Source organism: Micromonospora sp. GCM10011541 (assembly GCF_042650725.1).
GTDB lineage: Bacteria > Actinomycetota > Actinomycetes > Mycobacteriales > Micromonosporaceae > Micromonospora > Micromonospora sicca.
In genome coordinates this window covers 1-109116 of sequence record NZ_JBHSBP010000025.1, presented here as the reverse complement: position 1 = coordinate 109116, position 109116 = coordinate 1, and the positions used below count along the sequence as shown (strand labels likewise).

Genomic DNA, 109116 nt, shown 5'->3' with positions numbered 1-109116 from the left:
GACCGGCGGGCGTTACCGCTCGGCGGGGGCGGGTAGACGACCATGCCGACACCGAGAGGGGAGCACCATGACAACGGTCGGAGAGTTCATGACGACCCGGTTGGTGACGATGGACGGCAGCGACACGCTCACCGCCGCGGCGCAGGAGATGCGCGACAGTGCCATCGGCGACGTGGTGGTGACCGATGGCGGCAACGTGGTCGGCATCGTCACGGACCGTGACATCACGGTCCGCGGCGTCGCCGAGAACATGGACCCGAACACGACCCGGCTCGACCAGATCACCAGCAAGGACGTGGTCACCGTCAGCCAGTACGACGACGCGGTGGCCGCCGCCGACCTCATGCGGACGTACGCCGTCCGCCGGCTCCCGGTGATTGACGACGGCCGCCTGGTCGGGCTGATCTCGATGGGCGACCTCGCCGTCGAGCGGGAGCCCCAGTCGGTGCTCGCGGACATCAGCGCCGACGAACCGAACAACTGACCCGTCCGCCGCGGTGACGCCGGCCCCCGATCCGGGGGCCGGCGTCGTTGGTGCCGAGCGGGGCCGGGTGTCCCCGCCGACCCGGTCAGGGCTTCTCGACCACCACCCGCACCTCGGACGCGCCGCGGGTGGCGCCCACCACCTCGGCTTCGGCCCGCACCTCCCGGTCGACCCGGGCGGGCAGCGCGCTGAACGGGGTGACCATGAGGTCCACTCGCCCCTTGGCCGCCTGCTTGGCCCGCCAGGTGCCGGTGACCTCGCCGTCGACCAGCAGCGCGCCCGGGTTGCCCAGCATCCGCCAGAGCTGCTGCTGGTGAGCCTTCTCCGGCACCAGCACGGCCCGGTCGCGGGCCTGGAGGTAGGGATCGCCGGGCGGCAGCAGCCGCACCAGTTCCGCCGGCTCGGCCGCCCGGAGCGCGTCGAGCCGGTCCGCCGACACCCAGGCCGGGCGACCGTCGACGCGGACTTCCGTCAACGCGTCCGCCGGCCACACCCGGCGCAGCTCGGTGGCGCTCGTGCCGAGGAAGGCGGCCACGTCGCCGATGGTGGCCGGGCCGAGCAGCCGCAGGTAGGCCAGGACCAGCGCGTCCGTGCCGGCGGCCACCTCGGGCGGCCCCGGGCGCTCGGCCAGCGGCGCGAGCCGCGCGGTCCGCCCGGACACCGCCAGGCGTACGCCGCCGGCAAGGCCGGCCTGCTGGAACAGCGCGCCGGAGACGTGCCGGGCGGCGCACGGCCGGCACTCGTAGCTCAGCTCGGCCGGGATCCGCTCGGTGACCGCCCGGCTCACCTCGCCCCGGTCCATCGGCGCGGTCACCACGGCCCGGAACGCGTCGGCGGCGGCCCGGAACGCGACCAGCCCCAGCTTCGCCCCCTCCCGGATCTGCCCGGGAATGCGACGGGTGGCGTCGGTGTCGCTGAGCGGCCAGAGCGCGGCGGCCAGCGCCGGCAGCTCCGCCCGGCGGTGCAGGTGCGGCGCGCCGCGGAACGACCAGACCAGCTCCAACCGGTCGTCGTCCAGCCCGCCGGCGGCGGGAACGCGGGCGGCCAGCGCCAGCCGGGCCGAGCCGTACGGGGTGTCCTGCGCGCCCAGGGCCAGCACGTCGAGGTCGGCGGGGCGCAGCCCGGGACGGTCGATCTGCTGCGCCGCGACCCGGTACGCCAGCACCCGCTCCCGGTCGATTTCCGGTTGGCCCGCCACTCGCCCTCCCTGTCCCCTCCCGTCGCAGGTTACCGCCGTTCGCCGACACCGCCGCGTGCGCGACTCACCCGAACCGGGCGAGATTGACGTCGTACCCGACGGGGACCCCTCCTCGGACGTCGAACGCCGCGGACCGCGGGAGGAGTGGACCGGATGCTGGACGCGACCACGAGGTTCTTCGAGGACCTGGACCGGCGGGGGTTCGAACCCCTGTTGCAGAAGACCTCCGGAACCCTGCGCTTCGACCTGCACGAAGGGGCGCAGACCACCCACTGGCTGCTCCGGATCGAGCGGGGAAACCTGCACGTGAGCCAGGAGGACCGGGAAGCCGACACGGTCGTGGGTACCGCGCCGCGCCTCTTCGGCGAGTTGGTTACCGGCAGTGAGAACGCCATCGCCGCGCTGATCCGGGGCGACATGACCGTCTCGGGTGACCTGCGCCTGGTGCTTCAGGTCGAACGGATCTTTCCTGGTCCGCCGGACGCCCGCGGGCCCCACCACGCATTCCAGAGGAGGGTCCCCTGATGCCGGGCACCAACACCATCCGGATCCTGGACGGCAACACCTTCGTGGTCTCCGAGGACACCGGCGACATCGAGGCCACCCCGAGCGAACCGACCGGCCTGTTCTCCCTCGACACCCGCTTCCTGTCCAAGTGGGTGCTGACCGTCAACGGTGAGCGGCTCAACGCGCTCTCCTACGACGACCTCCAGTACTACGAGGCGCGGTTCTTCCTGGTGCCGGGGATGGCGACGCACTACATTGACGCGAAGCTGTCGATCATCCGGGAGCGGACGGTCGGCGGCAGCTTCCGGGAGACCCTGACCATCCTCAACCACGACGAGAAGGCGGTCGATCTGGAGATCCGGATGGACGCCGGCTCCGACTTCGCCGACCTGTTCCAGGTCAAGGACGAGATCCTGAACAAGAAGGGGGAGACCTACGCCGAGGCCGAGCCGGACCGGCTGCGGCTGGGCTACCGACGCGGGAACTTCCGGCGGGAGACGGTGATGACCTCCTCCATGCCGGCCCGCTACGACCGCAACGGCTTCGCGTACAGCGTCCACCTGGAACCGAACGAGCAGTGGAACGCCGCGATCGACGTGCAGACGTTCGCGGTCGGCCCGGGCGGCCGGGACCTGCGGATGGGGCTGCGGGCGCATGGCACCGAGCGGCTCGCCCTCCAGCACGACCTGGAGCAGTGGATCGCCCGGGCACCCAAGGTGAACAGCGAGCACGGCCGGGTGTCCTCGACGTACCGGCGCAGCCTGATCGACCTCGCCGCGCTGCGCTTCTCGCCGCTCTCGCTGGGCGGGCAGACGCTGCCGGCGGCCGGCCTGCCCTGGTTCATGACCATGTTCGGCCGGGACAGCATCCTGACCTGCCTCCAGGTGCTGCCGTTCGCCCCGGACCTGTCGAAGACGACGCTGCGGATCCTGGGCGCCCTGCAGGGCACCCGCTTCGACGACTTCCGGGACGAGGACCCGGGCCGGATCCTGCACGAGATGCGGTACGGCGAGACGGCCGCCTTCGAGGAGCAGCCGCACTCGCCGTACTACGGCTCGGTGGACGCCACTCCGCTGTTCGTGGTGCTGCTCGACGAGTACGAGAAGTGGACCGGCGACGTGGCGCTGGTCAAGGAGCTGGAGCGGGAGTGCCGGGCCGCGCTGAAGTGGGTCGACGACTACGCCGACCTGGTCGGCAACGGCTACATCTGGTACGAGCGGCGCAACACCGACACCGGCCTGGAGAACCAGTGCTGGAAGGACTCCTGGGACTCGATCTCGTACCGGGACGGGAAGCTGCCGCCGTTCCCGCGGGCCACCTGCGAGGTGCAGGGATACGCGTACGACGCGAAGATGCGGGCCGCCCGGCTGGCCCGGGAGTTCTGGGGCGACCCGGCGTACGCCGACCAGCTGGAACGTGAGGCGGCCGAGCTGAAGCAGCGGTTCAACCGGGACTGGTGGGTGGAGGACGGCGAGTACTTCGCCCTCGGCCTGGACCCGACCGGTCGGCAGATGGACGTGCTCAGCTCGAACATCGGTCACCTGCTCTGGAGCGGCATCGTCGACCACGACCGGGCGGCGAAGATCGCCGGGCACCTGGTCGGCCCGCGGCTCTTCTCCGGGTGGGGGGTGCGGACCCTGGCCGAGGGCGAGGTCCGCTACAACCCGATCGGCTATCACAACGGCACGATCTGGCCGTTCGACAACTCGTTCATCGCCTGGGGGCTGCGCCGGTACGGCTTCGCCGAGGAAGCGGCCACCATCGCCAGCGGCATCCTGGACGCGGCCACCTACTTCGACGGGCGGCTGCCCGAGGCGTTCGGCGGCTACCCGCGGGACCTGACCAAGTTCCCGGTGGAGTACCCGACGGCGTGCAGCCCGCAGGCCTGGTCGACGGGTACGCCGCTGCTGCTGCTCCGCACGATGCTCGGGCTGGAGCCGCACGAGGGGCACCTCGCGGTCGACCCGCGACTGCCGATCGGCATGGGCCGGATCGAGGTGCTGGACATCCCGGGCCGGTGGGGCCGGGTGGACGCCTTCGCCCGGGGCCGGATGGACATGCACGAACTGGCCGCCTCGTAGCCGCCCGGTGACGGCGCCGCCGGCCCCTGGCCGGCCGCGCCACGGCGTTCAGTGCCCCGGCGGCGTCTGGTCGCCGTGCGCCTCCGCCCGGGGGAGCAGGCAGAACTCGTTGCCCTCCGGGTCGGCCAGCACCGTCCACCGCGGCAACTCGCGGACCACCGTGGCCCCGGCCTCCAGCACCGCCGCCCGCTCCTCGGCGTCGCCGACCAGGTCGAGGTGGATGCGGCCGGGGACGGGCAGGTCGTCCGCCGGGCTGATCCAGACGTCGGGCCGGTGCCCCGACGGGTCGCGCAGCAGCACCGCCTCGGTCGGCCCGAGCGAGCGGTCGGCGAGCCGGACCCGATCCACCTCGGCCACCGGCAGCCCGGTGACCGCGCTCCAGAACGGCGCGAGCAGGTACGGGTCGCGGCAGTGGATGACGATGGCGGCGAGGTCGGGCATGCCCTGACGGTAGCCGCGTCACCCGGTCGGCAGGACGCTGTCCAGGAACGTGGCGGTGACCGCCCGGATGTCCGGACGGTCCAGGTCGAGGGCGTGCCCGCCGTGGGTGATCCAGGCGTGCACCGGGTGCCCCGCGGCGAGCAGCCGGCCGGTGAGTCCCACCGTCTGGCCGACCGGCACGGACCGGTCGTCGCGCCCGTGTACGAGCAGCACCGGCACGCCGGAACCGAGGTGGGTGGCGACGGTCGCGTCGACGGTGGCCGGGTCGCCGGCGGCCGGCGGGTGACCGAGCAGGCCGGCCCACGGATCGTCGTGGGCGCGCAGCCGCCGCCATTCCGCGTCGAGCGGGTCGGCCGCCGGCCAGTACGCCAGCCCGGCCGCCACGTCGCCGGGCCGGTCGACCCCGCGCAGGGCCAGGTGCAGGGCGAGGGTGGCCCCCGCCGAGTCGCCACCGACCAGCAGCGGCAGCCCGTCGGCCGAGGCCCGGGTCGACCGGGCGGCCGCCCGTACGTCGTCGAGTTGGGCCGGCCAGTGCGCCTCGGCCACGAAGCGGTAGGTCGCCGCGACCACCCGCAGCCCGAGCGGGGCCAGCGCGGCGCCGTCCTCGTGGTACCGGCCTCGCCAGCCGCCGCCGTGGATCCAGAGCAGCACCGCGCGTTCGGTCATCCCGCCATGGTGTCCGGCTTCGCCGCCGCCCGCAGCGGTCTCTGCCGACGGCAGAAGGGCGGGCCGGTCCGGGTGTCCGTTCGGCACGCTCCGCCCCTACGGTTCCGTAACCTACGCGGGGTAAAGTTGCCGGATGTCGGAACTCGTGTACCCGCCCGTGATCGCCGCCGCCAGGACGATGTTCCGGGTCCTCGACCTGCGCCTGACCGTGCAGGGCAGCCACCACGTGCCGCGCACGGGTGGCGCGGTCCTGGCCAGCAACCACGTCAGCTACCTGGACTTCATCTTCTGCGGCTACGGCGCGCACGAGTCCCGCCGGCTGGTCCGGTTCATGGCCAAGCACGACGTCTTCACGCACAAGGTCTCCGGTCCGCTGATGCGCGGCATGAAGCACATCCCGGTGAACCGGGCGGCCGGCGCCGGGTCGTACAACACGGCGGTGGACGCGCTGCGGCGCGGGGAGGTGGTCGGCGTCTTCCCGGAGGCCACGATCAGCCGGTCGTTCCTGGTCAAGGAGCTCAAGAACGGCGCCGCCCGGATGTCGCAGGAGGCCGGCGTGCCGCTGCTCCCGGTCGCGCTCTGGGGTACCCAGCGGCTCTGGACCAAGGGCCGGCCGCGCACCCTGACCCGGCGGCACACCCCGATCACCATCCTGATCGGCGAGCCGATGGACCCGGCCGGGTACCCGGACGCCGGCACCATGACGGCGGAGCTGAAGAGCCGGCTGAGCGCGCTCGTGGACCGGGCTCAGCGGGAGTACCCGGACGCCCCGGCCGGCGCCGACGACACCTGGTGGCAGCCGGTGCACCTGGGCGGCAGCGCACCGACCCTCGAGGAGGCCGCCGTGCTGGACCGCCGGGGCCGGCGCACCACCACGTCCTGATCTCCTCCAGGCGGTCCAGGTGCGGGTCGCTCGCCGCGTTCATTTGTGTCAGATGCTGATGCCAGACTGTCCGATGTGCAGCTCCGGTACAACTATCGCGTCTACCCACGCCCGCACAGCAGGCAGCGCTGGGGCGGGCGTTCGGGTGCGCGCGGGTGGTGTTCAACGACGGGCTGCGCGCACGCCGGGAAGCCCGCGAGGCGGGCGAGGCGTACCTGTCGGACGGTGAGCTGTCGAAGCGGGTCATCACCCAAGCGAAGCGGACGCCGGAACGGGCGTGGCTGGGCGAGGTGTCGGCGGTGGTGCTCCAGCAGGCCCTCGCGGACCTGAACAACGCGTACCGCAACTTCTTCACCTCGGTCAGCGGCAAGCGCAAGGGCCGCAGGGTGGCGCCGCCGAGGTTCCGCTCCCGCAAGGACAACCGGCAGGCGATCCGCTTCATCGCGAACGCCCGGTTCAAGGTGCTCGACAAGGCCGACTTCGGCTGGCGAAGGTTGGTGACGTGCCGGTGCGCTGGTCCCGGCACCTGCCGGCGGCGCCGACCTCGGTCACGGTCATCCGGGACGCGGCCGGACGGTACTTCGCCTCATTCGTCGTGCAGACCGCGGACGAGCCGCTGCCGCCGGTCGACGGCGAGGTGGGTATCGACCTCGGGCTGACGCACTTCGCGGTCCTGTCCAACGGCACGAAGATCACCGCGCCGAAGTTCCTGCGCCGGGCGGCCCGCAAACTCAAGCGGTTGCAGCAGGACCTGTCCCGCAAGCAGCGGGGCAGCAACAACCGCACCAAGGCCGTCGTCAACGTCGCCCAGGCGCACGCCCGGGTCGCCGACAGCAGGCGGGACTGGCAGCACAAGCTCTCGACACGGATCATCCGCGACAACCAAGCGGTGTACGTCGAGGACCTGTGCGTCACCGGTCTCGCCCGCACCCGGTTGGCGAAGTCGGTGCACGACGCAGGCTGGGCGCAGTTCACGCACATGTTGGAGTACAAGGCCGCACGGTACGGGCGCAGCTTCCGCCGGATCGGCCGGTTCGCGCCCACATCGCAGACCTGCTCTACGTGCGGGCGGCTCGACGGACCCAAACCGCTGTCCGTCCGGTCGTGGACCTGCCCGTGCGGGGCGGTCCACGACCGGGACGTCAACGCGGCGATCAACATCCTCGCGGCGGGACGCGCCGAGAGCCTAAACGCCTGTGGAGCGCAGGTAAGACCGGCACCCGTGCCGGCACCACGCCGAGAAGCAGGAATCCGCCCGCACGCTGCGCACTGTTCCGCGCGCAGCGTGGAGGGAGTCTCCGTCTTTAGCTTTAGGGCAGAGAGAGCGTCAAGAGATGATCTTCGTGATCGATGCCACATTCACTTCCCCACCCCAACGGGATCTCCCGGCGACTGCCACGCCGGAGCAGATCCTCGCCGACCCGCGCACCCTGTCGGCCGGGGAGATCGTGACCCGCACCGAGTACGCGCTCGCCGGGCACGGGCTGGCAGGGCCGGTCGGAGCGGACGACCTGCGGCGGCTGGCCGACCACCACGCGCGCGGCGGCACCGTGGCGAGCATCTGCGCCGGAGCCTTCGCGCTCGGCCGGGCCGGCCTGCTGAACGGGCGGCGGTGCACCACCCACCACGAGGTGCAGGACGAGCTGGCCCGGCGGCACCGGGCGGCCCGGGTGGTCCGCGACGTGCTCTACGTGGTCGACGACCGGGTGGTCACCTCGGCCGGCATCGCCAGCGGCATCGACGTGGCGCTGCACCTGGTGGCCACCCGGCACGGCCCGTCGGCGGCCGCCCGGATCGCCCGCACCCTGGTCGTGTACGCCCGCCGCAACGGCCACGAACCGCAGGCCAGCGCGATGATGCGACACCGTTCGCACCTCTCGGACGCGGTGCACCGGGCGCAGGACCTGATCGACGTCCACTACTCGGAGCCGCTCCCGCTGGCCGGGCTGGCCGCCGCCTGCGGGGTGTCCGAGCGCACCCTGAGCCGGCTGTTCCGGCAGGCCACCGGGCTGACTCCGCTCGGCTACCAGCAACTGCTGCGGGCGGAGCGGGCCGAGCACCTGATCGGGCACGGCGCCACGGTGGAGTCCGCCGCCCGGGCCGTCGGCTTCACCGACGCCCGGATGCTCCGCCGCCTCCGCCTCCGCACCCGCACCCGCGCCACCCGCGAGCCCCTTCCGCTGGCCGGTTGACCCCGGCAGGATCGTCGGGGCTCAGCAGGCGGAGCCGGGGCGGTGGGGGAGGGCCGGCGGGACGGGCGTCGACTGGCGGGGCCAGAGCGGGCCCGGCTGGGCGTGCGGACGGTAGTAGTCCTCGCGGGAGAGGAACTCGACCGGGAGCGAGCCGGGCAGGGTGACCCGGCCCGCCGCCGGGACGGACGTAGCGCCGACCCGGGTGGCCAGCACGTCCCGCTCCGGCGGGGAGAGTTCCACCAGCTCCGGGTGCATCAGCCGGAAGGCGGCCACCGACCGGCGTACCTGCCGGGCCAGCTCGGCGACCAGCGGGCCGGGGCCGCCGAGGGCGAGCGCCGGCTGTCGGATGGTGCGCAGCGCGTCGCAGACGACCAGCAGCTCGGCGCCGCCGTCCGGGTCGTCGGCCCGCAGCTCCAGCCGGGACGGCCACTGCCAGCGGACCTGCCCGCTGGCCAGGCGGGACAGCCGGGCCGAACGCCGGTGGCGGGCGCCGGTCGAGTCGCCCCGCCCGGCGACCAGGGCCAGCTCGGACCCGCCACAGACGTACGCGACCCTACGGTCGGTGACGGTGACCGTCGCGGCGGCGGGGAGCACCCAGCTGCGGGCGGTCTCGGTGGGGCCGAGCAGGTGACCGGCCACCCGGAGCCGGTGCAGCGCGAGCACCCGCTCGCCGGGCTCCGGGACCAGCGTGTGCCGCCGGTCGAGCACGGGACGGGCGGGGTCGTCGTCGCCGTCGAAGCGGTGCGGCCCGACGAAGAAGGGTGCGGCGTCCTCCTGCACTGGCACGACCTCCCGGGCGGTTGGCGGTACGTCGAGCGTCGCCGACGACACGCTCTGTGTCATGACACCCGTTAGGGGGTCGGCCGGTCGGTCGCCGCCTGTGACCGGTAGATGCCGATCTCTTCCGGCCGGACGAGTCCGTCCTCGATCGCCCGGGCGAGCAGGGCCGCCTTGGTGGCGGCCGGTCGACCCGCCCGGGTGTATTTGATCCGCGCCCGGTCCACGTACTGCTTGACGGTGTGCTCGCTGATCCGCATCCGGCGCGCCACCGATGCCTTCGACATCGACTGGAACCACAGCAGCAGCGCCTCGCGCTCCTTGTCCGACAGGGACGGCCGGTCCGGCCGGGGGTCGCCCACCATCGCCCCGGCCAGCGCCGGCGGCACGTACGGGCGGTCGTCGGCCGCGGCGAGCACGGTGGCGAGGCAGTGCTCGCGTCCCTCGTGCTTGGCCAGGAAGGCCACCGCCCCCGCGTCGAGCGCGGCGAGCATGGTGTCCGGGTCGGTGTGCTCGGAGTAGACCACCACCCGCCGGCCGGCGGCGCTCAGCTCGGCCAGCTTGTCGAGAACCATCCGCCCGTGCAGCCGCAGGTCCAGCAGGACCACCTCGGCCTCCGGGGCGGCCCGGAGCACCATGTCCGGATCGTCCCCGGTGGCGAGCACCCGCAGCCGCGGCTCGGCGGCCAGCCAGGCCCGCACCCCGTCGATCACCACCGGGTGGTCGTCCACGATCGCCACCCCGATCGGCGGAGCGCCGGTCACGTCCTCTGCCAGCGCGTCTGCGTCCATCTGATCTCCCCGTCCCGCTCGTGCACCTGCTCCACCGGACCCGCCTCGTCGTGGGCGGCGGGTGGACCGGTGGCGTGCGGCCGGTCGTGGTCCGGGGTGACCAGGCTGACCACCACCTCGTCCGGCCCGGCGACGACGGTCAGCCGGGCCCACCGCCGGGCGTCGGCGAGCGCCGCGGTGAGCGGGTCGGCGAGCCGGCGGCGTACCGCCACCGGCAGCTCCGGCGGCACGCCGATGGCGATGAACTCGATCGGAAGGCCGTTGCGGTCGGCCAGGTCGGCGGCGGCCCGCAGCTCGTGCAGCAGCGGGTCGGGCACGTCGTCCGATTCGGCGATCAGCCGCCGCAGCCGGGCGGCCGCCAGCACGCAGCGCCGCCGCACCTCCGGGTCGGCCGGGTCGGCGTGGCCGGCCGCGAGATCCGCCAGCACCTCCTCGGCGGTGCCGCTGACCAGGGCCAGTCGGCTCCGACGGTCCTCCCGGGCCCGCTCCGCGGCCACCCGTTCCGCCGCCACCGCTCCGGCGGCCGCGGCGATGACGGCCCGGTCCCGGGCGAGGGCGGCGATCGCGGCGGCCCCGACGAAGACCGCCACCGGCAGCGACGAGGTGCCGTAGACGTACATCGCGTAGCGGGTGAGGTCGGCGGGGTCGGTCGCGCCGTGCCCGAGCAGCTCGCCCAGCGCGATCACCGCGTGCGCGCCCAGCAGCGCGAGCAGCCAGCGGACCGGGCGGCGCCAGAGCACCAGCACGAAGAACCAGGCGAGCCCGCTCCACACCCAGTTCGCCGTGGTGAACAGGTACCGCTCGCCGGCCGCGGCGAAGACCGCCGCGTCAACGAGCAGCAGCACCGCCGCCAGCCGCCGGGCGGGCAGCGGGGCGCCCCGCAGCAGCCGAACGCCGGCCAGCCCGCCGACCGCCGCGGTGACCAGCCAACCCACGCCCACCACCGCGGGCGCGGCCAGGTCCGGCCAGGCGACCAGCACCGCCGGCAGCGCGATCGCCACGTGCCAGGCCAGCGCGATGGTCACCGCCGCGGCCCGGGCGCCCCGGTCGGACGCGCTCGCGACCGCGCTCGCCGCGGCCCCCGCGGCCACCCGCTCGCCCGCCGCCCCGGCCGGTCCGCCGGGGAGCCGCGGGCGGCGGGCGACGTCCTCCGGCGCGCCGACCGAGGTGCCCAGGTCAGCCGACACCGGGCCACTCCAGCCGGATCCGGGTGCCCGCCCCGGGGGCGGACACCACCTCGGCCCGCCCGCCGACGGTCGTCATCCGGCCGCGGATCGACTCGCGCACCCCGTACCGGTGGGGCGGGACCGTGGCCGGGTCGAAGCCGGGACCGTCGTCGGCGACCTCGACCACGACGGCGTCGGCGTCGCGGGCCAGGCACAGCGTGACGGTCGCGCCCGGCGCGTGGCGGGCCACATTGGACAGCGCGGCGGCGGCGCTCTCGGCGAGCGCCTCGGCGACCTCCGCCGGGACCGCGCACGGCGCCAGCGTCGCGCTCACCGACAGCTCGGGCAGCCGCGCGAGGACCGCCCGCAGCCGGTCGTCCAGCCCGGTCGGTCCCGCCGCCGGCGCCGACCGGGCGTCGGCCAGGGCGGCGAGGGTACGCAGGTCGGCCGCGCACCGGTCGCGCAGCGCGGCCGACGGGCCGGCGACCGCACCGAGCCCGACCATGGTCAGCGTGGCCAGCACGGTGTCGTGCAGGTCCCGGTTCTGCCGTCGCTCCGCCTCCCGGGCCGTCCGGGCCACCACCGCCGCCCGGGCCAGCCGCTGGTGGTCGGCGAAGGCCCGGTCGGCGTGACCGATCCGCCGCCGCATCACCGCCGTCATCACCGCCGCGCAGCCGGTCTGCACCAGCAGCGTGGCGGGGTGCGCGCGCGCCTCGACGACGTTGCCGGCGTCCGCCGCGCCGGCCACGTACGCGGCGGTGACCAGCAGCCCGGCCGGAATGGACCAGTGGGCCGGGGCGGTGGCCTGGGCGTTGATCACGGTGGTGCTGGCCAGCACCGCGATCCAGCTCCCCTCACCGGGCAGCACGTCCGGCGCCACCAGCCACGGGATGAGCAGGCAGGTCGCGGTGGTGAGCGCGACGTCGCCGGCCGCCAGCGGCCCGGTCACGCCGGGCCGCAGGGCCCGGACGGCGTACCAGACCGACCAGGCGGTGAGCGTGGCGACCACCGGGACCAGCAGGGCCACCCGCACGGGCGGCGTCCGGACCGCGAGGGCGGCCACCGCGCCGACCAGACCGCAGGTCAGCCGGAGCAGCGCCGGCAGGGTGGTGAAGACGAGGTCGAACGCGCCGCCCGCCGGCCGGTCCCACAAGGACGGCGGCGAGGTCGGGGCGGCAGCGACCGGCATCGGGGGAGGTGTCCTTCCGGCAGCGACCCGGTCGGGTCCGCACGGCGTAAATCGACGCCGGAGAATAACATGTTGTGCGGCAACTGGTCACCTTCGGTACGCGGCGCGTCGCCGGCGCGTTCCGACGTCGCCGGGTCGGTGCGCAATGCCGCCCGCCGCCAAGCTGGTCCGCAGCCCCACCCTGGGCCTCGCCCTCGCCGGGATCGGCGACGCGCTGCGGCTGGCCGCCACCCTCGACCTCCACCCCGTACAGGTCGGGGGTCGGCAGGCCGGCCGCGGTGAACTCGTCCACCACCTGCTCCGGGCGGTGGAAGTAGGCGGTGGTGAAGCCGGTCTCCGGGTCGTTCACCCCGCCGGCGTACGTGGCGAGCAGGCTCGGCCGGGTGCGCTCGTCCACCACACCCTGCCGGCTCAGATCCATCAGCGCGGCGTTGCGGCTGATCACCGCCGCGATCACCGGCCCGCCGGGCCGGGTCAGCCGGGCCGCCTCGCGCAGCGCGGTCACCCGGTCCGCCCGGTCGGTGAGGTGGTAGAGCGGACCCAGCAGCAGGGTCGCGTCGACCGAGTCGTCGGGCAGCGGCAGGTCCCGGGCGTCACCCACGCTGGCGACGATCTCCGGGTGGGCGTCCCGGGCGGCGGCCACGTGCGCCGGCACCAGGTCGACCAGATGCACCCGGTGGCCGGCCGCCGCGAGCCATCCCGCGTACGCGCCGGGGCCCCCGCCGACGTCGAGCACCGAGGCCGGTGGCGCGGGCAGCAGCCGGGACAGCAGGTCCCGGGTACGCGCCGACTCCAGCCGTCCCTGCGGGGCGCGGTGCAGCCGCTCCGCCTCGGCGTAGACCTCGGTGTAGTACCGCCGGATGTCCGGCTCGGCCGGTCGATGATGTGGCATCCGTCGATGGTGGACGGCGGCGGCGCGCCCGTCATCCGGTTTCCGGCCGCCCGCCTCGAGGTGGGCGGCCGGAGGCTCGGTCAGGCCGGGCAGTTGTGGTACGCCGCGACCCGCCACCCGTCGTCGCGTCGGGTCAGCACCCAGGTGGCGCGGCGGAGCCGGTCGGCGGGGAGCGTCTCCTCGCCGGGGAGCAGGAAGCCGCTGCGGCTGACCACCACCGCCGCGTCGTCCCCGACGAGCCGGACGTTCTCCGGCTCGTCCACCGAGGTGGAGCCCCGCAGCGGGCCGGCGAAGGCGCCCGCCAGGTACCGGCGGACCTCCTCCCGGCCCTGGTGGAACACCCCGCCGGGCAGCACCACCGTGGCGTCGTCGGCGTAGCGGTCGGCGACGGCATCGGCGTCGTTGGCCGCCCAGGCGGCGACGAGGGCGTGCAGCACCTCGCGTACCGCCCGGTCGTCGCGAAGGTGCATGGTTCCGGTGTTCGTCATGGTCGTCCTTCCGTGGTGTGGACCTCGCCGGTACCTACTCGGCGTCGGGCGGCAACTCATCGGTCCGCCGGCGATGACTTCCGGCGACCGGGCCGGTAGGTATGTGCAGGGCAGACCGGAAGGGACGGACCGGTGACCGTGATCAGCGAGGACTTCGACCGGCGGACCCGCCCGTACCGGCGGGAGCTGCTGGCGCACTGCTACCGGATGCTCGGCTCGGTGCACGAGGCGGAGGACCTGGTGCAGGAGACGCTGCTGCGGGCCTGGCGGGCCTTCGACCGGTACGACCCGGACCGGGCCTCGCTGCGGACCTGGCTGCACCGGATCGCGACCAACGCCTGCCTCACCGCGCTGCGCGGCCGGGCCCGGCGGCCGCTGCCGTCGGACCTCGTCGCGCCGAACCCCGACCCGGACGGTCACCTGGTGGTGGGGGAGGTGCCCTGGTTGCAGCCCGTCCCCGACGCGCTGCTCGACCCGGCCACCGTGGTCGCCGCCCGGGGCAGCCTGCGGCTCGCGCTGGTCGCCGCCCTGCAACTCCTGCCAGCCCGGCAGCGGGCCATCCTGATCCTGCGCGACGTGCTCGGCCAGTCGGCCGCCGAGGTCGCCGAGACCCTCGCCACCACGCCGGCCGCGGTCAACAGCGGGCTGCAACGGGCCGCGCCCGGCTGGGCGCGGTCGCCGTACGGGAGGAACAGGTCGCCGAACCGGCCGACCCGGACCGGCGAGCGCTGGTGGACCGGTACGTGGCGGCGTTCGAGCGGGCCGACGTGGCGGCGCTGACCCGGCTGCTCACCGCCGACGCCGTGCTGGAGATGCCCCCGGTGCTCAACTGGTATGCCGGCCGGGAGCGCTATGGCCGGTTCATCGCCCGGGTCTTCGCCATGCGCGGCACCGACTGGCGGATGCTGCCCACCGCCGCCAACGGCCAACCCGCGCTGGCCGCGTACGTGCGCGACGGGAACGCGTACGTCCCGCACACCCTGCAGGTCCTCACCGTCGACCGCGGCCGGATCAGCCGGAACGTCGTCTTCCAGGACCGGGCGGTGTTCGCCGCGTTCGGATTGACCCCGTTTCCGGCCACCGTGCCGGTCAGTTGACCGGGAGCGCCTTCGTGCCGCCGCTCTTGATCGACCGGGTGACCTTCTTCCCGCTCGACCAGTAGAAGCAGCGCACCCCCCGGTCACCGCGCGCCCAAGCCTCCTCCGACGGCAACTGATACGACGTCCCCGTCCGGTACCGCAGCATCCGGTCGACCGGGACCTTGGCGTACCGGGCGACGACGGTGCGGCACCCGGCGTGAATGGACTCCTGGTGCCGGCCGGCGTCCGCGTAGCGGCCGTCCGGTACGGTCCACGCGCCGACGTACTCGAACTGGTGGGCCGTGGCGCAGCCGACCTGCTGGAAGTTGCCCCACCGGTCCTCGGTCAGGCAACCGAACGCCAGCGGCGACGGGCGCTTCAGCGCGTCGCGCAGGCTGCCGGTGTGCTGGATCGCATGGTCGTTCGGGTGATCCCGGAACGTGCCGCCGTCCACGGTGTCCAGTTCGAAAAGGTCACAGCGGTACCACCGACTGCCACCCGTCCAGCCGAGGGGCGACGGCGGCACCACCTGCACCGACAGCCGGGCCCCCCGCCAGTCGCCACCGACGAACGCCGTCGCCTTCGCGTCACAGTCGGCGAACGCGGGACGGATCGCGGCGGAGCCGACCGGTGGCGGGGTCGGGCGCTCGGCGAGTGCACCGGTGAAGGTGCCGAGGTGGATGGTCTCCACCAGGTGCGCCCGGCCGCACTCCACCGGCTGGTAGCTGGTCAGGTAGCTGCTCGGCTCGGCGATCAGGTGGCAGTCGCCCACCTTCGGGGTGAACTGCTCGACCTTGCCGACCGGACGCCAGTCGTCGGTCAGGTCGCCGTCCGTGCCGGCCGGCGTGCCGCACCCCGCCAGCACCACCATGACCAGGGCGGCCCACGCCGTCACACCGCGCCACCGCTTCATGCCACTCTCCCAGCCCCCCGTGTGAACGCGGGCAGCATACGTGTCCGCCGGCCGGCCGGGGTTCCGCGCCCGCCGCCGACGAGGTGACGTACGTCGCTGGGCCTGGTCATGACCGCGTCCTCCCAGGGCGTCGGTGCTGCCGTCACCCCGGCTTCCGTCGCCGCCCGTCGTGGGGCGGCCATCCCACCGTGACGGTGTGACATCTGGTGGAGGCCCGGCGCTGAGGGGCACGAGATGAACGCACAAACTCTTCGACCAGCTGACCTGCGGCGTCGCCGACTGATCACTCAGCGGCGTCGGCGTCGGTCCGCGGCAGCGGCCGGCCGCACCCGCCCGGCCGTGGGTCACCGCGTGCGTACGTCCCGGTTCCCGGCACTCCCGCCGGGGACACCGCTGCACCGGGGGCACGCCGGGTGGCACGTCCGTACTTCCATCCCCCAGACGGAGCTGCTCGATGCTTGAGACCGCCCTCGCGAAACTCCTCACCCTGAAGGTCGGCGCCACGGCGCTCGCCGTCGCCGCCACCGGTGGCGTGGCGCTCGCCGCCGCGACCGGCACGCTGCCCGACCCGCTCACCGCGCCGAGCGCGAAGCCGGCGGCCCACGCCACCGGCAAACCCGCCGACAAGGCCGGCCAGGGCAAGGGCTCGCCGGCCGAGGCGAAGGGCTCCCCGTCGCCGAACCTGGCCGGCCTCTGCCGCGCCTACCGGGCCGGCGCCGGTGACAACCCGGGCAAGGCACTGGAGAACCCGGCGTTCCGGGTGCTGATCACCACCGCCGGCGCGAAGGAGCAGGTGGCCGCGTACTGCGACACGCTGCTGGCGACCGAGAAGGGCAAGGCCCGGCCCACGGCCACCCCGAGCCACCCGACCGGCCAGCCGCAGACCCGTCCGACCCCGGCGAAGACGGAACGCCCCGAGGCGCCCGGCGGCCACCAGCGGACCGCCCCGCCCACCAACTGACCTCCGGCACCGGGCGGGCACCCCCCTCCACCGCCCGGTGCCGGCACCGCGGCGTCCGCACGGATGACCCTCCCCCCGGTCATCCGTGCGGCGTCGCGATCCGCGTCCGCACCGGGCGCGGCGCGGCGGCGGCCGGGTCCCACGGCCGCCGCCGCGCCACAAATCGTCCGCCTGCTACCGACGGTCCGCGGCGCCCGCCGCGTCGGCCCGGCCGCGCAGCCACTCCAGGGCCGACTCGGCGTGGGTGAGCACGGAGATGTGCCCGTCCTCCGGGTACCGCCGCAGCTCCGCGCCGGGACAGATCCGCGCCAGCCACTCGCCGTGCGCCGCCGGCACGACCCCGTCCCGGCCGCCGTGCAGCAGCAGCACCGGCGCCGTGATCCGCGCCGGGTCGAATCCCCACGACGACACGTACGCCAGGTCGTCGTCGATCAGCCCGCCCGGGCCGGCCTGGATCGCCGGACCGACGACACTGTCGAACCAGGACCACTCGCCGGCCAGGGCGGCCAGGTCGGGCGGGGTGAACGCCGGGTCGTACTCGACGCCGGAGGCCTCGAACTTCTCCTTCGCCGCGCGCCCGGCCGCGGCGGCACGCAGCGACGCCACACCGGAGGGGACCATGCCGGCGAACCAGTCCAGCCCGTCGGCGCCGTACGGGCCCAGGCCCGCGCTGCTGATCACGGCGAGCACGCGGTCCGGCAGGAGCGCGCCGCAGGCCAGGGCATGCGGACCCCCGCCGGAGTGCCCGAGCACCGCGAACCGGTCGACGCCCAGGGCGTCCGCGACCGCGGCCACGTCGGTGGCGGCCGAGGCGACGTCCCGGTCGGGGAGGGGCGTGGAGCCGCCGTACCCGGGACGGTCGTGGGAGATCCAGCGGATGCCCAGCCGGTCGGCCGCCGCGAACAGGGGCGCGGGCGGCGCGCCGAGGTTCGGGGTGCCGTGGTGCCAGACGACGGCGAGCCGGTCCTCCCCGCCGGTGTCGTAGACGTGCAGCGTGCGGCCGTCGGCCAGCCGAAGATCCAGCTCTGTCACCATGGCCGGAGACTAGTCGCACCGGCCGACGTGACCGCCTCGCCGGCGGGGCGGTCCGGGCCGGAAAACCCTTGACCGTTGTCGGACCAGACGTGGACCTGTCGCTGCGTCGAACGGAGCGCGAGCGAAATGCGGGCGTGCGCCGGGAGCCGCACCCCTAGGGTGAGCCGGTGACACTTGCTCATGACGTGGCCGGGAGCGGCCCGACCGTGGTCCTGCTGCATTCCACGGCCTGCGACCGGCGGATGTGGGACCCGCAGCTGCCGATCCTGGCCGACGCCGGTTTTCGAGTGGTACGCAGCGACATGCGGGGCTACGGCGACTCGCCCGTCCCCGACGGGCCGTACAACAACGCGCAGGACGTCGTAGAGCTGCTGGACCTGCTCGGCGCCGAGGAGTTCGCGCTGGTCGGGTCGTCCGGCGGTGGCCGGGTGGCGCTGGAGATCGCCGCCCGGTGGCCGTACCGGGTCACGGGGCTGGCGTTGCTCTGCACCGCGCTGGCCGGGCACGAGCCCAGCGCCGAACTCCGGGCGTTCGGCGAACGTGAGGACGCACTGCTGGAAGCCGGGGACGTCAGCGAAGCGACCGACCTCAACGTGGACACGCTGCTGGGCCCGCACGCCGACCAGGCGACCCGGGAGAAGGTACGCGAGATGCAGCGGCGCGCCTTCGACGTGCAACTGGCCGCCGTCGAGGAGTTCCCGCAGCTCCGGCCCGAGTTCGACCGCGCCGACATCACCGCCGCCACCCTGCTGATCTCCGGCGACCACGACCTGCCGGACTTCCGCCAGATCGCGCTCCGCCTGTCGAGGGAACTGGCCGACGCCCGGCACCTCGAACTCGACTGGGCGGGTCATCTGCCCAGCCTGGAGCGCCCTGAGGCGGTGAATCCGCTGCTGCTCGACTTCCTGCGGGGAACGCACGCCGGGAGTGGCCGGGACCTGCGGAGCTGACGGGAGTGCGCGCGCGATCAACGTGCCCTCCGACGTCGAGGAACTGATCGACAAGCGGCGGGGCGATGCTCGTTCGGCGTCGATGACCAGCACCAGGTGACTGAACCGCGAACCAATGGATGGCTGGCATGGTTGGCGGCGCTGAGGCGGATCTCCTCGCGGCCGCCGTCTATCCTGCGCGCATGCTGATCACCGACCAGGACGTGGCTATCGCGGCAGCGCAAGCGGGAGCTGCTGTCGTGCGGGCCAGGTACGGGGCCTCGCTGACGCGCTTCGAGAAGTCTGCGGGTGACTTCGCCACTGCTGCCGATATCGAAGCGGAGAATGCGATCCTCGACGTTCTTCGCTCCGCGCGGCCGGAGGATGCCGTGACCGGTGAGGAGAGTGGACGCACGGGCGCCAGCGCCGCGGAGCGGATGTGGTTGGTCGATCCCCTGTGCGGCACGCTGAACTATGCCGTGCGCAACATGCTGGTCGCGGTGAACGTCGCGCTGCGGACGGGTTCGACAGTCACCGTGGCGGCCTCAGCTGACCCGTTCGCCGATGAGGTGTTCTGGACTGACGGCACCCGCGCACACGTGCGCCGCGACGGTGTGGACGAGCAGCTCAGGCCGTCGGCCGAGTCGCGGTTGGTGGATGTCAACCTCGATCCGCCGTTTCCGAACGCTCCCCGCTTCCGGGTTGTGCGGCTGCTCGCCGACACGGGGTTCGTCGAGCGGTTCCGCCCACGCGTGGTGTCCACCACCCTGGCGGTGGCCTGGGTGGCAGCCGGCCGACGAGCCGCATACGTCACCGATGGCGACCTACGGGACAGCGTGCATTTCGCCAGTGGGATCGCCTTGTGCCGGGCCGCGGGATGCGTGGTGACCGGCATCGAGGGGCAACCGCTGCACACCGGCGTGGGCGGGCTCGTCGTGGCGGCCGATCATCAGACGCACGCCGCCTTGCTGGCACTGTTGGGCAACCAACTCACACCTGTTCGTTGATCAGCGATTTCCCTGCCCGCAGGCAAGCAGCGCTGACCGGTAGGAGACGGTGGTGCGCCCGGCAGGATTCGAACCTGCGGCCTTGGGATTAGAAGAAGATCGCAGATGGCTGGCCAGGTGACTGCACGCCTGGTCAGCCCGTCCGTCGTTGTCGGGCATCGTCGGCGTCTGACGGTGGTCTTGGCTGTACAGCCGGGAGCCAGCACTGTCAGACCCGAAAATCCAACGGTGAGTGGGCAGGCGGCAGCACCCGGCGTAGCGCAGCGGAGCCGGGTTTGGGCGGCTGGGTCAGGCGGCTTCGGGTTCGGCGATGATGGCCTTGCCGTCGCGGGTGGTGATCTTTTGACCGGTGACGGCCTGGAGTTGGGTGGCCAGGTTGCGGGCCCGGCGCTGTTTGTCGATGCGCGTGTCGAAGTAGTCGGCGCCGAGGTCGCGGAACCGGACGGCAGGGTCGGACAGCAGGTGGTAGACGATGACCAGGACCGCGTTGCCGGTGGCCACGGTGGCCTTCTGTTTGCCGCGGCGTCTGGCGATGCGTCGGTGTCGTGCGCCGAGGAAGGTGTCGGTGCGGCAGGCGCTGCCGGCGATGTTGCCCAGAGTGGCGGCCAGCCAGGGACTGCCTTTTGCTCGGCCCTTGTTCTTCTTCTTTCCGGCGGACTCGTGGGTCTGCGGGCAGAACTTGGCCCAGGACACCAGGTGCGCGTCGGACGGGAAGCGGGTCATATCCACGCCGACCTCGGCGATCAGTTCTTGAGCGGCGGTGGGGCCGACTGCGGTGATCTCACTCAACTGCGTCATCTGATGAGCGAAAGGGGCGACCGCCTCGGCGATCGTGGTATCTAGCGCGGTGATCTGCGCGCTGAGCCGGTCGATGTTGTCCAGCATCATTGCAAGGATGGTGGCGTGGTGATCGGTGAAGAAGCCCCGCAGCGCCTCCTGCAGCTGCGCAATCTTCACACGCAGCCGGCCCCTGGCCATCTGAGCGAGGACCGCCGGGTCGCGCTGTCCATCGATGAGCGCCTGGAGTATCAGCCGCCAGGACACCCCAAACACGTCGCTCACCACAGACGTGATCTTGATCTGGGCGTCCTCGAGCAGTTTCTCCACCCGCTGCATCTCCCGGGTGCGATCGCGGATGAGCGAACGCCGATAGCGGGTCAGGTTACGCAGCTCCCGGATGGGCTTGGGATGCACCAGCGACGGCCGGCACATGCCCCGCTCGGCGACCTTGGCCAACCACACCGCGTCGGCCTTATCGGTCTTGGCCCGCCCGGGCACGTTCTTCACCTCGCGCGCGTTGACCAGCCAGCACTCGAAGCCCTCCGCCTCGAGCAGATAATAGACGCCCTTCCAGTAGTCGCTGGTCGATTCCATGACAACCCGGGTGACACCCCAACGGCGCAACCAGCCGGCCATCTGCAACAGGGCGGAGGTGGTGGTGGCAAAGCCACGCACCTCCTGCATACGCCGGCCCGGCCTGGACTCGTTCGGCACCCGCACGCACGCCTCCAACACCGCCTTACCCAGGTCGAGTGCGGCCACCCGCTCAACGTGTAAGTCCTGCTCGTCGACCTCTTCCACGACGCTCTCCCGTGAGGAGTTGGGACGGGGGAAGGTCACCCGCGGGAGCCGGCGGGGAGATGAAGAGTCGGACCCTCGTGCGTTCGTAGCAACAATGCGCAGCCCCTCAAAGCGGCTCCCAGCGTCAAACAGCTTGACGGCCTCACCTGCGCCATGAAGTCACCGACGTCGGCGGGCGACCACACCCGATTTTCCCGCATGCGCGGCGCCCCGAAGGGACCCGAAAACAGCTTGGGAATTGCCGATCAACTGCAGTTCGGCAGGCTGGGCCGTTGGTCTGGGTAGCCCTCGGTGGCCTCGTCTACCACTGGTGCACCTCGGCCAATGGCACGCTAATGGCATGCCGCGCGGTTGAGATCATGCCCGGTCTCGCTCTGCCATGTCCTCGGGCGAGAGGCGGCTGATGACCAGGCCAGTCTCGGTACGGACAAGCGTGAGAGCGCCGATCCAGCTCGTGTCGTCTGGATACTCCCAGTTGGTTGGCTCTGCGAGCACTTGCGCCAGTTCATCACGAGGTACGACATCGCCTGGGGTGAGACCCTCTGAGCCGTTCTCCGAGATCCACCGCTCGTACCTGCGTACCTCGATCCACCCACGGTCGACCAGTGAGAGGAGGGTCCGGGCAAGTTCGTCGAGTGGCAGCCTTCGTTCGTCGTCGTCCAGGTCCCCGCGCACGCCCGGCAGGATGTCCATCTCCGCCGCGTTGATGAAGAAGCACTGCTCGACGTGGCTTAGATTGTCCCAGTCCTTTTGGCTCACCGTGTGATCCTGGCAGACGTCGCTCGTTGAGTTGTCGCCGAGAGAAGGCGGCTATACGGATACGACCGGCCGGAGCTGACCTTCTGATCCGTAGATTCCCAAGACCACGTCTAGCCCGTCCGGTGCGGTCCGCCTGGCCCTCGTCCTCGAACGCTCGGCAACTCGATCGGTTCGGTCCCGTCCGGTCCAGTCCGCGCCGGTGGCTCCCACGTGTGGCTCCCAAAGCGTCAGCCTGCGAATTGTCGATCTCCGGCTGCCTACTGGCCTGGCCGCCTCGTTGCGGTGGTCTCTCGCGGCCCCGGCTGGCCCCTGCTGGCCTGGCTCAATGGCACGCTAATGGCACGCCCACTGTTCTCCCGACCGCACCAGCGCCTTGTCGTGGCCAAGCCTGACAACAAGCCTCGTCCTGATCCACAGCCCGAGCTGTGGGTACCGCCGAACCCCTGGCTCAGCGGTTGTCGCCGCTGCCACTCAGCACGCCACGGCCCTGGCGGCTGGCCAGCTTGGCCAGGTTGGCCGTCGCGACGTCGTCCAGCGATAGGTCGAGGTAGTCGGCGAGCACGGCCACGTACCAGAGCACGTCACCGAGTTCCTTGGCGATGTCGGCCCGGTCGATCCGCGACTCGTCGCTGTCCAGGTCGCGGACCCACTTCTTGAACTTCTCGGCGATCTCACCCGATTCGCCGACCAGCCCGAGCACCAGGTGAAGCAGCTCGTTCCTCTTGTCACGTGGAGCGGCGGTACGGAGGGCGCCGCGCTGATACTCGTCCAGGTCCATGGCGGACCAGTATGGTCGAACCCCTCCCACCCGACAACGCCGCGATCATCTGCCCGGCCCGCCGCCGGGTCGACATCCTCCACAACCACACCCCACCAGGACCGGTCATCCGCTCCTGCGGCCACACGGCGGGGCCTCAGAGCCATCTCCGCCGTGAGTCCCACACACCCTGGCCCCTGGTCTGCTCGGCTCTGCCTGGGACTCATGGTGGAGATGGCGACTCGCGCAACCATCTACTACCGCACCGTCCGGACGGGCTTCCCCATCTCTGTCGTAGATCCCTGCCCGGAGGGCAAACAGCTCTTGCAGTCCGCCAGCGTGGCCGGCCGGCCCGGCCGATGCCGGCCGGAGGTCGCCAGCAGGCCGGGGCCGGGCCGGCGCGGCCCGCTTCGCGGGCCGCTCTTGATGTGGGCTGGGGTGAGGGCAAGCGGTCCCGGAAGTGGGTCTACGGAAAGACGGAGCGGGAAGTGCTCGGCAAGCTGGCCGACCTTCGCCGCCGCCAAGAGCAGGGGCAAAACCTCGCCGCCGCCCCTCGGACGGTCGGGGAGTGGCTGGACGAGTGGTTGCGGATGAAGGAACGTGACGGGACACGGCCGTCGACGTTGCAGGGCTACCGGAAGCTCATCGAGAACCACGTCCGCCCGGCGGTCGGCCAGCTGGCGCTCGACAAGCTGACGCCGACCGTCATCCGCCGGCTGCTGGCTGAGAAGACGGACTCGGGTCTCTCGGCAACGACGGTCCGGCACATTCACGGGCTGATCCGGAACTCGCTCGGTGACGCGGAGCGGGAGGAGCTGGTGCACCGCAACGCAGCCAGGTCGGTTCGTCCGCCTGCGATGAGGCAGGTGGAGCGTCGCGCCCTGGGCGTGGACGAGGCCAAGCGGTTGCTCGATGTGCTGCGGGGACACCGTCTGGAAGCCTTGTACGTCTGCGCCCTGACGGTCGGGCTCCGTCGCGGGGAGCTGCTCGGGCTCGCCTGGTCGGACATACGGGCACGTTCTCGACCACCAGGGCAGCGACGTATCGGCCGCGTTCGCCGAGCTGCGGTCAGAAGCCAGGCGACAGGTGGCAGCGGTCACCCCGAGCCCTGCTCGCCCGCCAGCGGCCGGCACAGCGGGTGGGGTCGTAGACCTGGCGTCGTACCGGAGGCGTAAGACAGGCTGAGAAAAGGAAGACCAGAACAGAGACGAACGTCTATAGTCTTCAGGCCTCCGACAACAAGGAGAAGATCATGGGAGCAAGCCGGGACCGCATCCTCAAGTCGATGAAGGTTCAGCCGACCGCCCAGGACAAGGGGCTCGTACTGACCCTGCGCCTGGTGGCCTACGACAACGGCATCTTGGAGCTCGACGGGATTCCGCTGAGCGACCTGCCGCAGGAGGACGGGTGGGTGGCCGGCGTCGGTGTGATGGCGCAGACCGTCCACGAGTTCCAGAAGCAGGTGCGCGCTCGCCGCAAGGCGCTCTGACCCGAAGGGTTGGCATCGAGGCCGTTCCGCCGCTGGTGGAGCGGCCTTCTTGCTGCCCAGAAAGACGGCCAGGAGAAGGCGCCTTATCCATAGCCTTCTATGTGTGCCCACAGGGGGCGCAATCGTCTACAAGAGACGGAGAAGGAAATGGCACTTGGAGATCGGGTCCTCTACACGTTCGATGAGACCCAGGCGCACTACGTCCGCATGCGGAACACCAACGGCGGGCTCGCCTTCCCCATCCCGGAGACCCGGGCCGGCGACACCCACCCGGCCGACGTCGTCCACGACTACGGCGACGGCGTGGTGGACCTGATGGTCCTGCTGCGCGGCCCCGGTCGGCACTTCGTCATGAACGCGGCGCAGGGCACCGCCGCCGGTCAGCCGGGCCGTTGGGCGGTCAAGGCGTGACGCCCGAAGAACTGGAAGCCCTGAAGCTCAGCGATCCCGAGCGGTACGAGGCGCTGACCAAGCGGGATCGGGACCAGCAGCTAGCGGCAGCGGCCGAGCGGCGGAACGACCCGCTGTACGCCAGCGAGTACGACTCGCGCCGCCTCACGCCGTACGAGCGCCAGGCCAGGGCTGAACGCGATGCCTGCCGGGCGATCGGTGAGCCCGAACCGCCGGTTTACGGGTCGAGCGGAGGCTTGCGATAACGGCGGAGGGGACAGCGGCACCCGAAACAGGCTTCCTCCCCTGCTAGCTCCACCCGTAACGTCGTAGCTCTACATCCCGGTCAATGCACAGCCACCTTTGAGGGAGCCCCTATGCCTAAGCACTCGGACTACGAACGGATCGAACTGCCCGAATGGTTCGCGCCGGACGGCGGGAAGGTGTGGCTGCTGCTTTACAAGGACAAGCCCTACATGAAGGTGGGGACCTACAACACGACATTGCGGGTGAGCGAGGTACTGAACCGCGCTGGCGGTGGACACGTCTTCATTCAGGTCACCGGGCAGGCCGTTAGTGAACAGCCTGAGGATGAAGAGTCCGAAGCACAGGGCTGATAGACGTATCGGGGCCGCCTGCCTTGCCGGTGAGGCGGCCCCGAAGCCGATCAGGCTCCGGTGATCAGACCGGAGATGACGTTGATGGCCAGGTCCCGACCACCGGCGGCCAGGTAGTCCCGGACCCTGGCAAGGCGGCTCGCCTTCTCGGGGTCGTTCTCCTGCTGCGCGATGGCACGAGCACCTTGATCAGCTCTTCCAACTTGTCCTCAGCCTTCGGCCACGCCTGGATCGCCCGCTGCGCGTGGCCGGTCGGCTCGAATACGTGGGACACGCCTCCACCGAACATCTTCTCCATCTTGGTGAAGAACGGCGGCTGCTCGGTGTCAAGGCGACGGAGCGAGGCCATTACCGTCTGCTGGTCGAAGCCGGTGCGCTTGATGATCGCACCCACTGCCGCAGCGCCTCGGCCCTCGTTGCAGATCTCAACGGCAGCCTTGAGCACGGGAAAGTCCGTGGTGTCCCAGAGGTTCTCGGTCATGGCCAGGAAGGTAACCGACGGGTAGGACACTGTTCCCCATCGTCACGCCCCGCCCATCTGTCGGTTGACCACCGCGGCGGTCACGTCCACCAGCACATCTCGGCCCGCGTTTCCGAACCATGACGCCGCCGTCTTGAGCCGGCCGCGCTTCTCCTCGTCCGGCTCCTTGTCGGCGGCCTCCGACATCGCCTGCACGAGCCGGTCCGCCAAGCTCTCAGGCGTGGGCCAGGTGCCGACGGTCCGCCGGGCATGTCCGGTCGGCTGAGAGATGAATCCGATGTCGCGACCGCCGTAGGTGGTCAGGTCTTTGTAACTGAAGAACGGCGGGTACTCAGCAGCCAAGGCGAACAGGGCGGACTTCACTTTGGCCTCATCGAAGCCGACACGCTCCGCGATCTCGTCCGGTTCGATGATCCAGGCGCCCTCGTCGGACATCTCAACGATAGCTCGCAGCACAGGGAGGTCGCGTTCCTCCCACGTCGGATTCACCATGACCGACACCGTAGCCAGGCGGTGCGACATGTCAGATGCTGCTCGCGCGCGAACCGCAGGCATCGGGGCCGCCTACCTAGCCGGTGAGCGGCCCTTCCGCTGCCGTAGAACGCGGACGGCGCTCCCCTAAAAGAGGGGTTGATCGAGGTCGTCGTCGCTATCGCGCTCGGCCGGCTCAAGTGCTACCGCCGACGGGATCTCGACGAGGTCGATCTCTCGCGGATGGTAGAGCCAGTACAGCCTTCCTTCCTTCTCCTGTCGGCCCGACAGCCGCATTGCGAGTCCGTCCCTGAAAGCCTGGATCGCTTGGTCGTACAGCTCCTCAGGTAGCCGGACCCGAATCTTCTTAGCTTGGGATCCCTCGATCACGCTGAGGCGAATCACGCCGGCTGAGCCCGGCCTCGGACGGTCCAGCAGGGTCACGGTCCCTAGGACCGTCACATCCACCGAGGGCTCCGTCCTGGCGAACCGTATGCTGGCGCTCTCCAGGGCGGTCACATCCGACGGCTCGAACTGGACGTAGGTAGGAGTGGGTGCATCGTCGCTCCAGTCACGCCACTCCACGCCCACTTCAGCCCCGTCTGAGTGGGCAACAAGCCGGACCAGCGCCTCGGTCAGTTCGTACGAAACTCCGTACTGCACGGCTTCATCGAAGGCGGCACTGGACGACGTTCTGTTGAATTGGTCCGTTGCCTCCCGCGTCGCCTCCAGACTTGATACCAGCGTCCGCGTAACCTCGCGGCCGGTTAGCGCCTCACCGAATCCCGGTAGCGGAACGGCTACTCCGGCAATATCACCCACAGGAGTGAGCGCGGTGACGACGTAGCTGCCGACTTCCGTCTGCCCCATTCGGACGCTGTTCATGTACGCCTTGGCCGAAGTCCTGTGCTTGTTGCCGAAGTATTGGACCTTCTCCCGCTGCGCCTTGGCCGCCGCTTCCAGCATGCGAGTGGACGAGGCGATCAGAGACTGCCCAGATAACCACTGGATGGAGTCGTAGGGCGTCGGAACTTCTTTTCGGAACCGGACCAGATCGCCGATGCCAATATCGAGCCTGGTTAGCATCCGGTGATAGTCCAGACCGGACATTTCGCCGACGGTGGCGACGGCGTCGCTCATTAGGTTTCGAAAGTCCGCATGTGCTGCATCCAGTGGGACGACGACGCTTCGGCCGTCATCAGTGGGAGCGGCAAGTCGTAGGTACAGCCCGTCGCGTCCCCCACGGATCGTCCAGCCGTGACGCTTAAGGTATCCCACTGTTTGACTCGGGCTAATCCACGAACCATCCAGCGACACCATGTCCAATGGAATGGTCATGCTCGACCACCCGCTCCGATGCGTCGCATGATGTCGCACAGAGCGAACTCGTCGAATACTTGGGACGTGGGCACCTTAACAACCGTCTCATCTTTGCCGGTGATTGGATGCCCTTCAAGGTTCCGCCAATAGCAACAATGGCGGAGCATCATGTGGTTTGAGCCTATCTCGATCCACTGGCCGATATCGCGAGGGACCAGCATTACGATCAAGATAGTCGAAGTGATGACTGGCGAGTGCGCCAGGCGGGCTAGTTGACTGTTCGGCAGCGATATCGAGACGAAATCCAGATCATCCCTCGGAGCAATCTGGTACGTACTCTTCAGTTGGACCCGTAGATCCACCTCGAAGTCGTGGACATGCTCTGTCGACTGGTGGCTGATTTTCCAGTCGATCCCACGATCCCTATTGGGCTTCGAAAGGGAGCAGCGGGCTGCCGCAGCCACGGCGTGCAGGTATGCCTCCTGCAGCGTCTCCATGCACTGCCTTTGATCCAAGTCCCCACGAAGTGGAGTTGGGTCGTCGACAGCGACAGACATGGCTCCCCCTACAGTCCGGAGCGATCATTGTGACCCTCCGTCGCATGTAGATCTACCCACCGAAAGGTCGAGACTAAAACCCGACAGCAGCGGTGTCCACACGGGGGACGATGAACCGAAGGTATCGAGGCGGTTTGCCTGGTGGCTGGACCGCCCCGGGCACTGCCCCTTACGTCTCCGTCTTGAGAATGTCGCCGTGCTCGTACCGAAGCTGCGTCAGCAGCAGGCTCCCGAGCCCGAGCACTCCGAGGGCATAGCGCTTGGCGTCGTCCCGGGTCTGAATCCGGTGCCGGTCGACGTTGCTCAGCGCCTGGGCAAAGCCCATCCCGAGGTACCGCCAGCCCTCTCGCTCGCTGGCCTGCCGGCCGAGACGGTAGTCGCTGGCGTCGCCGAACACCTCCAGGTAGAGGTTCTTGCCGACGAGGTTGTTACCCCGCTGGTCCTGCGGGTTGCCCGCCCACGTCCGGATGTGGTTCTCGACGAAGATCGCGGTCTGGCTGGCGACCTTGCCCCACTCCCCGTCCTCAACCTCGGTCTTGACATGCGCCCACAACTCAGGGTCGTACGCGTGCTCGTCCACCGGCTCGTCCCCGGTCGCGAGACGAAGCTCGTAAATGGCCCCTTCCAAGAGGCCAATGGCCGAGCTGACACCGGACTGGTAGGACTCGTCGTAGACAGACTGGGGCATGCCGTCGTAGTAGACCCAGGGTGAGTAGCTGATCTTGTCGAACCTGGAAACGTAATCGCTATCTTTCCCGAAGGCTCGGCTCAGCACTGCCCTCACCCGGGTTTCCCAGGACGAGAACTGGCTATCGCCAAGACGAGGACCCGCCACAGTCACGTGGATCTCGTCTTTTAGCTTCTCGAGTTCGCCAACGGCGGCGGCAGGTCGCATGGACGCGACTCTACGTGCGGCCTGCGACAGGGTCGCCTTTCCTTGCTCGCCCTCGGCGGGCGCGACTACCGTGCGGTCACGGTAAGTAGTCGGCCCCGCACGCGGTGCTAGCGACACCGGGCGGGGCCTTGACCGGGAAGGAGCCCCGGCCCATGAACAACGTACCGACGCATCCTCATTGGTGCGACCGCCAGACCTGCACCGTGACCCCGGACCGACCGGCGGGCGCACACTGCTCGCGGCCGGTGCTGCTGCGGCCGGAGGACCGTGAGGCGATGTACCTACGGATCACCCTGCACCAGTCCACCGGCCTGCCGGTGCTGTGCGTGGAGGGATTCGACCAGGACCCCGCCAAGGATCCGAACCCGCTGGCCCTGCTGGCGCTGAGCACCAGGCAGGCCACCATCACGGCGCACCTGCTGCGGCGCTTGGTGCGGCTGGCCACGCGTGACGCAGTTGTACCCGGGTTGTACCCGCCAGGGTCGAAGATCAACGCTGATCGGCGTTTCCGCAGGTGACGGTGGTGCGCCCGGCAGGATTCGAACCTGCGGCCTTGGGATTAGAAGTCCCCTGCTCTATCCGCTGAGCTACGGGCGCGCGTCGTGGGTGTCGCGCCGAGGGTACCGCCGCCTCCCCGGCGACCGGGGGAACGGGTGGTCGCGGCCACGTCGCCGATCAGCGTCGCACGGCACACCCCTCGGTGGCACCCGGGTTACCCCGGTCGGCAGACGGGCGGCCGCCATGATCCGTACCCTCGGCCTCATGCTGCTCGACCCGGAAACCGAGAACGACATCGCCTCCGAGCTCTGCAAGCTCCTCGGCCGCGCCATCCTGCCGGTCGGCCAGCTCGACCGGCCGGGTGCCGCCGCCCGGGGCTTCGGGACGGCGTTCTTCTTCACCGAGCTGGTCACGGCCGCGGACGGCAGGCAGTTGGTGCGCGAGTACCTGCTGACCGCGGACGCGATCACCCGGGCACCGTACGGGGAGATCGGTGTGCGGCCGAGCGTGACCGAGCCGCCGGGGGCGGCGTCAGACGGGATCCTGCTGGCGGACTTCGCCGCGCAGTGGGTCCGCTGGCCGGAGGTCGGGCTCGCCGCCATGCTCGCCAAGGATCTGCACGAGTACGCCGGGGACCGAGGCTGGCAGTGGCGGACGCAGCCGGTGACCGACGCGGTGGCGGCGCCCGCCGACGCCGTCGCCCGGATCGGCACTGCCCCCGCGTCGGCGTTCGTGCTCGCGCTCGGCGTCGCCACGGACGGGTCACGGCCGTTGGAGGTGGTCATCGAGCGGCTGGTCCGCGACGGTGACGACATCCGCATCACCACGGAGCTGCCCGACGGTTACGTCGGTGCCCCGGTCTTCGGCGTCGAGGAGACCGCCGGCGGCGACCTGGGGGTGCACTGTCTGGGTCTGGTGCTGCCCGGCGACGGCGGCGGCCACCGGATCGCGACCTTCGACCGGATCCGGGCGGCGCTCGCCGCGGTGTCGCCGGGCGCCTGAGGGTCAGCCCTCGGCGGTCGCACCGGCCCGGTCGTCGACCGGCCGCCGGGCCGCCGGCGGCCCGTCCGGCGCCGCCGGGGTCGGGCCGGCGCCGAGGAAGGCCTCCGCCCACCGCCCGGCCTCGGTGAAGACCTTTTTCCGTACGGCGGGGCTGGAGAGCGTCAGGTCGTGCAGCCCGCCGTCGAAGCGGGCCAGCGTGACGTGCCGGCCGAGCCGGGGCGCCCAGCGGACCATGTGCTCCACGTCGAGCACGGCGTCGGCGAGGGTGGCCGACTCGTGCCACTTGGTGCCGCGGAAGCTGCGGGTCGAGCAGGCCAGCAGCACCGGCACCGGGATCTCCAGCCCGGCGCGGAGCTGGCGCTGGGCGGTGCGGATCGCGTTGAGCCACCCGGCCCGGACCGGGAACCCGGCGAGCGGCTTCCAGGCCAGGTCGTAGCTCCACTCGCCGCGGTGGTCGGCGTGCAGGCTCTCGCCGTACACGGTGCCGAGCCCGAACGGGAGGATGCGGTGCGGCGCCCTGCGGCCCAGGCGGGAGACGGCGGCCGCGAGGGGCCGACGGACCAGCCAGGGCGCGTTGATGTCGAAGAAGGGGCTGTTCAGGAAGAGGCCGTCGACCAGGCCGTCCGCGCGGCGGGCGTGCGCCCACAGCGAGATGATCAGGCCGCCGGTGGAGTGGCCCATGGCGAGCAGGGTTTCGTGCCCGTCGTCCTCGCGGATGATCTTCGCGGCGGCGTCCAGCTCGGGGAAGTACTCGCTCAGGTCCTGGCAGAAGTTCGGGGTCTGGTGCGGCAGCAGGCTGCGGCCGTACTTTCGCAGGTCGAGGGCGTAGAAGTCCCAGCCGCGCTCGGCGAAGAAGTCGGCGATGTGGGTCTGGAAGAAGTAGTCGACGAAGCCGTGCACGTAGAGCACCGCCCGCCCGGTCGGGCGGTCGGCCCGGCGGCGGATCAGGGTCGCGACGACCGGCCCCTCGTCGTCGGTGCCCAGGTCGATCGTCTGCCGCTCGTACGGCGGTCCCAGCACGTCCGGTTCCACGATGGCGACGGTACGCCGCGAAGCTACCCGGCGGTAGCCCCCGGGCCGTCCGGCGGCGCCGCGCGGACGGGGCGGGGTGGTCTCAGACGGTCTCCGCCCGGCCCCGGCGCGGGTCGGCGGCGGGAGTCGGTCGGCCCTAGCAGACCCGACCTTGATCAGGCCGTTGTCCACAGCCGGCCGCGTCGTCCACAGCCCCAGCCGGTGGGGGTGACGGTGGCGAGTCCGCTGGCCCAGGCTCGGCGTCGAGTCGACTCGCCACGGCAAGCCCCGAATCTCCCCTGGAGGGACGATGTTCGATACGTACGTCACCATCGTCGGCAACGTGCTGACCGCGCCCGAGTGGCGCCGTACCACCCAGAGCAAGACTCTGGTGGCCAACTTCAAGGTCGCCTCGACGGCTCGTCGGCTCGACCGGGACAGCGGCCGCTGGGTCGACGGCAACAGCCTGCGGGTCCGGGTCAACTGCTGGCGCAAGCTGGCCGAGGGGGTGGCCGCCTCGGTGATGGTCGGCGACCCGGTGGTCGTCGCCGGCCGGCTCTACACCCGCGACTGGACCGACGACGCCGGCAACCACCGCACCCTCTACGAGCTGGAGGCCGTCGCGGTCGGGCACGACCTGTCCCGCGGTCGGGGCCGGTTCCTGCGCAACCGGCCCAGCGTGACCACCAGCACGGTGGAGGACGCCGAGGCGGAGCGGCGGGTGCACGGCGAGGCCGCCGAGCCGGTGCCGTCCGCACAGGCGCCGGCCTCCCTCGACGACCGGCCGTTCGACGATGAGGTCGAGCTGCCTGGGTTCACCGCCGCGCAGGCCGGGCCCGGCCTGCCCGACCTGGACCTGGACGGCCCCGCTGGCGGGGAGTTCGGCGCGGTGACCGACCCGTTCGACGACCGGGCGGACGGCGCCGGGGCCGACGACGAGGACGCCGACGAGCTGGCCGCTGAGCCCGACGACGCCGGGCCGCCCGACGAGCTGGACCCGGTCGTGGACGACACCGCGACCGTCGGCCCGACCGGTCGGGGCCGGCGGGGTCGGGGGCGTACGCCGGTGCCCGCCTGAACCCTGGGGTCGTGCACGGGAGAGCGGGGTGGCGACGCGAGGGTGGTCACCCCGCCGTACGGCTAGGCTGACCGGCCGGAGGTGGTGACGGGTGCGGCAGGCGATCGCGACGGCGAACGCGGCAGGACTGGTGGCGGGCTACGCCCTGGACTCGCTCCTCGGCGATCCCCGTCGCGGGCATCCGGTGGCCGGCTTCGGCCGGGCGGCCGGCGCGCTGGAGCAGCGGCTCTACCGGCCGGACCGGGCGGCCGGGGCGGCCTTCACCGCGCTGGCCGTGGGCGCCCCGGTGCTGCTCGGCGTCGCGGCCACCCTGGCCACCCGGCGGCACCCGGTGGCGCGGGCGGCGCTGGTGGCCGCCGGCACCTGGACGGTCCTGGGCGGCCGCACCCTGCGTCAGGAGTCGCGGGTGATGGGCCGGGCGCTGCGCCGGGGCGACCTGCCCGCCGCCCGCCGCCGGCTCGGCCACCTCTGCGGCCGGGATCCGTCCACACTGGACGAGTCGGAACTGGCCCGGGCCACCGTCGAATCGGTCGCCGAGAACACCTCCGACGCGGTCGTCGCGCCCCTGGTCTGGGGCGCGGTCGCCGGGCTGCCCGGCCTGCTCGGCTACCGCGCGGCGAACACGCTCGACGCCATGGTGGGGCACCGCTCGCCCCGCTACGCCCGGTTCGGCACTCCGGCCGCCCGCCTGGACGACCTGCTCAACCTGGTGCCCGCCCGGCTGACCGGGCTGCTCACCATCGCCGTCGCGCCAACCGTGCACGGCGACCCTGGCCGGGCCTGGCAGGTCTGGCGGCGGGACCGCAACGACCATCCGAGCCCGAACGCCGGCCAGTGCGAGGCGGCCATGGCCGGCGCGCTCGGCGTCCGGCTGGGCGGGCGCAACGTCTACTTCGGCCGGTCCGAGGTGCGCCCGTACCTCGGCGACGGCCCCCGTCCCGAGGCGCGGCACCTCAAACGGGCCGCCCGGATCTCCGGCGCGGTCGGGTTGGCCGCGCTCGGGATCGCGGCGGCCTATCCGCTCGCGGCGGGTCGGCTGGTCGGCGCGGTCGGGCGGTCCGCGCTGCACGCCGTGCGGGGCGGCGTGGGCCGGGCCGGGGCCACGCGGGAGAGCGGACGGTGAGCGGCGGGCTGCTGGTCGCCGGGACCACCTCGGACGCCGGCAAGAGCGTGCTCACGGCCGGCATCTGCCGGTGGCTGCACCGGCAGGGCGTGAAGGTCGCGCCGTTCAAGGCGCAGAACATGTCCAACAACTCGGCGGTGGTGGTCGGTCCGGACGGGCGCGGCGGCGAGATCGGCCGCGCCCAGGCGATGCAGGCCGCCGCCTGCGGCCTCGCCCCGGACCTGCGATTCAACCCGGTGCTGCTCAAGCCCGGCAGCGACCACGCCAGCCAGGTGGTGCTGCTCGGCGAGGCCGTCGACACGGTCACCGCCGGCAACTATCGGGAACTGCGTCCCCGGCTCGCCGGGACCGCCTTCGCCGCGCTCGCCGAACTGCGGGCGGCGTACGACGTGGTGATCTGCGAGGGAGCCGGCAGCCCGGCGGAGGTCAACCTGCGGGCCGGCGACTACGTCAACATGGGGCTCGCCCGGCACGCCGGACTGCCCACCATCGTGGTCGGGGACATCGACCGGGGTGGCGTCTTCGCCTCGATGTTCGGCACGGTGGCCCTGCTCGATCCGGCCGACCAGGCGCTGATCGCCGGCTTCGTGATCAACAAGTTCCGCGGCGACCTCGGGCTGCTCCAGCCGGGGCTGGACATGCTGCACCGGGTCACCGGTCGGCCGACGTACGGGGTGCTCCCCTGGGAGCTGGACCTCTGGCTGGACGCCGAGGACTCGCTCGCCTACGGCCGGGTGCTCGGACGACCGGGCGCTCCGTACGGCACGGACTGGCTGGACGTGGCCGTCATCCGGCTGCCCCGGATCAGCAACGCCACCGACGTCGAGGCGCTCGCCACCGAGCCCGGCGTCCGGGTCCGGCTGACCGTCGAGCCCGCCGAGCTGGCCGCCGCCGACCTGGTCGTGCTCCCCGGCTCCAAGTCCACCGTGGCCGACCTGGCCTGGCTGCGCGAGACCGGGCTGGCCGACGCGGTGCTGGCGCACGCCGCCGCCGGCAAGCCGCTGCTCGGCATCTGCGGCGGCTTCCAGATGCTCGCCCGGGCCATCCACGACCCGGTCGAGAGCCGTCAGGGCAGCGTCCCCGGGCTGGGCCTGCTGCCCATCGAGATCACCTTCGACCCGCGCAAGACCGTCCGCCAGTCCACCGGCACCGCCGCCGGCGACGTCCCGGTCCGCGGCTACGAGATCCACCACGGGTACGTCTCCGCCACCGAGCCGGCCCTGCCCCCGCTGCTCCACCACGCCGACGGCAGCGCCGAGGGGGCGCTCGTCGGCGCGGTGCACGGCACCCACTGGCACGGTGCCTTCGAGTCCGACGGGTTCCGTCGCCGCTTCCTCACCGAGGTGGCCCGGCTCGCCGGGCGCACCGGCTTTCGGGTCGCCCCGGACACCGCGTTCGCCGCCGCCCGGGAACGAACCCTGGACCTGCTCGGCGACCTCGTCGAGGAGCACCTGGACACCGCGGCCCTCTGGCGCCTGATCGAGTCCGGCGCGCCCGCCGGCCTCCCCTTCATCCCGCCCGGCGCCCCACCCGCCTGACCACCGCCCACGCCCGATGCGGAACGGGGTGCGCGTTCACCAGGTCGGGGACATGGGGCTGTCCGACGCCGGCCGATCCCGCCAGGTCCGCGACGTGTCGATCACGGCGCCGGATCGCGCGGCCGCGCCGGTGATCAGTAGCGGACGTCGGCGGGGCGGTCCGACATCGGCAGCCCCGCCTCCCGCCAGGCCTGCACGCCGCCGATCATGTCCGTGGCCCGGCGCAGCCCGACGGCCTGGAGGCTGGCGGCGGTGAGGCTGGAGCTGTAGCCCTCCCGGCACACCACCACGATCTCCCGGTCGTAACCGGTGGCCTCGGGGATCCGCCACGCGCTCGCCGGATCGAGCCGCCACTCCAGCACGGCCCGGTCGATCACGATCGCCCCGGGCAGTTCGCCCTGCTCCCGGCGCTGCGTCTCGGTACGCGTGTCGACCAGCAGTGCGCCCGCGCGGACCGCCTCGACGGTCTCCTGCGGGGTGAGCCGGTTCAGTCCGGCCCGGGCCTGTTCCAGCAGGGCGTCGATGCCCGGACTCATCACGTCATGCAGCACCTCCCGATCATGCCGGTGGCGTCGCCGCTCCACCCGGCGAACGGCCCCGCCGGCCCGCAGGTTCCAGCGGACGGGGGACCACCGGCCACCGCGGGCGACGACCGGGCAGTCGGCGGGCCGGCGGTGACGAAGGCCGGGGGGAGCGGCGGTCGGCGACGCCGGCGGGCGCTAGCGTCGGGCGGGTGACGGTGGCGGTGGTCGAGGCGTACGCCGAACTGGCCCGGCGGGTGCTCGCCCGACCGGCGCGGTTGGGGCGTACCCGGATGGTGGCCGTCGACGGGCCGAGCGGCGCGGGGAAGAGCATCTTCGCGGCGCGGCTCGCGGACGCCCTCGCCGCGCTGTCCGGCGGCGGGCGGCCACCCGTGGTGCGTACCGACGACCTGCTGGACGGCTGGGACGACCAGCTCACCTTCTGGCCGCGCCTGGAGGAGTGGGTGCTCGCGCCGCTGCGGGCCGGGCGGCCGGGGGCGTACCGGCGGTACAGCTGGGTGCGGCGCCGCTTCCTGCCCCGGGAGGTGCCGGTGCCGGTCGGTCCGGTGCTGGTGGTGGAGGGGGTCAGCGTGGCGCGCGCGGCGGTGCGGCCGGAGCTGACCCTGTCGGTCTTCGTCACCGCGCCGGCGTCGCTGCGGCTGTCCCGCGCGCTCACCCGGGACGGGTCGGAGATCCTGCCCGAGTTGCGGCGCTGGCACGCCGGCGAGCGGGCGCACTTCGCGGCCGACGGCACCGAGGCGGCGGTCGACCTGGTGGTCGACGGCGCGCCCGGTCTTCCGCACGACGCCACCCACTACTACGTCCGCCGCCCCTGACCGGCCCGCGCCGGCGGCCGCGGGCGGAGCGGGATCCGCGTCCGGGCAGGAGCGGTCTCCACGCCCCGGGAGGCCACCCTCGGCCGGGGAACCGCTGATCGTGCGGGCGGTCAGGCACCGGGCGGGGCGGGCTCGGGAGAGCCGCGGGGTAAGGCCGTCATACGATGCCGGTCATGACCACACCGATCATGTCCGAGTCCGAGCTGCGGGCCGCCGTCGAGCGTGAACTGCCCGGAGTCCGTGCCGACCTCGAACGTCTCGTCCGCATCCCGGGCATCGCCTTCGAGGGCTTCGACCACTCGCACGTGGAGCGATCGGCCGAGGCGGTGGCCGAGCTGCTGCGCGGCTGCGACCTCGATGTCAAGATCGTGCGCTCCGGCGGCCAGCCGGCCGTGATCGGCAAGAAGCCGGCCCCGCCTGGCGCGCCCACCGTGCTGCTCTACGCCCACCACGACGTCCAGCCGGTCGGCGACCGGGCGCTGTGGGAGTCCGACCCGTTCGAGCCGGTCGAGCGGGACGGCCGCCTCTACGGTCGCGGTGCCGCCGACGACAAGGCCGGCATCATGGCGCACGTGGCCGCGCTGCGCGCGTTCGGCGACCGCCTCCCGGTCGGCGTGGTCCTCTTCATCGAGGGTGAGGAGGAGTACGGCTCCGACTCGCTGGAGCAGCTGCTCGCCGAGCACCGCGACGAAATCGCCTCGGACGTGATCGTGATCGCCGACTCGGGCAACTGGGACATCGGCGTGCCGGCGCTGACCACCTCGCTGCGCGGCATCGTCAACTGCTTCGTCGAGGTCCGCACCCTGGAGCACGCGGTGCACAGCGGGATGTTCGGCGGCGCCGTGCCGGACGCGCTGACCGCGCTGGTCCGGCTGCTGGCCACCCTGCACGACGACGCCGGGGACGTGGCCGTCGAGGGGCTGGTCGGCCGGGAGGGCGCCAGCGTCGACTACCCGGAGGACCGGATCCGCGCCGAGTCCGGCCTGGCCGAGGGTGTGCGGTTCATCGGCACCGGCCGGATCACCGACCGGCTCTGGACCAAGCCGGCCCTCGCGGTGCTCGGCATCGACGCCCCCGCCACCGGCGAGGCGCCGAACGCGCTGGTCCCGTCCGCGAAGGCCAAGCTGAGCGTGCGGCTGGCGCCGGGCGACGACCCGAAGAAGGCGTACGCGGCGCTCCGCGCCCACCTGGAGGAGCATGCCCCGTGGGGGGCGCGGGTGACGGTGACCTTCGAGCACGACGGCGACCCCTGCGTCATCGACGCCACCGGGCCGATGTTCGACGCCGCCCGTTCGGCCTTCCGGGGCGCCTGGGACGGCACGGACCCGGTGGACATCGGCGTCGGCGGGTCGATCCCGTTCATCGCCACCTTCCAGGAGATGTTCCCGCAGGCGGCGATCCTGGTGACCGGGGTGGAGGACCCGCACGCCCGGGCGCACGGGCCGAACGAGAGCTTGCACCTGGGCGAGTTCGCCCGGGTCTGCCTGGCCGAGGCGTTGCTGCTGGCGAAGGTCGCCGAGGCGGGCACGAGCCGGAGCTAGTGCTCTGACCACAAACGTTGGCCGGGTTGGTCGGGTTGGGGAATTCGTCGTAGGGGTGGTGTTGGCTTCGGTTCGTGCCTCGTCGTCGGGATCCGGCCCTGCCGCGGGTCGTTCATCGCACCGCGCGTGTCGCTTTGCGGGTGACGGCCGGGCAGCGGCGGCGGTGTTTCGGGCTGCTGCGCTCGGCCGGTGATGTGTGGGCGTGTGTGTTGGAGGTCAACGCGTGGCGGCGCCAGCGCCGGGGCGCGCCGCTGGTGGGCTATCAGCAGTTGTGTCGGGAGCTGTCCGGGTCGGGGCCGGGCACGTTCGCCGAACTGGACTCCGTCGGTGCGCGGTCGGTGTTGCGCCGGTTCTCGGATGCGTGGTTCGCGGCGGCGAAACGCCGCAGCGCTGGTGACCTGTCGGCCCGGTTTCCGCGTCGGCGGCGGGGGTTGGTGCCGGTGCGTTGGTATCACGGCACGTTCACCCTCGACGGACTTCGGGTGCGGATCCCGACCGCCAGAGGCACTGCGCCGTTGTGGGTGCGCCTGGCGCGGGAGGTGCCGTATCCGGCGGAGCAGGTCCGGTCGGTCACGCTGCTGTGTGAGGGCGGTCGGCTGTTCCTCGACGTGACCGCCGAGGTGCCGGTGGCGGTCTACCCGCCTGGTGAACAACCGGACCCCGGCCGGGTGGCCGGGGTGGATCTGGGGATCATCCACCCGTACGCGGTGGCCGGCCCGAGCGGGGAGGGGTTGTTGGTGTCGGGGCGGGCGATCCGCGCCGAGCACCGCATGCACCTGGCCGACACCAAGGCCCGCCGCCGTGCCGTGGCCCGGCGGGCGCCGAAACCGGGTGAGAAGGGATCCCGGCGGTGGCGGCAGTACCGGCGTCGGGCCCGCCTGGTGGAGGGCCGGCACCGGCGCCGAGTGCGTCAGGCCCAGCACGAGGCCGCCCGTGGCGTCGTGTCCTGGGCGGTGGGTCAGCGGGTGGGTGTGCTGCACGTCGGTGACCCGCGCGGGGTGCTCGACATGGCGGCGGGGCGGCGGCACCACCTGCGGTTGCGGCAGTGGCAGATCGGCCGGCTCCTGCAGGTCCTCACCGACAAGGCCACCCTCGCCGGGATCACCGTACGGCTGGTCGACGAGCGCGGCACGTCGTCCACCTGCCCCGCCCGCCGAAGGCGGGTACCGAAACCCCGCGGCCGGACCCTGTCCTGCCCGCACTGCGCGTTCTCCGGGCACCGCGACCTCGTCGCGGCGGCCAGCATCGCCACCCGTATCCCGGGCGGCGGATCCACCACCCCGGCAGCGGTTGTGCTGCCGGAGGTGGTCACGCACCGTCGAGCCGGCCGGCACCTGCCCGGTGCCGGCCGGTCCCGGCGTGACCCCCGCCGCCCACCACGGGTGGCGCGAGGATCAGTTGGCCTGCGGAGGCCCGCCCCACCAACCGGTGGGGAGTCGCTCGCCCAACAGGCGAGGATCCACAACACCCACCGCAAGGTCGATGTCGAGCCCGGCGTCGGCCGCCGAACCCGGTGAACGTTGGTGGACACCGCACTAGGCGTCGGAACCGTAACTTCGGGGCCGATGTCGGAGTTTGGGGTGTGTCGGACGCAGGGGTGTTATAGCCTTTCGAACATGCGTACGAACGACGAGATGGCGCGGCTCCAGGCCGCCGTGAGTGCTCTGGGGGACGTCGACGTCTCCGCGTGGCCCGAGGACACGCTCAAGGATCAGCTCGGTGAGCTCTCGGCCGCGCTGGTCGCACTCGACACGCTGCTCACCCGGGTCGCCGAGGAAGTGCGCGGGCGTGGCCTGCGAATCGAGGAGCCCGTCTCGGCCTGACCGGGGCCGGGCTCCTCGTCGCGCCCGGCCGGTCACGACGGGGGTGGCTTGCTCATGAGCCGGGCCAGGTGGCGCGCGGGATCCGTCGCCCGGCCGGGATCCGCCGCGGCGTCGGGGCTGGCTGGCAGGATGGGATCCGTGCGGTTCCTCGACCTGGCGGCCACCTCCGCCGCGGTGGGCGCCACCAGTGGCCGGCGGGCCAAGGTGGAGCTGCTGGCCGCCGCGCTCCGGGCGCTCGACCCGCCCGAGGTGCCGGCCGGTTCCGGCTATCTCGCCGGCGAGCTGCGCCAACGGCAGACCGGGGTGGGCTGGGCCAGCCTGCGTGACCTGCCGCCGCCGGCCGCCGAGCCCACGCTGACCGTGGCCGGGGTCGACGCGGCGATCGACGAGATCGCGGCGCTCCGGGGCGCCGGTTCGCAGGCTCGTCGCCGGGAGCTGGTGGGCCGGCTCTTCGCCGCGGCCACCGCCGACGAGCAGCGGATGCTGGTCGGCCTGTTCAGCGGTGAGCTGCGGCAGGGCGCCCAGGCCGGGCTGCTCGCCGACGCGATCGCCCGGGCCGCCGAGGTGCCCCTGCCGGCCGTGCGCCGGGCGTTGCTGCTCGCCGGCGACCTGCGGGCCGTCGCGGTGGCCGCGCTCTCCGGCGGCGCGACCGCGCTGGCCGGCTTCGGGCTCCAGGTCGGCCGCCCGCTCGCCCCGATGCTGGCGCAGAGCGCCCCCTCGGTGGACGAGGCGCTCACCGCGACCGGCGTCCCGGCGGTGGTCGACGTCAAGCTGGACGGTATCCGGATCCAGGTGCACCGGTCCGGCCAGGACATCGCCGTCTTCACCCGCAGCCTGGACGAGATCACCGCCCGGTTGCCCGAGGTGGTCGCCGCGGTGCGCGCGCTGCCCGCCCGGGAGCTGGTCCTCGACGGCGAGGCGATCGGGCTGGACGCCACCGGCCGTCCGCTGCCCTTCCAGGAGACCTCCAGCCGGGCCGCCCGCCGCACCACGCCGAGCACCACCGGTGGCAGTGCGGTCGCCCCGGCCGTGCTGGCCGCCGCCGAGACCACCGGCGAGGCCGTGCTGACGCCGTACTTCTTCGACCTGCTGCACCTCGACGGCGCGGATCTGATCGACCTGCCGGGCCGGGAGCGGTGGGCCGCGCTGGCCGGCGCGGTGGACCCGAGCCTGCTGGTCGGCCGGATGGAGGTGGACGGGCCGGAGCAGGCCGGGGAGGCGTTCGCCGCGGCGCTCGACGCCGGTCAGGAGGGGGTGGTGGTCAAGGACCCGGCGGCCCCCTACGACGCGGGTCGGCGCGGGTCGGCGTGGGTGAAGGTCAAGCCCCGGCACACCCTCGACCTGGTGGTGCTGGCGGTGGAGTGGGGGAGCGGGCGGCGGCAGGGCTGGCTGTCCAACCTGCACCTGGGCGCCCGGGATCCGCGCACCGGCGAGTTCGTGATGCTCGGCAAGACGTTCAAGGGGCTCACCGACGAACTGCTGCGCTGGCAGACCGAGCGGTTCCTCGGCCTGGCGGTGGAGAAGGGCGACTGGGTGGTCCGGGTGCGGCCCGAGCAGGTCGTCGAGATCGCGTTCGACGGGGTGCAGACCAGCAGTCGTTATCCCGGCGGGATGGCGCTGCGGTTCGCCCGCGTGGTGCGTTACCGGGACGACAAGACCGCGGCGGAGGCCGACACCATCGACGCGGTCCGGGCCATCCACGCCGGCCGGATGACCGGCTGACCGGGAGCCCGCCCGGTCAGACCGGGGCGCTCGGCGCCGGTTCGGCCGCCCGGTCGACCGGCGGGCGGGGCTTGTCCAGCCCGGCCCTGCGGCGCGCCTCCCGGCGGGCCACCCAGCCGTAGCCGACGAGGCTCATGCCGGCGAAGAGCCACCACTGCACCACGTAGCCGAAGTTCTGCCAGTTGTTGGTGTGCCCGATCGGCACCGCCTGGAAGGCCGGATCGGCGGCCGGGGTCTGCTGGTCGAGCAGCAGGTAGCCGCCGTAGATCGGGTAGGGCAGCTGCCGGGCGAGCCGGCTGACGCCGATCCGCCGGGTCTCCAGCTTGCCGTCGCGCCGGTCCACCGTGCCCGCGCCGCTCTCGCCGGCCAGCACCCGGCCGCTGACGGTGACCTCGCCGGGGGGCGCGGCCGGCACCTGCGGCTGGGTGGTGGCGCCGGCGCCGGGGGCCGGCGGGATCCAGCCGCGGTCCACCAGCACGGCCGTGCCGTCGGCGAGCACCAGCGGGGTGAGCACCTCGAAGCCGACCGTGCTGTCGAGCGTCCGGCCGCGGACCAGGACCACGTTCGCGGGGTCGTACCGGCCGGTGGCGGTGGCCCGGGTCCAGGTGACCCGGTCGGCGGGGGCGGGACCGGTGGTGCCGGGTCCCCCGGTCGGGGCGGGCATCGCGTCGCGCAGCGGCGCGGGGGACATGGTCGCGCCGGCGTCGATCCGCTCGTTGATCGCCGTACGTCCCTGGTAGCGGTCCAGCTGCCAGTTGCCGAGGAACACCATCACCGCGGCGGCGACCAGGGTCAGCGCGAGACAGCCCAGCCAGCGCGGGGTCAGCAGGAACCGGTACACGCATCGAGGCTACCCGTATGAGCGGGGCCACTGAGCTGCGCGGCCCCGAACCGGCCGGTCGGCGGCAGCCAGCCGTCGGCTCGGCCGGGTATGGTCACGCGGGCGGACCGCGCGACCGGTCCGCCGCCGCGCACCACCCCCACCACGTACGTCCCGTCGCCTGCGAGGAGTCGATGATGACCGTCGTGCCGCGCGTCCTGTTGAGCGCGCCCTCCTCGGGGCACGGCACCGGCGCCCTCACCCTCGGGCTGCTCGCCGCCCTGGCCGAGCGGGGGCTCGACGTGGCCGGTTTCAAGATCGGGCCGGACCAGATCGACGCGGCGTACCTGGGGCTGGCCGCTGGCCGCCCGGGGCGCAACCTGGACCCGCGGCTGGTCGGCCCGGAGCGGATCGCCCCGCTCTTCGCGCACGGGTCCGCGGGGGCCGGGCTCGCCGTCGTGCAGGGCACCATGGGGCTATACGACTCGGTCGCCGGGCGGCCGGAGGCCGAGTCCACCGCGGCGGTCGCCGCCGCGCTGCGCAGCCCGGTCGTGCTGATGGTGGACGTGGCCGCGATGGGGCAGTCGGTGGCCGCCCTGGTGCACGGCTTCCGGGCGTACGACGAGCAGCTCTGGCTCGGCGGCGTGGTCCTCAACCGGGTGGCCTCGCCCCGGCACGAGGCGATGCTCCGCGAGGCCCTCGACGACATCGGCGTGCCGGTCTACGGCGCGCTGCGCCGGCACGAGCTGCCGCCGGTGCTGCCCGCCCGCCGGCACGGCCTGGTCCCCGCGATCGCGCGGGACGCCGAGGCGGTCCGCGCGGTGCGCCGGCTGGGCGAGGCGGTGGCCGCCACGGTCGACCTGGACCGGCTGCTGGTGCTGGCCCGTTCGGCGCCGGCGCTGACCGTCGACCCCTGGTCGCCGGAGCCGGCGGCGGGGGCGCCGGGTGGGGCGCGTCCGGTGGTCGCGCTGGCCGGTGGCCCGGGCGGCAGCTACAGCCACCCGGAGACGGCGGAGCTGCTCCGCGCCGCCGGGGCCGAGGTGGTCACCTTCGACCCGCTGCGCGACGAGGCCCTGCCCGCGGGCACCCGCGCGCTGGTCGTCGGCGGCGGGCTTCCCGAGTCGTACGCGGACGAGCTGTCGGCCAACCGCCGGCTCTGCATCGCCGTGGCCGAGCTGGCCCGCACCGGCCGCCCGGTGATCGCCGAGGGCGCCGGCCTGCTGTGGCTGGCCCGGGAGCTGGACGGGCTGCCGATGTGCGGGGTGCTCGACGCGATCGGCGCGAGCCGGGACGGCCTGGTGATCGGCTACCGGGAGGCGACCGCCCGGACGGACAGCGTGGTGGCCGCCGCGGGCACGGTGGTGGTGGGGCACAAGCAGCACAGCGCGGTGCTCACCCCGCGGGCCGGCGAGCGCCCGGCGTGGAGCTGGGACGGCGGCGCGCCGGAGGGCTTCGTCTGGCGGGGCGTGCACGCCTCGCAGCTCGTCCCGCACTGGGCCGCGTACCCGGAGATCGCCGCGCGCCTGGTGGCCGCTGCGGCGGTGGAGCCCGCGACCGCGGAGGCCCCGGCGTGATCGGACAGGTGGCCGTACGCCGCTTCCCGGCCCTGACGGTCTCCACCCCGCGCACCGAGGTCCGGCAGCTCACCGCGGCCGACGCCGAGGCGGTCGACGAGATCTTCGCGGACCGGCAGACCCAGCGCTGGCTGCCGCTGGCGGACGCCGTCGGGCAGATCGAGGGGCGGGCCTGGTGCACGGAGCTGGCCCGGCAGCGCCGGGACAGCGGCGACGGCGACCACTACGGGGTGCTCCGCCGGGAGGACCAGCGGGTCGTCGGTTGCCTGTGGACCCGCCGCACCGACTGGGGTGCCCGGTTGACCGAGGTGTCCTACGCGGTCGCGCCGCACGCCCGCGGCTACGGGCTGGCCGCCGAGGCGGTGGACGCGCTGGCCATCGCGTTGATTCTGGAGCACGGCTTCCAGCGGGTCGAGCTGCGGGTGGCGCCGGGGAACATCGCGTCCCGGCGGGTCGCCGAGAAGGCCGGATTCAGCTACGAGGGCCTGCTGCGCAACGCCGGCTTCGTCCGCGGCGCCCGCGTCGACCTGGAACTCTGGTCCTTCGTAGCCGCCGACCTCCGCTGGCCCCCCACCCCCGCCGGCCCCCCACGCCGCAGAGTCGATCAAGAGGTTTGCGTCGGGGATCCCGGGGATCCGGACGCAAACCTCTTGATCAACTAACCCGGGCGCACCCCCGGGCGGTCCGGTGGTGGGTGGTCGGCGGCGCGGTCAGCCGACGATCTGGTCGGACGGCGGGGTGAACTGGCGGGTGGGCTGGCCCTTGAGCGCGTCGCGCAGGGTCTCGGCCACCGCGCCGATCGGGACCTGGGACATGCCGTCACCCACCGCGTTGAACGGGTTGTCCGGGTCGGCGATGAAGCTCGCCGCCGCCAGCTCCGGGGTGTACCCGACGAACCAGGCGGACCGGGTGCTGTCCGTGGTACCCGTCTTGCCGGCCACCGGGCGGCCCACCGTGCCCCGGACGCTGTCGGCGGTCGACCAGCCGCCGCAGCTGCCCTTCGCCGGGGTGTCGCCGGTCGGGCAGCGGGCCGCGTCGGTGGCGGCCCGGGCCGCGTCCGCGCTGACCACCTGCCGGCAGCGCGGCTTGGCGACCTCCCGCTGCACCCCGCCGATGGTGGTGTACATGGCCGGCGTCCCGTCCCGGTTCAGGATCGAGTTCACCGGGATCGCCTCGCAGTACCGGCCGTCGGCGGCGATCGCGGCGTACGCGTTCGCCATCTCCAGCGGGGTGGCGTCGGAGACGCCCAGGGTGAACGCGCCCCACTTGGACGCGCGGTCCGGCGCGGCGTGCTCTCGGTCGACGTCGGTCCGCCAGCGCAGCCCGAGCTGCTCGGCGAGGCGGACGCCCTTCTCCGCGCCGATCTGCTCCTCCATCCACACCCAGTACGTGTTCACCGACTTGCCGAAGGCGGACCACATGGTCTGCTGCCCGGTCATCGCGCCGCTGGCGTTCGTCGGCTGCCAGTCGTTGTAGACACGCGACCTGTACCGGTACGGGGCGTTGAACTCGGTGGACAGCGTCTTGCCCGAGTTGAGCGCGGCCAGCATCGGGAACATCTTGAACGTCGACCCGGCCTGGTAGCCCGGGAGGCTGCCGCCGCCGAGCAGCGGGGCGACCGTGTTCGGGTAGTTCGCCTTGGTCTTCGGGCCGGCCTCCGGGTTGGAGCTGGGCCCGTTCTCGCTCAGGTCCAGGGAGTAGTTCCGATTCACCGCCATCGCCTTGATCCGGCCGGTGCCCGGCTCGGCGACCACGATGCCGTTGGCGAACGGGCTGCCGGTGCCGTCCTTGGCCCCGACGTTCTTCTCGGCCGCGTCCTGGACCTTCGGGTCGATGGCCAGCACGATCCGATATCCGCCGCGGCGCAGCTTGTCCATCCGTTCCAGCCGGTTCTCGCCGAACGCCGGCTGGGTGCTCCACCAGTTCTTCAGGTAGTCGCAGTAGAAGCCCCAGCTGGTGCGCTTTTCGTCGATCGAGGCGCAGTCGTTCGGCGGGTTGGTGAGCTTCAGCTGGATCGGCTGGGACTTCGCCGCCGCCGCCGCGTCCGGGGAGAGGTAGCCGAGCTGGGCCATCCGGTCCAGCACATAGTTGCGCCGCCCGGTGGCGTCCTTCTGGTCCGAGGTGATCGGGTCGTACTCGGAGGGGGACTTGACCAGGCCGGCCAGGGTGGCCGCCTCGACCGGGGTGAGGGTGGCCGGGGTCTTGGAGAAGAAGATCTGCGCGGCCGCGTAGATTCCGTACGCCCGGTGGCCGAAGTAGGCCGAGTTGAGGTAGCGCTCCAGGATCTGCTCCTTGCTCAGCTCCTTCTCGACGTCCAGCGCCATCCGCATCTCCTTGACCTTGCGCAGGCTGGTCTGCTGGGTGGCCTCCTGGACCTCCTTCGGCGTGCTGGCGCTGTCCCGCAGTGCCATCCGGACGTACTGCATGGTGAGCGTGGAGGCGCCCTGGGAGACGCCGCCGGAGCGGGCGTTGGACACGAAGGCGCGGGCCACGCCCTTCGGGTCGACGCCGTGGTGCTGGTAGAAGCGGTTGTCCTCGGCGGCGACGATCGCCTGCAGGATGTTCGGCGACATGTCCGAGAGCTTCGTGTACTGGCGGTATTCCTCGTAGAACATCGTCAGCACGGTCTTGCCGTCCGGCGCGTACAGGTACGACGTCTCGGCGGGCAGCGCGGTCTTCAGGATGCTCGTCTTCTGCTCCACTGCGTGCGCGGTGGCCTTGGCGCCGATGCCGGTGACGGCGGCCAACGGGTACGCCGCGGCGGCGACCACGATGCCGGCGATCAGCCCGGCGCGGAGGAGGGGAATGGCACGACCAGCGGAGGCAAGGGGTCGGTTGCTCACATGGTCAAGCTATGACATTTCCGATTCGGAAATGAGAAGAATTCATAAACGGGCGAGCGGGTGGAGGGGTGGTGACGCGGCCCACGCCGGGATCCGCTGTCCCGCACGGCAGCTTCCCGGCAGGATCGCGGACATGCGTGGTCAGCTGATCGGAACGCCGCCGGACACCGGGACCGAGCCCGACCTCGGGCACCACGGGGACGCCGAGGCGACCCCGGGCCTGGTCGACCTCGCGGTCAACGTCCGCCGGGCCCCGATGCCCGACTGGCTCGCCGACCCGGTGATCGCCGCCCTCGGCGACCTCGCCGCCTACCCCGACCCGGCGCCCGCCCGCGCGGCCGTCGCCGCCCGGCACGGGCGTCCCCCGGAAGAGGTACTCCTCACCGCCGGCGCCGCCGAGGCCTTCGTGCTGATCGCCCGGGCGCTGCGCGACGTCCGGCGGCCGGTGGTGGTGCACCCGCAGTTCACCGAGCCGGAAGCCGCGCTGCGGGCCGCCGGCCACGCCGTCGAACGGGTCCTGCTCGACCCGGCGGACGGCTTCCGGCTCGACCCGGCCCGGGTGCCCGCCGACGCCGACCTGGTCATGGTCGGCAATCCGACCAATCCCACCTCCGTGCTGCACCCCGCGGAGGCGCTGGCCGCCCTGGCCCGCCCGGGCCGGGTGCTGGTGGTCGACGAGGCCTTCGCCGACACCACGCTCGCCCCCGGCGTCGACGGCGAGCCGGAGTCCCTCGCGGCCCGCCGCGACCTGCCCGGCCTGCTCGTGGTGCGCAGCCTGACCAAGACCTGGGGGCTGGCCGGCCTGCGGATCGGCTACCTGCTCGGGGAGGCCGGGATGCTCGCTCGCCTGGCCGCCGCCCAGCCGCTCTGGGCGGTCTCCACCCCGGCGCTCGCCGCCGCCACCGCCTGCGCGTCGCCGACCGCGGTCGCGGCCGAGCGCGCCATCGCCGCGCGGCTCGCCGCCGACCGCGACCACCTGGTGGCCCGCCTGTCCGGCCTGCCCGGCGTACGCGTCGCGGGCCACCCGGCCAGCGCCTTCGTGCTGATCCACCGGCCCGGTGCCGACCGTTTCCGCGAACGCCTGCGCGAGCGCGGTTGGGCGGTCCGCCGGGGCGACAGCTTCCCGGGGCTCGGCCCGGACTGGCTGCGGATCGCGGTGCGCGACCCGGCCACCAGCGACGCGTTCACCGAGGTACTGGCGGAGATCCTGGAGGCATGATGTTGGAGTCCACGGTCGCGGCGATCGGGCCGCTCGACGAGGCGGCGATGGTGGCCGCCCGCGACCTCCAGGGCCGGCTGACCAAGCCCGCCGGCTCGCTCGGCGCCCTGGAACCCCTGTCGGTACGCCTCGCCGGGCTGGCCGGGAGCTGCCCGCCGCCGCTGCCGGAGCCGGCCGCGGTGGCGATCTTCGCGGGCGACCACGGGGTGCACGCCCAGGGGGTCACCCCCTGGCCGCAGGAGGTCACCGCCCAGATGATCGGCAACTTCCTGGCCGGCGGGGCGGTGGTGAACGCGTTCGCCCGGCAGGCCGGCGCCTCGGTGACCGTGGTGGACGTCGGCGTCGCCACCCCGCTGCCGGTGGACCCGGTCGAGGGCACCGGCCCGGCCGGGCCCCGGCTGGTGGCCGCGAACGTCCGGCCGGGCACCCGGGACATGACGGTCGGCGCCGCCCTCACCCGGGACGAGGCGCGGGCGGCGGTGGAGACCGGCATCCGGGTCGCCGGCGAGCTGGTCGACGCCGGGGCGGGCATCCTGCTGACCGGGGACATGGGCATCGGCAACACCACGCCGGCCGCCGCGCTGATCGCCGCCTTCGCCGGGGTCGACCCGGCGGCGGCGACCGGTCGCGGGACCGGGGTGGACGACGAGACGTACCGGCGGAAGGTCGACGTGGTGCGCGCCGCACTCGACCGGCACGCGCCCGACCCGACCGACCCGCTGGGCGTGCTGGCCGCGGTGGGTGGGCTGGAGCACGCGGCGCTGGCCGGGCTGATCCTGGGCGCCGCCGCCCGCCGGGTCCCGGTGCTGCTGGACGGCGTGATCGCGGTCAGCGCCGCGCTCGCCGCCGCCGCGTTCGCGCCGGACGCGGTCGGGGCGATGGTCGCCGGGCACCGCTCCGCCGAGCCGGGGGCCACCGCCGCGCTGCGGTACCTGGGCCTCGACCCGCTGATCGACCTCGGGCTGCGCCTCGGCGAGGGGACCGGCGCGCTGCTCGCGCTGCCGGTCGTCACCGGCGCGGTCCGGGTGCTGCACGAGGTGGCCACCTTCGACTCGGCCGGGGTGGCCGAGAAGTGACGGGAAACCCGTACCCCCTCGGCCTGCGGCTCGCCGGGCGGCGCGTGGTCGTGGTGGGCGGGGGAGCGGTGGCCACCCGGCGGGTGCCCGCCCTGCTCGACGCCGGCGCGGACGTCCTGGTGGTCTCGCCGGAGCTGACCCCGGCGCTGCGCGCCCACCTGGACGCGGGCCGGCTGCGCTGGGAGCCGCGCCGGTTCGTCCCGGCCGACCTGGACGGCGCGTGGCTGGTCCAGGCCGCCGTCGACGACCGGGCGGCCGCCGCCGCGGTCAGCGCCGCCGCCGCCGAACGCCGGATCTTCTGCGTACGCGCCGACGACCGCGCCGCCGCCACCGCGTGGACCCCGGCGGTGACCCGGCACGGCCCGGTCACCGTCGCCGTGCTCGGCGGCGGCGACCCGCATCGCGCGATGACCGTCCGCGACGCGGTCCGTGACCTGCTCAACGCCCGCACCGGCCGGGCGGCGGCCGGCGGCACCACGGCGGGGCCGGCGGGGAGCCCGGAGGGCGTGTCGGCCGCGGCCGGCCCGGAGGCGGCCCCGGGTCCGGCCGGGCGGGGTCCGGCGGCGGCCGGGTCGACGCGGGGCGGGGGTGCCCCGGGCCGGGTGGCACTGGTGGGCGCCGGGCCGGGGGATCCGGAGCTGATCACCGTGAAGGGGTGGCGGCTGCTCACCGAGGCGGACGTGGTGGTCGCCGACCGTCTCGTGCCTGGGCTGCTCCTCGACGAGCTGCGCCCCGACGTCGAGCTGGTGGACGCCTCCAAGATCCCCTACGGCCCGTCCCGGGCCCAGGAGGAGATCAACCGGATCCTGGTCTGCCGGGCCCTGGCCGGAAAGGCCGTGGTCCGGCTGAAGGGTGGCGACCCGTACGTCTTCGGCCGCGGCGGCGAGGAGCTGCTGGCCTGCGCCGAGGCGGGCGTGCCGGTGACGGTGGTGCCGGGGGTGACCAGCGCGATCGCCGTGCCGGCGGTGGCCGGCGTCCCGGTCACCCACCGGGCGGTGGCGCACGAGTTCACCGTGGTCTCCGGGCACGTCGCGCCGGATTCGCCGGCCTCGCTGGTCCGCTGGGAGTCCCTCGCCGGGCTGCGCGGCACCCTGGTGATCCTGATGGGCCTCAAGAACCTGGCCGCCATCAGCGCGACGCTTGTCGCGCACGGCCGCCCGGCGGAGACCCCGGCCGCGGTGGTGCAGGAGGGGACCACCGGCGGTCAGCGGCTGCTGCGGTCGACACTCGGCGCGGTGGCACAGGACGTCGTCGCCGCCGGACTGCGGCCGCCGGCCGTGGTCGTCGTCGGCGACGTGGTCGACGCCCTGACGTCCGGCTGATCCGCTACCCGCCGGCCGGTGCCCGCCGCCCGGCCCCGGACCGGTTGGCTCGCGCCCTTTGCTCTGCTGCAGCCCACGCAACACGCGGGTGCCCTCAGTGTTGCCTCCGCTGCAGCAGAGCAAAGGCGGCGCTGCGGCCACTGTGGCCCGTCGGGGCGCGACGGACAGCACGACGGCGGCGGACCGGGGTCCGCCGCCGTCGTCACCGTCCGGTCACTGCTTGAGCATGTTGTCCAGCAGCAAAGCGCAGCGGATCAGGCCCAGGTGGCTGTACGCCTGCGGGTGGTTGCCCAGGCCGCGCTCGGCGAGCGGGTCGTACTGCTCGGGCAGCAGTCCGGTCGGGCCCGCGGTGTCCACCATCTGGATGAACAGCTCCTCGGCGTCGGTGCGCCGACCGGTGCGCAGGTACGCCTCGATCAGCCACGCCGTGCAGATGTGGAAGCCGCCCTCCCGGCCGGGCAGGCCGTCGTCCCAGTGGTACCGGTAGACGACCGGCCCGCTGCGCAGGTCCGCCTCGATCTTCAGCACGGTCGACAGGAAGCGCGGGTCGTCGCCGGGGAGCAGCCCGGACAGGCCGATCCAGAGCGACGAGGCATCCATCTCGTCGTGCCCGTACGCGACGCTGTACGCCTCGGCCTCGTCGTGCCAGCCGTACTCCACCACGTTCGAGCCGATCCGGTCGCGCAGCTCCACCCACTCCGGCCGGTCCTCGTGGCCGTGCTGCCGCACCACGTGCAGCGCCCGGTCGACGGTCATCCAGCACATCACCTTGGAGAAGATGTGGTGCCGTGGCGGGAGGCGGGCCTCCCAGATGCCGTGGTCGGGCTCGTGCCAGCGGCGGCGGACCGCCTCGACCATGTTCTCCAGCACCCGCCACTCGTCGTCGCGGACCGAGCCCCGGGCGTCGGCCACCGCGGCGATCAGGTCGGCGACCGGGCCGAAGACGTCGAGCTGGAGCTGGTGGTTGGCGAGGTTGCCGACCCGGACCGGCCGGGAGCCGGCGTACCCGGGCAGGGTGTCGATGACCGCCTCGGCACCCAGCTCGTACCCGTCGACGGTGTAGAGCGGGTGCAGCCGCTCGGGGTGCCCGCCGGTGCGCTCGATCACACCGTCGATCCAGCGCAGCAGCCCCTCGGCCTCCTCGGTCGAGCCGAGGTCGACCAGCGCCCGGGCGGTCAACGCCGCGTCCCGCAGCCAGCAGTAGCGGTAGTCCCAGTTGCGGACCCCGCCCAGTTCCTCGGGCAGCGACGTGGTCGCCGCGGCCAGGATCGAGCCGGTCGCCTCGTGGCAGAGCCCGCGGAGGGTGAGCGCGCTGCGGGCGACCAGGTCCCGAGCGGTGCCGGGCAGCCGCAGCCCGGCCACCCAGTCCTTCCAGGGCTGCTCCGCGGCGGCCTGCCGCTCATGGATCGGCACCCGGTGGTGCTCCAGGCTGTGCGTGCCGAAGCGCAGCTCCAGCACCACCTGGCCCCCGGTGGCGGAGAGGTCCACCATCGCCTTCGCGCTCTCGTTCACGCCGTCGCTGGTGACCTCCCACTCCACGCCCGGGGCGTAGAGCGCGACGGGCTCGTTCGAGCCGAGCACGAGCAGACCGTCGTCGATCGGCTGCAACTGCACCGCCACCTGCCCGAACTCGGGCCGGGGTGCGAAGTCGATCCGGGCCCGGCCGGTGCCGGTGAGCACCCGGACCAGCGTCGAGTCGCCGGTGACGATCGCCGGGCCGTCCGGGGTGGTCTCCGTCGCCGGCAGGTCCAGCCAGTCGGTCACGGTCAGCCCGGACCAGCGGGTCTCCACCGTCATGGTGCCGCTGCGGTAGCGCTGCCCGAGCGGGATGCCGCCGCGCTGCGGGGCGATGCTGAAGTGCCCGGCCGGGCTGCCGCCGACCAGGTCGGCGAAGATCGCCGCCGAGTCCGGCTTGGGGTGGCAGAGCCAGCTCACCTTGGCGTCGGGGGTGAGCAGCGCGACCGTTCGGCCGTTGGCCAGCATCGAGTGCCGCTCGATCGGGACCGCCCGCTCACCGAAGAGCCAGTGCCGCCGGGTCTCCAGCAGCAGGCCCAGCGCCCGGGCCGCCTCGATGGGCTCCGCGACCCGGTAGTCGGCGCGGGTGTCACCCGGGCCGATCTTGATGCCGACGTCCGGCCCGTGCAGGTTGCCGAAGGCGTTCTCGTCGGTGACGTCGTCGCCGATGAACAGCACCGCGCTCGCCGAGAGTTGGGTGCGGAGCTGGTCGACCGCGGTGCCCTTGTGGGTGGCCACCACCGACAGCTCGATGACCTCCTTGCCCTGGGTCACCGTCACCTCGTCCCAGGTGGCGGGGCCGCTGCGGACCGCCTCGATGGCGGCGGCGGCGATCTGCGGGTCGACCCCGCGGGTGTGCACCGCGACGCTGGCGGGCTTGCGCTCCAGCCGCACGCCGGGGTGGTCCGCGGCGACCTGGCGCAGCGCGTCGCGCAGCCGGGTGCGTACGGCGATCAGCTCGGGGGAGAGCCGCTCGACGAAGCCGATGTCGAACTCGGAGCCGTGGCTGCCGATCAGGTGCACCTCGCTGGGCAGCCGGGAGAGCGCGGCGAGGTCGCGCAGCGCGCGGCCGGAGACCACCGCGACGGTGGTCTGCGGCAGCGAGGCCAGCGCGCGGACCGCGGCCACCGACTCCGGCAGCGGTACGGCCTTGGTCGGGTCCTCGACGATCGGCGCCAGGGTGCCGTCGTAGTCGCAGGCGATCAGGAGCTGGGGGACCCGGGCGATCCGGCCGATGGCGGCGCGCAGCTCGGGATCCATCACACCGCCGTGCGGGGTGGCGGGTGCGGGGGCGTTCACGCGGCCTCCGTATCGGGCACGCCGAGTTCGGTCAGGAAGGATTTGGCCCAGTGCCCCACGTCGTGGGTGCGCAGGTGGCGTTGCATCACCCGGATCCGGCGTCGGGCCTCGGGTTTCTCGACGTGCACGGCGCGCAGCAGCGCGTCCTTGACCGCGTCGGGGTCGTGCGGGTTGCAGAGGAAGGCCTGGCGCAGCTCGGTGGCGGCGCCGGCGAATTCACTGAGCACGAGCGCGCCGCCCTGGTCGGCGCGCGATGCGACGTACTCCTTGGCCACCAGATTCATTCCGTCTCGCAGCGGGGTCACCATCATCACGTCTGCCGCGACGTACATCGCGGCCAGTTCGGAGCGACTGTACGACTGATGCAAATAGTGCACCGCCGGCACCCCGACCCGTCCGAATTCGCCATTAATCCGACCAACTTCGCGTTCCACCTTGACGCGAAGTGCCTGGTAGTGCTCCACCCGCTCCCGGCTCGGGGTGGCGACCTGCACCATAACCGCGTCCGGGACTGTCAATTTTCCGTCAGCCAGGAGTTCACGGAAGGCCTTCAGCCGGAGCTCGATGCCCTTGGTGTAGTCGAGCCGGTCGACCCCCAGGATGATCGTCTTCGGGTTGCCCAGCTCCTCGCGGATCTGCTTGGCCCGGGCCTGGATCGCCGGATCCTCGGCCAGCCGCTCCATCTCCCGGGTGTCGATGGAGATCGGGAAGGCGCCGGCCTTCACCTGCCGGCCGTCGACCTGGATCATCTGCCCTTCGTAGCGCAGGCCGAGCAGGTGCCGGGCCAGCCGGACGAAGTTCTGCGCGGCCAGCCGCTGCTGGAAGCCGACCAGGTCGGCGCCGAGCAGGCCGCGCAGGATCTCGGTCCGGAACGGCATCTGCATGAACAGCTCGATCGGCGGGAACGGGATGTGCAGGAAGAAGCCGATCTTCAGGTCCGGCCGCAGCTCGCGGAGCATCGCCGGGACCAGTTGCAGCTGGTAGTCCTGCACCCAGACCGTCGCGCCCTCGGCCGCCACGTCCGCCGCGGCCTCCGCGAACCGGGCGTTGACCAGTCGGTACGCCTCGCGCCACCGGCGCTTGTAGGCGGGGGTCTCCACCGCGTCGTGGTAGAGCGGCCAGATCGTCGCGTTGGACTGGCCCTCGTAGTAGCGCTCCAACTCCTCGGCGCTCAGCGGCACCGGGTGCAGCCGGATCCCCTCCAGGTCGAACGGCTCGGGCGCGGCGCCGGTGCCGCCGGCCCAGCCGACCCACGTGCCCTGGTGTTCGGCGAGCACGGGGTGCAGCGCGGTGACCAGCCCACCCGGACTTCGTCGCCACTGCCGTCCCTCGGGTGTGCTCACCTCGTCGACCGGCAGTCGGTTCGCCACTACGACAAAGGAGCTACGGACGGTCACGATCGGCCACCTCCGGGTGCTGACGGGTCCACCGCGATGAGCGTACTGAGCGTAGCTGCGGCCTCTGATGCCCCGTGCCGGAGTTCCCTACCCGTCCCACGCGGGCTCAACCCGGTCCGTGATCTTGTCGACATCGGCTGGACCGGACGGGGCACGGCGTACTCCCCTGGCGGGGTGATGTGGGCGAAGCGGGCCGTACCTGTCAGGATTGACGTCGGCGTGCGCGCGGCCGGCCCCCGGCCGGCGGCGGCGGGCGGAGGTCGCAGCCCGCGCCCGCGCCGCCCATCAGCCGACAGCAACCGACGGAGGTAGCCCGCACCGTGGCCCAGTTCATCTACGTCCTGGAAAAGGCGCGCAAGGCGCACGGCGACAAGGTCGTGCTCGACAACGTGACGCTGAACTTCCTGCCGGGGGCCAAGATCGGTGTGGTCGGTCCGAACGGCGCCGGTAAGTCCAGCCTTCTCAAGATCATGGCAGGCTCGGACCAGCCGAGCAACGGCGAGGCCCGGCTCATGCCCGGCTACACCGTCGGCATGCTCGCCCAGGAGCCGCCGCTCAACGACACCAAGACCGTCCTCGGCAACATCGAGGAGGCGGTCGCGGAGACCAAGGCCAAGCTGGAGCGGTTCAACTCCATCGCCGAGCAGATGGCCACCGACTACTCCGACGAGCTGATGGAGGAGATGGGCAAGCTCCAGGAGGAGCTGGACCACGCCGACGCCTGGGACATCGACTCCAAGCTCGAGCTGGCCATGGACGCCCTGCGCTGCCCGCCGCCGGACGCCGACGTCACCCAGCTCTCCGGTGGTGAGCGCCGCCGGGTCGCGCTCTGCAAGCTGCTGCTGGAGGCGCCCGACCTGCTGCTGCTCGACGAGCCCACCAACCACCTGGACGCGGAGAGCGTCTCCTGGCTGGAGCAGCACCTGGCCAAGTACGCCGGCACCGTCATGGCGATCACCCACGACCGGTACTTCCTCGACAACGTGGCCAACTGGATCCTCGAGCTGGACCGCGGCCGCACCTACCCGTACGAGGGCAACTACTCCACCTACCTGGAGAAGAAGGCGGCCCGGCTGTCGGTCGAGGGCCGCCGCGACGCCAAGATGAAGAAGCGGCTCACCGAGGAGCTGGAGTGGGTCCGCTCCAACGCCAAGGCCCGCCAGACCAAGTCCAAGGCCCGGCTCGACCGGTACGAGGAGATGGCCACCGAGGCGGAGAAGACCCGCAAGCTGGACTTCGAGGAGATCCAGATCCCGCCGGGTCCGCGGCTGGGCAGCACGGTCATCGAGGCGCGCGACCTGACCAAGGCCTTCGGCGACCGGGTGCTGATCGACGACCTCAGCTTCTCGCTGCCGCGCAACGGCATCGTCGGCGTGATCGGCCCGAACGGCGTCGGCAAGACGACCCTGTTCAAGACCATCGTCGGGCTGGAGCAGCCCACCGACGGCACGGTCCGGGTCGGCGACACCGTCTCGCTGTCGTACGTCGACCAGAGCCGGGCCGGCCTGGCCGGTGACAAGACGGTCTGGGAGACGGTCTCCGACGGGCTGGACCACCTCATGGTGGGCAAGGTCGAGATGCCGTCGCGGGCGTACATCGCCGCGTTCGGGTTCAAGGGGCCGGACCAGCAGAAGCCGACCAAGGTGCTCTCCGGCGGCGAGCGCAACCGGCTCAACCTGGCGCTGACCCTGAAGATCGGCGGCAACGTCATCCTGCTCGACGAGCCGACCAACGACCTGGACGTGGAGACCCTCTCCAGCCTGGAGAACGCGCTGCTGGAGTTCCCCGGCTGCGCCGTGGTCATCTCCCACGACCGGATGTTCCTGGACCGGGTCGCCACGCACATCCTGGCCTGGGAGGGCGACGACCAGAACCCGGCCAAGTGGTTCTGGTTCGAGGGCAACTTCGACGCGTACGAGAAGAACAAGATCGACCGGCTCGGCGCCGAGGCCGCTCGTCCGCACCGGGTGACCTACCGCAAGCTCACCCGTGACTGACCGGTTCGTCTACCACTGCGCGCTGCGGTGGTCCGATCTCGACGCGTACGGCCACGTCAACAACTCGCGCTTCCTCACGCTGTACGAGGAGGCGCGGGTGGCGTTGATGTTCGCCGGCGGCCGGGCGTGGGGCGTGGGCTCGTTCGCCGACGGGGTGGTCATCCGTCGGCACGAGGTCGACTACCTGCGCCCGGTCGACTACGCGCTCGGCCGGGCCACCGCGGAGGCGGCCCCGAGCGTGCGGATCGAGCTGTGGATCTCCGAGATCCGGGCCGCCTCGTTCACCGTCGCCTACGAGCTGTACGACGGCGACGTGCTGGCCAGCCGGGCCCGCTCGGTGCTCGTCCCGTTCGACCTGGCCGCACAGCGGCCCCGGCGGATCAGCCCGGAGGAGCGGGCCTTCCTGCTCCGCTACGCGCCCGCGGCGGGAGCCGCATGACGGGGCCGGTCGAGACCGGCGGGCACGGGCTGGAGGGCGTGGCCGACGCGGGCGCCTTCCTGGCCCGGCTGGTCCGGCTGGACCCGGCCACCGTGGTCCGGCTCCGCCCGGTGCCCGGCACGGGTCGGACCGCCCTCTGGGCCCGGCTGCCGTGGGGTGTGCTCGTGGTCCGCACCGTCGGTGGGGTCGCCCCCGGCGACGTCACCGTCGCGGCGGCCGAGCTGCTGGCCGAGCTGGAGGCCGGCGGCGGGGCGCTGCCGCGCCGCCGGGACGACCAGTGGCGGTGGCCGCTGCCCCCGGCGGCCAGCCGGCCGGTGGAGGCGCTGCCGGCCGAGGAGCTGCGCCGGATCGCCACGGCGGCGGCCGGGGCCCTGCGCGAGGCGGCCACCCACGGCGTGGGTGGCCGCGCGGTCGGTCAGCGGGCGCTGCGGGACGCCCTGCTCGACCACGTCGCGGTGGTGGTCACCCCCGACGACTCCCCGGGCACCCAGGTCGAGGTGCCGCAGCGGTTGGTGCAGGGGCTGGTCCGGATGGGCTTCCTCGGCCCGGGCGACGTGCAGGTACGCCTCGCAGGCCGTTGGGTCGGACTGGTCGGACCGTACGGAGCGGCATGGTCGCCGAAGGTTGCCGGGCTCAGCTTGACGCCGAGAGCCGCTCATCCGAACGGATGACCAGGGGTCATTCTTCCGGGCTGGGGCGGCCGTTGGGGGGATGCCTCAACCCGGCTGTCCGGGTACCGTCCATCCTCGGATCCAACGCACCGTAGGCGACTGGATCCGCTGGGGAGTGAGGTGCGCGAGCGATGCCGTGGTGGTCATGGCGCCCAGGTCCCGCCGGTGGCGGCGATCCGGAAACTCGAAGCGGGATCACAGTGGATGACACCGTCCGGGTCGGACCACCGGCCCCCCGACAGCCGGGGGACGACGCCCCGGCCGCCGAACGACCGGCGGTCGCGGAGATGCCGGCGACGATCGCCCCGGTCACCCTCAAGCGGGTCTGCGACGCGCTCGACCTGCTCGACGTGCGTTACCTGGCCGACGGCGACGGCAACCTGCTGGCCATGTGGGAACGGCACGCGGTGCTGGTGACCCTGGAGGGGCCGGAGGACGAGATCCTGGTGATGCGGGCCCGTCCACACGCGACCGTGCCGCCGGACTGGGCGGACCGGGCCTACCGGGTGGTCAACGAGTGGAACCACACCCGCCGGTTCTGCAAGGCGTACATCGGCGACCCGACCGAGCGCGGTCAGCTGCCGATCTACGCCGAGCTGCAGGTGCCGCTCGGCGCCGGGACGCACGACGCGCTGCTGGTCGAGATGCTCGACTGCGGCGCGGCGGTCGCCACCACCTTCGTGGACTGGCTGCACGACGAGGGCGCCCTGCTCTGACCGCGCCGGCCGGGGCCACCGGCCCCGGCTGTGCCGCGCGGTCGTCCGCCGTCAGGCCTCGCCGGCCGGGTCCTCGGGCACGTTGACCATGAAGTACGCGGCCCGCTCCAGGTAGTCCCAGAGCGCACCCGCCATCTCCGGCGGCAGGTCCAGCCGGTCGACAGCGCGCCGCATGTGGTGCAGCCAGGCGTCCCGCTCCGCCGCGCCGATCCGGAACGGCGCGTGCCGCATCCGCAGCCGCGGGTGGCCGCGCTGCGCCGAGTACGTCTTCGGGCCGCCCCAGTACTGCATCAGGAAGAGGGCGAACCGGTCGGCGGCGGGGCCGAGGTCCTCCTCCGGGTACATCGGCCGCAGCAGGGGGTCGGTCGCGACGCCGGCATAGAACTCGTCCACCAGCTTGCGGAAGGTGGGTTCGCCGCCGACCGCCTCGAAGAGGGTCATCGAGGTGCCGGGCCGGTCGGATTCGCCTGCGGAAGTCACCGTTCCATCCTGCCAGGTGCCGTGGCGGGACGGCGGGGCCCGTCGCCCGGCGGGCGGGTGGCTCAGGTCACCGGGAGACTGCGCCGACCCCGCTCGCCCGGCCGTCGCCGACCGTCCCGGTCGCCTGCGCCGGCGTCGGTGGCCGCCGCGCGTGCGGGACCGTCCCGGGGGCGTCCGGCCGGCCGGCGGCCTCGACGGCGGCGTCCACCGCCTCCCGGCTCGGCCACGCCAGCGCCGCCGCGAGCATCAGCACCACGCCGGCGGCGCTCCACGTGCCCACCACCGCCGGGATGGGGAACCGCTCGGCGAGCAACCCGGTGGTCAGCACCGCGACGCCCTGGATGATCTGGATCCCGCTGGCCATCACCCCGAAGGCCCGGGCGCGGTAGCCGTCAGGCAGGGCCCGCACGAAGAGCCCGTTGGCCACCGGCAGCAGGCCGGCGACGGCGAAGCCGCAGGCGGCGGCGAGGACCGCCACCACCGCCGGCGGCGGGTCGAGCAGCGCCGGGACCAGTGCCGCCGGGGCGAGGACCGCCAGCGGCCGCATCAGCGTGAGGCGGCGGGCGGGGGAGAAGGCCCGGCCGACCAGCAGCCCGCCGAGGATGAAGCCCACCGGGTTGGCGGCCATGATGACGGCCTGCGCGACGCCCGTGTCGAGTTCGCCGCCGGCCCGGTCGGCGGCCCAGGCCGCGGCGAGGCCCTCCGGCACGATGGAGAAGAGCATCGCGCTGAACACCAGTACGGCGATGGCCCGCAGTACCGGTCGGCCGAAGACGATCTGGAAGCCCTGCGCGGTCTCCCGGAGCAGGTGGCTGCGGTGCGCGGCGGTCATCGCGGGCGGCCGGTCCCGGAGGCCGAACCGGACCAGGAGGGCCGAGGCGCCGAAGGTGGCCGCGTTGATCAGCAGCGCGGCGGTCGGATTGACCGTGGCGATAGCCGCGCCGAGCAGGTACCCGACCACCTGGGCGGCCTGACCGGTGCTGGCGTTGATCGAGAGGCCCACCACCACACGGTCGCCGGTGAGGATCAGCGGCATGAGGGCGGACCGGGCGGCCTGACTCGGCGGGTTGGCCAGGGTGGTCCCGAAGAGCAGGGCGAGGATCAGCCACGGCGGGTTGCCGGGAATGGCCACCAGCACCATCAACGCCATCCGGACCAGGTCGCAGGTCACCATGACCTGCCGGTAGCGGTGCCGTTCGGCGAGCGTGGCGAGCAGCGGACCGCCGACCAGCCAGGGCAGGTAGCTCACCGCGAAGGCGGCGGCGGAGAGCGCCACCGACTGGGTCTCCCGGTAGACCAGGACGGTGACCGCGGCCTTGGCGATGTAGTCGCCGATCCAGGACAGCGCGCTGGCCGTGAACACGGCCCGGTATTCGACCTGGGCGAACACTTCACGGAAGGTGGCTGGGCCCTCCCGGGCGGGTCGCTCGTCGGACACCGTCGCCTCCATCGTTCCCCAAGATTGGCCACTCGTGATGACCTGCCCGGGAACCGTCGTCAGATCTACGGATCAGCGAGGACACGAGCACGCCCCCTTGGGAGCGTGTTGCACCGGATTCTGCCCGATCGTCTGACAACTGGCTAGGGTGAACGGATTGATCGTCGCATCTCCGACTGAACGAACGGACGATACCCGAGGGGCCGCGCGGTCCGCGACCCCCGGCTCGTCCGGACCGTCGAGAAGGCCCGGTCGGCCTCAGCTCGGGCCGCCCCTACCGGTCTCTCCCCGGCCCGTCTCCCCCCGATCCGGCACCGCGGCCGGCATGGCCGGGTAGAGCCGGGCGGCGGCGATCCGGGCGGTGATGCCGGAGTTCTCCAGCGCCTCGGCGAGCCGGCGGCGCAACTCCCGGCCGACCGCGAACTGCCCGTCCGCGGTCGTCTTGACCACGGTGCGGATCACCGCGCCGTCCACCGTCATCTGCTCGACGCCGAGCACCTCGGGCTCCTCCACGATCTGCGGCGACAGTTCGGGGTCCATCGCCATCGAGGCGGCCGCCGTCCGCAGCACCGCGGTCGCCTGCTCCGTGCCGGCGAAGCCGATCGGCAGGTCGACCACGACCAGCGCCCAGCCCTGGCTCTTGTTGCCGACCCGGACGATCTCGCCGTTGCGGATGTACCAGAGCACCCCCCGCCCGTCCCGCACGGTGGTGACCCGCAGGCCGACCGCCTCCACCACCCCGGTCGCCTCGCCCAGGTCGACGGTGTCACCGACGCCGTACTGGTCCTCGATCAGCATGAACAGGCCGGCGATCAGGTCCTTGACCAGGCTCTGCGCGCCGAAGCCGAGCGCCACGCCGGCGATGCCCGCGCTGGCCAGCAGGGGCGCCAGGTCGAAGCTGAACTCCTTGAGCACCATCAGCAGCGCGATGCCGAAGATGAAGGCGGTGACCAGGCTGCGCAGCACCGAGCCGATCGCCTCGGCCCGCTGCCGCCGCCGCTCCGGCACGAACTGCTCGGGGTCGAGGGTGGCGCTGGGGATCCGTTCCCGCAGCGGCCGGAGCATGGTGGGCACGGCGCCCTCGGTGGTGGTCCGCACCAGCCGGTTGATCGTGCGGTGCACCGCCCAGCGGGCGACGACGGCGAGCAGCAGGATCAGAATGATCCGGATCGGCTTCAAGACGATCCAGTAGCTGCCCTCGGCGAACCACACCGAATCGGTGACCCTCCAGACGGTCTCGCAGAGCCCCTCCTGCAGGCACTCCGGGCTCGGCGTCGCGCCGGGGCTGGGCAGGATGGTCTCGGCGAGGAACATCAGACTCTCGGCACTCACCCTGTCTTCGTACCGCAAGCCTGCTGTGCGGCCGCTGCCGACCCTCCGGACGGTGACCGTGGCGCGGGCCGCGGTCGGCGTGGGCGATCAACCCGGGCGGAACCGGTCATCTTGGCACCGGCCACGGAAGGTGCACCGTGGGTGCCCGGGATTAGTACGTGCAATCCGGGTTCCGATCAGGGACTATTGGCGCAACGGACGTCGGTGATCCGGCCGGCGCCGGTGCGGCTCCCCGCTGCCCGCGGGGCGGGCGCCGGCGCGACAGCGGCGGGAGCAGCTGGACCGGGAGGGTGAGCACGATGCCTGACATACGACCCACGGCGGGCTCCGGCGCGTTGGTCCTCAACGCCACCTACGAGCCGCTGTGTGTCGTGTCGGTGCGTCGAGCCGCGATCCTCGTGCTGTCGGCCAAGGCCGTTTGTGTCGCCGACGGCGACGGCGTCCTGCACAGCGCCCGCAACGCGCTCCCGGTGCCCTCGGTGGTCCGGCTGACCCGCTTCGTCCGGGTGCCGTACCGGACCCACGTCGGGCTCTCCCGCCGGGCGATCTTCGCCCGGGACGGCTGGCGGTGCGCCTACTGCCGGGGGCCGGCGGAGACCATCGACCACGTCTTCCCGCGCAGCCGGGGCGGCCGGCACGCCTGGGAGAACGTGGTCGCCGCCTGCGCGCGCTGCAACCACACCAAGGGCGACAAGACCCCGGCCGAGTTGGGCTGGCGGCTGCACAGCCTGCCGGCGGCCCCGAAGGGGACGGCCTGGCGGGTGCTCGGCCACCGGGCGCCCGACCCGCGCTGGGCGGACTGGCTCGACCTGCGCGAGCCGGAGGCGGCGGCCTGACGCCCGGTCACGGGCCGCGCGCCTTGACCAGGGACGCGTAGACCACCAGGTTGTCGGCGTACCCGGTCTCGCCGCCCACCCAGCGGCCGCCGCAGGTGATCAGGCGCAGGTTGGGGCGGCTGAAGTCGCCGAAGACCTCGTCCACCGGCAGCCGGTCCTTGCCGTACCGCTGCACCCCGGTGACCTCGAAGACGGCCACCGACCGGTCCGCCCGGGTCACCTCGACCCGGTCGCCGTCGTCCAGGCTCTTCAGGCCGTGGAAGACCGCCGGCCCGGTGGTGGTGTCGACGTGCCCGACGATCACCGCCGGGCCGTACTGCCCGGGGGTCGGCCCCTGGTCGTACCAGCCGGCCTCGCCGGACCGCCCGACATCCGGTACGGCGATGCTGCCGTCGGGGGCGATGCCGACCGGGTGCACCGGCGCCCGCAGGTCGAGCTTCTGGATCGCGATGTCGGTCGGCGGGCTGCCCGGCAGCACCGGGAAGTCCTTCGGCGGCGGTCGCAGCCCGGCGAAGAGCCGCTCGGGCAGCACACTGACACCGGTCACCCGCTCGACGCCGAGCATCGCCACGATCAGCACCATCAGGGTGCCGATCACCAACACCGGGGCGCCGGGCCCGTTCCGGGCGGCGTACCGCCAGCGGCCGGCCCCGCCGGGCCGGGTCGGCAACGGACGGCCCTCCGGGTCGGCGGTGGTCACGCTCGCCGTGGAGGCAGCGCCAGCCAAGCGGGCGAACCGGCGGGACGCTCGGACCACCAGCCGCAGCCCACTCCCGAATCCGCCGCCGGCCCGACAGTGGGCCGGGCCGCGTCGGGTCCGGCCGTCGCCGCCGTGCGGCGTGGTGCGGCCGTCCCCGGGTTTCGGCATGGTGCCGCCGCCTCGGCTCCGCGTGGTGCGGCCGTCGCCTGGGATCCGCGTGGTGCGCCCGTCGCCCTGGATCCGGGTGGTGCGGGCAGCGGCTGGGATCCGCGTGGTGCGCCCGTCGCCGTGGATCCGGGTGCTGCCGGCGTCGTCCCGGTCCTGCGGGCGTGGGACGGCTCGGCTACGTGGGCGGGCCATGGCCGCACCTCGTCAGACGCGGGAACCGGTCCTGCGACGGGCGCCGACCCCGGCCGCCACGGCCACCGCGACCAGCCCGCCGACCAGCAGCAGCGAGCCGGTGCCCTGGCCGCCCGCGGTGCCGCCACCGCCGGTGGCCGGGCCCTTGCTCGGCTGGGCCATGTTGAGCACGGTCAGCATCGTCGACGCGGTGTTGCCGTTGGAACAGCGCAGGTCGACCGGGAAGTCACCGGGCTGCTTGTTGCCCGGGATGGTGACCGCCCCGGTGAGGAAGCCGTTGTTCGGACGGAGCATCACCCGCCCGAAGGCGTCCGAGTTCACCTCGGCCTGCCGGTTGTTGGCGTTGTCGCAACCGGCCCGGATGTTCACCCGGGTACCGGCCTGCGCGGGATTCGGTGTGACCTCGACGAAGGTGTTCTCGCCAGCCCGGGCCGGCGAACCGGTGATCAGGACGAACGCCGCGACCAGGCCGAGTACGGTCAGCACGGCCGACAGGGCGCGTTGTGACAGAAGCCCTCGCATGATTCCCCCCTTCCGGTGCGGCGCACCGGAATCCTGCTATCGGGCAGTGCCGCCTGCATTCCCCCTGGCCCCCAGGCAAACCCGCGGCGCCCGGGCCGCGCCTCAGCGGCGGCGGGTGGGCGAGGTGGCGCCGGCGGGCGGCAGCGGGGTGACCGGGTGCCACTCCAGCGGGGTGGAGAGGACCATCGTGCTGGACGGCTGGCCGTACGGGGCGAGGCGGTCGATGACCCCCTCGAACTCGTCGATCGACCCGGCCGCCACCTTGAGCATGCTGCACGCGTCCCCGGTGATCCGGTGGATCTCCAGGATCTCCGGCCAGCCCGCCACCTCGGGGTCGTGCAGGATGCAGCGCGGGCCGTAGCAGGACATCCGGATCAGCGCGACCACGCTGCGGCCGGCCCGGGTCAGGTCGACGTGCGCGTGGTAGCCGGTGATCACGCCGGACTCCTCCAGCCGGCGGACCCGCTCGGCCACCGCCGGCGGCGACAGGTGCACCCGCCGGGACAGCTCGCTGAACGAGAGCCGGGCGTCGGCCTGGAGCTCCCGCAGCAGCGCCCAGTCCATGTCGTCCATGCGTGACCTTTCCTTCGTGAAGCCGGACGCGATTCCGGTTTCGATGCGGCAGGTCCGACCACCGTACCGCCGTTGAACAGGCATTCCATTCGTCGATCCACCCGCGGGATCATGACGCTACCCGGCGTACGGAGGGAGATGACAGTGGAGCAGACGGACCTGCGGGCACCGACGGTGACCGCGGCGGTACGTCCGGTCACCCCGCAGCAGCGGGCGGCCCGGGCGGCGCGCAACGGCGGCGAACCGACGCTGGAGTTCGCCGAGCGGGTGCCCTACGACGCGTACGTGCGGGCGAGCACGCTGCACGGGCTGCAACAGCCGCTCAGCGAGGACCCGGGCGAGATGTCCTTCCTGATGGTCAGCCAGATCATGGAGCTGTACTTCGGGCTGACCTGCCACGAGCTGCGGCACGCCCAGCGGGAGCTGCGGGCGAACCGGATCTGGGACGCGCTGCCGGCGCTGCGCCGCGCCGCCCTGCACCTGGAGGGGCTCAACGCGGCCTGGCAGGGGCTGCGCTGGATGACCCCGGCCGACTTCAACCGGTTCCGCAACCTGCTCGGCGAGGGCTCCGGCTTCCAGTCCGCGATGTACCGGCAGCTGGAGTTCCTGCTCGGCCTCCGCGACCCGGCGCTGATCCGCCCGTTCCGCCGGCAGACCGAGGTGCACGCCGAGCTGACCGCCGCGCTCGCCACGCCGAGCCTCTGGGACGACGTGGTCGCCCTGCTCGCCCGGCGCGGCTTCGACCTCCCCGGCGAGCTGCTGGACCGGGACGTGGCGGTCGAGCACGAGCCGCACCCCGCCGTCGAGGCGGCCTGGGTGCGGATCTACGCCGACGGCGGCCCGGACAACCACCTGCGGCTGCTCGGCGAGGCGCTGACCGAGGTCGCCGAGCGGTTCGGCGACTGGCGCTGGCACCACATCAAGGCGGTGCAGCGCACCATGGGCGCCAAGGTCGGCAGCGGCGGGTCCGCCGGGCTGGCCTGGTTGCAGCGCAGCATGGCCCGGGTGGTCTTCCCGGAGCTGTGGTCGGCCCGGACGGCGATGTGAGCGGGGACAGGATGAGCAACACCGAAGAAGAGGCGCTTGCGCACGACGACGCCGACCCGGGGCACCGGCACCTGTTCCACGTGCCGCCCGCCGAGGGCGGCCGCTACCCCGAGGTGGCGTACCTGGCCGGCAACTCGCTCGGCCTGCAACCGCGGGCCACCCGGGACGAACTGCTGGCCGACCTGGCGGCGTGGAGCCGGCTCGGGGTCGAGGGGCACCTGGAGGCGGAACGCCCCTGGCTGCCGTACCACGAGCTGTTGACGGCGCCGGCCGCGCGACTGGTCGGCGCCCGGCCCGCGGAGACCGTGGTGATGAACTCCCTCACGGTCAACCTGCACCTGCTGATGGTCAGCTTCTACCGCCCGGCGGGAGCGCGGACCCGGATCGTCATCGAGGACAGCGCCTTCCCCTCGGACAGCTACGCGGTCCGCAGCCAGGCCCGCTTCCACGGCCTCGACCCCGACGCGACCCTGGTCCGGCTGCGGCCGCGGGCCGGCGAGGACACCCTGCGCACCGAGGACGTGACCGCCTTCCTGGCGGCCGAGGGGCACACCGTGGCGCTGGTGCTGCTCGGCGGGGTCAACTACCTCACCGGCGAGCTGATGGACATCCCGGCGATCACCGCCGCCGGGCGGGCCGCCGGAGCGGTGGTCGGCTGGGACCTCGCGCACGCGGCCGGCAACGTCCCGCTGGCGCTGCACGACTGGGACGTCGACTTCGCCGCCTGGTGCTCCTACAAGTACCTCAACTCGGGGCCCGGGGCGCTCGCGGGCGTCTTCGTCCACGAGCGGCACCTCGGCGACCCCGGCCTGCCGCGCTTCGAGGGCTGGTGGAGCACCGAGGCGAGCACCCGGTTCGAGATGACCCCGGTCTCCCGGCCGCCGGCCACCGTCGAGGCGTGGCAGATCTCCAACCCGCCGATCTTCGCGATGGGCCCGGTCCGCACCTCGCTGGAGCTCTTCGACGCCGTCGGCATGCCGGCGCTGCGGGAGCGCAGCCTGCGGCTCACCGGCTACCTGGAGCGGCTGCTCGACGAGGTGACCGCGGACCGGCCGTTGACCGTGGTCACCCCGCGCGACCCGGCCCGGCGGGGCTGCCAGCTCTCCGTGCGGATCGGCACGGGCAGCGCCAACGAGCTGACCAAGCGGCTGCGGCACGAGCACGGCGTGATCGCCGACGCCCGGGAGCCGGACGTCGTCCGCTTCGCCCCGGTGCCGCTCTACTCGACGTACCACGACTGCTGGCGGGTCGCCGACGCGCTGGCCGCGACGGTGGAGAAGCACTCATGAGCACGGAACGCGACGAGATCGCGGTGGTCGGGGCCGGGCTGGCCGGCTGTCTGCTGGCCTGCTTCCTGGCCCGGCGCGGCTACCCGGTGGCGCTCTACGAGCGGCGGCCGGATCCGCGTACCGGGACGGTCGAGCGGGGCCGCTCGATCAACCTGGCGCTGTCCGAGCGCGGCCTCGACGCGCTGCGCCGGATCGGGCTGGACGGGCAGGTGATGGCGGACGCGCTGCCGATGCACGGCCGGATGATCCACCCGGTGGAGGGGGAGGCGCAGTTCCAGTCGTACAGCGTCTCCGGCGACCGGGCGATCAACTCGATCAGCCGAGGCGCGCTGAACAACGCGCTGCTGAACGCCGCCGCCGCGCTGCCCGGGGTGCGGATCGCCTTCGACCACCGGCTGGTCGGCCTCGACCCGGCCGGCGGCGAGATGACCTTCGAGACCCCGCAGGGCAAGGTCACCACCGCCGCGTCGGTCGTGCTGGGCGCCGACGGCGCCGGCTCCGCGGTGCGCGGGCAGCTCCTCGGGTACGGGGCGTTGACCGAGAGCCTGGACTTCCTCGACTACGGCTACAAGGAACTCACCATCCCGCCGCTCGGCGGCGAGTTCGCCCTGGACCCGGGGGCGCTGCACATCTGGCCGCGCGGCACCTCGATGATGATCGCGCTGCCCAACCCGGACCGGTCGTTCACCTGCACGCTCTTCTGGCCCACCCACGGCACCGCGAGCTTCGCCTCGCTGGGCAGCCCGGCCGCGATCGAGCGGCACTTCGCCACCCACTACCCGGACCTGGTCCCGCTCGCCCCGAACCTGGTCGACGACTACCAGCACAACCCGGTCGGCGTGCTCGGCACGGTCCGCTGCACGCCCTGGCAGGTGGACGGCAGGGTCGGCCTGCTCGGTGACGCGGCGCACGCCATCGTGCCGTTCTACGGCCAGGGCGCGAACTGCGCGTTCGAGGACGTGGTGGAGCTGGACCGCTGCCTGGACGAGTGCGGCGACGAGTGGTCCGCGGCGCTGCCGCTTTTCCAGCAGCGCCGGCAGGCCAACGCCGAGGCGATCGCCCGGATGGCGCTGACCAACTTCGTGGAGATGCGGGACAAGGTCGCCTCGCCGGTCTTCCAGACCCGCAAGCGCATCGAACACGCACTGGAACGGGCCCTGCCCGGCCGGTACGTTTCCCAGTACGAGCTGGTCTCCTTCTCCACCACCCCGTACGCCGAGGTGCGCCGCCGGGTGCGCCGGCAGTACCAGGTGCTGGGGGCGGTGGCGGCCGGCGCGGTGGCGCTGCTGGCCGGCGGGCTGGCCGCGATCGGCCGAGGGAGGCGCGGATGACGCTCTGGGATCCCCGGCTGATGGCCGGGCACGCACCGGACGGGCCCGGACTGCTGCGCAACTTCGTCGGCGGCGAGTTCGTCGCCGCCGGAACCCGGTTCACCAAGCGCAGCCCGGTCACCGGCGAGCCGGTCTTCGAGGTGGCCGAGGCGGACGCGTCCACCGTGGACGACGCGGTGGCCGCCGCCCGGGCGGCGCTGCGCGGGCCGTGGGGCCGGATGGGGGAGCGGGAGCGCGCCGAGGTGCTGCGCCGGGTCGCCGACGAGCTGGAACGGCGCTTCGACGACCTGGTCGCCGCCGAGGTCGCCGACACCGGCAAGTCGATCTCGCAGGCCCGCACGCTGGACATTCCGCGCGGCGCGGCCAACTTCCGGGCGTTCGCCGAGATCGTGGCGACCGCCCCGACCGAGTCGTTCACCACGGTCACCCCGACCGGTGGCCGGGCGCTCAACTACGCGGTCCGCAAACCGGTGGGCGTGGTCGCGATCATCGTGCCCTGGAACCTGCCGCTGCTGCTGCTCACCTGGAAGGTCGCCCCGGCCCTGGCCTGCGGCAACGCCGTGGTGGTCAAGCCCAGCGAGGAGACCCCGGCCTCGGCGACCCTGCTGGCCGAGGTGATGGCCGCCGCGGGCGTACCGGCGGGGGTGTTCAACCTGGTGCACGGCTTCGGCCCGGACTCGGCCGGGGAGTTCCTCACCCGGCACCCGGGCGTCGACGCGATCACTTTCACCGGCGAGTCCGCCACCGGCAGCGCCATCATGCGCGCCGCCGCGGACGGGGTGAAGGCGGTGAGCTTCGAGCTGGGCGGCAAGAACGCGGGACTGGTCTTCGCCGACGCCGACCTGGACGCGGCGGTGGCGGGCTCGGTCCGGTCCAGCTTCACCAACGGCGGTCAGGTCTGCCTCTGCACCGAACGGATCTACGTGCAGCGCCCGGTCTTCGAGGAGTTCACCGCCCGGCTGGCCAAGCGGGCCGACGAGCTGGCGTACGGCTGGCCGGCCGACGAGGCCACCGTCAACATGCCGCTGATCTCGCACGCCCACCGGGACAAGGTGCTGGGCCACTACGACCTGGCCCGCGCCGAGGGAGCCGAGGTGCTGGCCGGCGGCGGGGTGCCCGGCTTCGGGGACGCCCGCGACGGCGGCGCGTACGTGCAGCCGACGGTGCTGACCGGGCTCGGCCCGGACGCCCGGACGAACCGGGAGGAGATCTTCGGCCCGGTCGTGCACGTGGCGCCCTTCGACTCCGAGGACGAGGCGTACGCCCTGGCCAACGGCACCGAGTACGGCCTGGCCGCGACGGTCTGGACCCGGGACGTGGGCCGGGCGCACCGGGCCGGGTCCCGGCTCGACGCCGGCATCGTCTGGGTGAACACCTGGTTCCTGCGTGACCTGCGCACCCCGTTCGGCGGGGTGAAGGCCTCCGGCATCGGCCGGGAGGGCGGGGTGCACTCGCTCGACTTCTACTCCGAACTCACCAACGTCTGCGTGGACCTCACATGAGCGATCTGGAAACCGCGGCCCGGGAGCTGACCGAGGCCCGGGAGAGCGGGAAGCCCTGCCCGCCGTTGCGCGGGCGGCTGCTGCCCGAGGGCGACGTCGAGGCGGCGTACCAGGTGCAGCAGCTCCAGGCCCAGGCCCGGTGGGACCGGGGTGAGCGCCGGGTGGGCGCGAAGATCGGGCTGACCTCCCGGGCGGTGCAGGAGAACTTCGGCGTCTACCAGCCGGACTTCGGCGTGCTCACCGACGTGATGGCGGTCGGCGACGGCGTCGAGGTGGCGATCGACCGGCTGCTCCAGCCCCGGGTGGAGGCGGAGATCGCCTTCGTGCTCGGCGCGGACCTGCCCGACGAGCGGGTCACCACCGTCGACCTGATCCGGGCCGTGGACCACGTGCTGCCGGCCATCGAGATCGTCGACTCGCGGATCGCCGGCTGGGACATCTCCATCGTGGACACCGTCGCCGACAACGCCTCCAGCGGCCTCTTCGTGCTCGGCACCACGCCCCGCCGGCTCGCCGACGTGGACCTGCGGCTGTGCGGGATGGTCCTGGAACACGGCGGGGAGCCCGTCTCGGTCGGCGCCGGGGCGGCCTGCCTCGGCAATCCGCTGCACGCGTTGGAGTGGCTGGCCGGCACGATGGCCCGCGCCGGCGACCCGCTGCGCGCCGGCGACGTGGTGCTCTCCGGGGCGCTCGGCCCGATGGTGCCGGTGACGCCCGGCGCCGCGTACGAGGCGCGGATCTCCGGGCTCGGCTCGGTGCGGACCTGTTTCTCCTCGTCCGAGGAGGCGGCGTGACGGTCGGGGTGGCGGTGATCGGGTCCGGCAACATCGGGACCGATCTGATGATCAAGGTGCTCCGGCTGAGCGACAGCCTGCGCATGGTCGCGATGGCGGGCATCGACCCGGACTCGGACGGGCTCGCCCGGGCCCGGCGGCTCGGCGTGGCCACCACGGCCGAGGGCGTCGACGGCCTGGTGGCGCTGCCCGAGTTCGCCGACGTCGAGCTGGTCTTCGACGCCACCTCGGCCGGCGCGCACCGGCACAACGACGCGGTGCTCCGGGCCCACGGCCGGACGGTGGTCGACCTGACCCCCGCCGCCATCGGCCCGTACGTGGTGCCCCCGGTCAACCTCGACGAGCACCTGCACGAGACGAACGTCAACATGGTGACCTGCGGCGGGCAGGCGACCGTGCCGATCGTCGCCGCCGTCGGCCGGGTCACCCCCGTCGCGTACGGGGAGATCGTCGCCTCGATCGCCTCGCGCTCGGCCGGGCCCGGCACCCGGGCCAACATCGACGAGTTCACCGAGACCACCGCCCGGGCCATCGAGGTGGTCGGCGGCGCGGAACGCGGCAAGGCGATCATCGTGCTGAACCCCGCCGACCCGCCGCTGCTGATGCGGGACACCGTCTACTGCCTCTGCTCGGACGCCGACGCCGACCGGGCCGCCATCGCCGCCTCCGTCGCCGACATGGTGGCCACCGTGCAGGAGTACGTCCCCGGCTACCGGCTCAAGCAGGACGTGCAGTTCGACCGGGTCGACACGTACGTGCCGTCGCTGGGGCGGCACCTGGTCGGACTCCAGGTGTCGGTGTTCCTGGAGGTCTCCGGGGCCGGGCACTACCTGCCCGCGTACGCCGGGAACCTGGACATCATGACCTCGGCCGCGCTGCGCACCGCGGAGCGGCTGGTGGCCCGGCGGGCGAGCAGCGCGGAGGTGGCGGCATGACCGACCTGTACATCCAGGACGTGACGCTGCGGGACGGCATGCACGCCATCGCCCACCGCTACACCGTGGACCAGGTGCGCACCATCGCCGCCGCGCTGGACGCGGCCGGGGTGGCCGCCATCGAGGTGGCGCACGGCGACGGCCTCGCCGGTTCCAGCGTCAACTACGGCCACGGCGCGGCCAGCGACGCCGACTGGATCTCCGCCGCCGCGGAGGTGATGACCAGCGCGAAGCTCACCACCCTGCTGCTGCCCGGCATCGGCACCATCGCCGACCTGAAGGCGGCGAGGGCGCTCGGGGTGACCAGCGTCCGGATCGCCACCCACTGCACCGAGGCGGACATCTCCGCCCAGCACATCTCCTGGGCCCGGGAGAACGGCATGGACGTCTCCGGGTTCCTGATGATGTCGCACATGAACGACCCGGCCGGGCTGGCCGCCCAGGCCAAGCTGATGGAGTCGTACGGGGCGCACTGCGTCTACGTCACCGACTCGGGCGGGCGGCTGCTGATGTCCGACGTGGCGCAGCGGGTCGACGCGTACCGGCAGGTCCTCGAACCGGAGACGCAGATCGGCATCCACGCGCACCACAACCTGTCGCTCGGGGTGGCCAACAGCGTGCTCGCCGTCGAGCACGGCCGGATCCTCGGCGACGGACCGGCCGGTCCGGACGCGCCGCACGGCCGGACGGTCCGGGTGGACGCGTCCCTGGCCGGGATGGGCGCCGGTGCGGGCAACGCGCCGCTGGAGGTCTTCGTGGCCGTCGCCGAGCTGCACGGCTGGAAGCACGGCTGCGACGTGTTCGCGCTGATGGACGCCGCCGACGACGTCGTCCGGCCGCTGCAGGACCGGCCGGTCCAGGTCGACCGGGAGACGCTCTCCCTCGGGTACGCGGGCGTCTACTCGAGCTTCCTCCGGCACGCCGAACGCGCCTCCGCGAAGTACGGCGTGGACGTCCGCTCCATCCTGGTCGAGCTGGGCCGGCGGCGGATGGTCGGCGGCCAGGAGGACATGATCGTGGACGTGGCGCTGGACCTCGCCGGCCGCCACGAGGAGCAGGAGGTGGCACCGTGATCGGGCCGGACATCGCGGGCATCGCGGAGAAGCTGGGCGCGGCGGCCGACAGCGCCACCGCGATCCCGCAGCTCGCCGCCGAGACCGGCCTCGACGTCGACGCCGCGTACGCGGTGCAGACCGCGCTGCTCCAGCGCCGGCTGGACCGGGGTGAGCGGCTGGTCGGGTTGAAGATGGGGCTGACCAGCAAGGCGAAGATGGCCCAGGTCGGCGTGGGCGAGGTGATCTGGGGCCGGCTCACCGACGTGATGCGGGTCCCCGACGGCGGCACGGTCGACCTCGGCGCCTTCATCCACCCTCGGGTCGAGCCGGAGGTGGCGTTCCTGCTGGACCGCCTCCCCGAGCCCGGCGAGCCGCTCGGGTCGTTCGCCGACGCCGTCCGCGCGGTCGCCCCGGCGATCGAGCTGATCGACTCCCGGTACGCCAACTTCACCTTCTCCCTGCCGGACGTGATCGCCGACAACACCTCGGCCGCCGCGTTCGTCGTCGGGGCGTGGTCGCCGGTGCCGGACGGGCTGGACAACCTGGGCGTGCTGCTGGAGATCGACGGCCGGGTGGCCCAGGTCGGTTCGACGGCGGCGATCCTCGGCGACCCGCGCCGGGCGCTGGACGAGGGCATCCGGCTCGCCGGCCGGCACGGGGTACGGCTCCGCGAGGGCTGGGTCTTCCTGGCCGGCGCCGCCACGGCCGCCGTGCCACTGCGGCCGGGCGCGCACGTCCGGGCCGTGGTGGAGAAGCTCGGCACCGCGTCGCTGCGGGCCACGGCATGACCGCCGACGCCCGGGTGGTGGCCGGGAAGGCCGTGCCGCGCGGGGCGTTCCCACACGTCAAGGTCGCCGGCGGGTTCGTCTTCGTCTCCGGTACGTCGTCGCGGCGGCCGGACAACACCTTCGCCGGCGTCCAGGTGGACGAGTTCGGCACCACCGACCTCGACATCCGGGAGCAGACCCGGGCGGTGATCGGGAACATCCGGGACCTGCTGCGGTCGGTCGGCGCCGAGCTGTCCGATCTCGTCCAGGTCACCAGCTACCTGGTCAACATGAACGACTTCGGTGGGTACAACGAGGTGTGGGCGGAGTTCTTCGACGCCACCGGGCCGACCCGGACGACCGTGGCCGTGCACCAGTTGCCGCATCCCCACCTGCTGATCGAGATGCAAGCCGTCGCCCTGCTCCCCCAAGGAGGTCAGTCGTGAGTGAGATCGCGGAGCCGTTCAGCTTTCCGGGCTGGATCGCGGAGAACCAGCACCTGCTGAAGCCGCCGGTGGGGAACAAGGAGATGTTCCCCGGCGGGGACGACTTCATCGTCATGGTGGTCGGCGGGCCGAACCAGCGCACCGACTTCCACGTCGACCCGTACGAGGAGTTCTTCTACCAGGTCAAGGGCAACATGCACATCAACCTGATGACCCCGGAGGGGCCGCGTACGGTGCACGTGCGCGAGGGTCAGATGTGGATGCTGCCGCGCAACACGCCGCACTCGCCGCAGCGGCCGGAGGCCGGCTCGATCGGCGTGGTTGTCGAGCGGGTCCGCGAGGAGGGCACCCTGGAGAAGTTCCAGTGGTACTGCCCGGAGTGCGGGCACAAGGTGCACGAGGTGGAGCTCCAGGTCCGCGACATCGCCGCCGACCTGCCCCCGGTCTTCCAGGCGTTCTACGCCGACGAGGCGGCGCGCACCTGCGACAAGTGCGGCACCCTGCACCCGGGCAAGGGCTGATGCGCGGTCCGGTCGTGGACGTGCACACGCATGTCGTACCGAAGGGGTGGCCGGACCTCGACGCCCAGTGCGGTGGGTCCGGCTGGCCCTGGCTGCGGGTGGACTCCGAGCGGGCCGCCATGATCATGGTGGGCGAGACGGAGTTCCGCTCGATCGGCTCGGCCTGCTGGGACGCGCCGACGCGGCTGGCGGACATGGACGACGACGGGGTGGACGTCCAGGTGGTCTCGCCGACCCCGGTGTTCTTCTCCTACGACCGCCCCGCCGACCAGGCGGTGAAGGTGGCCCGGATCTTCAACGACCTGACCCTGGAGGTCACCGCGGCCGGCGGCGACCGGCTGGTGCCGTTCTGCCAGGTGCCGTTGCAGGACCCGGACGCCGCCTGCGCCGAACTGGACCGCTGCCTGGCGGCGGGCCACGTCGGCGTCGAGATCGGCAACCACGTCGGCGACCGCGACCTGGACGACGCGGGGATCGTGCAGTTCCTGACCCACTGCGCCGAGGTGGGCGCACCGGTCTTCGTACACCCCTGGGACATGCCGGGCGGGCCCCGGCTGGACCGGTGGATGGCCCGCTGGCTGACCGGCATGCCGGCGGAGACCCACCTGTCGGTGCTGGCGCTGATCCTCGGCGGCGTCTTCGACCGGGTGCCGGAGACGCTGCGGATCTGCTTCGCGCACGGCGGCGGCAGCTTCCCGTTCTGGCTGGGCCGCGCCGACAACGCCTGGCACCGCCGCGGCGACCTGGTGCGCGGCGCCTCCACCGCCCCGCCCAGCTCCTACGTCGGCCGGTTCAGCGTCGACTCGGTGGTCTTCGAGCCGGCCGCGCTGCGGCTGCTGGTGGAGACCATGGGGGAGGACGGGGTGCTGGTCGGCAGCGACTACCCGTACCCGCTGGGGGAGCGGCCGGTCGGCGCGGTGGTCGCGAAGGCCGACTTCCTCACCGCCGACCAGCGCGACAAGCTCCTCTCCCGCAACGCCCTGCGCTTCCTGCACGGCTGACCGCCGACCTGCGCCCCCGACCGCAGCGAGCTGTGTTCCGACGCCCCGCCCGGCGCTGCCGGCCGGCAGCCGGACTGCCTCGCGCATCCTTTGCTCTGCTTCAGCGACGGCAACACCCCGCGCCCACCGGTGTTGCGTGGACTGCAGCAGAGCAAAGGACACCCACCAACCCCGGCCCGGCCCTCGGCTCCGGCCGCCGCCCCCGGCCCGGGCCACCCGTGCGGGGACCGGGCCGGTCGGCGCGTGAAGAGTGCGTCGGGCGGATCATCCGGGCAGGATGACGGCATGGCCGAGCCGCACGACCTGACCGCGCTGGAGCAGGCCGCCGCGATCGCCCGTGGCGAGCTGTCCAGCGTGGAGCTGGTCGGGCACCAGCTGACCCGGGTGGACGCGCTGAGCGACACGGTCGGCGCGTTCGTCACCGTCACGCCGGAGTTGGCCGTCGAGGCGGCCCGGGCCGCCGACGCGGTGCCGGCCGAGCGGCGCGGTCCGCTGCACGGCGTACCGACCGCGATCAAGGACCTCACGCTGACCGCCGGGGTGCTTACCACCTTCGGCTCCGCCGCCTTCGCCGACTTCGTGCCCCCGATCGACGCCGACGTGGTCCGGTTCATCAGGGCTGCCGGGCTGGTCAGCCTCGGCAAGACCACCACCTCCGAGCTGGGCTGCTCGCTCTACTCGGAGGGGCTGGTGGCGCCGCCGGCCCGCAACCCGTGGGGCCTCGGCTACACGGCGGGCGGGTCCAGCGGCGGCGCGGCGGCCGCCGTGGCCGCCGGGCTGGTGCCGGTGGCCCAGGGCTCCGACGGCGGCGGCTCGCTGCGCATCCCGGCGTCGCTCTGCGGCCTGGTCGGCTACAAGCCCAGCCGGGGACTCGTCTCCGGCGGGCCGCTCGGCTTCGGCGCGTTCGGGCTGCCGACGAACGGCCCGCTCGGGCGGACCGTCGCCGACGTCGCCGCGCTGCTCGACGTCATGGCGCAGCCGGTGCCCGGCGAGCCCTACCTGCCCCCGGCCGCGCCCGCCGGCGGCTACCTGGCCGCCGCCCGCGAGGCCGCGCCGGGCCGGCTGCGGATCGGCCGCTTCACCACCCCGATGCTCGCCGACGAGCCGGTCCACCCCGACTGTGTCGCCGCCGTCGACCGGGCCGCCGGGCTGCTCACCGCGGCCGGCCACGAGGTGGTCGAGGTCCCGGCGCCGCTCGGCCCGGCGGCGTGGCCGCTCTTCGAGACCGTCTGGTACGTCCTGGCGCTCTCCCCGGTGCCGCCCGAGCGGGAGAGGGAGCTGCTGCCGCTGACCCGGCTCCTCCGCTCGCGCGGCGCGGCGGTCGGCGCGGGCGCGCTGATGGCCACCCTGGGCGAGCTGCAGGCCCAGGTACGCCTCGGCGCCCACCGGACCGCCGGTTGCGACCTGCTGCTCTGCCCCACGCTGGCCGCGCCGCAGGCGCCGGTGGGGTCGTTCGCCGCCCTCGATCCGGCGGAGGATTTCGACCGGCAGCGCCGGTTCTCGCCGTACTGCGCCATCTTCAACGTGACCGGCGAACCGTCCGTTTCCCTGCCGGTCGGTCGCACCGCCGACGGCATGCCCGTGGGGGTGCTGCTCACCGGCCGGTACGGCGCCGACGCGACTTTGATCGCCACTGCCGCTCAACTGGAGCACGGGAGTGGCGGCTGGGATCACCACCCCGCAATCTGGCGGGCCGTCGACTCCGCTAACGTGAATACCACAAGCGGAGTCGGGGAATCGTCTCCTTGACCGTCCACCCGACCCGGAATTCCTGGTCTCTCTCTTTCCGCCTGGGGGCGTTGAGGTTGTCTGTTACCGAGACGTTGCTGGTCTTCGTCGGCATCCCGGCGGCTGCGGTGCTGGTGATCGCCGGACTGGCAATCGCCGGCGGCCGTGGCGGCGGTGGCGGCGCCAAGCGCTACCGGCCGGGCCGGCCCTTCGACTTCACTCCGGTCTGGTTCCTCGGCCGTCCGGAGCAGCTGGCCGACTCGGCCGGCACCGCGCTGGCCGCGGGCGCGCAGGCGCCGGCGCTGACCAGCCACAAGCTTGAGAAGGCCGGCGTCGAGGCGCCGGCCGGTGGAACCGGAGGCGCAAGTGACCGTTGGTGAGACGCAGGCCGGGACGGGTAACCCGCCCCAGGTGCTGGACGGGCCCTTCTCGACCCGCCAGCTGCTCCGCATCGACGAGGCGCTCCGCCTGGCCGACCAGGGCACCGGCCTGGTCTTCTCGGTCTACGTGGGCGGCCTCGACGAGCCGATCCGGGAGCACGCCCAGCGGCTGCACCACCAGCTCGCCGAGCCCGACAAGTCGGTCCTGATCGCCGTGTCGCCCAACCAGCGGCAGCTGGAGATCGTCACCGGCCGGTACGCGCGCAAGCGCATCCCGGACACGTACGCCAAGCTCGCCGCGCTCTCCATGGTGGCGTCCTTCGGCGGCGGCGACCTGGCCGGCGGCATCATCCAGGGCCTCGACCAGCTCGCCAGCCACGCCGGCAAGGGTTGAACCCTCCCCGAGCACGACGAAGCCCGGTCCGCGTTTCGCGGGCCGGGCTTCGTGTATCGCCATCTCGGCGACCCGGCGGGTCAGGCGCTCTGGGCGTCCCTGGCGCGGGCCTTCAGGGCGCGGGCCACGCCGTCCCGGCCCTCGGCGACCAGCCGGCGCAGCGGGGCCGGGTGACCCTCGCCGGCCAGCCACGCGTCGGTCGCCGCGACCGTCTCGTCCTCGACCAGGTACGCCGGGTAGGCGAGCTGGGTGAACTCCTGCGCCGGCTCGCTGTCCCGGCTGGCCCAGACCTGGTCCACCACCGCGAAGTACTTCTCCCGGTAGGGGGCGACCAGGTCGACCTGCGCCGGGTGCGCGAAGCCCTGCAGCAGCGCCCGGTGCCGCCAGTTCGGCAGCGCCTCCGGGCCGGTGAGCAACGCCCACACCGCCGCCTTGTTCTCCGCGGTCGGCACCAGCGCGTGCGCGTAGGCGGCCTCCCGCTCGCCGCTGGCGGTGCGGTCGCCGGCCAGCTCGGCCTCGATCTCGGCGGTGCCGGCCGCCCCGTTGGCCAGGAGGGACTGGAGCAGCGCCCAGCGCAGTTCGGTGTCCACGGTCAGCCCGGTCGGCACCTCGGTGCCGTCGAGCCAGCCACGCAGCGTGGCCAGGTCCTCGGCGGAGCGGGCCGCCGAGGCGTACGCCCGGGCCCAGGCGAGCTGGAAGCCGCTGCCCGGCTCCGCCGCGAGCAGCCCGTCCTTCGCGGTCCGGGCCAGCTCGGCCCAGCCGGTCGGCGCCCAGGCCGGGTCGACGTAGAAGGTGAGCGTGGTGGTCGCCTGCCGCAGGGTGCCAGTGACCAGGTTGATGTCGGTCTCGGCGGGCAGGCCGGCCAGCACCAGCGCGACGTAGTCACGGGCGGGCAGCTCGGCGTCGCGGGTCATGTCCCAGGCGGCGGTCCAGCAGAGCGCCCGGGCCAGCGACGACTCGAAGCCGGCGATGTGCTGCACCACGTTCGCCATCGACCGCTCGTCCAGCCGCAGCTTGGCGTACGTCAGGTCGTCGTCGTTGAGCAGCAGCACGTCGGCGGCCGGCTTGCCGTGCAGCGCGGACAGCTCGGTCTGCTCCCCGGTCACGTCGACCTCGACCCGCTCCCGGCGGACCAGCCGGCCGTCGGTCAGGTCGTAGAGGCCCACCCCGATCCGGTGGGTACGCAGCGTCGGGTGCCCGGACGGCGCCTCCTGGCGGACCAGCACCCGCTGGTAGCTGCCGTCGTCGCCGATGGCCACCTCGGGGCGCAGCGTGTTGACCTGCGCCGTCTCCAGCCACTGCGCGGCGAACTTGCGCAGCTCCCGGCCGGAGGCGGTCTCCAGCTCGGAGAGCAGGTCGTCGAAGGTGGCGTTGCCCCAGGCGTGCTTGCCGAAGTACGCCCGCAGACCGGCCACGAACGGCTCCTCGCCCACGTACGCGACGAGCTGCTTGAGCACGCTCGCGCCCTTGGCGTAGGTGATCCCGTCGAAGTTGACCTCGACGGCCTCCAGGTCCGGCATCTCCGTGTAGACCGGGTGGGTGGAGGAGAGCTGGTCCTGCCGGTAGCCCCAGTTCTTCCGGATGGACAGGAACGTCGTCCACGCCTCGGTGAACCGGGTGGCGTGGGTGTTGCACCAGTGGCTGGCCCACTCGGCGAACGACTCGTTCAGCCACAGGTCGTTCCACCAGCGCATGGTGACCAGGTCACCGAACCACATGTGCGCCAGCTCGTGCAGGATCGTGTTGGCCCGCTGCTCGTACTCGAAGTCGGTGACCTGCGAGCGGAAGATGTAGTGCGACTCGGCGTGCGTGACGCAGCCGAAGTTCTCCATCGCGCCGGCGTTGAAGTCCGGCACCCAGAGCTGGTCGTACTTGGGCAGCGGGTAGCGCACCCCGAACTTCTCGTGGAAGAAGTCGAAGCCCTGCTTGGTGATCAGGAACAGGTCGTCCGAGTCCAGGTACCGCGCCATCGACGCCCGGCAGAAGACCCCCAGGTCGATGCCGTCGTGGCTGTCCCGCACCTCGTGGTACGGCCCGGCGCAGAGCGCGGTGATGTAGGTGCTCATCCGCGCCGACTCCACGAAGTGGACGGTCTTCAGCGCCTCGCCGGCCGGCTCCTCCCGCTCCACCGGCATGTTGGAGATTACCCGCCAGTGGTCCGGCACGGTGGCGTGCCAGGTGAAGACGCTCTTCAGGTCGGGCTGGTCGAAGCAGGCGAAGACCTTCTGCGCGTCCGCCGTCTCGAACTGGCTGTAGAGGTAGGTCTCCCCGTCGACCGGGTCCACCGTGCGGTGCAGGCCCTGCCCGCTGTTCGAGTAGCCGAAGTCCGCGTCCACCACCAGGGTGTTCTCCGCGTCCAGACCGGACAGCGTGAGGCCCTTCTCGGCCGACCAGCCGGAGGTGTCGACGGGCGCGCCGTTGAGCGTCGCGGACCGCACCGACTCGGCGGCCACCTCGATGAAGGTCGCCGCGCCCGGCTCGGCGCAGCGGAACCGGACCTCGGTCATCGAGCGGAACGTGCGTCCCGTGCCCTGCACGGCGGTCGACAGGTCAAGGCTGATGTCGTACCCGGTCACCTCGAGCAGGCGAGCCCGCTCGGTGGCCTCGACCTGGGTCAGATTGCGCACTCCCGGCACTGTTCGTCTCCATCCCACTAGCGCCGCGCCGCGGCGGCCCCGGCCTCCCCGGCCCGCTCGTGGCGGCCGGTCCGGTCCGAGTCTTCCATGCACCGACACCCTTCGGTGGTCGAGGTCACGCTCTCATTCCGGTACCGGGCCATGCTGGTCGGGGTGAGGATCGAGGGAGGCGCCGGGCTCACCGGCGCACCCGTCGTGAAGGGATCTCACCGTGACCGAACGTGTCGCCGTGGACATGTGGTTCGACCCGCTGTGCCCGTGGGCGTGGATCACGTCCCGCTGGCTGCTGGAGGTCGAGAAGGTCCGGCCCGTGGACATCGACTTCCACGTGATGAGCCTGTCCGTGCTCAACGAGGGCCGGGACCTGCCCGAGCAGTACCAGGAACTGATGAAGAGCGGCTGGGGCCCGGTGCGGGTCTGCATCGCCGTCGAGCAGGCGCACGGCCAGGAGGCGGTGGCGAAGCTCTACACCGCGATGGGCACCCGGATCCACCTCGGCAAGGAGCCGCTCGGCCGGGAGATGCTGGTCGGCGCGCTCACCGACGTCGGGCTGGACCCGGCGCTCGCCGACGCCGCCGAGTCCACCGCGTACGACGAGGCGCTGCGGGCCAGCCACGAGGCGGGCATGCGGCCGGTCGGCACCGACGTGGGCACGCCGGTGATCCACGCCCCCGGCCCGGACGGCGGCAAGGTCGCCTTCTTCGGCCCGGTGATCACCCCGGCGCCGAAGGGCGAGGCGGCCGGCCGGCTCTGGGACGGCGTCCTGCTGGTCGCCGGCACCCCGGGCTTCTACGAGCTGAAGCGCTCCCGCGAGCTGGGCCCCATCTTCGACTGACGGCGGGAGCTCCGGCAACGATCCGCAGTCCCGCACCGGCCCCGGCGTCACCGGGCCGGTGCGGGGCTCGTTTCACCGGGTGTCCCAGCCGGCGGCCCGCGGGGGCCGCGCCCCGGCAGCCCGGAGGAGGCATTCCCATGGCCAAGCACCGCCGTACGTCCGACGACGCGCCGCAGGAGACGGCGACCGAGGACTCCGGTGCGACGTACTGGTCGGTGGACGAGGTCGACTGGCCGGCCGTCCGTCCGGCCCTGCCGGCCGAGATGGTCGACCTGCTGGCCCCGCCGATCGTGGTGGGCGTCGCCCGGGTGGTCGCCACCTCCCGGATGACCCCGCCCGCCGAGACGGTCCTGCCCGCCCCCACGCCCGGCGCGATCCGGTCCGGCGTCGTGGCCGGCCGGCCGATGCCGGTGGGCGCGACCACCGTCCGGCTCGCCGGGTCGGCGGCGTCCCACCCGTCCGGCCCCGCCGGCTCCGTCCCGGGCGGCCGCCCCGGTCCCACCCCGGCGCCCGGCCGACACCGCAACGCGCCGGCGCCGCTCGACCGAAACGGCTGAGCGCGGCCCCTTTCATCTGGTGGACGCGGCGCGGGTCCGGGTTCGACGGGCCGGGGGCCGCGGGTAGCGTCGGTGGGCATGACGGTCGTGCATCCGATCGCCCGGGCCTGGATCACCACTGGCGGCACCGGCGCGCAGAACTACGACGAGTTCGCCGACGACGCGGAGATCACCGCGATCATCGAGGCGAACCCGCACAGTGCCCTCGGCATCGAGATGCCCCACCGGGCGCCGGAGAGCCTCGGCAGGTCCTTCCTCGACGCCCTCCCCGACGCGGTGGCCCGCCTGACTGAGGCCAAGGCGGACGGCAGCTACACCCCGGCCGAGCAGGTCGTGGTGCTCTACCGGATCAGCGCGCCGGGCGAGGAGCCCGCGTACGGGCTCTTCGCCATGGTCGACACCGACCAGATCTCCACCCGGGCCGACGAGCCCGGTCTGGTCATCCGCAACGAGGACGTCTTCATCGCCAAGGTGCGGGAGCGGGTGGCCCTGGCCGAGGCGCTCGGGCACCTGCTCTCACCCGTACTGCTGCTCCAGACCGGGCGTGGCGACGAGCTGCACGCCGCGCTCGCGGCGGCGACCGAGTCGGCCGGCGCGCCCGCCGCGACGGACGTCGACCAGTCCGGGCGGACGCACGCCATCTGGCTGCTGGGTCCCGGCCCCGAGCAGGACGAGCTGACCGCCCTCGCCGGCGGCGGCGAGCTGGTGGTCGCCGACGGCAACCACCGCAGCCTGGCCGCGCAGACCGGCGGGCTGCCCCGCTTCCTGTCGGTGATCACCACGCCCGCGTCGGTCGCCATCCAGCCCTACAACCGGCTGGTCAGCGAGCTGACCACCACGCCGGAGGAGCTGCTCGACCGGCTCCGCGCCGCCGGTGCGGAGATCACCCCGATCGACGGCCCGGTCGAGGTCCCGGCGGGTGGCGGCGCCGTGCACCTCTACCTCGCCGGTCAGGGGTACGCGGTGACCCTGCCGCACGTCGACGGCGGCCGGCTGGAGAACCTCGACCACGCCCTGGTCGAGCGGCTGCTGCTGCGCGACGCGCTCGGCCTCGACCCGGGCGACAAGCGGATCACCTACGTGGGCGGCGACTACCCGGCGAGCTGGCTCACCGGTGAGGTCGACGCCGGCCGGGCGGAACTGGCCATCCTCATCGCCCCGGTGACCGTGGACGACTTCGTCGCGGTCAATCTGGCCCGGGAGAAGATGCCGCGCAAGAGCACCTGGTTCACCCCGAAGGCCCGCGGCGGCCTGGTGGTCGCCGAGCTGTCCCGCTGAGCTGTGACGAATACGCCTCCGTGCCGCCGCCCTTGCGGCGGCGCGGGGGCCGGCCTGACAGACTGCGCGGTATGCGCGTCTACCTGGGATCCGATCACGCCGGTTTCGAGCTGAAGGTGCACCTGGCCAACCACCTGGCCACGCAGGGCTACGAGGTGGTCGACGTCGGTCCGCACGCCTTCGACCCAGACGACGACTACCCGGCCTTCTGCCTGCACACCGGTGACCGGGTGGTCAACGATCCGGGCAGCCTCGGCGTGGTCATCGGCGGTTCCGGCAACGGCGAGCAGATCGCCGCGAACAAGGTCGCCGGCGTCCGGGCGGCGCTCGCCTGGAACATCGACACGGCGCAGCTGGCCCGGGAGCACAACGACGCCAACATCATCGCGGTCGGCGCCCGCCAGCACACCCTGGACGAGGCGACCGCCCTGGTCGAGGCGTTCCTGACCACCCCGTTCTCCGGCAACCCGCGGCACTCCCGGCGAGTCGCCCAGGTCGCCTCGTACGAGCAGACCCGCGAGCTGCCCGACCTGCCGGCCTGACCGCGTCAGCGGCCGGAGCGGGGAAGGTCCTCGCGGGGGACCCAGTTGCGTCGCACGATCACCACGCGGGCCTCGGCCTCGGCCAGGTCCGCGTCGGTGGGGCGGGCGGCGTCCCGGGCCCGCAACGCGGCGGCCACCCCGACCTGCGACGATCCGGAGCCGACGAGGCCGCGCAGCCCCCGCTCACCCTCGTCGGCCGCCGGGCCGGGCCGGCGCCCGCGGGGCGGCTCGTCGTGCACCCCGGCCGTCGTCGCGCTCGGCCCGTCCGGGGCCGGTGACTCGCTCTCGGCCTCGCCGTGGTGCCGCAGCCGGCGTCGCCGGCGCTCCGCATCACCCATCGGTCGACCGTACCGCCTCGGCGGCCCGCCGCACCCGTCAGAACACCTCCATCGGGGCCGGCGCGCGGTGCCAGCCGAAGGCGGGGGCGGCCGCCGCGAGCGTCCCGGGCGCGAGTTCCCGGACCCGGCCGGCGGCGGCGAGCGCCCCGAGCCCGGCGCCGCCCAGGTAGAGCTCGCCGAGGGCGCGTACGTCGCAGGCGAGCCGGGCCGGCTCGGCGGTGGCCGTGCAGGTCGCCCCCGTCGGGCTGCCGACCAGGCGCCACCGGCCGGCGTTCTCCGGCAGCAGCTCGTCGGTGACCTCGATCACCACGTCGACGTCGGTCGCGTACCGGCGGGCGGCCAGCGCGGCGGGCAGGTCGACCACGCGTACCCAGAGCCCGTCGGAGAGCTGGGCGCCGAGCTGGCGCGGCTCGTTCACCAGCCACAACAGCGGCTCGTCCACGGCGGCGGTACGGCAGGACAACCGCCGGGTCAGGTCGATCGAGAGCAGCAGCCGCCACAGCGCCAGGTACGCGTCGGGGTTCTCCGCGACCACCTCGTCGACCCGGACCTCCCCGCGCGGGCCGCCGCGGTCCCACTCCTCCTTCGTCCGGAACAGCGCGTACCCGTCCAGCCCCGCCGGCCCCTCGTGCAGCAGCACCCGCCGCTCGGTGGCCCCCTCCCGCAGGCTCTTCACGTCGGCCAGCACGTACCGCCACCAGCGCTCGTCCCGGCTCGACCAGCCGGGGCGGTCGGCGCGGACCCGGTCGTACAGCCGGGCCAGCTCGGCCTGCCGCGCGGCCGGCTGGTCCAGGCGGAGCGTGCCCGGGACGGACGCCGGCTCCGGCACGCGCAGCTCGGTGGTGTCGCAGCTGATGGTGAGCCGCTGCGCGGCCAGGCCGTAGCCGAACCGGGGGTAGATCCGGCCCTCGCTGGCCCAGAGCACCGCGACCGGCTCCCGGCCGGCGTCGCGGATCTCCCGCAGTTGGCGGCGCATCAGGGCGGTGAGCAGACCCCGGCGGCGGTGGGTCGGGGCGACCGAGACCATCGTCACGTGTGCCGCCGGCACGCTGGCCCCGGGCACCCCCAGTTCCCGGGTGAACGCCGCGGCGTGCGCGACCGCAGTGGTCCCGTCGCGGACCAGCAGCCCGCGCTCCGGTTCGAAGATCCCCCGCTCGACCTCCAGCAGTCCGGGGTCGAGACCGCCGTGGAAGGCCAGGGCCAGCAGCCCGGCGATCTCGTCGAAGTCCTCGGCGCGGGGCAACACCACATCGGTCATCGGATGTGTGTAACCCATCACCGTCGGGGTCGGCGACTGATTTGCCGGGTCGCTACGCTCGGAAACGTGGCCGGCGTCGGTCAGGGGGAGGACACGAAATGGCGGACCAGACCCAGCCGTGGGCCGAGCGCACCGTGGAGGTGCCGCCGCAGCCCGGCGTCGGGGTGCCGACGCAACGGGACGCGTTCCGGCGGGGGGTGGCCCCGGTGGGGCAGCGGCGTACCCCGCGTACCGACCAGTTCCCGGCCGTCGACCCGGCCGACTGGTCCGGCGGCGCCGCCCCGCGCCGGCCGATGGGCTGGCACCTGGCGCAGTTGCGCCGGGGTGGCGAGTGGAGCGCGGCGGGCGGCCTCTTCGCCTTCGTCTGCTGGGGCATCTGGGCGATCTCCGGCCGCGGCGACCTCACCGCGCCGCTGCTGACCTTCGTGCTGAGCCTGCTCACCGCGGTGGGCCTCTTCGCGCTCTCCCGCCTGCTCGGCCGGTTGGTCTGGGAGCGGCAGTTGGGCCGGGTGCGGCGCAGCGCCCGCGGCGCGCACCTGGTGACGGCGCTCTTCCTGGCCGGCGTGGGCGTCGCCTACCTGCAGCAGACCGAGTGGGTGGTGACGGCCTGGAACTGGGTCACCGGGAACTGATCCCGGTACCCGCGGGCGGGTCGGCGTCGCGCCGCCCGCCCGCGCGTCCGGTCGCGGGATGCCGCGACGCCGGTCGTCACTCCACCAGGACGGCGGCTGCTTACCCGGCGGGGCACGGTTCATCCGCGATCCCGAGCGGCTGAGCGGGTGCTCAATGGGTGCTGCCGTGCCCCTCGGCGTCCGCCTTCGGCGAGGCGACCCGAGCGGCCGGATCCTCGACGCCGGGCAGACCGCCGTCCGGGGCCACCATGCCGTCGTAGTTGTAGACCGTGCCGCCGTCACCGTGCTGCTTCGTGGTCCGGATGTAGCGATGGATCATGCCGTCGATCTCCAGCTCCAGCAGGGCCCGGTCACCCGCGTCCTGGCTGCTGCCGTCGCGGGGACCACCGACGAGGTAGGCGTTCGTGTTCGTGTCCATGGCGGTCCGGTACCCAGCTGCGGGGTGGACGAAAACGACGAACCGAACGGCCCGAGGGCCGTTCGGCGACCGGGTCGGTGCGCCCGGCGCACCGACCCGGACCGACCGTCGTGCCGCCCGGCCTGCGGGCGCAGCATGGGGCCATGGGCGCGTATCGATCAGCGTACGAGCGGAGCATCGCCGACCCGGCCGGCTTCTGGCGGGACGCGGCGGCGGACATCGACTGGTTCCGGGCGCCGGAGCGGATCCTCGACGACGGCGCGGCGCCGCTGTACCGCTGGTTCCCGGACGGGGTGCTGAACACCTGCCACAACGCGCTGGACCGGCACGTGGCGGCCGGCCTCGGCGACCAGCCCGCGCTGATCCAAGACAGCCCGGTCACCGGCACGGTACGCACCTACAGCTACGCGGAGCTGCTGGCGGCGACCGCCCGGTTCGCCGGGGCGCTGCGCCGGCTCGGCGTCGGCCGGGGCGACCGGGTGCTGCTCTACCTCGCCATGGTGCCGGAGGCGGTGATCGCGATGCTGGCCTGCGCCCGGCTCGGCGCGGTCCACTCGGTGGTCTTCGGCGGCTTCGCCGCGCACGAGCTGGCGGTCCGCATCGACGACGCCCGGCCGAAGGTGGTGGTCGCCACCTCCTGCGGCATCGAGGTGGACCGGGTCGTCGACTACCACCCGATCCTCACCGCCGCGCTGGACGAGGCGACGCACGCCCCCACGCACTGCGTGATCGTCCAACGGCCGCAGCGGCCCGCCCCGCTCCTCCCCGGCCGGGACCTGACCTGGGACGAGGTCATGGCGGACGCCGAGCCGGTGGACTGCGTGCCGGTCAACGCGACCGACCCGCTCTACATCCTCTACACCTCCGGCACGACCGGCCGCCCCAAGGGCGTGGTGCGGGACAACGGCGGGCACGCCGTCGCGCTGCGCTGGTCGATGCGGAACGTCTACGACATCGGGCCGGGCGAGGTCTTCTGGGCCGCCTCCGACGTCGGCTGGGTGGTCGGCCACTCCTACATCGTGTACGCGCCGCTGCTCACCGGCGCGACCACCGTGCTGTACGAGGGCAAGCCGGTCGGCACCCCCGACGCGGGCGCGTTCTGGCGGGTGGTCGCCCAGCACCGGGTGGCCGCGTTGTTCACCGCGCCCACGGCGATCCGGGCGATCCGCCGGCAGGACCCGGACGCCGCGCTGATCTCCGGGTACGACCTGAGCAGCCTCCGTACCCTCTTCCTGGCCGGCGAGCGGCTCGACCCGGACACCTGGGCCTGGGCGGGGGAGCACCTCGGCGTGCCGGTGGTGGACAACTGGTGGCAGACCGAGACGGGCTGGCCGGTCGCGGCGAACCCGCGCGGCCTGCAGCCGCTGCCCATCAAGCCCGGCTCCCCGTCGGTGCCGGTGCCCGGGTACGACGTCCGGGTGGTCGACGGCACCGGCCGAGAGGTCCCGCCCGACACGGACGGCTCGATCGTGATCCGGCTGCCCCTGCCGCCCGGCTGCCTGCCCACCCTGTGGGGCGACGACGAGCGGTACGTCCGCTCCTACCTGTCCACCTTCCCCGGCCACTACCTGACGGGCGACGGCGGGCGGTTCGACGCCGACGGCTACCTCTACGTGATGGGCCGCACCGACGATGTGATCAACGTGGCCGGGCACCGGCTCTCCACCGGGGCGATGGAGGAGGTGCTGGCCGGCCACCCGGCGGTCGCCGAGTGCGCCGTGATCGGGGTCGCGGACGCCCTCAAGGGTCAGGTTCCCAGCGGGTACGTGGTGCTCAAGGCCGGCGCCGAGGTGGACCCGGACGCCCTCGCCGGCGAGCTGGTCGCCCTGGTCCGCCAGCGGATCGGCCCGGTGGCCGCGTTCCGTCGGGTGACCGTGGTGCCGGCGCTGCCGAAGACCCGCTCCGGCAAGATCCTCCGCCGGACCATGCGCGGGCTGGTCGAGGGGCGGGACGAGCCGGTCCCCGCGACCATCGACGACCCGGCCACCCTGGCGGTCTTCCGCGGCCTCGGCACCGGGGCTGACTGATCCGCGCTGGCCGGAGGCCTGCGGTCAGCCGGCGGCGAAGCGGTGCAGCACGAAGTCCTTCGCCGAGCCGCAGGCGATCACCTCGGTGTTCCACGAGCAGGACTCGCCGCGCACGTCCTTGAGCTGGCCCAGCTCGACGACCCGGCCGGACTCGGCGCCCACCCCGGCGACGCTGCGGTCGTCCTCGCTGCTGCCCAGCGGCTCGGCGAAGACGAGCAGGTTGCCCGCGTCAACCCGGACCGCCACCCCGTCCCGCGCGTCCAGCACCCGCTGCCCGTCCGGCCCGAAGAGGGTGACCGCCGGATCCGGGTAGGTCCGCCGGGCCAGCACCCGCTCGCCGAGCGGCACCAACAGGTCGGCGCCGGGGGCGGACCAGCGCTCCGCCTTCTTCCCCTCGGCCGCGGCCACCACCGCGGCGGTCGCCGGGTCGGCGTCGGCCACCTCCAGCAGGCAGGCCCGGTGCTCGCCGCACGGCACCAGCCCCTTGGGCCGGTGCCGGTCGTCCGGCGCCCGGTAGAGCACCGTCGGCTCCGCCGAACTCCCCAGGTCGTACGCGAGTAGTTGGAACCCGCCGTCGTCGTTCGCCACGTACAGCCCGTCCGAGTGCGCGACGACCAGGTCGTCCGGCTCCGCGACGTTGGTGCGTCGGCGCAGCACCGCGCCGGTGGCCATGTCGATCAGGCGGACGGAACGGTCCGACGACACCTGCACGATCCGCCGGACCTCGCCCTGCCAGGGATCCCGGGCGCCGCCGCCGGCGAAGCCCGGCCCGGCCAGGCCCTCCTCGCTGGTCACCAGGTGGACGCTGGTGCGCGAGTTGCCGTACTGGTCGCGCGGGTCGGCGTGGCTCCACTTCTCCGTACCGTCGCTCACCCGCAGGCCGACCAGCCGGTGTCCGTCCCGGTCGGCCAGCACCATCACGTCCGTGCCGAAGAAGAACTCGTCGTCGCCGTGCACCGGGTGGTGCCACCGCTGGCGGCCGGAGCCCACGTCGAGGACCTCCAGCTCACGAGGGGTGCTGGTGCCGGCGGCGTCCGCGACGAGGGCCACCGCGTCGGGCAGGGCGACGATCCGGTCCCACTGTTCGGCGGGCGCCGCGCTCTGCCGGCGCCACAGCTCCTTGCCGGTGCCCGCGTCGACGGCGACCACCTCCAGCCGGTCGTCGTCCCGCGGGTACGCCAGATAGGCGCGGTCGCCCAGCGTGGCGGTGAACATGTCGCTGGGCCGGTCCGCGCCGGCCGGGATCCGCGTGCCCTTGTCGAACGCCTGGAAGTCCAGCTCCGGGTGCCGGTCCCGGGTCAGGTAGAGAACCGCCGCGGTGGCCACACCGGCGAGGGCCGCCACCGCGCCGATCGAGATCCAGAGCGCCCGGCGCCGGCCCCCGCGCGCGGTCGGGGCCGCCGACCCGGGTACGTCCGGCGCGTCGCCCGCGGGCGTCCCGTGCGGCCACGGTGCGGCCGGCGCCGCTCCGCTCGGTGCTCCGGGCGGCATTGGAGCGGGGGACCCGGGCCAGGGCTCCGGGCCGCCGGCGGCGGAGATGACCGGCGCGGATGGCGGCTGCGGCGCGGGGCCGATCGGGGCGGCGGGGACCGTGGCCGCGGAAAGGCCTCGCCCGGGTGGCGCCTGCGGCGCGGGCCCGGCCGGAGCGGCGGCGGGGACCGTGCCCGCGGGGCCGAGCGGCAGGGCCCCGGCGGGGCCGGCAAGCGGTGTGGCCGGCGCCCCGGCGCCAAGAAGCTGCGGGGTCGGGCCGTCCGGCCCCGCATCGTACGCAGCCCGCACCGCCGCGCCCGACCATGGTCGATGCATGCGCAAACGGGTGCGTCACCTGGACGAGGGCCCTGCGCGCCTTCCGTCGAAGCGGGCCGGCAACGGCCTGGTGCTCCAGCGGGACTGACGGGCGGATGGCACGGCCGGCCCGAGCAGCGGACATGAAAGTGGCCCAGGTCGGGCACTCGTCCGACCTGGGCCATCTGCGTGAGCGGGCGACGGGAATCGAACCCGCACCGTCAGTTTGGAAGAGCGTGCTCAAGCGGTCGTGATGCCCGGAACGCCTGCGGGCGGCGGCCGGCCCGGTCGCCTCTCGTGCCCGCTCGTGCCCGCTCCGCACCACGGTTACTGGCCCACGGATGGCCCATGCCGGCCTTGGGGGTTGGAAGAAGATTACGGACGGCTGGTCGCCTGGTGATCGCATGGTTCACTATCGCGCATGACGTGGCGAAGGACCGGGCTGGTGTTGGCGGTCATCCTGGCGGTGGTGGCCTTCGTTGGCTGGCGCTGGTGGCACAACCGCCCGCCGTACGGCCCGGAAGCGCTGGCCATCAAGTCCTCACTTCAGTTCGTCGGCCACGAGGAGGCTCAGGCCGCGCTCGGCGACAAGGTAAACGCCCCGGTGTCCGACGGACGCGACCAGCTGGTGCTCGGGCAGGTTTCATGGCAGACCCCGCCCAAGCCACTCGATGGCGGATACTTCGCGATCTTTCTCGTCGACAAGCGCACCAACCTCAAGCCGGGAAGCTTCAGCGCGTCGTCGCCAATGCAGGAGGCCGTCGGCCTCGGGAGCGCCGGAGTCGACAACAAGATCGCCGAACGCTATTCCTGGCTACAGGGCGCAGGCGACGTCAGAGAGGGAAACAGCTGGACGAGCTACGGCTCCAGACTGGCCGTGTCCGACGGGGACGCTTCGCCGCTAACGTTCGTTGCGGCCTTTCCGTATGTGGAGGGGCCGCTACGGGCGGTGGTCCACGTGCCCACTGCCCCGGTTGCGATTTCGGACCTGCTGTTGGCCCTGGCCTATATGGGGCCGGACGGGCAGGTGTACTGGGCGCAACGGCTCCAAGGGTAGATAGCGGATCTCCTCGTCGGGCAGTCGTAGACCGTCCAGCCTCCCCGGACGGGGACAAGGTGGAGCGCCTCACCAGCCGAACGACCTTGGCCCCGTCCGGGGAGGCTGGTAGCCCTTGTGGTGCCCGACGAGGGGATCCGCCCCGGCTGATCTCTGAGGAGGGTCGGGGTTCGGGGCGGAGCCCCGAGGTCTTCTAAGCGTGTGTGAGACGGAGTCCGAGTCCGACGCTCAGCCGAAGCACCGAACGGTTACGGCGATGTCGGGAGCAGGGTCGTAGTCCTCCGGGTGGATGACCCCTAGCTCGACCCGCCTTCGGTCCGAGCGCACGGGGTCGTCCTGCTGCCCGGACAGGCAGCTGGGATAGCCCCCGAGGTGCCGACCACCGTTCGCATCGATCCAGTACTCACCAACGACGGAGTAAGACCTGGTCGGCTCGTCGCCGTCGGCGTCAAACCAGATTGTGCTGGTTTCCTGGTTCGACCAGGTCACCGTGCCTGTGATTCGTTTGGGCGTCACGGTGTGGTCGGGTAGCAGCCGTCCGAGCGCGAAGCCGGTCACTAGCGCCAGCGCGACGAGCAGGGCGAGCTGTAGGCGCCGGGGATGCTGCCCGATCAAGCGTCGGATGGAACTCCACTGCGACATGCGGCGTACGGTACCGACTCCCATAGGAGGGCCAACTCCTGCAACCGTCCGCCCGAGACCTGGCCGTTTAGAGATCAACCGGCTAGGAGTACCTTTTCGAACGCGCAGTAGGTGCTGCTCGTCCCCAAGCGTGGCCGGCCAGCCCGGCCGATGCCGGCCGGAGGTCGCCAGCAGGCCGGGGCCGGGCCGGCGCGGCCCGCTTCGCGGGCCGCCTTGATCCTCTAAGAGGCTAATTCGGCAGTTCGCTCAGCCAGCGACTCCTGGAGCGGTAGCCGGGCCACCACGGACCACTCGTACATTCGGCGGTCGCGGTGCATCTCGATCAGGTCGACGTGGCTGATCCGAACGGCGGCGGGCTCGGGCTCGATGGCCTCGACGGCCCGGATGTAAGGCTCCGCCGGCCCATCTGCCGTCAGGTAGGCGACGCTCACGTGTGGCCGGTACCGGCGGGGATCCTCGGGGACCTGGTCCTCACCCACGACGCGACCAATGGCGATCCGGGTAGCGGCGCGTAGCTGCTGGACGGCCCGGGCGGGCGCCGCTGGCATGGCGATGGCTTCGTCTGCCACGACGATCTCACCGAACTCGACGTCGACCGCGGGCAGGTGGGCGAGCTGCACGCCTGCTTCCGTGATGATCGCGGACAACGTCTCGTCGGTGATCTCATCGGTGAACCCGATCCCCTGCATGGTCAAGTGCAGCCACTCGTCTGGAATGAGGGTTACGGGCGGCGCGAAGCTCAACGCCGACCGGTAGCGGTCAGCCAGGCGGTTCAGGTCCGGCTGGTCTTCAAAGGTGGCGTGGAAGGCGTAGAAGCGACGGCCGACACGCCAGCCGGGCCGCCACCACCAGTGGTCGTGGACCTGCTCGGCGTGCCGCCCTGGTGCCAGGTCAGCGAGTGACACGGCTTTCTCCTGTCAGACCTCGGACGGCGCTTCCGGCTCGATCGCCGTTGGCTCTACCTCGTACTCGTCGATGACCATGATTCGGTCGGCGGGCCAGACGGACTCTGACACTTCGAGGATCGTGCCGTCTTCGGCTCGGGCGACGTGGATAACGTGCATGACTGGGGCACCCAGGGGCAAGGTGAGCGCGGCGGCTTCCTCGGCCGTTGGTAGCCGGGCAACCCATTGGTCGCGGGCCGTGCTGTAGCGCTTGCCGCTCAGATCCTCGACGCAAAGGAACAGGCCCTTGGGGACGACGGTGGGTTCTTCGAGGAAGGTGCCGCCGGCAATCTCCATGGGGATGTAGCTGGCACCGATCTCCTCGGGCCTACCGGTCTCTCGGTCGAAGAGGTGGCGACGCCGGACGACTGCAGCGGTGCCAGGCTCGGCGCCCATCACCTCGGCGATATGCGCGGGTAGTGGTGCGCGTCCAGCGAAGACGATCTCGTGCCGGAGGTGGGAGGTGAGCAGCCGCTGATCCTTGCGCGCTCGCCCGTAACGATCGCGGGAGCGCCGTTGTAGCCGCCGGCTTTCCCGCACGAACGTGCCGATGCCGTGTCGGGACTCGATCAGTCCTTCGGCGCGAAGTACGCCGATGGCGTTCCTCAGCGTGATCGGGCTTACCCGGAAGCGCTCTGCGAGAGCTGTCTCAGCGGGGAGCCGGTTGTCCGGCTTGAACTTGCCCTCGCGGACTTCCCTGCGTAGCTGGGCCGCGATCTGCAAGTACTTGGGTGCTTTAGCACCGAGATCTTCTGACATGTCTGCCCCGTCCTGGGCCTTGTCCTATGGAGGTCTACCCCTCTTGAACACGGTACCGCCGACCCCGTCTGCACAATTTGAAACCTTGGTCCTATAGAGGAGTTGAGGACAGGGCTAGCGACCCGTATGGTCCTCTATAGGTCTCAAGGACCGAAGCCAAGAGCCGGCAGAGGGTCGGCGGCGAGCAATCGAGAGGACGGGGCGATGTCGATCCCCAACGCGATCAAGGTTCCGGTTCCGTTCGACTACGTCTTCCCGCACGGTGCGCTGTGCCTTGGTGTGGAGCCGGTGACGGACTTCGACAAGCGCGGCCAGGGTGACGACCAGGCGCGCGACAAGGACACCGGCGAGCGGCTGTGGGTGGTCAAGGTCCTGGACCTGGACCCGGAGGCCGGGAAGTTCGGCGGGTCGAAGGAGGTCAAGGTGAAGATCGCCGCCCCGGTCCAGCCGGTGCCGCCGGCGTCGGCGGTGCCGGGCTACCCGCCGGCGGTGGAGTTCTCCGACGTGACGCTCACGCCGTACGTCGACAGCCAGCGGTGCAAGGCCACGGGGAAGTGCCGGGCGCGTCAGGCGTGGTCGATCCGCGCCGGTGCCATGTCCGCCGCCGCCGTGAAGCAGGCGGCCTGACCACATCTGGACGCGCGGGGCGGGCCTCCTCCGCCAAGACGATTCCCGCCCCGCGTCTCCCCTTGATCTCCCTGAAAGGAGTGGGTTGATGCCCACCGTATCGAACGCTGCCCGGGTGACCGTCGCGCAGATCGCGGCGGTGTCGGCGGCGATGCCGTCGAGCGTGCTGGACGAGAAGGCGTGGGCTGGCTGGCAGGACCAGCTCGCGGACTTGTGGGAGCGGATCGCCGCTGAGGGCGGCCCCGGCGCGAAGCAGGCCGCGGCGCGTGCGGCGAGTGCTCGGGCTGAGGCGGTCAGGGTGCGGGCCGGGTGGTCGCAGTGAAGACCCACCGCCGCACCGTGATGCGCCTGGCCGGCCCTGGTATCCGGGCCGCCCGCGACGTCTACACCACCATTCCCGCCGACGCCGTGCGCGTCGCCGCCCTGGTCGAGATCTCCGCTGCCGCCGCAGCCCTGGCGCGGACGGTGGTGAAGTTGCGCCACCTCGACCCCGATTTGATCGCCCCGCACGTCTCCGATCGGGTCGACCTGCGGGCGGTGCTGGGCCGTGGCCGGTGGCTGCCGACCATGACCCGCCACGTCCCCGCCCCACTGTCCGGACCGGTCGACCTGGCCGCCCTCGCCCCGGTCCGCCCCGTGCGCCGCCGGGTGATTCGCCGTCGTCCCGGCTCCCCTGGGCAGGCGTCGCTGTTCGCCGCTGCGACGGTCGGGGAGGGCTGACCGATGCCGCTGGTGAACGTGATCCGGGGTGATCGGATCGACCCTGCCCCGATCAACGTGCGTACCCCGTTCATCCGGGTGCCGATGTGGCTGGCCTTGACCTGGTGGACGTTGAAGGGCCTCGGCCGCCTGGTCGTGGTCCTGGTGCGCTTCTGGTACGTCACCGCCCCGGCCGTAGTCTTCGGCTGGCTGTACCTGCGCTTCGGCTGGGCGGGTCCGGTCGGCCTGGTCGCCGCCGTCGCGACTGTATCGGCCGGTTGGTGGTTCGGTCACCGGGACTCGTTCCTGCGGTTCGGGTGGTGGCCGGTGCTGTCCCGCTACCGACGGATGGTCTACCGCCGCAACTGGCACGCCGCGATGGTCACCGCCCGCCTCGCAGTCTCCTTCGACCGGCACACCGTCCTGCCCATCCTCAAGGCCGTCCGCTGCGGCGCGGGCGTCGACGTGGTGACAGTGCGGATGGTCACCGGCCAGATCCCCGACGACTTCGCCAAGGTGGCCGAGCGCCTCGCCCACACCTTCGGCGTCCGCCAGGTCAAGGCCGCCCCCGGCCCGCGCACGGACCTGGTGCTCCTGGCCCTGTTCCGCGGTGACCCCCTCGCCAAGGTTGTCCGGCCCCTGCCGGTGCCGGCCGTGCCCGAGTTCACCGCCCTCCCGGTCGGCCGTCAGGAAGACGGCGACGGCTACCCGCTGCGCCTGTTCGGCACTCAGGTCCTGGTCGTGGGCGCCACCGGGTCGGGCAAGGGTTCCGTCATCTGGTCCGTGGTCCGCTCCCTCGCCGCCGGGTTCACCTCCGGCCTGGTGCAGCTCTGGGGCCTTGACCCCAAGGGCGGCATGGAACTCGGCATCGGCGCGCCGATGTTCACCCGGTTCGCCTGCACCGACTACGCCGCCATGGCCGGGCTGATCGAGGAAGCCGCCACCGTGGCCCGCGACCGGGCGAGCAAGCTGCGCGGGCGCACGCGCCAGCACACCCCGACGCCGGATGAGCCGCTGATCGTCCTGGTGATCGATGAGCTGGCGAACCTGACCGCCTACCTCACCGACCGCCAGCTCAAGGACCGGATAAAGGCCGCACTGTCCATCCTGCTGTCCCAGGGCCGCGCCGTCGGCGTCCACGTCGTCGCCGCGATCCAGGACCCCCGCAAGGAAGTCCTGCCGTTCCGCGACCTGTTCCCCACCCGCATCGGTCTGCGGCTCGCGGAAGCCGCGCAGGTCGACCTGGTGCTCGGCGACGGGATGCGGGACCGGGGCGCGCTGTGCGACCGCATCCCGCAGAGCCTGCCGGGTGTCGGGTTCGTGGTCATTGACGGTGACCCGACCCCGATGCGGGTCCGCTTCTCCTACCTGACCGACGACGAGATCCGCGACATGGCCCAGACCTACGGCCGGCTGCGCGTGATCGACGGCGAGATTCTGGAAGGTGCCGCATGAAGCCCCACCCGACCACCACCCGCGCTGATCGGATCGACGGCCTGGTTCTCGTCGTCATCCTGCTCATCGTCGCCGGCTTCGCGGGCGCCGCCTCCTTCACCCACGTCAAGGACTGGACCCTCGACAACAGCCCGGCCGGCACCGGGGAGTGGTTCGGCTGGGCCAACGCCGTCATCTCCGAACTGATCCCCACCGCCGCGCTACTCACCATCCGCCGCCGTCGCCGCACCGGCGGGCCGATCGGCTACCCGATGTTCCTGCTTGTCGCCGCCGTTGCTCTCTCCCTCGCCGCGCAGCTCGCCGTCGCCAAGCCCGGCCTGTCCGGGTGGCTGCTGTCCGCCGTCCCCGCGTTGGCGTTCATCGGGCTGTCCAAGCTGGTCCTCACCACCGGTCCCACCCCGGCCCCGACCCCGGCTGCGCCGGTCAAGGAAGCCACCTCGCCGGCCCGGCCGGTGGAGCCGACCGCCCCGCCCGTCCGGCAGGCTTCGTCGCCGGTCGCCTCGCCGGTCGTCCCTGAGCCGGTCGCCCTGGTCCCGGTCGAGCCTGTCCGCCCGGGTGCGGTCGCCCCGGTGTCGCCGGCCGCGTTCACCCGCCGCAACGGCACCCCGCTGGTCGGGGAGGTGACCCGATGAGCGACGCCATCGCCTCCGGGCTGCTCCTGGTCGCAGCTGTGGCGCTGATCTGCTGGGACCGGTACTGCCTCTACGTCGCCCGCTACGAGCTGGCCGCGCTGCAACGCGCCGCTCTACGCGACCCGCTGACCGGCCTCGCCAACCGCGCCGGCCTTGCCCAAGCCTGGGAGCAGCTCGCCCCCGTCCGGCCGTGGGCGGTCGTGGTCGACCTGGACGGCTTCAAGCCGGTCAACGACACCCACGGCCACGCCGCCGGAGACATCGTGCTGACCGCCGTCGCCGCCCGCCTCCGCACGGTCCACGGGGTCGCCGCCCGGCTCGGTGGGGATGAGTTCGCCGCCCTGGTCTGCGACCCCGAGCCGCCCGCCGCCGCCCGCCACCTCGCCGCCGCGATCGCCGCCCCGGTCCGGCTGCCCTCCGGCGTCGCGGTGTCGGTGACGGCCAGCATCGGCCTCGCCCCCGCCGGGCCGGCCGGCCTCGCCGCCGGTCTCGCGGATGCTGACGCCGCGATGTACCGGGCCAAGACCACCCGGACCGGCGTCGCGGTGTTCGATCCGCGCCGCGACGACCACGCCACCGCCGACACCCGCCCCACCGTCCGGGTCCGCGACCTCGCCCCCGCTACTGCGGAGGTGGGCCGATGATCATCACCCCGACGCTGCCCGGCCTCACCCCCGCCACCACCGAGGGGCCGAGGCCGGGCTCCCGGGCCGCTCGGATGCTCATGCCCCGCTCTGTCGACGTGGTGAAGGATCTGGCCGCTGACTACGGGGTCTGCACCCGTCCTGTCTCCCTGCGGCGGACCGACCTGGACTCGGGCCGGACCGAGGTCATCGACATGCCGTGCGGCGCCACCCAGGAAGCCAAGTGCCCGGCCTGCGCCAAGCGGGCTCGGCGGCTGCGGCAGCAGCAGATCCGGGAGGGCTGGCACCGCGACGACGAACCCGACCCCGGCCCGCAACCCGCCACGGACGCGCAACGCGGGCTGATCGTCGCCCGCGCGCATCTCGAGTTCGCCCGCGACGAAGCCGCCCGGTCGTCGCAGTGGGATCAGGTCGCCGACCTGGACGAGGCCATCGCGGAACTGGAAGCCCAGATCACTACCGAAGGACTCCGCGGTCGACCCGCACCCCCGCACACCACCGACGACCAGGAGGAGAGTGACGGCAAGCGACGGGTCCGGTCGACCAAACGCCGGCAGGACGCCCCCGACCTGCCCCGCCTCCCCGTCGACAACCGCACGGTCGGCCGCACATATGAGGGGCACGGCGGGCAGGTGTTTCGGCCGTCGATGTTCCTCACCCTCACCCTCGGCTCCTACGGGCGCGTCCACTCCGACGGCACCCCCGTCGACCCGGACACCTACGACTACCGGCGGGCCGCGTGGGATGCCGTGCACTTCCCCCGGCTGCTCGACCGGTTCTGGCAGAACCTCCGCCGGGCGGTCGGCTGGAATGTCCAATACGCGGGCGCGGTCGAGCCGCAACGTCGTCTTGCCCCGCATGCCCATTTCGCCATCCGGGGCACCATTCCTCGGGCGCTGGTGCGGCAGGTCGCCGCCGCCACCTACCACCAGGTGTGGTGGCCGTCCGTCGACCAGCGGGTCTACGAACCGGGACGGGCGCCGCAGTGGGACGCCGACGCCGCCGGCTACACCGACCCGGTCACCGGGCGGCTGCTGCCGTCGTGGGATGACGCCCTGGACCTGGTCGACGGCGACCCCGACGCTGAGCCGGTGCACGTCGTCCGCTTCGGCGTGCAGGTCGACGCCAAGGGCGTCCTCGCCGGCACCAAGGACGCCGACCGGTGCGTCGGCTACATCACCAAGTACCTCACCAAGCAGGCCGCCGACTGCCATGAGGTCACCACTGGCCGGCAGCGGGCGCATCTGGAACGGCTGTGGTTGGAGCTGCGGCACACGCCATGTTCGGAGCGGTGCGCCAACTGGCTGCTCTACGGCGTCCAACCGAAGAAGGCCCGGCCCGGGTTGAAGCCGGGGAACTGCAAGAACAAGGTCCACAAACGGCAAACCCTCGGCATCGGCGGCCGCCGCGTCCTCATCTCCCGGCAGTGGTCCGGCAAGACCCTGACCGACCACCGCGCCGACCGGAAGGAGTGGGTCAGGGCGCTCCTGGGCGTCACCACCGGCGCCGACACGGCTCCGGCTGGCGGGGAGCAGCGGCACGCGTGGGAACTCGCCAAGCCGACTGATCCGGACGTGCCGCCCCTCGGCCACCGGGTCCTGCGGGCGATCTCCGAACGCATCCAATGGCGGGCACAGCTCGCCGCCGCGGGACGGGCCGCCGACCCGCCCGGTGTTTCGGCAACTGATCAGTGCCTGACGACTGGAGAGGAGCCTCGACGGTGACGGATGACCTGCTGACCGCTGGTGAGGTGGCGGCTCGCCTCCGCGCTACACCTCGCTTCGTGCGCCGGCTGGTGGCTGAGCGGCGGATCGCGTACGTCAAGGTCGGCCGCTTCGTCAGGTTCGAACCTGACGCCGTGGACGCCTACATCGAGGCCAACCGGGTTGTGCCGATGAGCCGGGCGCAGTTGCGGCCGCAGTTCGCGGAGGTGGCCTGATGCCGGCGCGGGGTGGCCGGCGCCGGTTCGGCAATGTGCGGCAGCGGTCGTCGGGTCGCTGGCAGGCCCGCTACGTCGGCCCGGACGGCCTGACCCGGACTGCGCCGCACACCTTCGCCACCGAGAAGCAGGCGGAGAAGTGGCTCACCCTGGTCGAGTCGGAGATCATCCGGGGGGAGTGGGTTGCGCCGGAAGCGGGCGAGATCGAGCTCTCGGCGTACGGGCGGCGGTGGATCGCTGAGCGCAAGCTTGCTCCAAGGACGCGGCAGGGCTACGAATTCCTGTTCGCACGGCAGGTCGTTCCGTATCTCGGGCACCTGATGTTGGGCGGGATCAAGCCGGCGACCATCCGGGCGTGGCGCAAGAAGCTCCTGGATGCGGGCGTGCCGGAGCCTCAGGCGGTCAAGGCGTACGCGCTGCTGCGGGCCATCCTCAACACGGCGGTGCGCGAGGACGAGATCATTCGGCAGAATCCCTGCCGGATCAAGGGCTTCGACCAGTACCACACCCCAGAGCGACCTACGGCCACGATCGCCCAGGTCTACGCCCTGGCCGACGCGATGCCTGCTCGGTTCTCGGCGCTCGTCGTGGTCGCGGCGCTTTCGGCTCTGCGGTGGGGCGAGCTGGTCGCCCTACGCCGCCGGGACCTCGACCTCGACTCTGGGACGGTCCGGGTCACGCGCAAGCTCGCCGCGCTGCGGAGTCACCTGGAATTCGGGCCGCCCAAGTCGGCTGCCGGGGTCCGGGTCGTCGCCGTGCCGGCCGCTGCCGTGGAGGCGCTGCGGGCGCATCTGGCCGAGTTCACCGCCGCCGATGCTGACGCCCTGGTCTTCACCGGCGACAAGGGCGCGCTGCTGCGGTCCGGCAACTTCGGCCGGGCGGTCAAGTGGACGCGGACGGTCGCAGCGCTGGGGCTGCCCGGCTTCCACTTCCATGACCTGCGGCACACCGGCAACACCCTCGCCGCAGCCTCTGGCGCGAGCACTCGCGAGCTCATGCAGCGAATGGGGCACGCGAGCATGCGGGCGGCGTTGATCTACCAGCACGCGACCAGCGAGCGGGACCGTGAGATCGCCTCGGCCATGGATCGGCGGATCGCCCGGCAGGCCCGGCGCAATGGCGGCCAGAGCAGCTAGTGGCCCACGGATGGCCCGCAAGATCGAAGCGGGGGAGTGGTCGACTTGACCAGGATCGGGGGATACAGCCTCTGACCTGGGCCGGAGGCTGGTGGAGCGGGCGACGGGAATCGAACCCGCACCGTCAGTTTGGAAGACTGAAGCTCTGCCATTGAGCTACGCCCGCGAGCGCCCCGCGGTGACGAGACGCGCCGACAGCCTACCCAATACCCGTCCCGCCCGCGCAGCGCCGTACCGCCCGTACCGCCGCCGAAGCGCCCGGCGCCCTGCCGAGATCCGCACGACCTGCGGCAGACAGCGGCCTCCCGGCGCTCGGAGACCACCGTTTCCCGCCTGTTGCCGCGGTGGGCGGCGAGGCCCGCCCGTCGGGAGCCCCGTGACCGGGGCGGCGGGTCGATGCGGCCCCGGGACGTCCGGTGGGCGCCGACGGCATACACTTCTCGTCGCCACGGGGTGTGGCGCAGCTTGGTAGCGCACTCGCTTTGGGAGCGAGGGGCCGTGGGTTCAAATCCCGCCACCCCGACTGTCGTCCGCGGCCGGGTCGCCCGGGAACCGCCGATTTTTCCGCGCGGTACCCGGGCGCTGCCGAGGCAGACTGCCGGCTCGCCTACACTCGATGCGCGCAAACACGCCCAGATTCAACTGAGATCCGTCAAGGAGTACGCCTGTGAAGAGCACCGTCGAGACTCTGAGCCCGACGCGCGTGCGGCTCGCCATCGAGGTGCCGTTCGTCGAGCTCGAGCCGAGCCTCAGGAAGGCGTACCGGGAGATCGGTTCGCAGGTGCAGGTGCCCGGCTTCCGCCGGGGCAAGGTGCCGGCCGCCGTGATCGACCAGCGGGTGGGCCGCGGCACCGTCCTCAACGAGGCGGTGCAGGAGGCCATCCCGCAGAACATCCTCGCCGCGGTCCGCGAGCACGACCTGAAGACCCTGGGTCGCCCGGAGGTCGAGATCACCGAGTTCAACGACGGTGACTCGCTGAACTTCACCGCCGAGGTGGACGTCCGTCCGGAGATCACCCTGCCGGACCCGGCCACCATCGAGGTGACCGTGGACGAGATCCAGGTCGACGACAGCGAGATCGACGAGCAGGTCAAGGGTCTGCGGGAGCGGTTCGCCACGCTGAAGACCGTGGAGCGGGCCGCCCAGGAGGGCGACTACGTCCAGATCGACCTGAACGCCACCGTCGACGGCGAGGACGTGCCGGGCGGTTCGGCGAGCAACATCTCGCACGAGGTCGGCAGCAAGCAGCTCCTGCCGGGCCTGGACGAGGCCCTGGTCGGCCTCGCCGCCGGCGACAGCACCACCTTCTCCACGCAGCTCGTGGGCGGCGACTTCGCCGGCCGGGACGCCGAGGTGGCGGTGACCGTGCGCACGGTCAAGGAGAAGGAGCTGCCGGAGCTGGACGACGACTTCGCTCAGATGGCGAGCGAGTTCGACACCATCGAGGAGCTGCGGAACGACCTGCGTGAGCGGGTCACCCGGGGCAAGCAGGTCGAGCAGATCTACGCGGCTCGCGACAAGGCCCTCGAGCAGATGGTCGCCGCCGCCGAGGTGCCGGCCCCGGAGGGGGTCGTCCGCGAGGAGGTCGAGAGCCGCAAGGCCGCCATGGTCGACCAGCTCGAGCGGATCGGCGCCTCCCTGGAGGAGTACCTCGCCGCCGAGGAGAAGACCGAGGAGCAGATCGACGCCGAGCTGACCGAGGCGGCGACCGACGGGGTCAAGATTCAGCTCCTGCTGGACACCCTGGCCGACGCCGAGGACGTCCAGGTCTCCGACGACGAGTTCGGTCACGAGATCGTCCACCGCGCCCAGCGCGCCGGGATGGCCCCGCAGCAGTACTACGACCAGCTGGTCCGCTCCGGCGCCGCCACGGCCGTCTTCGGCGACGTCCGTCGCGGCAAGGCGCTCGCCTCGGTGATGGAGAAGATCAAGATCAAGGACTCGGCCGGCAACGAGGTCACCCTCGACGCGCTGCGGGCCGCGAACGAGGCCGAGCACGACCACCAGCACTGATCGACCGGGTTGGCCGCCGTCCGCTGCGTTCGCGGTGGGCGGCGGCCGAAACCCTTTCCGGGGTACGTCTTCAGGACAACTGCGCTGAGAGCGAACAGTGCCCCGACCGGGAGTACGCCCCCCGGCTGAGCGGTTAGTGTCGGGTAGGACGGTACGGAGAGCGAAGGGCTGCCATGACCGACATGCACATCCCAGCGAAGCCGCTCCGGGCGATCGAGGCCCGCGGTGGCGACACCATTGGCAACCTCGACGACTCGGTCTACAACCGGTTGCTCAAGGAGCGGATCGTGTTCCTGGGCAGCGAGGTGACCGACCAGGTCGCCAACCGCATCTGCGCGCAGCTGCTGCTGCTCGCGGCGGAGGACCCGGACCGCGACATCAACCTCTGGATCAACTCGCCGGGTGGCTCGGTCTACTCCGGCATGGCGATCTACGACACCATGCAGTTCATCGACAACGACGTGTCGACCGTGGCGATGGGCATGGCGGCCTCCATGGGCCAGCTGCTGCTCTGCGCGGGCACCAAGGGCAAGCGGTACGCCCTCCCGCACGCGCGGATCATGATGCACCAGCCGTCCGGTGGCCTCGGCGGCACCGCGTCGGACATCGCGATCCAGGCCGAGCAGATGCTCTACACCAAGCGGATGTTCCAGGATCGGGTCGCCTTCCACACCGGCCAGAGTCAGTCGCAGATCGAGGCGGACTCGGACCGGGACCGCTGGTTCACCGCCCAGGAGGCCCTGGACTACGGCTTCATCGACAAGGTGATCATCGGGGCCGCCCAGGTTCCGGATGGCGCCGGGACCCTGAGCTGAGGAGCTGACGATGACCGATCTGAGCCTGCCGCCCCAGTTCGCGGCCGTGCACAACCGTTACGTGCTCCCCTCGTTCGTGGAGCGCACGTCGTACGGGGTCAAGGAGTCGAACCCGTACAACAAGCTTTTCGAGGACCGGATCATCTTCCTCGGCGTCCAGGTGGACGACGCGTCGGCCAACGACGTGATGGCCCAGCTGCTGACGCTCGAGGGCACCGACCCGGACCGCGACATCATCATGTACATCAACTCGCCGGGTGGTTCGTTCACCGCGATGACGGCGATCTACGACACCATGCAGTACGTCCGGCCGGACATCCAGACGGTGTGCCTGGGCCAGGCGGCGAGCGCGGCGGCGGTGCTGCTGTCCGCCGGCACCGCGGGCAAGCGGATGGCGCTGCCCAACTCCCGGATCATCATCCACCAGCCGGCCACCGAGGGCGGCTACGGTCAGGGCTCGGACATCGAGATCCAGGCCCGGGAGATCCTGCGGATGCGGACCCAGCTGGAGGACATGCTCTCCCGGCACTGCAACCGCCCGATCGAGCAGGTCCGCAAGGACATCGACCGGGACAAGATCATGACGGCCGAGGAGTCCAAGGAGTACGGGCTGGTCGACACGATTCTCACCAGCCGCAAGAAGGGCCTGCTGGCGGCGCACGCCAGCAGCTGAGCACCACCGGGTCGGAGGTCGGCCGTGGACTGAGTTCCCGGCCGACCTCTGACACACCCGTTTTGGGGGTCGGAGAAACCTCCGCCAGCGGGTAACGTCGGGTCTGTACCGCTTCGCTGGGTCGGACCGGCGGGGCTACACAGACGGACGGGCGCGCGGCGCCCGCAGGTCAGGGCCGGCGTTCCGGCCGACGAGTGCAGGGAGAACGTAGGTGGCACGGATCGGTGACGGCGGCGACCTACTGAAGTGCTCCTTCTGCGGCAAGTCGCAGAAGCAGGTCAAGAAGTTGATCGCGGGCCCCGGGGTCTACATCTGTGACGAGTGCATCGATCTCTGCAACGAGATCATCGAGGAGGAGCTGGCCGAGTCCGGCGAGGTGAAGTGGGAAGAGCTTCCCAAGCCGATGGAGATCTGCCAGTTCCTCGACAACTACGTGGTCGGCCAGGACCAGGCCAAGAAGGCGCTCGCGGTCGCGGTCTACAACCACTACAAGCGGATCCAGGCCGAGGCGGCCGGCGCGCCGGGTTCCGGCAGCGACGCCGTCGAGCTGGCCAAGTCGAACATCCTCCTGCTCGGCCCCACCGGCTGCGGCAAGACCCACCTGGCGCAGACCCTCGCGCGGATGCTCAACGTCCCGTTCGCGATCGCCGACGCCACCGCGCTCACCGAGGCGGGCTACGTCGGCGAGGACGTGGAGAACATCCTCCTCAAGCTGATCCAGGCCGCGGACTACGACATCAAGCGCGCCGAGACCGGGATCATCTACATCGACGAGGTCGACAAGATCGCCCGCAAGTCGGAGAACCCGTCGATCACCCGGGACGTCTCGGGCGAGGGCGTCCAGCAGGCGCTGCTGAAGATGCTCGAGGGCACGGTCGCCAACGTGCCGCCGCAGGGCGGGCGGAAGCACCCGCACCAGGAGTTCATCCAGATCGACACCACCAACGTGCTGTTCATCTGCGGTGGCGCCTTCGCGGGGCTGGACCAGATCATCGAGGCCCGGACGGGTTCCGGCGGCACCGGCTTCGGCGCCCGGCTCCGGTCGGTCTCCGAGCGGTCGACCGACGACATCTTCAGCCAGGTCATGCCGGAGGACATGCTCAAGTTCGGGCTGATCCCGGAGTTCATCGGCCGGCTCCCGGTGATCACCAACGTGCGCAGCCTCGACCGCAGCGCGCTGGTGCGGATCCTGACCGAGCCGCGCAACGCCCTGGTCCGGCAGTACCAGCGCCTCTTCGAGTTGGACGGCGTCGAGCTGGAGTTCGAGCCCCCGGCGCTGGAGGCCATCGCCGATCAGGCGATGCTCCGCGGCACCGGTGCCCGCGGCCTCCGGGCGATCATGGAAGAGGTCCTGCTCTCCGTGATGTACGAGGTGCCGAGCAACCCGGACGCCGCCCGCGTGCTGATCACCCGCGAGGTGGTTCTGGAGAACGTCAATCCGACGATCGTGCCCCGCGAGTTCACCGGTCGCCGGGCTCGTCGGGACCGCGAGGAGAAGTCCGCCTGATCTCCGTACCGACCGCGCCCGGGGTCATTCCGGGCGCGGTCGGCGTGAGCGGGTCCGCCGGTCCCATTCGCCCGACGGGGTGACGACCACCATCACCAGCCGCGCCGGCTCGTCGCCGGCGTTGCGGTAGCCGTGCTTCCGGTCGGCGTGGAACTCGATCGTCTCCCCGGCCCGTACGACGTGCGCGACGCCGTCGACCACGACCGTCGCCGTGCCGGTCAGGACGTGCAGCACCTCCCGTGTGCCGCGGGGGTGGTCGGGGGAGTGGTGGGTCTCGCCGGGCTGCAGCCGCCAGTCCCAGAGTTCGACCAGGTCCGGCTCGCCCAGGCCGCTGAGCAGTTGGGCGGCTCCGCCGTGCTCGCCCCGCCAGAGCACCGGCGCCTCGCCGGCGGCGGTGATCCGCACGGTTCTCTCCTCGGCCGGCTCGAGGAGGTGGGCGATGTTGACTCCGAAGGCGTCCGCGACCCGGCAGAGGGTGCCGATGCTCGGGTTGGTCCGGGCCCCTTCGATCTGCACGAGCATGCCCTTGCTGACCCCGGACCGTCCCGCCAGTTCCTCGAAGGACCAGCCGCGCGCGGCGCGCAGTTCGCGGACCTGCCGCGCGACGGCGGAGGTCACCGCGCTCACCCGCCCGGCACTGGCGTCGGTCATCACACTATCCTTCGCGGTTAATATTGTGGTACGACATCTGGATGTTCCCCATTGTGCTCGCAGCGGTGTCCGCGGTCGCGTTCGGCACGGCCGACTTCTCCGGCGGAAAGGCGTCCCGCCGCGCCGACCCGATCGCCGTCACGGTGGTCTCGCAGCTGCTGAGCGTCCCCCTGCTGCTCGCGCTGGTACTGGTGGTGCCCGGCACGCCGCACCGCCTCGACCTGGCCTGGGGCCTGCTCGCCGGGGTGGCCGGCGCCGCCGGCGTGGTCCTGCTCTACCGCGCCCTCGCCGGCGGGATGATGGCGGTCGTCGCGCCGATCACCGCGATCACGGCTGCCCTGGTGCCGATCATCGCCGGACTGGTCACCGCCCACTCGCCCGGCACCCTCGCGCTCTGCGGCGCCGGCCTCGCCGTGTTGGCCATCGCCCTGGTCAGCCTCGGGGAGGGCGGCGTCTCCGGGGCGGTGTCACCGCGCGTAGTGGGCATGGCCCTCGGCGCCGGCACGCTGTTCGGCGTCTTCTTCGCCCTCCTCGGCCAGGCCGACGAGGACGCCGGCATGTGGCCCGTCCTGGCGGTACGGGTCAGCTCGATCGGCTTCGGACTCGCGCTGGCCGCGCGGAGTGGGGTGAGCCTGCGGCTCGGGCCCCGGGTGCTCGGCTGGGCGGCGGCGGCCGGCCTGCTGGACTCCGCGGCGAACGCGCTCTACCTGGCGGCGGCGAGCCGTGGCCACCTGAGCATCGTGGCGGCGATCGCCGCGCTGTACCCCGCCAGCACCGTGCTCCTCGCGCTCGCCGTGGACCGGGAGCGGCTCCGGCCTGCGCAGGTCGCCGGTCTGGGGTTCGCCGCCGGCGCGCTGGTCCTGGCGAGCCTCTGAGCCCTGTCGTCGATCGCCGCCCGTCCGTACGCTGAACCCCATGCGCGTCGCCGTCTGCCAGCTCAACGCCCGCGACGACCGGGCGGCGAACCTCGCCGCCGCCGAGGCCCTGCTGGCCCGGGCCGCGGCGGCCGGCGCCGACCTCGCCGTCCTCCCCGAGTACGTGGACTACCTGGGCCCGGCGAAGGGCATGCCGGAGCCCGAGCCGGTGGACGGCGTGGTGGGGGAGTTCTTCGCCGCCGTGGCTCGCCGGCTCGGCATCTGGGTGGTCGCCGGTTCCTTCCACGAGGCGGGTCCCGATCCGGAGCACACCTGGAACACGTCGCTGGTCTTCGACCGCACGGGTGCCCTCGCCGCCAGCTACCGGAAGATCCATCTGTACGACGTGGAGATCCCGGGCCGGGTGTCGTACCTGGAGTCGGCGACGGTGGCACCGGGGGAGCAACCCGTGGTGGTCGACGTCGAGGGCCTGCGGGTGGGCCTGTCGATCTGCTACGACCTGCGCTTCCCGGAGCTGTACCGGCAGCTCGCGACCGAGGGCGGCGCGCAACTCCTCGTCGTCCCCGCGGCGTTCATGATGCACACCGGGCGGGACCACTGGGAGGTCCTGCTGCGCGCCCGGGCGATCGAGAACCAGTGTTTCGTCGCGGCCGCCGGCCAGACCGGTGACCACGAGCCGGGACGGACCTGTTTCGGGCGCAGCATGGTGGTGGACCCGTGGGGGACGGTGCTGAGCCAGGTGCCGGACGGGCCGGGGCTCGCCGTCAGCGACCTGGACCTGGACCGGCTACGGACGATCAGGGCAGAGTTGCCGAGCCTCGCGAACCGGCGGCTCTGAGGGCGGTCAGCTCTCCAGGAGTACTCCGACGACGGTGAAGCCGGCGATCGCCGCGGCGGTGATGAGCAGGGCGGTCGTCATCCGGGAGGGGCCCCGTCGGGCGAGCCGCCCGAGCGACACCAGGACGACGAAGAGCACGAACGCGCCGATGACCAACTGCCAGAAGGGCAGCAGGAGCCCGAGCAGCGCTTCCTCGGCGAGCGGAGCCATCGGGCGACCTGACACGTCATCCATGCCAGACACTCTGGCACGGCGGGACCGCCGGCGGATGCCTGCTGCGGGGTTGTCTACCCGGCCGACGGCTCGGCGGCGCCGTTACGAAGATCCACTGACGGCCGTTGATTTGCCTTCTCCCGGGCGTTCACGTAACTTTCTCTCTGTCAGCGGGGAACGGACGAAACGGGCGAAAGTCCGAAGGCCGGAACCGCGGGAATGGCTCCAGGGTCTGTCGGGTTGTGACCTGACACGAGCCTGGACCGGGCGGGGCGGGTGACTCCGGAAGACACGGGGTTGCGATCGCGAAGCCGACCGGGTAGAGTTCGAAAGCCGGCAGGGAGCCGGGCGGGTGGCCGCGAGAGCGGTGATCGGCCGGTCTGCCGCTTCCCACGACAGAAGCGACCGCCGGATACGGCGTGCGTCAGCGTGGATCGGGCCGAACCAAGTTGATCACCTCGGATACGAGGTTGACAGCGAAGATCGGGCCGGGTAAGTTAGAGAGGTTGCCCCGGATGGGGGTCCTACTGGGTAGGGCTTCTGGATGGTGTGTGGTTGTTCTTTGAGAACTCAACAGGGTGCTTGATAAGCCAGTGCCAAATTGATTTATACCCCGGACCTGGCAGTTCTCCTTTGGGGGGATTGTTGGTTGGGATTCCTTTGGCAACACTTTTTGTTGCCG

The 109116-nt window shown here is 72.7% G+C and carries 109 protein-coding genes, 3 tRNA genes and 4 pseudogenes; 73 read left to right on the top strand and 43 right to left on the bottom strand.

Annotated elements, in window-relative coordinates; translation table 11 throughout:
• Positions 1-67: 67 nt before the first annotated feature.
• On the top strand, positions 68-484 hold the full coding sequence (locus ACFOYX_RS10180; protein ID WP_109800091.1) for a CBS domain-containing protein: 417 nt from the start codon (positions 68-70) through the stop codon (positions 482-484).
• Between the two features lie 85 nt (positions 485-569).
• Here the strand turns inward: ACFOYX_RS10180 and ACFOYX_RS10175 are convergent, their stop codons facing one another.
• The gene (locus ACFOYX_RS10175) at positions 570-1682 is read right to left on the bottom strand and encodes a DNA glycosylase AlkZ-like family protein (protein ID WP_322441576.1); all 1113 of its coding nucleotides are present in this window, start codon (positions 1680-1682) and stop codon (positions 570-572) included.
• 153 nt (positions 1683-1835) lie between these two features.
• Here ACFOYX_RS10175 and ACFOYX_RS10170 point away from each other — a divergent pair, with 153 nt between their 5' ends.
• Both ACFOYX_RS10170 and ACFOYX_RS10165 read left to right on the top strand, forming a co-directional pair.
• Entirely contained in the window at positions 1836-2207 is a 372-nt protein-coding gene (locus ACFOYX_RS10170; RefSeq protein WP_322441575.1) for an SCP2 sterol-binding domain-containing protein, read from the top strand.
• Positions 2207-4270: a glycogen debranching N-terminal domain-containing protein gene (locus ACFOYX_RS10165; protein ID WP_322441574.1), complete on the top strand. Its 2064-nt coding sequence runs from the start codon at positions 2207-2209 to the stop codon at positions 4268-4270. The genes ACFOYX_RS10170 and ACFOYX_RS10165 overlap by 1 nt, the downstream gene beginning before the upstream one ends.
• Positions 4271-4318: 48 nt before the next feature.
• Here the strand turns inward: ACFOYX_RS10165 and ACFOYX_RS10160 are convergent, their stop codons facing one another.
• Both ACFOYX_RS10160 and ACFOYX_RS10155 read right to left on the bottom strand, forming a co-directional pair.
• Positions 4319-4711 carry a VOC family protein gene (locus ACFOYX_RS10160; protein WP_238454396.1) on the bottom strand — a complete coding sequence of 131 codons (393 nt, stop codon included), beginning with the start codon at positions 4709-4711 and terminating at the stop codon, positions 4319-4321.
• Between the two features lie 18 nt (positions 4712-4729).
• Positions 4730-5377: an alpha/beta hydrolase gene (locus tag ACFOYX_RS10155; protein ID WP_322441573.1), complete on the bottom strand. Its 648-nt coding sequence runs from the start codon at positions 5375-5377 to the stop codon at positions 4730-4732.
• A gap of 133 nt (positions 5378-5510) precedes the next feature.
• Here ACFOYX_RS10155 and ACFOYX_RS10150 point away from each other — a divergent pair, with 133 nt between their 5' ends.
• From ACFOYX_RS10150 to ACFOYX_RS10135, 4 genes and pseudogenes are all read left to right on the top strand, one after another.
• Positions 5511-6260, top strand: a complete 750-nt coding sequence (locus ACFOYX_RS10150) for a lysophospholipid acyltransferase family protein (protein ID WP_322441572.1) — start codon at positions 5511-5513, stop codon at positions 6258-6260.
• A 116-nt stretch (positions 6261-6376) separates the two neighbouring features.
• A pseudogene (locus tag ACFOYX_RS10145) lies at positions 6377-6454 on the top strand (helix-turn-helix domain-containing protein); the annotation flags it as partial.
• Positions 6455-6537: 83 nt separating this feature from the next.
• Positions 6538-7368, top strand: a pseudogene (locus tag ACFOYX_RS10140) (RNA-guided endonuclease InsQ/TnpB family protein); the annotation flags it as partial.
• Between the two features lie 226 nt (positions 7369-7594).
• Positions 7595-8452, top strand: a complete 858-nt coding sequence (locus ACFOYX_RS10135; RefSeq protein ID WP_322441571.1) for a DJ-1/PfpI family protein — start codon at positions 7595-7597, stop codon at positions 8450-8452.
• Positions 8453-8473: 21 nt separating this feature from the next.
• Here ACFOYX_RS10135 and ACFOYX_RS10130 read toward each other — a convergent pair whose 3' ends face one another.
• The 6 genes and pseudogenes from ACFOYX_RS10130 to ACFOYX_RS10105 all read right to left on the bottom strand — a co-directional run bounded on the left by ACFOYX_RS10130 (position 8474) and on the right by ACFOYX_RS10105 (position 13755).
• On the bottom strand, positions 8474-9232 hold the full coding sequence (locus ACFOYX_RS10130) for a hypothetical protein (RefSeq protein ID WP_322441600.1): 759 nt from the start codon (positions 9230-9232) through the stop codon (positions 8474-8476).
• A 71-nt stretch (positions 9233-9303) separates the two neighbouring features.
• Complete coding sequence (locus ACFOYX_RS10125; protein ID WP_322441570.1) at positions 9304-10020, bottom strand: response regulator transcription factor; 717 nt, start codon at positions 10018-10020, stop codon at positions 9304-9306.
• Positions 9990-11111, bottom strand: coding sequence for a hypothetical protein (locus ACFOYX_RS10120; protein WP_322441599.1), 1122 nt, complete (start codon positions 11109-11111; stop codon positions 9990-9992). The genes ACFOYX_RS10125 and ACFOYX_RS10120 overlap by 31 nt, the downstream gene beginning before the upstream one ends.
• A gap of 85 nt (positions 11112-11196) precedes the next feature.
• Positions 11197-12375 carry an ATP-binding protein gene (locus ACFOYX_RS10115; RefSeq protein WP_322441569.1) on the bottom strand — a complete coding sequence of 393 codons (1179 nt, stop codon included), beginning with the start codon at positions 12373-12375 and terminating at the stop codon, positions 11197-11199.
• Positions 12376-12817: 442 nt separating this feature from the next.
• Positions 12818-13267 (bottom strand): annotated as a pseudogene (locus ACFOYX_RS10110) (class I SAM-dependent methyltransferase); the annotation flags it as partial.
• A gap of 80 nt (positions 13268-13347) precedes the next feature.
• A complete protein-coding gene (locus ACFOYX_RS10105; RefSeq protein WP_322441568.1) occupies positions 13348-13755 on the bottom strand; it encodes an SgcJ/EcaC family oxidoreductase in 408 nt (135 codons plus the stop codon).
• A gap of 132 nt (positions 13756-13887) precedes the next feature.
• On the opposite strand from ACFOYX_RS10105, the pseudogene ACFOYX_RS10100 reads away from it, so the two are divergent.
• Positions 13888-14852 (top strand): annotated as a pseudogene (locus tag ACFOYX_RS10100) (RNA polymerase subunit sigma-70).
• On the opposite strand, the gene ACFOYX_RS10095 reads toward ACFOYX_RS10100, so the two are convergent.
• Positions 14845-15747: a septum formation family protein gene (locus ACFOYX_RS10095; RefSeq protein ID WP_322441565.1), complete on the bottom strand. Its 903-nt coding sequence runs from the start codon at positions 15745-15747 to the stop codon at positions 14845-14847. The pseudogene ACFOYX_RS10100 and the gene ACFOYX_RS10095 overlap by 8 nt on opposite strands.
• A 454-nt stretch (positions 15748-16201) precedes the next feature.
• Between ACFOYX_RS10095 and ACFOYX_RS10090 the strand changes: the two genes are divergently transcribed.
• Positions 16202-16708 carry a hypothetical protein gene (locus tag ACFOYX_RS10090; protein ID WP_322441564.1) on the top strand — a complete coding sequence of 169 codons (507 nt, stop codon included), beginning with the start codon at positions 16202-16204 and terminating at the stop codon, positions 16706-16708.
• A 174-nt stretch (positions 16709-16882) separates the two neighbouring features.
• Here ACFOYX_RS10090 and ACFOYX_RS10085 read toward each other — a convergent pair whose 3' ends face one another.
• Positions 16883-17743 (bottom strand): alpha/beta hydrolase, encoded by an 861-nt coding sequence (locus ACFOYX_RS10085; protein WP_322441563.1) that lies wholly within the window; start codon positions 17741-17743, stop codon positions 16883-16885.
• Positions 17744-17910: 167 nt separating this feature from the next.
• Between ACFOYX_RS10085 and ACFOYX_RS10080 the strand changes: the two genes are divergently transcribed.
• A complete protein-coding gene (locus tag ACFOYX_RS10080; RefSeq protein WP_322441562.1) occupies positions 17911-18693 on the top strand; it encodes an alpha/beta hydrolase in 783 nt (260 codons plus the stop codon).
• Between the two features lie 182 nt (positions 18694-18875).
• Positions 18876-19679 (top strand): inositol monophosphatase family protein, encoded by an 804-nt coding sequence (locus ACFOYX_RS10075; protein ID WP_322441561.1) that lies wholly within the window; start codon positions 18876-18878, stop codon positions 19677-19679.
• Between the two features lie 288 nt (positions 19680-19967).
• On the opposite strand, the gene ACFOYX_RS10070 is transcribed toward ACFOYX_RS10075, so the two are convergent.
• The 3 genes from ACFOYX_RS10070 to ACFOYX_RS10060 all read right to left on the bottom strand — a co-directional run bounded on the left by ACFOYX_RS10070 (position 19968) and on the right by ACFOYX_RS10060 (position 22797).
• The gene (locus tag ACFOYX_RS10070) at positions 19968-21260 is read right to left on the bottom strand and encodes an IS110 family transposase (RefSeq protein WP_322441560.1); all 1293 of its coding nucleotides are present in this window, start codon (positions 21258-21260) and stop codon (positions 19968-19970) included.
• Between the two features lie 357 nt (positions 21261-21617).
• A complete protein-coding gene (locus ACFOYX_RS10065) occupies positions 21618-22019 on the bottom strand; it encodes a hypothetical protein (protein ID WP_322441559.1) in 402 nt (133 codons plus the stop codon).
• 448 nt (positions 22020-22467) lie between these two features.
• Positions 22468-22797, bottom strand: a complete 330-nt coding sequence (locus ACFOYX_RS10060) for a nucleoside triphosphate pyrophosphohydrolase family protein (RefSeq protein ID WP_322441558.1) — start codon at positions 22795-22797, stop codon at positions 22468-22470.
• Between the two features lie 467 nt (positions 22798-23264).
• Here ACFOYX_RS10060 and xerC point away from each other — a divergent pair, with 467 nt between their 5' ends.
• The 5 genes from xerC (at position 23265) to ACFOYX_RS10035 (ending at position 25272) form a co-directional block, all read left to right on the top strand.
• The gene (xerC, locus tag ACFOYX_RS10055; RefSeq protein ID WP_322441557.1) at positions 23265-23951 is read left to right on the top strand and encodes a hypothetical protein; all 687 of its coding nucleotides are present in this window, start codon (positions 23265-23267) and stop codon (positions 23949-23951) included.
• A gap of 77 nt (positions 23952-24028) precedes the next feature.
• Positions 24029-24265, top strand: a complete 237-nt coding sequence (locus ACFOYX_RS10050; protein ID WP_322441556.1) for a hypothetical protein — start codon at positions 24029-24031, stop codon at positions 24263-24265.
• Between the two features lie 147 nt (positions 24266-24412).
• The gene (locus tag ACFOYX_RS10045) at positions 24413-24676 is read left to right on the top strand and encodes a hypothetical protein (RefSeq protein ID WP_322441555.1); all 264 of its coding nucleotides are present in this window, start codon (positions 24413-24415) and stop codon (positions 24674-24676) included.
• Positions 24673-24921, top strand: a complete 249-nt coding sequence (locus ACFOYX_RS10040; RefSeq protein ID WP_322441554.1) for a hypothetical protein — start codon at positions 24673-24675, stop codon at positions 24919-24921. Before ACFOYX_RS10045 ends, ACFOYX_RS10040 begins: the two co-directional genes overlap by 4 nt.
• Before the next feature lie 111 nt (positions 24922-25032).
• Positions 25033-25272 (top strand): hypothetical protein, encoded by a 240-nt coding sequence (locus ACFOYX_RS10035; protein ID WP_322441553.1) that lies wholly within the window; start codon positions 25033-25035, stop codon positions 25270-25272.
• Positions 25273-25336: 64 nt separating this feature from the next.
• On the opposite strand, the gene ACFOYX_RS10030 is transcribed toward ACFOYX_RS10035, so the two are convergent.
• From ACFOYX_RS10030 to ACFOYX_RS10010, 5 genes are all read right to left on the bottom strand, one after another.
• Positions 25337-25753 carry a hypothetical protein gene (locus ACFOYX_RS10030; RefSeq protein ID WP_322441552.1) on the bottom strand — a complete coding sequence of 139 codons (417 nt, stop codon included), beginning with the start codon at positions 25751-25753 and terminating at the stop codon, positions 25337-25339.
• Between the two features lie 42 nt (positions 25754-25795).
• Positions 25796-26245 (bottom strand): hypothetical protein, encoded by a 450-nt coding sequence (locus tag ACFOYX_RS10025; RefSeq protein WP_322441551.1) that lies wholly within the window; start codon positions 26243-26245, stop codon positions 25796-25798.
• A 126-nt stretch (positions 26246-26371) separates the two neighbouring features.
• The gene (locus tag ACFOYX_RS10020; protein WP_322441550.1) at positions 26372-27562 is read right to left on the bottom strand and encodes a hypothetical protein; all 1191 of its coding nucleotides are present in this window, start codon (positions 27560-27562) and stop codon (positions 26372-26374) included.
• On the bottom strand, positions 27559-28041 hold the full coding sequence (locus ACFOYX_RS10015; protein WP_322441549.1) for a DUF4365 domain-containing protein: 483 nt from the start codon (positions 28039-28041) through the stop codon (positions 27559-27561). The genes ACFOYX_RS10020 and ACFOYX_RS10015 overlap by 4 nt, the downstream gene beginning before the upstream one ends.
• Before the next feature lie 229 nt (positions 28042-28270).
• Entirely contained in the window at positions 28271-28996 is a 726-nt protein-coding gene (locus tag ACFOYX_RS10010) for a TIGR02391 family protein (RefSeq protein WP_322441548.1), read from the bottom strand.
• 152 nt (positions 28997-29148) lie between these two features.
• Here ACFOYX_RS10010 and ACFOYX_RS10005 point away from each other — a divergent pair, with 152 nt between their 5' ends.
• Positions 29149-29514: a hypothetical protein gene (locus ACFOYX_RS10005; protein WP_322441547.1), complete on the top strand. Its 366-nt coding sequence runs from the start codon at positions 29149-29151 to the stop codon at positions 29512-29514.
• 3 nt (positions 29515-29517) lie between these two features.
• Here ACFOYX_RS10005 and ACFOYX_RS10000 read toward each other — a convergent pair.
• Positions 29518-29593, bottom strand: a tRNA-Arg gene (locus ACFOYX_RS10000).
• Between the two features lie 144 nt (positions 29594-29737).
• Here ACFOYX_RS10000 and ACFOYX_RS09995 point away from each other — a divergent pair.
• The gene (locus ACFOYX_RS09995) at positions 29738-30496 is read left to right on the top strand and encodes a hypothetical protein (RefSeq protein WP_322441546.1); all 759 of its coding nucleotides are present in this window, start codon (positions 29738-29740) and stop codon (positions 30494-30496) included.
• A 3-nt stretch (positions 30497-30499) separates the two neighbouring features.
• Here the strand turns inward: ACFOYX_RS09995 and ACFOYX_RS09990 are convergent, their stop codons facing one another.
• Positions 30500-31528 (bottom strand): alpha/beta hydrolase, encoded by a 1029-nt coding sequence (locus tag ACFOYX_RS09990; RefSeq protein ID WP_322441545.1) that lies wholly within the window; start codon positions 31526-31528, stop codon positions 30500-30502.
• 289 nt (positions 31529-31817) lie between these two features.
• Between ACFOYX_RS09990 and ssb the strand changes: the two genes are divergently transcribed.
• The 3 genes from ssb (at position 31818) to ACFOYX_RS09975 (ending at position 35246) form a co-directional block, all read left to right on the top strand.
• Positions 31818-32585 carry a single-stranded DNA-binding protein gene (gene ssb, locus ACFOYX_RS09985; RefSeq protein ID WP_322441544.1) on the top strand — a complete coding sequence of 256 codons (768 nt, stop codon included), beginning with the start codon at positions 31818-31820 and terminating at the stop codon, positions 32583-32585.
• A 91-nt stretch (positions 32586-32676) separates the two neighbouring features.
• Complete coding sequence (locus ACFOYX_RS09980) at positions 32677-33708, top strand: cobalamin biosynthesis protein (protein WP_322441543.1); 1032 nt, start codon at positions 32677-32679, stop codon at positions 33706-33708.
• Positions 33705-35246 carry a cobyric acid synthase gene (locus tag ACFOYX_RS09975; RefSeq protein ID WP_322441542.1) on the top strand — a complete coding sequence of 514 codons (1542 nt, stop codon included), beginning with the start codon at positions 33705-33707 and terminating at the stop codon, positions 35244-35246. Before ACFOYX_RS09980 ends, ACFOYX_RS09975 begins: the two co-directional genes overlap by 4 nt.
• 134 nt (positions 35247-35380) lie before the next feature.
• On the opposite strand, the gene ACFOYX_RS09970 is transcribed toward ACFOYX_RS09975, so the two are convergent.
• Positions 35381-35782, bottom strand: coding sequence for a rhodanese-like domain-containing protein (locus ACFOYX_RS09970; RefSeq protein ID WP_322441598.1), 402 nt, complete (start codon positions 35780-35782; stop codon positions 35381-35383).
• A 197-nt stretch (positions 35783-35979) separates the two neighbouring features.
• Between ACFOYX_RS09970 and ACFOYX_RS09965 the strand changes: the two genes are divergently transcribed.
• The 5 genes from ACFOYX_RS09965 (at position 35980) to ACFOYX_RS09945 (ending at position 41689) form a co-directional block, all read left to right on the top strand.
• Positions 35980-36603 carry a hypothetical protein gene (locus ACFOYX_RS09965; protein WP_322441541.1) on the top strand — a complete coding sequence of 208 codons (624 nt, stop codon included), beginning with the start codon at positions 35980-35982 and terminating at the stop codon, positions 36601-36603.
• Positions 36604-36791: 188 nt separating this feature from the next.
• On the top strand, positions 36792-38144 hold the full coding sequence (locus ACFOYX_RS09960; RefSeq protein WP_201749434.1) for a dipeptidase: 1353 nt from the start codon (positions 36792-36794) through the stop codon (positions 38142-38144).
• Between the two features lie 74 nt (positions 38145-38218).
• On the top strand, positions 38219-39661 hold the full coding sequence (locus tag ACFOYX_RS09955; RefSeq protein ID WP_377533896.1) for an RNA-guided endonuclease InsQ/TnpB family protein: 1443 nt from the start codon (positions 38219-38221) through the stop codon (positions 39659-39661).
• A gap of 99 nt (positions 39662-39760) precedes the next feature.
• Positions 39761-39967, top strand: a complete 207-nt coding sequence (locus tag ACFOYX_RS09950; RefSeq protein ID WP_089012916.1) for a hypothetical protein — start codon at positions 39761-39763, stop codon at positions 39965-39967.
• Positions 39968-40096: 129 nt separating this feature from the next.
• On the top strand, positions 40097-41689 hold the full coding sequence (locus ACFOYX_RS09945) for an ATP-dependent DNA ligase (protein WP_236647921.1): 1593 nt from the start codon (positions 40097-40099) through the stop codon (positions 41687-41689).
• Between the two features lie 16 nt (positions 41690-41705).
• On the opposite strand, the gene ACFOYX_RS09940 is transcribed toward ACFOYX_RS09945, so the two are convergent.
• On the bottom strand, positions 41706-42530 hold the full coding sequence (locus ACFOYX_RS09940; RefSeq protein WP_322441539.1) for an SURF1 family protein: 825 nt from the start codon (positions 42528-42530) through the stop codon (positions 41706-41708).
• A 17-nt stretch (positions 42531-42547) separates the two neighbouring features.
• On the opposite strand from ACFOYX_RS09940, the gene ACFOYX_RS09935 reads away from it, so the two are divergent.
• Positions 42548-44083 carry a cobyrinate a,c-diamide synthase gene (locus tag ACFOYX_RS09935; RefSeq protein ID WP_322441538.1) on the top strand — a complete coding sequence of 512 codons (1536 nt, stop codon included), beginning with the start codon at positions 42548-42550 and terminating at the stop codon, positions 44081-44083.
• Positions 44080-44745 (top strand): GNAT family protein, encoded by a 666-nt coding sequence (locus ACFOYX_RS09930; protein ID WP_322441537.1) that lies wholly within the window; start codon positions 44080-44082, stop codon positions 44743-44745. Before ACFOYX_RS09935 ends, ACFOYX_RS09930 begins: the two co-directional genes overlap by 4 nt.
• A 48-nt stretch (positions 44746-44793) precedes the next feature.
• On the opposite strand, the gene ACFOYX_RS09925 is transcribed toward ACFOYX_RS09930, so the two are convergent.
• Positions 44794-46926 (bottom strand): transglycosylase domain-containing protein, encoded by a 2133-nt coding sequence (locus ACFOYX_RS09925; RefSeq protein WP_322441536.1) that lies wholly within the window; start codon positions 46924-46926, stop codon positions 44794-44796.
• Between the two features lie 133 nt (positions 46927-47059).
• Here ACFOYX_RS09925 and cobC point away from each other — a divergent pair, with 133 nt between their 5' ends.
• The 3 genes from cobC to cobA are packed head-to-tail and all read left to right on the top strand — an operon-like array spanning position 47060 to position 50543.
• Positions 47060-48145 (top strand): Rv2231c family pyridoxal phosphate-dependent protein CobC, encoded by a 1086-nt coding sequence (gene cobC / locus ACFOYX_RS09920; RefSeq protein ID WP_322441535.1) that lies wholly within the window; start codon positions 47060-47062, stop codon positions 48143-48145.
• Positions 48145-49221 (top strand): nicotinate-nucleotide--dimethylbenzimidazole phosphoribosyltransferase, encoded by a 1077-nt coding sequence (cobT, locus tag ACFOYX_RS09915; RefSeq protein WP_322441597.1) that lies wholly within the window; start codon positions 48145-48147, stop codon positions 49219-49221. Before cobC ends, cobT begins: the two co-directional genes overlap by 1 nt.
• Positions 49218-50543 carry a uroporphyrinogen-III C-methyltransferase gene (gene cobA, locus ACFOYX_RS09910; RefSeq protein WP_322441534.1) on the top strand — a complete coding sequence of 442 codons (1326 nt, stop codon included), beginning with the start codon at positions 49218-49220 and terminating at the stop codon, positions 50541-50543. Before cobT ends, cobA begins: the two co-directional genes overlap by 4 nt.
• Before the next feature lie 213 nt (positions 50544-50756).
• Here the strand turns inward: cobA and otsB are convergent, their stop codons facing one another.
• Both otsB and ACFOYX_RS09900 read right to left on the bottom strand, forming a co-directional pair.
• A complete protein-coding gene (gene otsB, locus ACFOYX_RS09905; protein WP_322441596.1) occupies positions 50757-53318 on the bottom strand; it encodes a trehalose-phosphatase in 2562 nt (853 codons plus the stop codon).
• 35 nt (positions 53319-53353) lie between these two features.
• Positions 53354-54754, bottom strand: coding sequence for a trehalose-6-phosphate synthase (locus tag ACFOYX_RS09900; RefSeq protein WP_109800915.1), 1401 nt, complete (start codon positions 54752-54754; stop codon positions 53354-53356).
• Between the two features lie 320 nt (positions 54755-55074).
• Between ACFOYX_RS09900 and ettA the strand changes: the two genes are divergently transcribed.
• From ettA to ACFOYX_RS09880, 4 genes are all read left to right on the top strand, one after another.
• Positions 55075-56751: an energy-dependent translational throttle protein EttA gene (ettA, locus tag ACFOYX_RS09895; RefSeq protein ID WP_109800914.1), complete on the top strand. Its 1677-nt coding sequence runs from the start codon at positions 55075-55077 to the stop codon at positions 56749-56751.
• On the top strand, positions 56744-57190 hold the full coding sequence (locus ACFOYX_RS09890; protein WP_109800913.1) for a thioesterase family protein: 447 nt from the start codon (positions 56744-56746) through the stop codon (positions 57188-57190). The genes ettA and ACFOYX_RS09890 overlap by 8 nt, the downstream gene beginning before the upstream one ends.
• A complete protein-coding gene (locus tag ACFOYX_RS09885) occupies positions 57187-57861 on the top strand; it encodes a hypothetical protein (protein ID WP_322441533.1) in 675 nt (224 codons plus the stop codon). The genes ACFOYX_RS09890 and ACFOYX_RS09885 overlap by 4 nt, the downstream gene beginning before the upstream one ends.
• A gap of 131 nt (positions 57862-57992) precedes the next feature.
• Positions 57993-58577 (top strand): YbjN domain-containing protein, encoded by a 585-nt coding sequence (locus ACFOYX_RS09880; RefSeq protein WP_109800911.1) that lies wholly within the window; start codon positions 57993-57995, stop codon positions 58575-58577.
• Positions 58578-58628: 51 nt separating this feature from the next.
• On the opposite strand, the gene ACFOYX_RS09875 is transcribed toward ACFOYX_RS09880, so the two are convergent.
• The 3 genes from ACFOYX_RS09875 to ACFOYX_RS09865 all read right to left on the bottom strand — a co-directional run bounded on the left by ACFOYX_RS09875 (position 58629) and on the right by ACFOYX_RS09865 (position 61809).
• Complete coding sequence (locus ACFOYX_RS09875) at positions 58629-59018, bottom strand: globin (protein WP_322441595.1); 390 nt, start codon at positions 59016-59018, stop codon at positions 58629-58631.
• A 106-nt stretch (positions 59019-59124) separates the two neighbouring features.
• Positions 59125-60507, bottom strand: a complete 1383-nt coding sequence (locus ACFOYX_RS09870; RefSeq protein ID WP_322441532.1) for an MFS transporter — start codon at positions 60505-60507, stop codon at positions 59125-59127.
• Between the two features lie 246 nt (positions 60508-60753).
• The gene (locus ACFOYX_RS09865) at positions 60754-61809 is read right to left on the bottom strand and encodes a mechanosensitive ion channel family protein (RefSeq protein WP_322441594.1); all 1056 of its coding nucleotides are present in this window, start codon (positions 61807-61809) and stop codon (positions 60754-60756) included.
• 317 nt (positions 61810-62126) lie between these two features.
• Between ACFOYX_RS09865 and ACFOYX_RS09860 the strand changes: the two genes are divergently transcribed.
• On the top strand, positions 62127-62663 hold the full coding sequence (locus ACFOYX_RS09860; protein WP_089015966.1) for an HNH endonuclease: 537 nt from the start codon (positions 62127-62129) through the stop codon (positions 62661-62663).
• Between the two features lie 7 nt (positions 62664-62670).
• On the opposite strand, the gene ACFOYX_RS09855 is transcribed toward ACFOYX_RS09860, so the two are convergent.
• From ACFOYX_RS09855 to ACFOYX_RS09845, 3 genes are all read right to left on the bottom strand, one after another.
• The gene (locus ACFOYX_RS09855; protein ID WP_377533902.1) at positions 62671-63531 is read right to left on the bottom strand and encodes a class F sortase; all 861 of its coding nucleotides are present in this window, start codon (positions 63529-63531) and stop codon (positions 62671-62673) included.
• Between the two features lie 204 nt (positions 63532-63735).
• Complete coding sequence (locus tag ACFOYX_RS09850) at positions 63736-64245, bottom strand: hypothetical protein (RefSeq protein ID WP_109800908.1); 510 nt, start codon at positions 64243-64245, stop codon at positions 63736-63738.
• 102 nt (positions 64246-64347) lie between these two features.
• A complete protein-coding gene (locus ACFOYX_RS09845) occupies positions 64348-64818 on the bottom strand; it encodes an Lrp/AsnC family transcriptional regulator (RefSeq protein ID WP_109800907.1) in 471 nt (156 codons plus the stop codon).
• A 144-nt stretch (positions 64819-64962) separates the two neighbouring features.
• Between ACFOYX_RS09845 and ACFOYX_RS09840 the strand changes: the two genes are divergently transcribed.
• The 14 genes from ACFOYX_RS09840 to ACFOYX_RS09775 all read left to right on the top strand — a co-directional run bounded on the left by ACFOYX_RS09840 (position 64963) and on the right by ACFOYX_RS09775 (position 78008).
• A complete protein-coding gene (locus ACFOYX_RS09840; protein ID WP_238453838.1) occupies positions 64963-65865 on the top strand; it encodes a tryptophan 2,3-dioxygenase in 903 nt (300 codons plus the stop codon).
• An 11-nt stretch (positions 65866-65876) separates the two neighbouring features.
• Entirely contained in the window at positions 65877-67154 is a 1278-nt protein-coding gene (gene kynU / locus ACFOYX_RS09835) for a kynureninase (protein ID WP_322441531.1), read from the top strand.
• On the top strand, positions 67151-68485 hold the full coding sequence (locus ACFOYX_RS09830; protein WP_322441530.1) for an NAD(P)/FAD-dependent oxidoreductase: 1335 nt from the start codon (positions 67151-67153) through the stop codon (positions 68483-68485). The genes kynU and ACFOYX_RS09830 overlap by 4 nt, the downstream gene beginning before the upstream one ends.
• Positions 68486-68505: 20 nt before the next feature.
• Positions 68506-69987, top strand: a complete 1482-nt coding sequence (locus tag ACFOYX_RS09825) for a 2-hydroxymuconic semialdehyde dehydrogenase (protein WP_322441592.1) — start codon at positions 68506-68508, stop codon at positions 69985-69987.
• Positions 69984-70781: a 2-keto-4-pentenoate hydratase gene (locus ACFOYX_RS09820; RefSeq protein ID WP_109800904.1), complete on the top strand. Its 798-nt coding sequence runs from the start codon at positions 69984-69986 to the stop codon at positions 70779-70781. Before ACFOYX_RS09825 ends, ACFOYX_RS09820 begins: the two co-directional genes overlap by 4 nt.
• The gene (locus ACFOYX_RS09815) at positions 70778-71716 is read left to right on the top strand and encodes an acetaldehyde dehydrogenase (acetylating) (RefSeq protein WP_322441528.1); all 939 of its coding nucleotides are present in this window, start codon (positions 70778-70780) and stop codon (positions 71714-71716) included. The genes ACFOYX_RS09820 and ACFOYX_RS09815 overlap by 4 nt, the downstream gene beginning before the upstream one ends.
• Positions 71713-72789 carry a 4-hydroxy-2-oxovalerate aldolase gene (gene dmpG / locus ACFOYX_RS09810; RefSeq protein ID WP_322441527.1) on the top strand — a complete coding sequence of 359 codons (1077 nt, stop codon included), beginning with the start codon at positions 71713-71715 and terminating at the stop codon, positions 72787-72789. Before ACFOYX_RS09815 ends, dmpG begins: the two co-directional genes overlap by 4 nt.
• Entirely contained in the window at positions 72786-73559 is a 774-nt protein-coding gene (locus ACFOYX_RS09805; protein WP_322441526.1) for a 4-oxalocrotonate decarboxylase, read from the top strand. Before dmpG ends, ACFOYX_RS09805 begins: the two co-directional genes overlap by 4 nt.
• Entirely contained in the window at positions 73556-73984 is a 429-nt protein-coding gene (locus ACFOYX_RS09800; RefSeq protein WP_322441525.1) for a RidA family protein, read from the top strand. The genes ACFOYX_RS09805 and ACFOYX_RS09800 overlap by 4 nt, the downstream gene beginning before the upstream one ends.
• Positions 73981-74505, top strand: coding sequence for a 3-hydroxyanthranilate 3,4-dioxygenase (locus tag ACFOYX_RS09795; protein ID WP_109800898.1), 525 nt, complete (start codon positions 73981-73983; stop codon positions 74503-74505). The genes ACFOYX_RS09800 and ACFOYX_RS09795 overlap by 4 nt, the downstream gene beginning before the upstream one ends.
• Positions 74505-75506 (top strand): amidohydrolase family protein, encoded by a 1002-nt coding sequence (locus ACFOYX_RS09790; protein WP_322441524.1) that lies wholly within the window; start codon positions 74505-74507, stop codon positions 75504-75506. Before ACFOYX_RS09795 ends, ACFOYX_RS09790 begins: the two co-directional genes overlap by 1 nt.
• 285 nt (positions 75507-75791) lie before the next feature.
• Positions 75792-77255: an amidase gene (locus tag ACFOYX_RS09785; RefSeq protein ID WP_322441523.1), complete on the top strand. Its 1464-nt coding sequence runs from the start codon at positions 75792-75794 to the stop codon at positions 77253-77255.
• Between the two features lie 74 nt (positions 77256-77329).
• Positions 77330-77614, top strand: a complete 285-nt coding sequence (locus ACFOYX_RS09780) for a hypothetical protein (RefSeq protein WP_322441591.1) — start codon at positions 77330-77332, stop codon at positions 77612-77614.
• The gene (locus ACFOYX_RS09775; protein ID WP_322441522.1) at positions 77601-78008 is read left to right on the top strand and encodes a DUF5130 family protein; all 408 of its coding nucleotides are present in this window, start codon (positions 77601-77603) and stop codon (positions 78006-78008) included. Before ACFOYX_RS09780 ends, ACFOYX_RS09775 begins: the two co-directional genes overlap by 14 nt.
• A gap of 80 nt (positions 78009-78088) precedes the next feature.
• Here the strand turns inward: ACFOYX_RS09775 and pepN are convergent, their stop codons facing one another.
• Positions 78089-80635 carry an aminopeptidase N gene (gene pepN, locus ACFOYX_RS09770; RefSeq protein WP_322441521.1) on the bottom strand — a complete coding sequence of 849 codons (2547 nt, stop codon included), beginning with the start codon at positions 80633-80635 and terminating at the stop codon, positions 78089-78091.
• A gap of 220 nt (positions 80636-80855) precedes the next feature.
• Between pepN and ACFOYX_RS09765 the strand changes: the two genes are divergently transcribed.
• The 4 genes from ACFOYX_RS09765 (at position 80856) to ACFOYX_RS09750 (ending at position 83856) form a co-directional block, all read left to right on the top strand.
• Positions 80856-81479 carry a disulfide bond formation protein DsbA gene (locus ACFOYX_RS09765; protein ID WP_109800892.1) on the top strand — a complete coding sequence of 208 codons (624 nt, stop codon included), beginning with the start codon at positions 80856-80858 and terminating at the stop codon, positions 81477-81479.
• A 137-nt stretch (positions 81480-81616) separates the two neighbouring features.
• Complete coding sequence (locus ACFOYX_RS09760) at positions 81617-82036, top strand: hypothetical protein (RefSeq protein WP_322441520.1); 420 nt, start codon at positions 81617-81619, stop codon at positions 82034-82036.
• Positions 82037-82114: 78 nt separating this feature from the next.
• On the top strand, positions 82115-83314 hold the full coding sequence (locus ACFOYX_RS09755; protein ID WP_322441519.1) for a DUF1015 family protein: 1200 nt from the start codon (positions 82115-82117) through the stop codon (positions 83312-83314).
• A gap of 71 nt (positions 83315-83385) precedes the next feature.
• Positions 83386-83856, top strand: coding sequence for a ribose-5-phosphate isomerase (locus ACFOYX_RS09750; RefSeq protein ID WP_322441518.1), 471 nt, complete (start codon positions 83386-83388; stop codon positions 83854-83856).
• A gap of 5 nt (positions 83857-83861) precedes the next feature.
• Here the strand turns inward: ACFOYX_RS09750 and ACFOYX_RS09745 are convergent, their stop codons facing one another.
• Together ACFOYX_RS09745 and ACFOYX_RS09740 are read right to left on the bottom strand one after the other, a co-directional pair.
• Positions 83862-84194, bottom strand: a complete 333-nt coding sequence (locus ACFOYX_RS09745) for a hypothetical protein (protein WP_322441517.1) — start codon at positions 84192-84194, stop codon at positions 83862-83864.
• Positions 84195-84231: 37 nt separating this feature from the next.
• Positions 84232-85452 (bottom strand): GNAT family N-acetyltransferase, encoded by a 1221-nt coding sequence (locus tag ACFOYX_RS09740; protein ID WP_322441516.1) that lies wholly within the window; start codon positions 85450-85452, stop codon positions 84232-84234.
• 98 nt (positions 85453-85550) lie between these two features.
• On the opposite strand from ACFOYX_RS09740, the gene ACFOYX_RS09735 reads away from it, so the two are divergent.
• Entirely contained in the window at positions 85551-86084 is a 534-nt protein-coding gene (locus tag ACFOYX_RS09735; protein ID WP_109801968.1) for a hypothetical protein, read from the top strand.
• 151 nt (positions 86085-86235) lie between these two features.
• Here ACFOYX_RS09735 and ACFOYX_RS09730 read toward each other — a convergent pair whose 3' ends face one another.
• Positions 86236-86502, bottom strand: a complete 267-nt coding sequence (locus ACFOYX_RS09730; RefSeq protein WP_322441515.1) for a hypothetical protein — start codon at positions 86500-86502, stop codon at positions 86236-86238.
• Between the two features lie 143 nt (positions 86503-86645).
• Between ACFOYX_RS09730 and ACFOYX_RS09725 the strand changes: the two genes are divergently transcribed.
• Entirely contained in the window at positions 86646-88529 is a 1884-nt protein-coding gene (locus ACFOYX_RS09725) for a propionyl-CoA synthetase (RefSeq protein WP_322441514.1), read from the top strand.
• Positions 88530-88553: 24 nt separating this feature from the next.
• Here ACFOYX_RS09725 and ACFOYX_RS09720 read toward each other — a convergent pair whose 3' ends face one another.
• Positions 88554-90020 carry a PQQ-binding-like beta-propeller repeat protein gene (locus tag ACFOYX_RS09720; protein WP_322441513.1) on the bottom strand — a complete coding sequence of 489 codons (1467 nt, stop codon included), beginning with the start codon at positions 90018-90020 and terminating at the stop codon, positions 88554-88556.
• Positions 90021-90759: 739 nt separating this feature from the next.
• On the opposite strand from ACFOYX_RS09720, the gene ACFOYX_RS09715 reads away from it, so the two are divergent.
• Positions 90760-91371: a hypothetical protein gene (locus ACFOYX_RS09715; RefSeq protein WP_377533895.1), complete on the top strand. Its 612-nt coding sequence runs from the start codon at positions 90760-90762 to the stop codon at positions 91369-91371.
• A 228-nt stretch (positions 91372-91599) separates the two neighbouring features.
• On the opposite strand, the gene ACFOYX_RS09710 is transcribed toward ACFOYX_RS09715, so the two are convergent.
• The 3 genes from ACFOYX_RS09710 to ACFOYX_RS09700 form a co-directional block, all read right to left on the bottom strand.
• A complete protein-coding gene (locus tag ACFOYX_RS09710; RefSeq protein ID WP_377533894.1) occupies positions 91600-92013 on the bottom strand; it encodes a hypothetical protein in 414 nt (137 codons plus the stop codon).
• A gap of 221 nt (positions 92014-92234) precedes the next feature.
• A complete protein-coding gene (locus tag ACFOYX_RS09705; protein WP_377533893.1) occupies positions 92235-92918 on the bottom strand; it encodes a 2'-5' RNA ligase family protein in 684 nt (227 codons plus the stop codon).
• Positions 92919-92930: 12 nt separating this feature from the next.
• Positions 92931-93716 (bottom strand): GntR family transcriptional regulator, encoded by a 786-nt coding sequence (locus ACFOYX_RS09700; protein ID WP_377533892.1) that lies wholly within the window; start codon positions 93714-93716, stop codon positions 92931-92933.
• 204 nt (positions 93717-93920) lie between these two features.
• Here ACFOYX_RS09700 and ACFOYX_RS09695 point away from each other — a divergent pair, with 204 nt between their 5' ends.
• The 9 genes from ACFOYX_RS09695 to ACFOYX_RS09655 all read left to right on the top strand — a co-directional run bounded on the left by ACFOYX_RS09695 (position 93921) and on the right by ACFOYX_RS09655 (position 100848).
• Entirely contained in the window at positions 93921-94343 is a 423-nt protein-coding gene (locus ACFOYX_RS09695) for a hypothetical protein (protein WP_377533891.1), read from the top strand.
• Between the two features lie 88 nt (positions 94344-94431).
• Positions 94432-94665 (top strand): hypothetical protein, encoded by a 234-nt coding sequence (locus ACFOYX_RS09690; RefSeq protein WP_377533890.1) that lies wholly within the window; start codon positions 94432-94434, stop codon positions 94663-94665.
• The gene (locus ACFOYX_RS09685; RefSeq protein ID WP_377533889.1) at positions 94653-95063 is read left to right on the top strand and encodes a hypothetical protein; all 411 of its coding nucleotides are present in this window, start codon (positions 94653-94655) and stop codon (positions 95061-95063) included. The genes ACFOYX_RS09690 and ACFOYX_RS09685 overlap by 13 nt, the downstream gene beginning before the upstream one ends.
• Before the next feature lie 3 nt (positions 95064-95066).
• Positions 95067-96497: an FtsK/SpoIIIE domain-containing protein gene (locus ACFOYX_RS09680; RefSeq protein WP_377533888.1), complete on the top strand. Its 1431-nt coding sequence runs from the start codon at positions 95067-95069 to the stop codon at positions 96495-96497.
• Positions 96494-97129, top strand: coding sequence for a DUF2637 domain-containing protein (locus tag ACFOYX_RS09675; RefSeq protein WP_377533887.1), 636 nt, complete (start codon positions 96494-96496; stop codon positions 97127-97129). Before ACFOYX_RS09680 ends, ACFOYX_RS09675 begins: the two co-directional genes overlap by 4 nt.
• A complete protein-coding gene (locus ACFOYX_RS09670) occupies positions 97126-97773 on the top strand; it encodes a GGDEF domain-containing protein (protein ID WP_377533886.1) in 648 nt (215 codons plus the stop codon). Before ACFOYX_RS09675 ends, ACFOYX_RS09670 begins: the two co-directional genes overlap by 4 nt.
• On the top strand, positions 97773-99497 hold the full coding sequence (locus ACFOYX_RS09665) for a replication initiator (RefSeq protein ID WP_377533901.1): 1725 nt from the start codon (positions 97773-97775) through the stop codon (positions 99495-99497). The genes ACFOYX_RS09670 and ACFOYX_RS09665 overlap by 1 nt, the downstream gene beginning before the upstream one ends.
• Positions 99494-99712 (top strand): helix-turn-helix domain-containing protein, encoded by a 219-nt coding sequence (locus tag ACFOYX_RS09660; RefSeq protein WP_377533885.1) that lies wholly within the window; start codon positions 99494-99496, stop codon positions 99710-99712. Before ACFOYX_RS09665 ends, ACFOYX_RS09660 begins: the two co-directional genes overlap by 4 nt.
• Positions 99712-100848: a tyrosine-type recombinase/integrase gene (locus ACFOYX_RS09655; protein ID WP_377533884.1), complete on the top strand. Its 1137-nt coding sequence runs from the start codon at positions 99712-99714 to the stop codon at positions 100846-100848. Before ACFOYX_RS09660 ends, ACFOYX_RS09655 begins: the two co-directional genes overlap by 1 nt.
• Before the next feature lie 92 nt (positions 100849-100940).
• Here ACFOYX_RS09655 and ACFOYX_RS09650 read toward each other — a convergent pair.
• Positions 100941-101014: transfer RNA gene (locus tag ACFOYX_RS09650), tRNA-Gly, on the bottom strand.
• Positions 101015-101297: 283 nt separating this feature from the next.
• Here ACFOYX_RS09650 and ACFOYX_RS09645 point away from each other — a divergent pair.
• The 5 genes from ACFOYX_RS09645 to clpX all read left to right on the top strand — a co-directional run bounded on the left by ACFOYX_RS09645 (position 101298) and on the right by clpX (position 105857).
• Positions 101298-101371, top strand: a tRNA-Pro gene (locus ACFOYX_RS09645).
• Between the two features lie 144 nt (positions 101372-101515).
• Complete coding sequence (gene tig, locus ACFOYX_RS09640; RefSeq protein WP_322441512.1) at positions 101516-102862, top strand: trigger factor; 1347 nt, start codon at positions 101516-101518, stop codon at positions 102860-102862.
• A 173-nt stretch (positions 102863-103035) separates the two neighbouring features.
• The gene (locus ACFOYX_RS09635; protein WP_109804298.1) at positions 103036-103677 is read left to right on the top strand and encodes an ATP-dependent Clp protease proteolytic subunit; all 642 of its coding nucleotides are present in this window, start codon (positions 103036-103038) and stop codon (positions 103675-103677) included.
• 10 nt (positions 103678-103687) lie between these two features.
• Positions 103688-104350 carry an ATP-dependent Clp protease proteolytic subunit gene (locus ACFOYX_RS09630; RefSeq protein WP_109804299.1) on the top strand — a complete coding sequence of 221 codons (663 nt, stop codon included), beginning with the start codon at positions 103688-103690 and terminating at the stop codon, positions 104348-104350.
• Positions 104351-104561: 211 nt separating this feature from the next.
• A complete protein-coding gene (clpX, locus tag ACFOYX_RS09625) occupies positions 104562-105857 on the top strand; it encodes an ATP-dependent Clp protease ATP-binding subunit ClpX (RefSeq protein WP_109804300.1) in 1296 nt (431 codons plus the stop codon).
• A 24-nt stretch (positions 105858-105881) separates the two neighbouring features.
• Here clpX and ACFOYX_RS09620 read toward each other — a convergent pair whose 3' ends face one another.
• Positions 105882-106508: an XRE family transcriptional regulator gene (locus ACFOYX_RS09620; protein WP_322441511.1), complete on the bottom strand. Its 627-nt coding sequence runs from the start codon at positions 106506-106508 to the stop codon at positions 105882-105884.
• Positions 106509-106549: 41 nt separating this feature from the next.
• Between ACFOYX_RS09620 and ACFOYX_RS09615 the strand changes: the two genes are divergently transcribed.
• Positions 106550-107383 carry an EamA family transporter gene (locus ACFOYX_RS09615; protein ID WP_109804304.1) on the top strand — a complete coding sequence of 278 codons (834 nt, stop codon included), beginning with the start codon at positions 106550-106552 and terminating at the stop codon, positions 107381-107383.
• 40 nt (positions 107384-107423) lie between these two features.
• Positions 107424-108221, top strand: a complete 798-nt coding sequence (locus ACFOYX_RS09610; RefSeq protein WP_322441510.1) for a carbon-nitrogen hydrolase family protein — start codon at positions 107424-107426, stop codon at positions 108219-108221.
• 6 nt (positions 108222-108227) lie between these two features.
• Here the strand turns inward: ACFOYX_RS09610 and ACFOYX_RS09605 are convergent, their stop codons facing one another.
• Positions 108228-108455, bottom strand: a complete 228-nt coding sequence (locus tag ACFOYX_RS09605) for a hypothetical protein (RefSeq protein WP_322441509.1) — start codon at positions 108453-108455, stop codon at positions 108228-108230.
• Positions 108456-109116 lie beyond the last annotated feature (661 nt).

What these genes read in the sequence shown, in the direction of transcription:
- ACFOYX_RS10180 (WP_109800091.1), top strand. Translation starts at nt 68, where the DNA reads ATGACAACGGTCGGAGAGTTCATGACGACCCGGTTGGTGACGATGGAC.
- ACFOYX_RS10170 (WP_322441575.1), top strand. Translation starts at nt 1,836, where the DNA reads ATGCTGGACGCGACCACGAGGTTCTTCGAGGACCTGGACCGGCGGGGG.
- ACFOYX_RS10165 (WP_322441574.1), top strand. Translation starts at nt 2,207, where the DNA reads ATGCCGGGCACCAACACCATCCGGATCCTGGACGGCAACACCTTCGTG.
- ACFOYX_RS10160 (WP_238454396.1), bottom strand. Translation starts at nt 4,711, where the DNA reads ATGCCCGACCTCGCCGCCATCGTCATCCACTGCCGCGACCCGTACCTG.
- ACFOYX_RS10155 (WP_322441573.1), bottom strand. Translation starts at nt 5,377, where the DNA reads ATGACCGAACGCGCGGTGCTGCTCTGGATCCACGGCGGCGGCTGGCGA.
- ACFOYX_RS10150 (WP_322441572.1), top strand. Translation starts at nt 5,511, where the DNA reads ATGTCGGAACTCGTGTACCCGCCCGTGATCGCCGCCGCCAGGACGATG.
- ACFOYX_RS10135 (WP_322441571.1), top strand. Translation starts at nt 7,595, where the DNA reads ATGATCTTCGTGATCGATGCCACATTCACTTCCCCACCCCAACGGGAT.
- ACFOYX_RS10125 (WP_322441570.1), bottom strand. Translation starts at nt 10,020, where the DNA reads ATGGACGCAGACGCGCTGGCAGAGGACGTGACCGGCGCTCCGCCGATC.
- ACFOYX_RS10115 (WP_322441569.1), bottom strand. Translation starts at nt 12,375, where the DNA reads ATGCCGGTCGCTGCCGCCCCGACCTCGCCGCCGTCCTTGTGGGACCGG.
- ACFOYX_RS10105 (WP_322441568.1), bottom strand. Translation starts at nt 13,755, where the DNA reads ATGACGAACACCGGAACCATGCACCTTCGCGACGACCGGGCGGTACGC.
- ACFOYX_RS10095 (WP_322441565.1), bottom strand. Translation starts at nt 15,747, where the DNA reads ATGAAGCGGTGGCGCGGTGTGACGGCGTGGGCCGCCCTGGTCATGGTG.
- ACFOYX_RS10090 (WP_322441564.1), top strand. Translation starts at nt 16,202, where the DNA reads ATGCTTGAGACCGCCCTCGCGAAACTCCTCACCCTGAAGGTCGGCGCC.
- ACFOYX_RS10085 (WP_322441563.1), bottom strand. Translation starts at nt 17,743, where the DNA reads ATGGTGACAGAGCTGGATCTTCGGCTGGCCGACGGCCGCACGCTGCAC.
- ACFOYX_RS10075 (WP_322441561.1), top strand. Translation starts at nt 18,876, where the DNA reads ATGCTGATCACCGACCAGGACGTGGCTATCGCGGCAGCGCAAGCGGGA.
- ACFOYX_RS10060 (WP_322441558.1), bottom strand. Translation starts at nt 22,797, where the DNA reads ATGGACCTGGACGAGTATCAGCGCGGCGCCCTCCGTACCGCCGCTCCA.
- ACFOYX_RS10050 (WP_322441556.1), top strand. Translation starts at nt 24,029, where the DNA reads ATGGGAGCAAGCCGGGACCGCATCCTCAAGTCGATGAAGGTTCAGCCG.
- ACFOYX_RS10045 (WP_322441555.1), top strand. Translation starts at nt 24,413, where the DNA reads ATGGCACTTGGAGATCGGGTCCTCTACACGTTCGATGAGACCCAGGCG.
- ACFOYX_RS10035 (WP_322441553.1), top strand. Translation starts at nt 25,033, where the DNA reads ATGCCTAAGCACTCGGACTACGAACGGATCGAACTGCCCGAATGGTTC.
- ACFOYX_RS10030 (WP_322441552.1), bottom strand. Translation starts at nt 25,753, where the DNA reads ATGACCGAGAACCTCTGGGACACCACGGACTTTCCCGTGCTCAAGGCT.
- ACFOYX_RS10025 (WP_322441551.1), bottom strand. Translation starts at nt 26,245, where the DNA reads ATGGTGAATCCGACGTGGGAGGAACGCGACCTCCCTGTGCTGCGAGCT.
- ACFOYX_RS10020 (WP_322441550.1), bottom strand. Translation starts at nt 27,562, where the DNA reads ATGACCATTCCATTGGACATGGTGTCGCTGGATGGTTCGTGGATTAGC.
- ACFOYX_RS10015 (WP_322441549.1), bottom strand. Translation starts at nt 28,041, where the DNA reads ATGGAGACGCTGCAGGAGGCATACCTGCACGCCGTGGCTGCGGCAGCC.
- ACFOYX_RS10010 (WP_322441548.1), bottom strand. Translation starts at nt 28,996, where the DNA reads ATGCGACCTGCCGCCGCCGTTGGCGAACTCGAGAAGCTAAAAGACGAG.
- ACFOYX_RS10005 (WP_322441547.1), top strand. Translation starts at nt 29,149, where the DNA reads ATGAACAACGTACCGACGCATCCTCATTGGTGCGACCGCCAGACCTGC.
- ACFOYX_RS09995 (WP_322441546.1), top strand. Translation starts at nt 29,738, where the DNA reads ATGATCCGTACCCTCGGCCTCATGCTGCTCGACCCGGAAACCGAGAAC.
- ssb (WP_322441544.1), top strand. Translation starts at nt 31,818, where the DNA reads ATGTTCGATACGTACGTCACCATCGTCGGCAACGTGCTGACCGCGCCC.
- ACFOYX_RS09970 (WP_322441598.1), bottom strand. Translation starts at nt 35,782, where the DNA reads ATGAGTCCGGGCATCGACGCCCTGCTGGAACAGGCCCGGGCCGGACTG.
- ACFOYX_RS09960 (WP_201749434.1), top strand. Translation starts at nt 36,792, where the DNA reads ATGTCCGAGTCCGAGCTGCGGGCCGCCGTCGAGCGTGAACTGCCCGGA.
- ACFOYX_RS09950 (WP_089012916.1), top strand. Translation starts at nt 39,761, where the DNA reads ATGCGTACGAACGACGAGATGGCGCGGCTCCAGGCCGCCGTGAGTGCT.
- ACFOYX_RS09945 (WP_236647921.1), top strand. Translation starts at nt 40,097, where the DNA reads ATGGGATCCGTGCGGTTCCTCGACCTGGCGGCCACCTCCGCCGCGGTG.
- ACFOYX_RS09935 (WP_322441538.1), top strand. Translation starts at nt 42,548, where the DNA reads ATGAGCGGGGCCACTGAGCTGCGCGGCCCCGAACCGGCCGGTCGGCGG.
- cobC (WP_322441535.1), top strand. Translation starts at nt 47,060, where the DNA reads ATGCGTGGTCAGCTGATCGGAACGCCGCCGGACACCGGGACCGAGCCC.
- cobT (WP_322441597.1), top strand. Translation starts at nt 48,145, where the DNA reads ATGTTGGAGTCCACGGTCGCGGCGATCGGGCCGCTCGACGAGGCGGCG.
- otsB (WP_322441596.1), bottom strand. Translation starts at nt 53,318, where the DNA reads ATGGATCCCGAGCTGCGCGCCGCCATCGGCCGGATCGCCCGGGTCCCC.
- ACFOYX_RS09885 (WP_322441533.1), top strand. Translation starts at nt 57,187, where the DNA reads ATGACGGGGCCGGTCGAGACCGGCGGGCACGGGCTGGAGGGCGTGGCC.
- ACFOYX_RS09880 (WP_109800911.1), top strand. Translation starts at nt 57,993, where the DNA reads ATGCCGTGGTGGTCATGGCGCCCAGGTCCCGCCGGTGGCGGCGATCCG.
- ACFOYX_RS09875 (WP_322441595.1), bottom strand. Translation starts at nt 59,018, where the DNA reads ATGACCCTCTTCGAGGCGGTCGGCGGCGAACCCACCTTCCGCAAGCTG.
- ACFOYX_RS09870 (WP_322441532.1), bottom strand. Translation starts at nt 60,507, where the DNA reads ATGGAGGCGACGGTGTCCGACGAGCGACCCGCCCGGGAGGGCCCAGCC.
- ACFOYX_RS09865 (WP_322441594.1), bottom strand. Translation starts at nt 61,809, where the DNA reads ATGTTCCTCGCCGAGACCATCCTGCCCAGCCCCGGCGCGACGCCGAGC.
- ACFOYX_RS09860 (WP_089015966.1), top strand. Translation starts at nt 62,127, where the DNA reads ATGCCTGACATACGACCCACGGCGGGCTCCGGCGCGTTGGTCCTCAAC.
- ACFOYX_RS09855 (WP_377533902.1), bottom strand. Translation starts at nt 63,531, where the DNA reads ATGCCGAAACCCGGGGACGGCCGCACCACGCCGCACGGCGGCGACGGC.
- ACFOYX_RS09850 (WP_109800908.1), bottom strand. Translation starts at nt 64,245, where the DNA reads ATGCGAGGGCTTCTGTCACAACGCGCCCTGTCGGCCGTGCTGACCGTA.
- ACFOYX_RS09845 (WP_109800907.1), bottom strand. Translation starts at nt 64,818, where the DNA reads ATGGACGACATGGACTGGGCGCTGCTGCGGGAGCTCCAGGCCGACGCC.
- kynU (WP_322441531.1), top strand. Translation starts at nt 65,877, where the DNA reads ATGAGCAACACCGAAGAAGAGGCGCTTGCGCACGACGACGCCGACCCG.
- ACFOYX_RS09830 (WP_322441530.1), top strand. Translation starts at nt 67,151, where the DNA reads ATGAGCACGGAACGCGACGAGATCGCGGTGGTCGGGGCCGGGCTGGCC.
- ACFOYX_RS09825 (WP_322441592.1), top strand. Translation starts at nt 68,506, where the DNA reads ATGGCCGGGCACGCACCGGACGGGCCCGGACTGCTGCGCAACTTCGTC.
- ACFOYX_RS09820 (WP_109800904.1), top strand. Translation starts at nt 69,984, where the DNA reads ATGAGCGATCTGGAAACCGCGGCCCGGGAGCTGACCGAGGCCCGGGAG.
- dmpG (WP_322441527.1), top strand. Translation starts at nt 71,713, where the DNA reads ATGACCGACCTGTACATCCAGGACGTGACGCTGCGGGACGGCATGCAC.
- ACFOYX_RS09800 (WP_322441525.1), top strand. Translation starts at nt 73,556, where the DNA reads ATGACCGCCGACGCCCGGGTGGTGGCCGGGAAGGCCGTGCCGCGCGGG.
- ACFOYX_RS09790 (WP_322441524.1), top strand. Translation starts at nt 74,505, where the DNA reads ATGCGCGGTCCGGTCGTGGACGTGCACACGCATGTCGTACCGAAGGGG.
- ACFOYX_RS09785 (WP_322441523.1), top strand. Translation starts at nt 75,792, where the DNA reads ATGGCCGAGCCGCACGACCTGACCGCGCTGGAGCAGGCCGCCGCGATC.
- ACFOYX_RS09760 (WP_322441520.1), top strand. Translation starts at nt 81,617, where the DNA reads ATGGCCAAGCACCGCCGTACGTCCGACGACGCGCCGCAGGAGACGGCG.
- ACFOYX_RS09755 (WP_322441519.1), top strand. Translation starts at nt 82,115, where the DNA reads ATGACGGTCGTGCATCCGATCGCCCGGGCCTGGATCACCACTGGCGGC.
- ACFOYX_RS09750 (WP_322441518.1), top strand. Translation starts at nt 83,386, where the DNA reads ATGCGCGTCTACCTGGGATCCGATCACGCCGGTTTCGAGCTGAAGGTG.
- ACFOYX_RS09745 (WP_322441517.1), bottom strand. Translation starts at nt 84,194, where the DNA reads ATGGGTGATGCGGAGCGCCGGCGACGCCGGCTGCGGCACCACGGCGAG.
- ACFOYX_RS09740 (WP_322441516.1), bottom strand. Translation starts at nt 85,452, where the DNA reads ATGACCGATGTGGTGTTGCCCCGCGCCGAGGACTTCGACGAGATCGCC.
- ACFOYX_RS09735 (WP_109801968.1), top strand. Translation starts at nt 85,551, where the DNA reads ATGGCGGACCAGACCCAGCCGTGGGCCGAGCGCACCGTGGAGGTGCCG.
- ACFOYX_RS09730 (WP_322441515.1), bottom strand. Translation starts at nt 86,502, where the DNA reads ATGGACACGAACACGAACGCCTACCTCGTCGGTGGTCCCCGCGACGGC.
- ACFOYX_RS09725 (WP_322441514.1), top strand. Translation starts at nt 86,646, where the DNA reads ATGGGCGCGTATCGATCAGCGTACGAGCGGAGCATCGCCGACCCGGCC.
- ACFOYX_RS09720 (WP_322441513.1), bottom strand. Translation starts at nt 90,020, where the DNA reads ATGCCGCCCGGAGCACCGAGCGGAGCGGCGCCGGCCGCACCGTGGCCG.
- ACFOYX_RS09710 (WP_377533894.1), bottom strand. Translation starts at nt 92,013, where the DNA reads ATGTCGCAGTGGAGTTCCATCCGACGCTTGATCGGGCAGCATCCCCGG.
- ACFOYX_RS09700 (WP_377533892.1), bottom strand. Translation starts at nt 93,716, where the DNA reads ATGTCAGAAGATCTCGGTGCTAAAGCACCCAAGTACTTGCAGATCGCG.
- ACFOYX_RS09695 (WP_377533891.1), top strand. Translation starts at nt 93,921, where the DNA reads ATGTCGATCCCCAACGCGATCAAGGTTCCGGTTCCGTTCGACTACGTC.
- ACFOYX_RS09690 (WP_377533890.1), top strand. Translation starts at nt 94,432, where the DNA reads ATGCCCACCGTATCGAACGCTGCCCGGGTGACCGTCGCGCAGATCGCG.
- ACFOYX_RS09680 (WP_377533888.1), top strand. Translation starts at nt 95,067, where the DNA reads ATGCCGCTGGTGAACGTGATCCGGGGTGATCGGATCGACCCTGCCCCG.
- ACFOYX_RS09675 (WP_377533887.1), top strand. Translation starts at nt 96,494, where the DNA reads ATGAAGCCCCACCCGACCACCACCCGCGCTGATCGGATCGACGGCCTG.
- ACFOYX_RS09670 (WP_377533886.1), top strand. Translation starts at nt 97,126, where the DNA reads ATGAGCGACGCCATCGCCTCCGGGCTGCTCCTGGTCGCAGCTGTGGCG.
- ACFOYX_RS09655 (WP_377533884.1), top strand. Translation starts at nt 99,712, where the DNA reads ATGCCGGCGCGGGGTGGCCGGCGCCGGTTCGGCAATGTGCGGCAGCGG.
- ACFOYX_RS09635 (WP_109804298.1), top strand. Translation starts at nt 103,036, where the DNA reads ATGACCGACATGCACATCCCAGCGAAGCCGCTCCGGGCGATCGAGGCC.
- ACFOYX_RS09630 (WP_109804299.1), top strand. Translation starts at nt 103,688, where the DNA reads ATGACCGATCTGAGCCTGCCGCCCCAGTTCGCGGCCGTGCACAACCGT.
- ACFOYX_RS09620 (WP_322441511.1), bottom strand. Translation starts at nt 106,508, where the DNA reads ATGACCGACGCCAGTGCCGGGCGGGTGAGCGCGGTGACCTCCGCCGTC.
- ACFOYX_RS09615 (WP_109804304.1), top strand. Translation starts at nt 106,550, where the DNA reads ATGTTCCCCATTGTGCTCGCAGCGGTGTCCGCGGTCGCGTTCGGCACG.
- ACFOYX_RS09610 (WP_322441510.1), top strand. Translation starts at nt 107,424, where the DNA reads ATGCGCGTCGCCGTCTGCCAGCTCAACGCCCGCGACGACCGGGCGGCG.
- ACFOYX_RS09605 (WP_322441509.1), bottom strand. Translation starts at nt 108,455, where the DNA reads ATGGATGACGTGTCAGGTCGCCCGATGGCTCCGCTCGCCGAGGAAGCG.